The 109,522-nt window shown below is 65.6% G+C and carries 100 protein-coding genes and 2 tRNA genes (1 of these 102 running past the window's edge); 44 read left to right on the top strand and 58 right to left on the bottom strand.

The genetic code is table 11. From position 1 onward, the window contains the following. Together QSJ95_RS22740 and QSJ95_RS22730 are read left to right on the top strand one after the other, a co-directional pair. A partial coding sequence (locus QSJ95_RS22740; protein ID WP_285645452.1) for an NAD(P)H-dependent flavin oxidoreductase occupies nt 1–1,054 on the top strand: 1,054 nt, incomplete at its 5' end. Between the two features lie 690 nt (nt 1,055–1,744). Then, nucleotides 1,745–3,898, top strand: coding sequence for an NERD domain-containing protein (locus QSJ95_RS22730; protein WP_285645450.1), 2,154 nt, complete (start codon nt 1,745–1,747; stop codon nt 3,896–3,898). A gap of 133 nt (nt 3,899–4,031) precedes the next feature. On the opposite strand, the gene QSJ95_RS22725 is transcribed toward QSJ95_RS22730, so the two are convergent. From QSJ95_RS22725 to QSJ95_RS22700, 6 genes are all read right to left on the bottom strand, one after another. Beyond that, nucleotides 4,032–7,235 (bottom strand): hypothetical protein, encoded by a 3,204-nt coding sequence (locus QSJ95_RS22725; protein ID WP_238959434.1) that lies wholly within the window; start codon nt 7,233–7,235, stop codon nt 4,032–4,034. 12 nt (nt 7,236–7,247) lie between these two features. Further along, nucleotides 7,248–8,663: a hypothetical protein gene (locus tag QSJ95_RS22720; protein WP_023082725.1), complete on the bottom strand. Its 1,416-nt coding sequence runs from the start codon at nt 8,661–8,663 to the stop codon at nt 7,248–7,250. A 42-nt stretch (nt 8,664–8,705) separates the two neighbouring features. Next, nucleotides 8,706–9,734, bottom strand: coding sequence for a helix-turn-helix transcriptional regulator (locus QSJ95_RS22715; protein ID WP_043317308.1), 1,029 nt, complete (start codon nt 9,732–9,734; stop codon nt 8,706–8,708). A 639-nt stretch (nt 9,735–10,373) separates the two neighbouring features. Further along, nucleotides 10,374–11,270: an alpha/beta hydrolase gene (locus QSJ95_RS22710; protein WP_074980471.1), complete on the bottom strand. Its 897-nt coding sequence runs from the start codon at nt 11,268–11,270 to the stop codon at nt 10,374–10,376. Then, nucleotides 11,270–13,831 carry an autotransporter family protein gene (locus tag QSJ95_RS22705; protein ID WP_238959433.1) on the bottom strand — a complete coding sequence of 854 codons (2,562 nt, stop codon included), beginning with the start codon at nt 13,829–13,831 and terminating at the stop codon, nt 11,270–11,272. The genes QSJ95_RS22710 and QSJ95_RS22705 overlap by 1 nt, the downstream gene beginning before the upstream one ends. Before the next feature lie 196 nt (nt 13,832–14,027). Further along, nucleotides 14,028–14,474, bottom strand: a complete 447-nt coding sequence (locus QSJ95_RS22700) for a YfjT/YkfB family phage-associated protein (RefSeq protein ID WP_238959432.1) — start codon at nt 14,472–14,474, stop codon at nt 14,028–14,030. A 138-nt stretch (nt 14,475–14,612) separates the two neighbouring features. Here QSJ95_RS22700 and QSJ95_RS22695 point away from each other — a divergent pair, with 138 nt between their 5' ends. Next, nucleotides 14,613–14,960: a helix-turn-helix domain-containing protein gene (locus tag QSJ95_RS22695; protein ID WP_043273556.1), complete on the top strand. Its 348-nt coding sequence runs from the start codon at nt 14,613–14,615 to the stop codon at nt 14,958–14,960. Between the two features lie 29 nt (nt 14,961–14,989). Here QSJ95_RS22695 and QSJ95_RS22690 read toward each other — a convergent pair whose 3' ends face one another. The 7 genes from QSJ95_RS22690 to QSJ95_RS22660 all read right to left on the bottom strand — a co-directional run bounded on the left by QSJ95_RS22690 (nt 14,990) and on the right by QSJ95_RS22660 (nt 19,673). After that, nucleotides 14,990–15,325: a hypothetical protein gene (locus QSJ95_RS22690; protein ID WP_125034233.1), complete on the bottom strand. Its 336-nt coding sequence runs from the start codon at nt 15,323–15,325 to the stop codon at nt 14,990–14,992. An 84-nt stretch (nt 15,326–15,409) separates the two neighbouring features. Beyond that, nucleotides 15,410–15,592 carry a hypothetical protein gene (locus QSJ95_RS22685; protein WP_043317317.1) on the bottom strand — a complete coding sequence of 61 codons (183 nt, stop codon included), beginning with the start codon at nt 15,590–15,592 and terminating at the stop codon, nt 15,410–15,412. A 42-nt stretch (nt 15,593–15,634) separates the two neighbouring features. After that, on the bottom strand, nt 15,635–16,555 hold the full coding sequence (locus QSJ95_RS22680; protein ID WP_238959431.1) for a recombination directionality factor: 921 nt from the start codon (nt 16,553–16,555) through the stop codon (nt 15,635–15,637). An 80-nt stretch (nt 16,556–16,635) separates the two neighbouring features. Then, a complete protein-coding gene (locus tag QSJ95_RS22675; RefSeq protein WP_238959430.1) occupies nt 16,636–17,640 on the bottom strand; it encodes a YqaJ viral recombinase family nuclease in 1,005 nt (334 codons plus the stop codon). Between the two features lie 127 nt (nt 17,641–17,767). Further along, the gene (locus QSJ95_RS22670; RefSeq protein ID WP_285645441.1) at nt 17,768–18,169 is read right to left on the bottom strand and encodes a hypothetical protein; all 402 of its coding nucleotides are present in this window, start codon (nt 18,167–18,169) and stop codon (nt 17,768–17,770) included. Nucleotides 18,170–18,323: 154 nt separating this feature from the next. Further along, nucleotides 18,324–19,292, bottom strand: coding sequence for a DUF932 domain-containing protein (locus QSJ95_RS22665; RefSeq protein ID WP_043317323.1), 969 nt, complete (start codon nt 19,290–19,292; stop codon nt 18,324–18,326). Nucleotides 19,293–19,400: 108 nt separating this feature from the next. After that, a complete protein-coding gene (locus tag QSJ95_RS22660) occupies nt 19,401–19,673 on the bottom strand; it encodes a hypothetical protein (protein WP_003150493.1) in 273 nt (90 codons plus the stop codon). A 303-nt stretch (nt 19,674–19,976) separates the two neighbouring features. Between QSJ95_RS22660 and QSJ95_RS22655 the strand changes: the two genes are divergently transcribed. The 5 genes from QSJ95_RS22655 (at nt 19,977) to QSJ95_RS22635 (ending at nt 24,764) form a co-directional block, all read left to right on the top strand. Next, the gene (locus QSJ95_RS22655; protein ID WP_023119977.1) at nt 19,977–20,480 is read left to right on the top strand and encodes a TIR domain-containing protein; all 504 of its coding nucleotides are present in this window, start codon (nt 19,977–19,979) and stop codon (nt 20,478–20,480) included. A gap of 39 nt (nt 20,481–20,519) precedes the next feature. After that, on the top strand, nt 20,520–21,983 hold the full coding sequence (locus QSJ95_RS22650; RefSeq protein ID WP_285645439.1) for an SIR2 family protein: 1,464 nt from the start codon (nt 20,520–20,522) through the stop codon (nt 21,981–21,983). A gap of 138 nt (nt 21,984–22,121) precedes the next feature. Beyond that, complete coding sequence (locus tag QSJ95_RS22645; protein ID WP_285645438.1) at nt 22,122–22,559, top strand: TIR domain-containing protein; 438 nt, start codon at nt 22,122–22,124, stop codon at nt 22,557–22,559. A gap of 230 nt (nt 22,560–22,789) precedes the next feature. Then, nucleotides 22,790–23,704 carry a toll/interleukin-1 receptor domain-containing protein gene (locus QSJ95_RS22640; protein ID WP_285645437.1) on the top strand — a complete coding sequence of 305 codons (915 nt, stop codon included), beginning with the start codon at nt 22,790–22,792 and terminating at the stop codon, nt 23,702–23,704. 136 nt (nt 23,705–23,840) lie between these two features. Beyond that, on the top strand, nt 23,841–24,764 hold the full coding sequence (locus tag QSJ95_RS22635; protein ID WP_285645436.1) for a hypothetical protein: 924 nt from the start codon (nt 23,841–23,843) through the stop codon (nt 24,762–24,764). Nucleotides 24,765–24,836: 72 nt separating this feature from the next. On the opposite strand, the gene QSJ95_RS22630 is transcribed toward QSJ95_RS22635, so the two are convergent. The 5 genes from QSJ95_RS22630 to QSJ95_RS22610 form a co-directional block, all read right to left on the bottom strand. Then, complete coding sequence (locus QSJ95_RS22630; protein WP_285645435.1) at nt 24,837–26,012, bottom strand: reverse transcriptase domain-containing protein; 1,176 nt, start codon at nt 26,010–26,012, stop codon at nt 24,837–24,839. A gap of 857 nt (nt 26,013–26,869) precedes the next feature. Next, complete coding sequence (locus QSJ95_RS22625; protein ID WP_285645433.1) at nt 26,870–28,090, bottom strand: tyrosine-type recombinase/integrase; 1,221 nt, start codon at nt 28,088–28,090, stop codon at nt 26,870–26,872. Between the two features lie 308 nt (nt 28,091–28,398). Next, nucleotides 28,399–28,599 (bottom strand): hypothetical protein, encoded by a 201-nt coding sequence (locus QSJ95_RS22620; protein ID WP_043315588.1) that lies wholly within the window; start codon nt 28,597–28,599, stop codon nt 28,399–28,401. After that, nucleotides 28,596–29,024, bottom strand: coding sequence for a hypothetical protein (locus QSJ95_RS22615; protein ID WP_285645429.1), 429 nt, complete (start codon nt 29,022–29,024; stop codon nt 28,596–28,598). The genes QSJ95_RS22620 and QSJ95_RS22615 overlap by 4 nt, the downstream gene beginning before the upstream one ends. A 169-nt stretch (nt 29,025–29,193) precedes the next feature. Next, entirely contained in the window at nt 29,194–30,030 is an 837-nt protein-coding gene (locus tag QSJ95_RS22610; protein ID WP_058490871.1) for a 5'-nucleotidase, lipoprotein e(P4) family, read from the bottom strand. A gap of 293 nt (nt 30,031–30,323) precedes the next feature. Between QSJ95_RS22610 and QSJ95_RS22605 the strand changes: the two genes are divergently transcribed. Then, nucleotides 30,324–31,373 carry a diguanylate cyclase gene (locus tag QSJ95_RS22605; RefSeq protein ID WP_043315592.1) on the top strand — a complete coding sequence of 350 codons (1,050 nt, stop codon included), beginning with the start codon at nt 30,324–30,326 and terminating at the stop codon, nt 31,371–31,373. Here the strand turns inward: QSJ95_RS22605 and QSJ95_RS22600 are convergent. From QSJ95_RS22600 to QSJ95_RS22590, 3 genes are all read right to left on the bottom strand, one after another. Then, a complete protein-coding gene (locus tag QSJ95_RS22600; RefSeq protein WP_285645425.1) occupies nt 31,361–31,732 on the bottom strand; it encodes a hypothetical protein in 372 nt (123 codons plus the stop codon). The genes QSJ95_RS22605 and QSJ95_RS22600 overlap by 13 nt on opposite strands. A gap of 91 nt (nt 31,733–31,823) precedes the next feature. Then, nucleotides 31,824–32,165 carry a carboxymuconolactone decarboxylase family protein gene (locus QSJ95_RS22595; protein WP_009620588.1) on the bottom strand — a complete coding sequence of 114 codons (342 nt, stop codon included), beginning with the start codon at nt 32,163–32,165 and terminating at the stop codon, nt 31,824–31,826. 71 nt (nt 32,166–32,236) lie between these two features. Next, on the bottom strand, nt 32,237–32,719 hold the full coding sequence (locus QSJ95_RS22590) for a GreA/GreB family elongation factor (RefSeq protein WP_285645423.1): 483 nt from the start codon (nt 32,717–32,719) through the stop codon (nt 32,237–32,239). Between the two features lie 128 nt (nt 32,720–32,847). On the opposite strand from QSJ95_RS22590, the gene QSJ95_RS22585 reads away from it, so the two are divergent. After that, a complete protein-coding gene (locus QSJ95_RS22585; protein ID WP_285645421.1) occupies nt 32,848–33,279 on the top strand; it encodes a hypothetical protein in 432 nt (143 codons plus the stop codon). A gap of 6 nt (nt 33,280–33,285) precedes the next feature. On the opposite strand, the gene QSJ95_RS22580 is transcribed toward QSJ95_RS22585, so the two are convergent. Next, a complete protein-coding gene (locus QSJ95_RS22580; protein WP_074981540.1) occupies nt 33,286–33,720 on the bottom strand; it encodes an RcnB family protein in 435 nt (144 codons plus the stop codon). A gap of 278 nt (nt 33,721–33,998) precedes the next feature. Here QSJ95_RS22580 and QSJ95_RS22575 point away from each other — a divergent pair, with 278 nt between their 5' ends. From QSJ95_RS22575 to QSJ95_RS22560, 4 genes are all read left to right on the top strand, one after another. Continuing rightward, entirely contained in the window at nt 33,999–34,367 is a 369-nt protein-coding gene (locus QSJ95_RS22575) for an antitoxin Xre/MbcA/ParS toxin-binding domain-containing protein (protein WP_043271094.1), read from the top strand. Further along, nucleotides 34,368–35,138, top strand: a complete 771-nt coding sequence (locus QSJ95_RS22570; protein ID WP_009620578.1) for an RES family NAD+ phosphorylase — start codon at nt 34,368–34,370, stop codon at nt 35,136–35,138. A 75-nt stretch (nt 35,139–35,213) separates the two neighbouring features. After that, on the top strand, nt 35,214–35,420 hold the full coding sequence (locus tag QSJ95_RS22565) for a hypothetical protein (RefSeq protein ID WP_058072904.1): 207 nt from the start codon (nt 35,214–35,216) through the stop codon (nt 35,418–35,420). Between the two features lie 524 nt (nt 35,421–35,944). Beyond that, nucleotides 35,945–37,309, top strand: coding sequence for a DNA recombination protein RmuC (locus QSJ95_RS22560; protein WP_267853907.1), 1,365 nt, complete (start codon nt 35,945–35,947; stop codon nt 37,307–37,309). 272 nt (nt 37,310–37,581) lie between these two features. Here QSJ95_RS22560 and QSJ95_RS22555 read toward each other — a convergent pair whose 3' ends face one another. After that, complete coding sequence (locus tag QSJ95_RS22555; protein WP_285645417.1) at nt 37,582–38,469, bottom strand: metal-dependent hydrolase; 888 nt, start codon at nt 38,467–38,469, stop codon at nt 37,582–37,584. After that, a complete protein-coding gene (locus QSJ95_RS22550; protein ID WP_285645416.1) occupies nt 38,466–40,253 on the bottom strand; it encodes an SDR family oxidoreductase in 1,788 nt (595 codons plus the stop codon). Before QSJ95_RS22550 ends, QSJ95_RS22555 begins: the two co-directional genes overlap by 4 nt. A gap of 403 nt (nt 40,254–40,656) precedes the next feature. Between QSJ95_RS22550 and QSJ95_RS22545 the strand changes: the two genes are divergently transcribed. Continuing rightward, entirely contained in the window at nt 40,657–41,412 is a 756-nt protein-coding gene (locus QSJ95_RS22545) for a MerR family transcriptional regulator (protein WP_152623780.1), read from the top strand. A 119-nt stretch (nt 41,413–41,531) separates the two neighbouring features. On the opposite strand, the gene QSJ95_RS22540 is transcribed toward QSJ95_RS22545, so the two are convergent. Together QSJ95_RS22540 and QSJ95_RS22535 are read right to left on the bottom strand one after the other, a co-directional pair. After that, the gene (locus QSJ95_RS22540) at nt 41,532–42,791 is read right to left on the bottom strand and encodes an MgtC/SapB family protein (protein WP_009620567.1); all 1,260 of its coding nucleotides are present in this window, start codon (nt 42,789–42,791) and stop codon (nt 41,532–41,534) included. A gap of 650 nt (nt 42,792–43,441) precedes the next feature. Beyond that, nucleotides 43,442–46,918, bottom strand: a complete 3,477-nt coding sequence (locus QSJ95_RS22535) for a PAS domain-containing hybrid sensor histidine kinase/response regulator (protein WP_058490853.1) — start codon at nt 46,916–46,918, stop codon at nt 43,442–43,444. Between the two features lie 250 nt (nt 46,919–47,168). Here QSJ95_RS22535 and QSJ95_RS22530 point away from each other — a divergent pair, with 250 nt between their 5' ends. The 3 genes from QSJ95_RS22530 to QSJ95_RS22520 all read left to right on the top strand — a co-directional run bounded on the left by QSJ95_RS22530 (nt 47,169) and on the right by QSJ95_RS22520 (nt 51,147). Further along, complete coding sequence (locus tag QSJ95_RS22530) at nt 47,169–47,738, top strand: GNAT family N-acetyltransferase (RefSeq protein WP_009620564.1); 570 nt, start codon at nt 47,169–47,171, stop codon at nt 47,736–47,738. Nucleotides 47,739–47,747: 9 nt separating this feature from the next. Then, nucleotides 47,748–48,608 (top strand): AraC family transcriptional regulator, encoded by an 861-nt coding sequence (locus QSJ95_RS22525; RefSeq protein WP_285645412.1) that lies wholly within the window; start codon nt 47,748–47,750, stop codon nt 48,606–48,608. Nucleotides 48,609–49,272: 664 nt separating this feature from the next. Then, nucleotides 49,273–51,147, top strand: a complete 1,875-nt coding sequence (locus QSJ95_RS22520; RefSeq protein WP_064583922.1) for an MFS transporter — start codon at nt 49,273–49,275, stop codon at nt 51,145–51,147. 49 nt (nt 51,148–51,196) lie between these two features. On the opposite strand, the gene QSJ95_RS22515 is transcribed toward QSJ95_RS22520, so the two are convergent. The 4 genes from QSJ95_RS22515 to rdgC all read right to left on the bottom strand — a co-directional run bounded on the left by QSJ95_RS22515 (nt 51,197) and on the right by rdgC (nt 53,982). Beyond that, a complete protein-coding gene (locus QSJ95_RS22515) occupies nt 51,197–51,406 on the bottom strand; it encodes a cold-shock protein (protein ID WP_009620558.1) in 210 nt (69 codons plus the stop codon). A 191-nt stretch (nt 51,407–51,597) separates the two neighbouring features. Continuing rightward, entirely contained in the window at nt 51,598–51,912 is a 315-nt protein-coding gene (sugE, locus tag QSJ95_RS22510) for a quaternary ammonium compound efflux SMR transporter SugE (protein ID WP_009620556.1), read from the bottom strand. Nucleotides 51,913–52,054: 142 nt separating this feature from the next. Then, nucleotides 52,055–52,999: a bile acid:sodium symporter family protein gene (locus QSJ95_RS22505; RefSeq protein WP_064583921.1), complete on the bottom strand. Its 945-nt coding sequence runs from the start codon at nt 52,997–52,999 to the stop codon at nt 52,055–52,057. Between the two features lie 62 nt (nt 53,000–53,061). Beyond that, the gene (rdgC, locus tag QSJ95_RS22500) at nt 53,062–53,982 is read right to left on the bottom strand and encodes a recombination-associated protein RdgC (protein ID WP_009620552.1); all 921 of its coding nucleotides are present in this window, start codon (nt 53,980–53,982) and stop codon (nt 53,062–53,064) included. Between the two features lie 178 nt (nt 53,983–54,160). On the opposite strand from rdgC, the gene QSJ95_RS22495 reads away from it, so the two are divergent. The 7 genes from QSJ95_RS22495 to QSJ95_RS22465 all read left to right on the top strand — a co-directional run bounded on the left by QSJ95_RS22495 (nt 54,161) and on the right by QSJ95_RS22465 (nt 57,418). Further along, a tRNA-Val gene (locus QSJ95_RS22495) sits at nt 54,161–54,236 on the top strand. A gap of 15 nt (nt 54,237–54,251) precedes the next feature. Then, nucleotides 54,252–54,328, top strand: a tRNA-Asp gene (locus QSJ95_RS22490). A gap of 231 nt (nt 54,329–54,559) precedes the next feature. Next, a complete protein-coding gene (gene bamJ, locus QSJ95_RS22485) occupies nt 54,560–55,297 on the top strand; it encodes a BamJ family beta-barrel-assembly machinery protein (RefSeq protein WP_285645406.1) in 738 nt (245 codons plus the stop codon). Between the two features lie 368 nt (nt 55,298–55,665). After that, a complete protein-coding gene (locus tag QSJ95_RS22480) occupies nt 55,666–56,091 on the top strand; it encodes a YkvA family protein (RefSeq protein WP_009620548.1) in 426 nt (141 codons plus the stop codon). A gap of 171 nt (nt 56,092–56,262) precedes the next feature. Then, nucleotides 56,263–56,580: a helix-turn-helix domain-containing protein gene (locus QSJ95_RS22475; protein WP_043271074.1), complete on the top strand. Its 318-nt coding sequence runs from the start codon at nt 56,263–56,265 to the stop codon at nt 56,578–56,580. Then, nucleotides 56,577–56,942, top strand: coding sequence for a hypothetical protein (locus QSJ95_RS22470; RefSeq protein ID WP_009620544.1), 366 nt, complete (start codon nt 56,577–56,579; stop codon nt 56,940–56,942). Before QSJ95_RS22475 ends, QSJ95_RS22470 begins: the two co-directional genes overlap by 4 nt. Further along, a complete protein-coding gene (locus QSJ95_RS22465) occupies nt 56,939–57,418 on the top strand; it encodes a sel1 repeat family protein (protein WP_285645401.1) in 480 nt (159 codons plus the stop codon). Before QSJ95_RS22470 ends, QSJ95_RS22465 begins: the two co-directional genes overlap by 4 nt. Nucleotides 57,419–57,425: 7 nt before the next feature. Here QSJ95_RS22465 and QSJ95_RS22460 read toward each other — a convergent pair whose 3' ends face one another. Together QSJ95_RS22460 and QSJ95_RS22455 are read right to left on the bottom strand one after the other, a co-directional pair. Then, entirely contained in the window at nt 57,426–59,174 is a 1,749-nt protein-coding gene (locus tag QSJ95_RS22460) for a GGDEF domain-containing protein (RefSeq protein ID WP_043271070.1), read from the bottom strand. 97 nt (nt 59,175–59,271) lie between these two features. Continuing rightward, complete coding sequence (locus QSJ95_RS22455; RefSeq protein ID WP_009620538.1) at nt 59,272–61,353, bottom strand: carboxy terminal-processing peptidase; 2,082 nt, start codon at nt 61,351–61,353, stop codon at nt 59,272–59,274. Between the two features lie 152 nt (nt 61,354–61,505). Between QSJ95_RS22455 and QSJ95_RS22450 the strand changes: the two genes are divergently transcribed. Further along, entirely contained in the window at nt 61,506–62,468 is a 963-nt protein-coding gene (locus tag QSJ95_RS22450) for an NAD(P)H-quinone oxidoreductase (RefSeq protein WP_285645400.1), read from the top strand. Nucleotides 62,469–62,709: 241 nt separating this feature from the next. Here the strand turns inward: QSJ95_RS22450 and QSJ95_RS22445 are convergent, their stop codons facing one another. The 6 genes from QSJ95_RS22445 to QSJ95_RS22420 form a co-directional block, all read right to left on the bottom strand. Next, nucleotides 62,710–63,363, bottom strand: a complete 654-nt coding sequence (locus tag QSJ95_RS22445; protein ID WP_285645398.1) for an HAD family hydrolase — start codon at nt 63,361–63,363, stop codon at nt 62,710–62,712. Beyond that, a complete protein-coding gene (locus tag QSJ95_RS22440; protein WP_285645395.1) occupies nt 63,363–64,358 on the bottom strand; it encodes an ABC transporter ATP-binding protein in 996 nt (331 codons plus the stop codon). Before QSJ95_RS22440 ends, QSJ95_RS22445 begins: the two co-directional genes overlap by 1 nt. Further along, nucleotides 64,355–65,143 carry an ABC transporter permease gene (locus QSJ95_RS22435; RefSeq protein ID WP_285645393.1) on the bottom strand — a complete coding sequence of 263 codons (789 nt, stop codon included), beginning with the start codon at nt 65,141–65,143 and terminating at the stop codon, nt 64,355–64,357. The genes QSJ95_RS22440 and QSJ95_RS22435 overlap by 4 nt, the downstream gene beginning before the upstream one ends. Further along, nucleotides 65,127–65,969, bottom strand: a complete 843-nt coding sequence (locus QSJ95_RS22430; protein WP_043271058.1) for an ABC transporter permease — start codon at nt 65,967–65,969, stop codon at nt 65,127–65,129. The genes QSJ95_RS22435 and QSJ95_RS22430 overlap by 17 nt, the downstream gene beginning before the upstream one ends. Further along, a complete protein-coding gene (locus tag QSJ95_RS22425) occupies nt 65,966–66,775 on the bottom strand; it encodes an alkaline phosphatase family protein (protein WP_043271056.1) in 810 nt (269 codons plus the stop codon). Before QSJ95_RS22425 ends, QSJ95_RS22430 begins: the two co-directional genes overlap by 4 nt. Before the next feature lie 63 nt (nt 66,776–66,838). Continuing rightward, the gene (locus tag QSJ95_RS22420) at nt 66,839–67,897 is read right to left on the bottom strand and encodes an ABC transporter substrate-binding protein (RefSeq protein ID WP_009620524.1); all 1,059 of its coding nucleotides are present in this window, start codon (nt 67,895–67,897) and stop codon (nt 66,839–66,841) included. A gap of 349 nt (nt 67,898–68,246) precedes the next feature. Here QSJ95_RS22420 and QSJ95_RS22415 point away from each other — a divergent pair, with 349 nt between their 5' ends. Then, nucleotides 68,247–68,963 (top strand): UTRA domain-containing protein, encoded by a 717-nt coding sequence (locus QSJ95_RS22415; RefSeq protein ID WP_009620522.1) that lies wholly within the window; start codon nt 68,247–68,249, stop codon nt 68,961–68,963. Between the two features lie 323 nt (nt 68,964–69,286). Here QSJ95_RS22415 and QSJ95_RS22410 read toward each other — a convergent pair whose 3' ends face one another. From QSJ95_RS22410 to minC, 6 genes are all read right to left on the bottom strand, one after another. Beyond that, nucleotides 69,287–70,576, bottom strand: coding sequence for a M18 family aminopeptidase (locus QSJ95_RS22410; RefSeq protein WP_285645389.1), 1,290 nt, complete (start codon nt 70,574–70,576; stop codon nt 69,287–69,289). Between the two features lie 867 nt (nt 70,577–71,443). Then, nucleotides 71,444–72,022, bottom strand: a complete 579-nt coding sequence (locus QSJ95_RS22405) for a class I SAM-dependent methyltransferase (protein WP_285645387.1) — start codon at nt 72,020–72,022, stop codon at nt 71,444–71,446. A gap of 12 nt (nt 72,023–72,034) precedes the next feature. Next, nucleotides 72,035–72,670, bottom strand: coding sequence for an RluA family pseudouridine synthase (locus tag QSJ95_RS22400; protein ID WP_285645386.1), 636 nt, complete (start codon nt 72,668–72,670; stop codon nt 72,035–72,037). A gap of 66 nt (nt 72,671–72,736) precedes the next feature. After that, nucleotides 72,737–72,991, bottom strand: coding sequence for a cell division topological specificity factor MinE (gene minE, locus QSJ95_RS22395; RefSeq protein ID WP_009620516.1), 255 nt, complete (start codon nt 72,989–72,991; stop codon nt 72,737–72,739). After that, nucleotides 72,988–73,803 carry a septum site-determining protein MinD gene (gene minD / locus QSJ95_RS22390; RefSeq protein ID WP_009620514.1) on the bottom strand — a complete coding sequence of 272 codons (816 nt, stop codon included), beginning with the start codon at nt 73,801–73,803 and terminating at the stop codon, nt 72,988–72,990. The genes minE and minD overlap by 4 nt, the downstream gene beginning before the upstream one ends. 61 nt (nt 73,804–73,864) lie before the next feature. Continuing rightward, entirely contained in the window at nt 73,865–74,734 is an 870-nt protein-coding gene (minC, locus tag QSJ95_RS22385) for a septum site-determining protein MinC (protein ID WP_009620512.1), read from the bottom strand. 158 nt (nt 74,735–74,892) lie between these two features. Here minC and QSJ95_RS22380 point away from each other — a divergent pair, with 158 nt between their 5' ends. After that, the gene (locus QSJ95_RS22380) at nt 74,893–75,822 is read left to right on the top strand and encodes a lipid A biosynthesis lauroyl acyltransferase (RefSeq protein WP_285645383.1); all 930 of its coding nucleotides are present in this window, start codon (nt 74,893–74,895) and stop codon (nt 75,820–75,822) included. Nucleotides 75,823–75,894: 72 nt separating this feature from the next. Continuing rightward, nucleotides 75,895–77,076, top strand: coding sequence for a patatin-like phospholipase family protein (locus QSJ95_RS22375; protein WP_285645382.1), 1,182 nt, complete (start codon nt 75,895–75,897; stop codon nt 77,074–77,076). 497 nt (nt 77,077–77,573) lie between these two features. Here QSJ95_RS22375 and QSJ95_RS22370 read toward each other — a convergent pair whose 3' ends face one another. From QSJ95_RS22370 to QSJ95_RS22355, 4 genes are all read right to left on the bottom strand, one after another. Continuing rightward, the gene (locus QSJ95_RS22370) at nt 77,574–78,431 is read right to left on the bottom strand and encodes a pirin family protein (protein ID WP_285645381.1); all 858 of its coding nucleotides are present in this window, start codon (nt 78,429–78,431) and stop codon (nt 77,574–77,576) included. A gap of 110 nt (nt 78,432–78,541) precedes the next feature. Next, nucleotides 78,542–79,372, bottom strand: a complete 831-nt coding sequence (locus QSJ95_RS22365) for an MlaA family lipoprotein (protein ID WP_009620504.1) — start codon at nt 79,370–79,372, stop codon at nt 78,542–78,544. Continuing rightward, nucleotides 79,373–80,719, bottom strand: a complete 1,347-nt coding sequence (gene mlaY, locus QSJ95_RS22360) for a lipid asymmetry maintenance lipase MlaY (RefSeq protein WP_285645379.1) — start codon at nt 80,717–80,719, stop codon at nt 79,373–79,375. A 110-nt stretch (nt 80,720–80,829) separates the two neighbouring features. Continuing rightward, on the bottom strand, nt 80,830–81,315 hold the full coding sequence (locus QSJ95_RS22355; RefSeq protein WP_009620500.1) for a GNAT family N-acetyltransferase: 486 nt from the start codon (nt 81,313–81,315) through the stop codon (nt 80,830–80,832). A gap of 174 nt (nt 81,316–81,489) precedes the next feature. On the opposite strand from QSJ95_RS22355, the gene QSJ95_RS22350 reads away from it, so the two are divergent. After that, nucleotides 81,490–81,861, top strand: coding sequence for a hypothetical protein (locus QSJ95_RS22350; RefSeq protein WP_074981602.1), 372 nt, complete (start codon nt 81,490–81,492; stop codon nt 81,859–81,861). A 1-nt stretch (nt 81,862) separates the two neighbouring features. Here the strand turns inward: QSJ95_RS22350 and QSJ95_RS22345 are convergent, their stop codons facing one another. Beyond that, a complete protein-coding gene (locus QSJ95_RS22345; RefSeq protein WP_285645376.1) occupies nt 81,863–83,446 on the bottom strand; it encodes a glycoside hydrolase family 17 protein in 1,584 nt (527 codons plus the stop codon). A 276-nt stretch (nt 83,447–83,722) separates the two neighbouring features. On the opposite strand from QSJ95_RS22345, the gene QSJ95_RS22340 reads away from it, so the two are divergent. The 10 genes from QSJ95_RS22340 to QSJ95_RS22295 all read left to right on the top strand — a co-directional run bounded on the left by QSJ95_RS22340 (nt 83,723) and on the right by QSJ95_RS22295 (nt 92,327). Next, nucleotides 83,723–84,580 (top strand): glycine betaine ABC transporter substrate-binding protein, encoded by an 858-nt coding sequence (locus QSJ95_RS22340; RefSeq protein WP_064583910.1) that lies wholly within the window; start codon nt 83,723–83,725, stop codon nt 84,578–84,580. Nucleotides 84,581–85,211: 631 nt separating this feature from the next. Further along, nucleotides 85,212–85,523: a DUF485 domain-containing protein gene (locus tag QSJ95_RS22335; protein ID WP_024128557.1), complete on the top strand. Its 312-nt coding sequence runs from the start codon at nt 85,212–85,214 to the stop codon at nt 85,521–85,523. Next, nucleotides 85,520–87,175: a cation acetate symporter gene (locus QSJ95_RS22330; protein ID WP_285645371.1), complete on the top strand. Its 1,656-nt coding sequence runs from the start codon at nt 85,520–85,522 to the stop codon at nt 87,173–87,175. The genes QSJ95_RS22335 and QSJ95_RS22330 overlap by 4 nt, the downstream gene beginning before the upstream one ends. A 77-nt stretch (nt 87,176–87,252) precedes the next feature. Further along, entirely contained in the window at nt 87,253–89,043 is a 1,791-nt protein-coding gene (locus tag QSJ95_RS22325; RefSeq protein ID WP_285645369.1) for a DUF294 nucleotidyltransferase-like domain-containing protein, read from the top strand. Beyond that, nucleotides 89,040–89,666, top strand: a complete 627-nt coding sequence (locus QSJ95_RS22320) for a 3'-5' exonuclease (RefSeq protein WP_009620486.1) — start codon at nt 89,040–89,042, stop codon at nt 89,664–89,666. Before QSJ95_RS22325 ends, QSJ95_RS22320 begins: the two co-directional genes overlap by 4 nt. A 138-nt stretch (nt 89,667–89,804) precedes the next feature. Next, the gene (locus QSJ95_RS22315) at nt 89,805–89,957 is read left to right on the top strand and encodes a DUF3309 family protein (RefSeq protein WP_009620484.1); all 153 of its coding nucleotides are present in this window, start codon (nt 89,805–89,807) and stop codon (nt 89,955–89,957) included. 114 nt (nt 89,958–90,071) lie between these two features. After that, nucleotides 90,072–90,377 (top strand): hypothetical protein, encoded by a 306-nt coding sequence (locus QSJ95_RS22310; RefSeq protein ID WP_009620483.1) that lies wholly within the window; start codon nt 90,072–90,074, stop codon nt 90,375–90,377. Nucleotides 90,378–90,506: 129 nt separating this feature from the next. Next, nucleotides 90,507–91,319 carry an SDR family oxidoreductase gene (locus QSJ95_RS22305; protein ID WP_285645367.1) on the top strand — a complete coding sequence of 271 codons (813 nt, stop codon included), beginning with the start codon at nt 90,507–90,509 and terminating at the stop codon, nt 91,317–91,319. Between the two features lie 234 nt (nt 91,320–91,553). Next, complete coding sequence (locus QSJ95_RS22300; protein WP_009620481.1) at nt 91,554–91,979, top strand: hypothetical protein; 426 nt, start codon at nt 91,554–91,556, stop codon at nt 91,977–91,979. A gap of 18 nt (nt 91,980–91,997) precedes the next feature. Then, a complete protein-coding gene (locus QSJ95_RS22295; protein WP_009620480.1) occupies nt 91,998–92,327 on the top strand; it encodes a YnfA family protein in 330 nt (109 codons plus the stop codon). Nucleotides 92,328–92,673: 346 nt separating this feature from the next. Here QSJ95_RS22295 and QSJ95_RS22290 read toward each other — a convergent pair whose 3' ends face one another. The 4 genes from QSJ95_RS22290 to QSJ95_RS22275 form a co-directional block, all read right to left on the bottom strand. Continuing rightward, the gene (locus QSJ95_RS22290; RefSeq protein ID WP_043315660.1) at nt 92,674–92,904 is read right to left on the bottom strand and encodes a YheU family protein; all 231 of its coding nucleotides are present in this window, start codon (nt 92,902–92,904) and stop codon (nt 92,674–92,676) included. A 69-nt stretch (nt 92,905–92,973) separates the two neighbouring features. Next, nucleotides 92,974–94,176 carry an osmoprotectant NAGGN system M42 family peptidase gene (locus QSJ95_RS22285; protein ID WP_043315663.1) on the bottom strand — a complete coding sequence of 401 codons (1,203 nt, stop codon included), beginning with the start codon at nt 94,174–94,176 and terminating at the stop codon, nt 92,974–92,976. After that, nucleotides 94,173–95,945 (bottom strand): N-acetylglutaminylglutamine synthetase, encoded by a 1,773-nt coding sequence (gene ngg, locus QSJ95_RS22280; protein WP_069861243.1) that lies wholly within the window; start codon nt 95,943–95,945, stop codon nt 94,173–94,175. Before ngg ends, QSJ95_RS22285 begins: the two co-directional genes overlap by 4 nt. Nucleotides 95,946–96,006: 61 nt before the next feature. Then, complete coding sequence (locus QSJ95_RS22275; protein WP_285645363.1) at nt 96,007–97,776, bottom strand: N-acetylglutaminylglutamine amidotransferase; 1,770 nt, start codon at nt 97,774–97,776, stop codon at nt 96,007–96,009. A 141-nt stretch (nt 97,777–97,917) separates the two neighbouring features. Here QSJ95_RS22275 and QSJ95_RS22270 point away from each other — a divergent pair, with 141 nt between their 5' ends. Next, complete coding sequence (locus QSJ95_RS22270; RefSeq protein WP_043271020.1) at nt 97,918–98,388, top strand: MarR family winged helix-turn-helix transcriptional regulator; 471 nt, start codon at nt 97,918–97,920, stop codon at nt 98,386–98,388. Between the two features lie 261 nt (nt 98,389–98,649). Here the strand turns inward: QSJ95_RS22270 and mnmC are convergent, their stop codons facing one another. Next, complete coding sequence (mnmC, locus tag QSJ95_RS22265) at nt 98,650–100,617, bottom strand: bifunctional tRNA (5-methylaminomethyl-2-thiouridine)(34)-methyltransferase MnmC2/FAD-dependent 5-carboxymethylaminomethyl-2-thiouridine(34) oxidoreductase MnmC1 (protein ID WP_285645360.1); 1,968 nt, start codon at nt 100,615–100,617, stop codon at nt 98,650–98,652. 107 nt (nt 100,618–100,724) lie between these two features. On the opposite strand from mnmC, the gene pap reads away from it, so the two are divergent. Together pap and QSJ95_RS22255 are read left to right on the top strand one after the other, a co-directional pair. Next, on the top strand, nt 100,725–102,215 hold the full coding sequence (pap, locus tag QSJ95_RS22260) for a polyphosphate:AMP phosphotransferase (RefSeq protein WP_009620467.1): 1,491 nt from the start codon (nt 100,725–100,727) through the stop codon (nt 102,213–102,215). Nucleotides 102,216–102,226: 11 nt separating this feature from the next. Beyond that, on the top strand, nt 102,227–102,559 hold the full coding sequence (locus tag QSJ95_RS22255; RefSeq protein ID WP_043271016.1) for a hypothetical protein: 333 nt from the start codon (nt 102,227–102,229) through the stop codon (nt 102,557–102,559). Nucleotides 102,560–102,772: 213 nt separating this feature from the next. On the opposite strand, the gene lapD is transcribed toward QSJ95_RS22255, so the two are convergent. The 4 genes from lapD to QSJ95_RS22235 form a co-directional block, all read right to left on the bottom strand. Next, nucleotides 102,773–104,722 (bottom strand): cyclic di-GMP receptor LapD, encoded by a 1,950-nt coding sequence (lapD, locus tag QSJ95_RS22250; protein ID WP_285645357.1) that lies wholly within the window; start codon nt 104,720–104,722, stop codon nt 102,773–102,775. A 9-nt stretch (nt 104,723–104,731) separates the two neighbouring features. After that, complete coding sequence (lapG, locus tag QSJ95_RS22245) at nt 104,732–105,433, bottom strand: cysteine protease LapG (RefSeq protein ID WP_285645355.1); 702 nt, start codon at nt 105,431–105,433, stop codon at nt 104,732–104,734. Nucleotides 105,434–105,495: 62 nt separating this feature from the next. After that, entirely contained in the window at nt 105,496–105,897 is a 402-nt protein-coding gene (locus QSJ95_RS22240; RefSeq protein ID WP_009620458.1) for a YbaN family protein, read from the bottom strand. Between the two features lie 10 nt (nt 105,898–105,907). After that, nucleotides 105,908–106,495 carry a UPF0149 family protein gene (locus QSJ95_RS22235; protein WP_043271008.1) on the bottom strand — a complete coding sequence of 196 codons (588 nt, stop codon included), beginning with the start codon at nt 106,493–106,495 and terminating at the stop codon, nt 105,908–105,910. Nucleotides 106,496–107,566: 1,071 nt separating this feature from the next. Here QSJ95_RS22235 and recQ point away from each other — a divergent pair. Next, a protein-coding gene (gene recQ / locus QSJ95_RS22230) for a DNA helicase RecQ (RefSeq protein ID WP_269962613.1) crosses the window boundary here: on the top strand, nt 107,567–109,522 show its 5' portion. It continues 189 nt past the right edge of the window; the window shows 1,956 of its 2,145 coding nt (coding positions 1–1,956); it begins with the start codon at nt 107,567–107,569; the stop codon falls past the right edge of the window.

The raw sequence follows: 109,522 nt of genomic DNA, 5'->3' as shown, positions 1-109,522 counted from the left end.
GTCCGCAATCGGTGAAGCGGGCAGGTCATCGCCATTGAGCAAACTCGAGTCGCTGGGAGTCCGTTACCCCGTGATGCAGGCCGGCATGACGTCCATCTCGGGGCCGGCTTTGGCCGGGGCGGTTTGTTCGGCAGGAGGAATCGGCACGCTGGGTCTGCATGATGTCTCGGTCTGGGAACAAACCATCGAGCAGACCCGAGCGAAGGCGGCCGGGCAACCGATCTGCGTCAACCTGCTGCTGCCCTACACGCGCGTGAAGCATGTCGAAGTGGTCATCCGTCAGCAGGTACCGATGGTCACGCTGTTCTGGGGGGATGGAAAACCGTTGATCCAGCAGCTTCGCCGCGAGGGTGTCTTCGTCTTCCAGCAGGTGGGGTCGAGGCAGGAAGCGGAAAGGGCGCTCGATGCCGGGGTCGACGGGTTGGTTGTGCAGGGTGTCGAGGCTGGTGGCCATGTCAGGGCAACCCAGCGGCTCGATGCTGTTCTGCCGGAAATCGTTGCGCTGACGTCGACCATCCCCCTTTTCGCGGCCGGAGGTATTTACACGGCAGAGGATGCTGAGCGGGCTATTCGTCTGGGGGCACATGGCGTCTGCTCGGGAACACGCTTTGTGCTGACGCCCGAGAGCAACGCGCATGAGGCATATCGCCAGAGGCTGCTGGCAGCGCAGGATACCCTTGTCACTGAGCTGTTCGGATTGGGGTGGCCGGACGTTCATCGTGTGGTGCCCAACAAGGCGACCGATCGCTGGTGTCGGGCGGATGGTTCCATTCCCGCCTGGCTGCGGTGGTTCAATTCGAGCCTGTCGTTCACACGTAGGCTGCTGCCGATGAAGGCCCATGCTGCCATTTTCCAAAGACCGGGCCTCCCCGTCTTTTCGCCCGTTCCACTCGTCGACCAATTGCCCGCGGCCTTGCTCGAAGCTACAGCGCTATATGCCGGCGAGCAGGTGGGCCGTATTTGCAGCATTCTTCCCGCCGCCGAGATCGTCGAAGAGCTGGCTCGAGGAGTCACGCTGGGCGGTGTCGCAGCAAGAGCTCACGCGGGGAGTTAGCTTCAGCCTGAGGGCCAGGGGGACTTCCAATGACCGTTTTGAGGACTGAAGGGGGCTACACCATTACGTAGAGGATTGTGCTGATTGTGTCAGTTTGACATTATCGGGCTGCCATCATTGCGGCTGACCAGTCTGAACCCCATCTCCTGCTGAGCATCCACAATGATGGATTTTCCCTTTAAGGACCCGGCCTCGGCCGGTTTTCTTTTTCGTATTGGACCAGTTGCTTAACGAGTCTATAGCTGGCGTTCTGGCGACCAGGCGCCGCGGCCGATCAGCAACGGGAACAGGCCGCCCCAGGACAGGTGCGTTGCCCAGGCGTCGGGGTAGAAACACCTCGATCACCGTGGTCATGCCCAGCAGCTCCAGGGCCGCGATCACCTGGGAAATACCACTGCCTTTGGCTTCGACGAGCCGGCGCTGGGCCACCGAGGCCAGCAGAGCGGAGCCTGCCAGGGTAACCGGCAGCGGCAGATTCTGAGCAGGCGCTTGAACGCTAGTAGGTCTGGTCCGCCAGCCACGCGAAACCGTGCAATGCTGCGAAACGTCAGGCTTCAATCCGACCAAGCTCGCGCTGTTGATCCGATGGGTTGCCAGCGTGCCGGATGCTCGCACGGTGCCTATGGAGTCCCGGCCAGTCGGTGGTTTAGGCTCTGGCCAGGAACCTAAGGATGGTGTGAGTGCTGTGGGATGACCGAGAAAGGGGAGCGATGCCGGCAGCATTATCAGTCGGTTTATGAAAGGAATCGGCCTGAATTCGATGCAGGGCGTGCTCTTGACGAATGCCTGCATCATTTCCTGGACCAACGGCCTGCAGGTAAAAAGCTCTCTGCGATTGATCGCGCGATAGGCTTGGCATCAGCTGGTTTTTGGCTTGATACGGATGCGGTTGCTCGATCCGAACTGGCAAGCCTTGCGCTCAGTCGAGTGCTGCACTTCGACACTGCAATTAGTGTCGAGCAACTGCTGAAGTTGGCAAGCCTTGCCCCAGACACCCTCAGATGGGCGATTCGCTACTCGAAGCTGTTTGAGCGTACTGCTTCGCCGCTCTGGCTAGCGCTTCGTGCGGAGCTCGCGGGGGAAGAGTGGCAAGTATTCTTCGGTGTTTGCGACCGTTTGCTTGATCAGCTCAAGCCCTTTGATGAGCTAATTGCCAACGCTGAGAAACAGCTTGAGCACTTATCTCTGCTGGAGTTTTTTTCCTACCTCAGCGTGCTGGCTTATCAGGCGTTTTCCGATGACGCTTCCGATGACCGTTCCGGTCAGCAGTGGACGGTATACAACCGCATTATCTTGAGGAAACTCCGGGCCTGCCCGGAAGAGGATTTTCGCCTGAACGAGTCACGGCTCGAGCAGTCGCTGAAGCGTCATCTTTCACCGATTATTTTCCCCGCATCGCCCACAGCTGATTCAGCCAGATGTCGTGAAAATCTCGAATGGCTAGCCGTTCTGATTGCTGCCACCCAAGAGCGGATCGACTACGAGGGTTCGATTGACTGGTTTTGCTTCGATCCTGAGTGCCATTATCAGCTGAAACCTGGCGAGTCGGTTATCTATAACCAGTCGGAGGCGGGAGCTGTGCGGTGGCAGCGAACCGGGCGTAAGAGCGACCTGCTTTGGCACTACTGGATGAACCGCGTGGTGCAGGCATTCGTTGGCTCCGGCATGGCTGGGCAAATCATCGGTTCGCCTGAGAACCATGAACTGAATCAGTTGGCCTATATCAAGGCGTGTCGCAGCGAGCTGCAATTGCAGCAGATCTATGGCCTGGGTGATTGGCTCTCGCTCGAGGATGGCACTCAGGTTCAGCTTCACCACGTGTTGCTGGCGAGCGAGCTGACTTCGGTTTTCTTTCAGAGCCAGTTCATCCAGCCATTCCAGGACTATCTTCGCGAGTCGGGCGTGCTTGCGCATGCCCTTGGCCGTTTGGCTATGGATGGCCTGCTGTCAGGGGAGAACAGGTTCCCCATGACTTGGTCTGAAGAAGAAGAAAAGATCCGCAGGATCAAAGGCTGGACGGTCAGCGAGGAGCATCCGCTAGGCAGCGCCGATTCAGCCAAGGCAATTCTCAAGTTCTGGACCAGTGATCTCAAGGCGCTATCTCAGCAACTGAAGCAGCAGCCGGGTATGCCTACACCGCGCTTGTACGAACAACCCTTCTACAAAGTTGGCCGCTACAGCTTTCAGTTTCCCTGGGTCGGCGCGCAACAAAACAACCTGACGGCAGCGATCAATAACCTGCGCCGTGTGAATGCCCGTAGAGCCGATGCACAGGTAGAAACCCGGCGTGTGGAGCTGGCCCTAGCCGAGAGCCTTCGGCAACGGGGCTTTGCCGTTGAAGTGGGGTATCTGCCGCCTATTGCAGAAGAGGGCGACGCCGGCGAGGTGGATTTGATCTGCCAGCGGGATGGTGTGCTGCTACTTATGGAGGTCAAGTCTGGGTATATCCGCTCGACCAAACATGAGGTCTGGCTGCATCGCACTAATACTTTGCGTAAGGCTGCCTGGCAGCTGCGTCGCAAGCGTGTCGCTGTGGCAAAGGCGTTGGCGGCTGATCATGATTTGCGCTTCAGGTTGGGCTACCACGGTCAGCATCCCGAGTCGGATTTGCGAGCCTGGATCGTCGATACCTCCATTGAGCTCGATGGGCAATCAGTCGATGGGTTCAGAGTGGTATCTCGTGAGGCACTGGAGGTAATTCTGCGGGACGAGAAGCAACTCCTCCGGTCGGTGGATCAGTTTGATGAGGAGGAGGGGCGGGGCTCATTGTTCCCTGACGGATTTACTGCTGGCCGATTCATAGCTGTTGTCGAGTCTGATGAGCTGTGGCGAGGTATCTGCTAGTGCTTGAATAGCAATAGCTTATGCGGCGGGGGCGTTGGCATCGGCCGCATCCTAGGGGGCGACCATAGCCTGCAAAGACGATGCTTTACAGGCTATGACCTACACTCTGCCCACTTCTGGCACCAGATCCGCTTTACGCTTTCGGCTGGCAGATGTAGTTGCCACTTCGCAGGAAGGTTTCATGCTTGTTCGGCGAGTAGACACTCAGGGTGCCTTGCTCGTTAGCGGCGATGTGTTTCCAGGTACCTTCTTCGAGCACCAACTCCGCAAAGGATTCCCCTGTCTGGCTTACGTAGAGCGTTTCGCGGCCCCAGCGTGTCGAAAATAGGCTCATATCCTGCAAATGGGCGCAGGTATTGATGCGGATGTCCTTGGATTGAAGCTTCCACTCGTAGCCATTTTTTTCTGACGTCATGACGTGGTCCGAGTAGAAGCACAACAGCTTTAGGCCCATACGTGTGATGAGCGGTGCATCGTAGTTATCGTCTTCGCTGGCCCAAGTGCAGGTTCGCCAGCCTTTTCCGGCAATAAAGTAGCTGACGAAGGAGGATGCGTTGTTCTTCTTTTTCCACGTTTTGTAGAGCCAATCGTACTTACAGAACGCGAGCAGCGTGTTTCCGTTCGGTAATGACTGGAGGCTCTCCACCACGACGCCTTCCGGAAGGCTCGGTGTGTCTTCCCAGCGCTGCCACTGATTGTCGAGGTTCGCAGTGCAGAAGACGGCTATCTTGTCGTAGTTGCCGGTCTTGGTCGAATCGAAGATCAGGCCCTTTTCAGTGTAGGAGTATTCCTTGCTCTCCTTGAAGCGCCAGAGCCAGAGGCCGTTGAAGTAGCAGACTTCTTCGGTGCGGGTGAATTCGTAGCCAGGCACGTCCGGGAAGTGGCTCTGTTTCCAGTTTTGCGCATCGTGGGAGTAATAAAAGCCTTCGCTATAGCCCGCCATGGCGATCCACATGCCGCTCACAATATCCAATTTGCTGATGCGCGGTGAGTCTTCGGAAGCTCTGAGACGCACAGTGTGCCAGTGCTCACGGTCGAGGCTCCGATAGAGCCGGTCGTCGTTGTCAACTATCAGCCAGGTGGTGCCATCGGTCTTGATGTGCTGAATCTTCTCGGGATCACAGGGCGGGTGCTCTACCTGGCGCCACTCAATACTGAACAGATGATCATGGCCGTCCTTTTCGATAACGACCGACTGTTTGGCCAATTTTTCCTGCTGTTGCTGGTCGAGCCGTTCGGCGCGCTGTTTTTCTTTGCGTTCAACCACTGACTCGTCGAATCGACCTTCCGCGAACAGGTCGAGCTGGTTGGCAACATCGGTGCAGGCTTCGGAGAAGGAAGTGAGTGTGTCGTCCAACTGGCGTTCGAAGTGACTGAACTGGTCGTACCAATCCTCGTTCGTGGCGGAATTATCCAGCTCGAAATCGGCATAGCCGGACTCGTCCTTGAACGTAATTGAGGGCAGGCCCCATCGCGTCAGCACGCGATTGCCCTGATTCAGCGTGCTTGAATGCCCAGAGATGAGTTCACTGATCTTCTTGCGCATCTCGTTAAGCGAGGAGAGGCAGGAGCTGCGGCCAATCGTATACGCCGTGCCGCCCACTTTACTGCTGACCTTGCTCAGGAACGAGTCATCCCAAGCTTCCATAAAGTACGAATAATCCGAGGCTTTCATGGTCGCCTTTGTCAGATCGAGCGAAAGATGCACGGCTTCAAAGCTGATCTTGCCCAATTGGGTACTCATATCGGCGAACGCTTTTTCGAAGCGCAACTCGCGATAGCGCACGATGTTCTTCCAGCCGTGAGTTTGCTGCTGCAACTTCTCGGCTGCAGCGAGTACGTTTTCCTCGTCCTGCTCGGTGAGCACCGCCAGCACGCGGGGGAACTGCTCCTTGAACTGTGTGGGCTTCAGCGCGTTCAGTATGCGCAGCACATGCGGCCCTTCGATGGCTTTCTGGCATAGCGTCAGCAGGTAGAACGCGTCGAGCAACCAAGTGTAGGTTTCGTCATCGCTCTTGAGCAGATCCTGCAAGATCGGAAGGTAGTCCTGCGCCTTGCGAGGATTGTCCGCCAGCGTTGCGATTTCACCCGGCACCTGCGGGCATTCAGCCTTGTGCGCCAGCAGCTCGAGAAACTCTCGGCCCTGCCTGTTTAATAACCCTGAGTTCTCGATGCACAGGGCGAACAGCAACAGATAATTGTGTCGGGCTTCGCGGTCATCCGTGGTGTCGAAGAAGGAGTGGGCATTGATGTCCGGCAGCGACGACACCAGCGCCACCGTTTCGGCGTGGGCGTCTTCTATGGCCTCGTCGGGCAGCGCGTTCAGGCCGTGCTGATCCTTGTATATTTCCAGAGTCAGCAGGCTGCCGCCGATGATCTCCTCAATCAGGTCGCGCATCCTGTACTGGGTGTAAAGACCGGAAAACGCCTTGCCAAAGAATCTGGAAATAATTCGTTCGCGTTTTTCGTCACTATCACAGACTTCACCGTCCGAGATCATGTCGATGATGCGGTCATACTCGTCGGAGAGGTAATACAGCGAGTTGAATGCCAAGCCTGAGATGTTTTTCTGGATGAAGTAGGAGTCGGCGACATGCTCCTCGAACGACAGCTCGATGACGGCGCGATAGCGTTCGATGCTGGTGGCTTCGATTTGGTCGATCAAGTCAATGATGAAGCTCAGCAGCTCGACTTCTTCGTCGCAGTCCACGTCCAGCTTTTCCAGCGTGACGATGAGGTGGTTGATGTCTTGCGCAGTCAGCGCGACACCGGGATGGCTGCGCATGAAGTCATACGCGAGGTTGAGCACCAGTAGCGCCTTGGGCATCGACTTGAAGCGGCGCTTGTTCGCTTCGATATTCAACGACCATTGGTGAAAACTGGTGTTGTTCTCGACCCGGATCAGACGACGGTTGATCTTGTCGACCGCCTGGAAGAGGAATTCGCGGGTTTCGATGATGTATTCGTTCATCGTGCCCAGGTTGTTGCGGATCACCGCAATACTCTGGGCGTTGATCAGGTTCTGCTGTTGCAGTTGCTTGAGGTAGTGCCAGGCGAATTTCTGCATGTGCAGCGCGTCGACCTGGTTCTGCAACTGGTTCTGACGACTCTTGCCAGTAAACGCACTGGCAAACCGCTTGAAGAATCCGCTTTCGGCTTGTTGCTTCAGGCGCTCTTCGCTGCAGGTGATCAGCCGCGAGGCATCCACCGCCAGTTGCTGGGTCTGCGCGGCGTTGTTCCGGTGGTGGGCGACGAGGGCCTCAACCGCCTCCTGCTCCGAGGCATCCAGCGGCTGTTGGAAGATTTCCTGGGGTGCTGCTTCGACCGTTTCGCTCATTGAAAATACGCCTTAAAGATTATCGATCAGGTTCTTCAACTGTGTGCTTTGGGCTGCCATGGTCTTGACCTGGCCGGCGAAATGTCGCTCGGACAGATACAGCCCCTTGTGGAACTCGGCATAGAAAGACTGCGACATCTGCAGGTATTCCAGCGAGTCGTGCATGATCATGGCGTTACTCGCCACGTGTTCGGTGGCTTCCAGCGTCAGACGGAAGCTTTTCTCAATGTGATTGTCGATGGCGATGCTCATGGCCATCGTGGTAATTAGGCCGCCGATGATGCCGCCGACCAGCGCGCCGATGGGACCACCAAGAGCACCCACCGCGGCGCCCACTGAGCTGCCGACGACGGCGGCGCCGGATTGCAGCAGATTGTGACCGGCCCGGGTTTCTAGTTCTTCGCGGGTGATCTTGCCCGCCGCGAACAGCACCACGTTCTGGACCACATCCACCGCGCACACTGCCGCCGCCGCCACGCCGCTGTTGGCGAAGGTGCGCTTGAAGGCAGAGCCTGCGAACAGCGTCGGCAGGTTACGTGCCGTGATGCTGACCGTCGCCGTGGCGACACCCGCTTTCAGCGCACTGTCGCCGGCGGCGATGGCGGTGTTTTGCAAAATCAGCAAGGTTGCTTGTTCTGCCGTGATCTCGCCGTCCCGTACACGTTTGATCGACTGGAAAGTGTTGATGCTGCCCGCGATGACGGTGGTGATCACCGCCGCCGAGCCCGCCGCGCGCAGGCTCTGCTGGACAGTCGCCTTGTTCAGGTAACCGTTCTGCATGTTTTCATGCAGTTCCTTGCCGGTCTTGCTGCCACTGCCCAGGTGTTCGGCGTCCCGCTTGCTCAGCGGTGTCGACTGGGCGCCCTCGACGTCGAGATTAGCCGTAGTCTTCTCACGTACCTTTTCTGCGGCATTGGCCACCTCTGGACGGGTTTGCTGGTTGCGCAGCATGTCGCGTTTCGCGGCATCTTTGATCTGCTCGATCTGATCTGCGGGACCGATAAAGGCATCGCTGTCCCGGTACTGGTGAATGCCATCCTTAGTGGACCTGAAGGCCTTTTGGGTGGCATCGCCATTCTTGAAATATTTCAGTTGCGCGCCGAGCAACTGCTCATCGCCTTTCATCACGACGATGTCATGGGTTGTATGGTTCTTGGCGAGCGGGGTATTGGTAAAGTTATCGGTGAAGGCCCGGACGTCCTTGTCCTTGAGGATGGCGTCCAGGTTGAACGATTCGGCGTGCCAGGTCTCGGCCGCGAACCCGCCTTTGATCGCGCTGTTCTGTGCCGTTCCGGCAATCTTGTCGATGATGACGTTTGCGTGGCTGATCTCGGTCAGCATGTGGCCAATCTTTTCCGATGCCTGCGTAGGCCAGATCGGACAGAGGCTGACTGAGTTGTTCAGTGCCCTTTTACGTTCGTTGTCCATGGAGCTTCCTTCATCAAAATATGGAGGTCCACCACCGCGTTATCACGCGTGAGGCGAGTAGTCAGGCCCTGAATAAAAGGTGCGCAAGTTGCCTAGCTTCTGTTGGATTTCATCGACCCAGACCTGCGGCGCGTGGACCCGGATGTTGTCGTTGAGCCCGAAGATCCACCATAGGGTGTCCCGGTCCAGCGCAACCTGGGCATGCAACCTCTTCCAGGCCTGATTGGGCAGATCGCTCAGACTCTGCACGGTGCTCAGTGGCGTCTCGCTGAGCAGGGCGGCAATCTGTGGATGTACGTCGGCGATCAGTTCGACCTGCGTTTCGGCCTGTCGATGGCTGAAAATCCCGGTGTCGATGTAGTCATCGACGTCGAATGTGGCGTGCGACTCTGCCGCTTCATCCAGCACTCGAACCTCGCGGATGCGATGCAGGGCAAACTGGCGCAGGTCGCTATATCCATCGACAGACGCCAGCAGATAGCTGACGGCGTGTCGTGACACGAGGCCTGTTGGATGTAGGCGCAGCCGCTTGAGCTCACCTTTGCTTCGGCTTTGGTATGCAACATCCAGCTGCTTGCGCTCCAGGAGGGCGGTGGAAACCTGATCCCATACCGTCGGAGCAATCACTGCGGGTAGCAGGGTTTTCCCGTAGGGAATTGCCCGAACACGCCTAGCCCAATCCGCCAGGCCATTATTGCCCAGGCTGCCAAGGAAGTTTCGGGCCCGCCGGAACTGCGGACTCAGTTGATCCAGCACCGTCTGGGGCAACAAGGTGTTCAGATGGCTTTCCGACAGGTACAAGGCAAGCGCGGTGGGAGCATCCATGTCTTCCAACTTCAGTGGTGCGTCTCGTGTGAAACTCCAGCGGAATGGGGTTTCGCTATCGTCACACTGTAAGGAGAAGGGAACAGACAGCCGGTTCAGGTCGCGCTGGATGGAACGCAGAGTTACGGAAAAGCCTTTATCGCGGAGCTTTTCGAGAAGGGTTGGTGTTGCGATGCGCCGAGGCTCGGTGGGTATCAGTCGCAATAATGCGAATAGCCTGAGCAGCGTATCCTTCGCTTGGGACATGAAGACTACCTTGTGCTGAAATGCGACTTATCGCCAACGTTCTGGCGTCAAGTCAGTGCCGATGCTAGCGGCTTGAGTGGCATTGTGCCAGCTCTTGCCTGTGAAATCAGACCGGGTCCCACTCAGCGGGGCGTTATAGCTTTATGCCGGCTATGGGAGGACTGAAGATGCTCATTCACATGGAAGGAGACTGACGAGCCTCTTTCTCACGTTTCAGTTCGTTGTATTCGCAGTACAGCTCGTACCCTTTCTTCAGCACTACAATGAGGCCGATTGCGGCAAACAGATTTTTCATTGGAAGCTCCTTTGGTGGATCCTCGATAGATTTGCTTGAAGGGGCGACAAGTTGTGTCGCTTGCTCTTGGGCAGGATCACTGCTTATTGATACTGAGGAATTGCTCCAAGCGCGTCCTGAGAATTTCCTTATGATTAGCGCCGCGACGTTCAAGCGAAGGGCTATGGCAGTTGGGGCAGGTGATGAACCAATCGCGTTCCAGTGCCAGCACATCGCTCTGGTGAAAAATGGTCTTTTTCCAAGAGCAGCACGCGCAGGTGAGGGTGAAGGGTGCGGGTGGGATTGGCATAGCAGTCATCCCGTGACTATTGGATGACGCCAGACTGCCAGCAGGTCGCGACAGATCATGTCGCTTCACTTGATCTGAGTCTTGGCTGAACACAAGGCGAAGGTTGTCGTGCTGGAGTGAGGGGCTGTACCCAACGCTTCCATGCGACTTCCCAGCCGGTATCGTGGCTTGCTCCCGGTATATGGATACATTCGATATGAGAGGGGGAGCCGAGGGCTCGCCGGTAAAGGTCTAGCAAGCGACTTGGAATAGCGGTGTCTCGCTGTCCAACTAAATGCCGCTGAGGCAACGACACGAGTTGACTACGATAGTCGAGCGGATCTAGCGAACCGTCGAGGGGCGAGAGCCCTTTCATTTGTGCCCAAAGCCGTGGACTGAGGTTGCCGGCCAGAGTCTGGACCTGAGCAACATCCTCCCGTTGGGCTGCCAGCAGCAGTGCCAATGCTGCACCTCCGGAATATCCCACCAGCTCGAATTCCCGATTGCCATAACGCTGCTTCAGTTGGTCTAGTGCCTGACTGAGGCTGGTGACGATTTCCTGGGAAAACCGCCGATTGGTCCAGAGCGAGGGTTCACAGGCCGGTGCGGCGACGAGCTGGCAAGGCCGCGCCAAGTAGGCATTCGGCGTTGGATCGTCCACTGCTAGCCGTGCTACCAGAAGGTTGTGTGGACTCGGATCCAGGCTGGGTTGTGTCGCCGTGGCCCAGGCATGGCCATCGCCTTCCAAGTAAACGCGCAGGCGAGCTGTTTTCGCTGTGCCCTGCGGTACCAGTATGGCGAGCGGGAACGGTTGCCCCGGCAGGATCTCTAGTTTCCGCCCATGCTCATCAGCCAACTGCTGCAGCGCTTCGCGAGGCGACTGGCAGCCGGCGAGGAGGGCGCCGACCAGCAGCGCCGTCAGGACTCGAAGAAAACCGGCCCACGTGCGTGGGCCGGAAAGGTAGTGGCTCATCAGAAGTCGTAACGAACCTTGGCGGTGAAAGTATCGGCGTTGAAGTCGGTCTTGCCGGTGTAGTCGTAGCTGACCCCGACCGTGACCGCACCCAGATGGTAGTCCGCACCGACACCGGCTTCGTAGCTGTTGCGGACTGCCTTGGCACCTTGGCTCACGAAGGGCGTGCCACCCAGTGTGAAGGTCGAGGTGCTCTGGGCTTCGTCCGCGGCGAAGTCATGGTAGGCCATCAGCTTGGCTTGCGGCTGCAGGTTGCCATTGCCGACCAGGAAGTCGCCCGCCACACGAACACCAGCACCCAGCTCCGCCACTTCGTAGCGTTGGCTATCTACCTTGAGCGCCGCCGACGACCCTTTCTCGTGGTAGCCGTCGATGTCGACGCGCGCATAGCGAGCGGCCAGCCGCGGCTCGATCAGGACCTGCTCGTTCAGGTGGTAGGTGTAGCCACCGACGACGTTGGCCCCCAGGACCTGGCTGTCGTAGTCACCCTTGGCCGTGGTGCCGGCGATACGGCGCTTGCTCTCGTTGTCGTTGAGGCCATAGCTCAGGTTGGCATCGACGAAGTAGTTGCCCTGTTCGAAACCGCTGTAGAGGGTCAGCGCATTGCCATCGACGTCGGTGGTGTTGCCGGTGTCGCTGTTTACGCTGGTGTGCAGGAAGCTGTAGGCCACGCCCAGGGTCAACTGGTCGGTGAGCCTGCCATCGGCGCCGATGGCGATGCCGCGGCTGTAGGCGTTGAAGCCGGCGACGCCATCACGCAGATCCTGGTTGGCATCGCTGTACAACGCCTGGGCCCAGATGCCGGTGTTCTGTAGCACATCGCCCGAGGATGCACCACGCAGGCTGCTGGTGCGATTGCCGGTGACGTTGCTCATCAATGTTTGTCCACTGGTGGCCGCCTGGGTCGCACCACCGTTCACCTCGGGAGCGAGCTGTTCCGTCAATTTCTTCAGCGCTGCCGGATCCTGCGAGGCATTCACGTAAGCCTGGAACACTGGATCGTTGGGATTGCTCTGCGCCAGTCCAGTAATCACCTGGCTGAAGGCCGCGCCTGCACGTTGGGCGTTGGCTGAACCGCCAATCTGACCGATCACCTCTCCGACTTCGTCCTGGCCCTTGGTGCTGACCTTGGCCAGGATCTGGTTGTCGCCACTGCTGACGGTGTCGACGTTCAGCAGGGCCGAGCGGCTGGTTACGCTGACGCCGTCATTCAGCAGGGTGCCGGCTTGGACCAGGGTATAGGTCGTGCCCTGGGCCTTGAAGTCGCTGCCCTGGGCCGCCAGCTGGATCTGCGAGCCCTTGGTGAACTCCGCGGTACCGGAGACCGCGACCACGGCCTTGCTCGGATCCGTGGCCGAACTCAGGTTGAGCCCCAGCGAGGAGTTGCCCGCCACATCCAGGTTGCCCTGAATCGTGGTGTGCGGCTGAGCGAATTCCAAGTGTGCCGGCGTGTTGCTGGTATCGCTGCCGACATCCAGCCAACCGGCGTCCTTCAAGCGGATGTTCGCGCCATCGGTGCTGGCGTCGGTACCGCTGAAGGTCACGTCGCCGTTCACTTCGATATTAGATAGGTCGATCAGGTTGCCGGTAATGCTGCCGGCGTTCCAGACCAGGTGCACGCCACCACTGGCCTGGGAGGCATCGATGGCTTCGTCCTGGGAAATCAGGTTGCCGCTGTTCTGGATGACCAACGTGTTGCCGGCATTCGCACCGTCGATGTCGAAGGCCCCCACCTCGATGGCGGCATCGTCAGCCTGGATGGTGCCGGTGTTGAGCACCTGCACCGGCGCACTGGTAAAGCTCACGCCGTCGAGACGCAACGCGGTTGCATCGTCGCCGTGGGCCACGATGCTGCCATGGTTCTCGATCCCGCCGAGGTCCACCCGATCCGGACCACCGTTGTCATCATCATAGGTGGCGAGAACACCCGTCGAGCCGGCGCCGCTGACCTGGATCAGACCATCGTTGATCAGCTTGCCAGCGATGGTGCCGCCCTTGAGCTGGATGCCGGTGGCCTCTTCGCCATCGGCGAGGATCTTGCCGCTGGCGGCGTTGACCAGGTCGCCCTGCAACACCGACTGGCCGGCGAACTTGAGGCCACGGATACCATCGCCCTCGAGGACACCGCCGGCCACCTGCAGGGTGCCTTCATTGACCAGATTGCCGTGGATGATGGCCGGATCGATCAGCAGGCCGGTGACGCCCGCGCCGTTCACCGTGATGTTGCCCTTGTTCTGCAGGTTGCCGAACACCTCGGTCGGCGCGCCGATGGGCGAGGGAGTGTCATCATCGCCGGCGTAGGACAGGTCGACGCCGTTGAGGTCATCGCCCGTGGCCTGCACCTGGGCGTTGAGCACCAAGTCGTGATTGAAAGTGTCGCTGTAGAAACGAAGTGGCTGGTCGCTGCCAGTGAAGCTGCCGGTGACTTCGGTGCTGTCGGTGTAGGTGTTGCCTTCGCTGTCCAGCCCGCTGTTGGTCAACGTCAGGGCGTGTGCGGCGAGGGGTAGGGCACTGGCGGAAATCGCCAGGGCGAGCAGTGTCTTGCGATATTTTGGAGTCATGAGTGCTTTATCCCTAAACAGTATTTGGCGATTTGTTTTTTATTATTTGTTTTGCGGAGACCTCTTTTCGAAAATAAAAAGTTGGGTGGTGAATGCGCAGCCAAACTTGGCTGCGCAGTTGGTGGAGTGATTGGTTTGGTTTGATGAGGATCTTTCTTATTCTTTAACTGCGATGCGACAACTTGCGTCGTTCTGCCTACCAAGCAGAGCGACAGAGGTTTTTCTTGCTGGTCAGGGGTTGGAGAACCTGGGGAAGGTTCTGGGTCGGGAGCCTCACCGTCTGGCCGCCGGCGCTGAGTTGCAGGGTGCGGGCCTTGCGCAGCGCGGCCCAGAAGCCCGGGAAGCTGGAGCTGCAGGCTTCGCAGTCGGTGTAGAAGGGGTTGCTGAAGGTGGTGCCGTCGACGATGACGTCGAAGCCATCGCGTTCGGATGAGTACTGTTTTCCGGCGATGGTGGCGTAAGCGGAGACCGCGCTTTCTCCATCGTCTGGGCAGGTGATGTTCAACTGGTTGCCGTTACCGTCGTCGATCAGGTGTTCTTCGACACCTTGGGTGTAGCTGGAAGTCCATTCAGAGGTGCCGGCAAAAGCGGTGCTGGTGGCCAGCCAGCCGAGGAGAGAAGCCAGAAGCAGTTGCTTGTGCATGGGGACAATCCCTGTATCGAGTGAAGAAAGATCACCAATAAAGTCGAAAATCAACCTTTTGGGGTGATTTTCGACCTGTGGTGTTCTTCATGTCAATGAGGCGGTGCCCAACCATTCAGGTTGAATGGGAGAGGCATCATGTCTGGTACGGATCAGAAAGCACTGGCTGAAGCGGTAGGACGGGCTATTGCTAAGCAGCGCATGCGCTGTGGGATGACGCAGGACGAAGTGGCGGAGATCCTGGGCGTGGGGAATGAGGCGGTGTCACGCATCGAGCGCGGAATCGTCATGCCCAACATTGCCCGGCTGTTCGAGTTCGCGACTATCTTCAATTGCAACGCGATGGAACTGCTGAGCGAGGCCAGCTTGCGCCCGGATGACCAGGCCACGCGGATCAGCGGATTGCTGAATGCCTTGGAGGAGAGCGACCGTCAGTTGGTCGTAGAGATGGTCGAACGGTTAAGTGAGCGACTTAGTCGCGGGTGAGGGGGGCCACTTCAGCCAGCAGAGTTGAGCTAGCGGCGCGGTATGGGCTCTTCGTTGTACTTCGCCCCGCAACGAAGACAGAGGCAGTCGTATTCCATGAACTGGAAGCGGCGCACGTCGCGAATGAAATCGCCGGTGCTGTTCCAGTTCGCCGCCGCGCCGCAGATGCCATCGAGCATCAAGTTGAACGCGCGCTCCAGCGGGCTTTCGCAATGCAGGTCCGAGGTAATCGGCTGCTGCTGGGCAGGTGACTGCTGGATGCCGCGCAAGAAACCGTCCAGCGTGCCCATCAGCCGAGCCAGTGCTTTGGCGGCATCCTTGGACAGCACCACGGATGAGTTACAGATCAGACACCGTGTGATCATGGTGAGTGCTCCTGTTAGGTGGAAAGTTGAGATGAGAATCGGCGAGTAGGAGCCCTGATGGCTCCTGCTTATGCCGCCAGGGGACTAGAGGGAAATGTGGAGCCCGACCCGCTGGAGGAGTCGGTGGAACAGGATCAGTGCCAGTACGATGGCCAGTGCCAGCGGCCAAAAGCGCAGCATGAGCACCAGCAGCGCAACGGCCATCGCGCAACTGGCTAGCACGCCGATGAACACGAACAGCAAACCAATGAAGCGCACCAGGTTCATGGCGCGATCCTCCTTTTAGGTTTAGCGGTGGTGCCGCGAACATCAGTCCGCGGCTTGTTGAGTGCGTGCTTCGGCGCGGGCTTTCAGTAGCGTCGACAAGGTGGGTTTCGGCGTGGTGGTCGGTTCCGCTACTGGAGCGGTTGAAGGTGGCGATTCGGGAGTTGGCTCCGGGAAGAACTCCTCGGCGATGGCCCCGGTCTCCTCATCGCTGTCCTCGAAGGCACCATTGGCAAAGCCCAGCCGCGCCGTGGCATCCAGCGCCACCTGGTCGAAGCCGGACGCCTGGCGCGCTTCATCGAGTTCCCGGGCTTGCAGCAAGGCTTCCTCCATCGAAAGGCCACTGCGCACCGTGATGTCGACGTAGAAGATCGGCGAGCCATGGCTCTGCCGGGTGGACTTGCCGCGCAGACGCAGTTCCAGCGGCAGGCACGCCAGGCGGTTGCCGGAGATCGCCTGCAGGTACTGCAGCCGCGCTGCGAGGGTGCGGATGCTGTTGAAGCCGGTGGTGCGGAACACGAAGCTGCCCAACGTATCCTCATCGCCGATCACCACATTGAGGCGACCATAGGGCTTGCATGCACCGCCCTTGGCCAACGGACAGCCATCCGGTGATGGGCACGGCAACGACGCGATACCGTCCTGGCCTCGACGCTTGCAGGTCTCCCCATTGCCGACGCAGACCGGTCGCCCAGTCTGTCGATCGAACAAGCAATACTCCGCGCGAAAGTTCAGCTCCGGTGCGTTGAACAGCAGGCGGATCGGAATGCGCCGAATCTTGCCCTCCTGGGCTTTGCGCAATTCCTCGTCGACGGGATGGGCCACCCAGCCATCGCGTAGTTGCACCTGCGAGGTGAGGGTGAATTGATCGTCTTTCTCCGGCAGGCGCTTGCCGTTCTTCTCGACGACCTTGCCGATGGAAATCCGCCCGAGCACCGGCGGGGTAATGGCCAAGCCTTTGAGCATGGTGGTTCTCCAGTGGATGAATAAAAAAGACCACCCCGGCGCAGGGGAGACGCCGGAATGGTCAAGGGGGGGAATCGAATTCAGGTGATCAGGAAGCGCCGGCTGCCGACCTTGGTGGTGGGGTAGCGCGCCAGCAGGTAGGGCTTTTCCTTGAGCAGCAGGGGCACATCGAGCACTACGCTGTCCTTGGCCTTGCGCCAGGACACCGCGCCATTGGCGAACAGGGCCCGGCTGGCATCGCCCATGACCTGCTGCAGTTGCTGCTTCAACTCGGCCTCGCGCTTGCCCTGGACCTCCAGGCTGGCGCGTACCATCTGCAGTTCATCGAAGGTGGCCGACAACACCGGATCCTGAGTGAAGTCCAGGGTGTGGCCGTGGTCCTCCGGATACAGGCAGCGCAGGGCCTGCTCTGCCGACTCGGAACCATCCGCCGCTGGTGGCGTATCGCGTTGCACGTAGCCCCAGAAGTCGCGCTCCAGTTCGATCAATCGGCCGATGAGTTCCTCGTCGCGCCCGATGCGGTGGATCTCCAGGTGCTGGCCGCCGAGCAGCACGGCCACGTCGGCCGCCTGCTTGCCGGTGACCGCCAACTGGTGCATCACCTGCAATTGCACGTACACCGGCACGCCTTCCTTCCATAGACGGGCGCCATTGATCCCGGCGGTCTTGCATTCGAGGATCTGTACGTCCTGGGCGCCGATCACCTCGCGGTCGATATTGGCGAGCATCCAGTCCAGCTTCGGATCCGGATGCTGCAGCACGGCATTGATCCGGCGCACTCGGTTGCCGGTACGCCGGGCATAGTGGTTGGCGACAATGGGCTCGAGAATGTTGCCCCAGTAGGTCGGACTTTCCTCGTCGCTGGGATCGCTCTTGGGCAGCCCGGCATCGCGGCCAGTCTTCTCCAGCCACAGCTCCAGCTGCGACTTGTAGGGGTTGAGGCCGACCGCAGCCGCGGTATCCGAGCTGCCGATACCGTGCTTGCGCACCGCCAACCAGTCATCGCGGGACAGGTCCTTGGTGCCGACCAGGCGCAGGGCAGGGCGCTGCCGTACTCTGTTGGGAGTCGAGTGAGCGTGAGTCATGAGGATTTTTCTCCGGACATAAAAATGCCCGGCCGGAAAACCGGTCGGGCACAGGGCGAAGGGAATGGAAGGCCGTCAGGCCGTCAACGGGAGGACCGCATCCAGGTGGCGCTGCGATCACTCCCGCTTACTGGGCTACAGCGCCGGCTGTGGCGGTCGCCGACTGACGTCGCCGAGCATGATGGGCGCGAACCTTCTCGCGCCAGGCGGGCGAGAGTTCCTTGGCCAGGTCGAGATAGCGCAGCGGACAGCTGTAGTAGTACGGTGCCATGGACTCATCCATGGCTTTGTAGCCCCACTCACCGCCACGGCGTTGCAGCAGGTCGCAGCGGATGTAGCGCACGGACTCGCCGGGAGCGAGATCTGGGTGAACGCCTTCAGTTTTCGCCGTGATTTCGGTGACCGACCACAGCACATTTCCGCGCAAGGTATGCACAAGAACACGAACACTGGCTCGTGCCGTGTCTTCAGGTCGGGTCAGATCTCGGATCAGCTCTGCCCGGGTACGGGATGAGAACAGCCAGCCCATGAGAGAGGCCTCCAATGGAATACCGGAGCCCACTCCACAGGAGCGGAACCCCGGCGGGTGGAAGAGAACGCCCAACGTCGCGGTATCTGCGATCGACTGCTGTCGTCGCAGAACCGGCTGGGCGAAGAGGAATAACGAGAAGAGGGAACTGCCGTCAGGCCACCAGTTGCAGGGCCGCATCCAGGGCGCGTTGCTTGATCACAGCCCCCTGACCGAACCAGGCCGAGTCCATGCGGTACTCGTTGCTGCGCGCCCGGCGTTCGTGGTCGACGTACTCGGTGACGGCATTGAGCAGGCCCCAGGCGGTGCCGTTGGCGGCTTCCAGTTGCGAACCACGACCGCGGCCTTCGTACAGGCTTTGCACCCGACGCAGCGCGCGTTCGTTCGGTAGGGCATCCGGCAATGGGTTGTTGGGCTGGGCATCACAGAGCACCTGCATGAAGTAGCCCATCGCCTCGTGCCACTGCACCTTGCGCTCGGCCAGATGGCGCATGCGGTACATGAACTCGTCCCATTGCGAGACGGCGATACCGAGTTGCTTCTTCACCGCCTGAGCATCGAAGCGGGTGCTGTGCGGCACCTTGATCGCTCGGGTCGCACCGTCGACGGCGATGGTCAGGGTGTTGTTGCAGACCACCCGTACCGTGGTTGGTGTCGCCGTGGTGGCCAGGGTGCCGTCGCAGGAGGTGGCCAGCAGCAGGTAGCCGTTGACCAGGTCGTTGCCCTTCAGTGAGGTGTTCTGTCCGGTGCGCGCCAGTGCCCAGAACTTACGACCGCCCTTGAGCACGCCGGCGGTTTCCAGCTCGTAGCCGGAGACCTGGGTGAGGTCACGGTAGAACTCCAGGACCTCCTTCGGCTGCACCACCTGGTAGCGCTGGGAGACCACCGAAAGCGGCGCTTTGGTGTCGGATCGGTAGAGCACCTTTTGTTCGGGGAAGGAGTGGATGCTGCCCAGGTGGCCGACCGCGTCCGCTTTGAAGTGGACGGGGCTTTCCTGGATTTGCCAGTCCATGCCAGCTTCCCGCTGCCAGACTTCCAGCGGCTGTTTTGGGGAGAGACGGCTGCCCAGACCATGCCAGGGGGCTTCGCCGACATAGGCCATACGTTCGATGAGATGAGCCATAGTGAGTTTCCTGTGAGCAATAGCCGGCATAAAGCGCTGCGCGAAGCGCAGCACCGGCGGAAGGGATGAAAGGAGTGAAAGGGAAGGGGACGCGAAGAGCGAAGCCGATCAGGTCGGCAGGTTGAAGCGATGGCCGCAGATCAGGCAGAGGTTGTTGGCGAGCACATGGCGATCTAACTGATCGCCTAGCTGGGCACCGAGCGCACAGCCACCTACGCCCCCTGCCAGGCCGCCGAGAATAGCGCCGGACAACGAGCCGAGGGTAATGCCCAGCGGGCCGGCAATGGCGCCGACAGCTGCGCCAGCCTGACCGCCCGCGAGAGCGGCGGACGCACCACGCGCTGCGCCACCGACGGTGCCGACCAAGGCACCGATCTTCATGGCGGGGTGCAGGGTTGCGATCTTGGGGGAGTTACAGCGAGGACACTGCAATGACATGGCTGGAAGGCCTCCATGGTGGGTATGTCATTGCAGTGATGTAGGACTGAAATTTTTTCGAATCTAATTGCTGTGTCGTAGAAAGCCCAAAGCTGCCGGCTGCGGCCGGCAGCAAACGGCCAAAAGCGGCCACGAGCAACCATCAAAAGCGGCTGCGGAGCTAGGAGCGATTCAACTTGTGGATTCGCTCTTTCCAATCAGTTAGGTTTGATCAAAGTCGTCCGTCCCCCAAGAAGGAGCTATGCAATGGCAAGGAATGTTTTCTTCAGCTTCCACTTCAAGAATGATTTTTGGCGCACCCAGCAAGTTCGGAACATCGGTGCATTGGATGGTCAGAAGCTCTATACGCCGAACGAGTGGGAAGAGGTCAAGAAAAAGGGTAATGCAGCAATTGAAAAGTGGATTGATGACAGCCTTGTAGGGAAGTCATGCGTAGTCGTACTGGTGGGCTCCGAGACCGCAAGCCGACCATGGGTGGTGAACGAAATCATCAAGGGTTGGAACGCGGGCAAGGGCGTCGTGGGCATTCGCATCAACAAGCTTCTAGATACCAATGGAAACTCTTCGGTGGCGGGCTCCAACCCTTTCGATCTGGTCACACTGAAGAACGGTACTGTGAACCTTTCGAACTATGCCAAGCTGATCACCCCCGTAGGGGTCGACAGCAAAGCGGTCTACGCATCGATCCAGGAGAGCATTGAGCAATGGATCGAGGATGCCATTGCCGTCCGGAAGAACTACAAGCCGTGAGGTCTGGAGCAATCTCCGCGCATTTGATGAGTGCTGACCATGACTAAAGCGGCTTTGAACCGATTCCTCAATGAGTACCCTGATGCGCTGAACGATGGTGTGGGGGCGATTTTCGTTGGTGCCGGCGTCTCAATGGCGGCGGGTTACCCTTCCTGGTCAGAGCTGCTCAGTGACATCGCTGTAGAGCTTGAGGTTGACTCGAAGAACGTCCACGACCTGGCGGCGCTGGCTCAATGGAGCATCCTGGAAAACGGTGGTGCCACACGCGTCCGTAATGTCATCAAGAACGAGATAGGCCCTGACAAACCTATCCCCGAGACGGTTGAGATCATCTCGCGGCTACCGGTCAGACATATCTGGACGACCAACTACGACCGCTTGATAGAGCGTGCATTTGAATCCATTAGCCGGCCGCTCAACCCCATATCCGGCTCCAAAGATCTCGCCCTTAGGGTGACACCTGGCGCAGCGCTGCTCTACAAGATGCATGGTTCTGTGGATCGCCTCGACGATGTCGTCATCTCCACGGACGACTACGAGCTGTTTCGTTCAAAACGAGGCCAGTACCTACCGCTGTTTCAAGCGCACCTGACCAGCATGTCCATGCTGTTCATCGGCATCAGCTTCACCGACCCCAATGTTCGGCATGTCCTATCGCTGATTCGGGAAAGCTTCACCGATGCGCCGCCCGAGCACTTCGCCATCGTGCGTGCGCCGCAGAAGGCCGACTTCACGACCGAAGGGGAATTCGCAGCGCGCAATGCTCAGCACAAGCTGTGGGCGAAAGATCTGAAACGCTATGGCTTGTTGGCGGTAGAGGTCAGTGACTATGCCGAAATTCCGGCGCTTCTACGTCAGATTGAAAAGCGAGTCGCTGCGCGCAGAATCTGGGTGAGTGGCAGCTGGCCTCTTGAGCGGGGAGGTTCCGAGTCAGCCGACATTCATGCACTGGCCGAGGACATTGGCCGGCAGATTGGTGAGACAGGGCGCCACCTGGTGACTGGTGCAGGCCTGTTGGTTGGATCGGCGTCATTGTCGGGGTTCTTGGGAGCGCTGCGGCAAGGCGGCGGATGGGATCTCGAGCGACGGCTGATCGCCAGGCCCTTTCCTCAACCCCTGGCGGGAGCCCAGCCCAACAACGAAGAATGGGCTGCGCTGCGGCTGGAGCTTGCGCGACAAGCTGGTATCGCCATTTTCATTGGCGGTGCGAAGCTGGCCGGCGACAAGTTGGAGGTCGCTCAAGGCGTGGAACAAGAGTTTGAAGTTGCCAAGGCGGCAGGGGTATTTCTGCTTCCGGTAGGGGCGTCTGGTGGCGCTGCGCAGAAAATCAGTGACCTGCTGTTGGGATCAGAGCTCTCCTCATCTGGTCAGGACGCTGTAAGGCCCACGGATAAAGAACTGAAAGTACTTTCTGCTCCAGGATTTCTGGATAGCAAAGTTGGGCGGCACAAGCTCGTTTCCCTAGTTTTTGATATCATTGACCGAATAGCTCATGCTACGTGAGTGCCCCCAAGTAGAAAGGATTCGATGGCAAGGAACGTTACCACGGCCGAACTTCGAGCTTTTACAGCAAACAGATCGCAAAGTGGCCGCGAGCAGCTTCTAAGATCCAATGCATCAAGCAGTGGCACGAGCACATTCTTGTCGCACTCCAGCAAAGATCACGAACTGTTGGAGGGAGCGATGGAGGTGCTTCACAATCACGGTGCACGGGTCTATATCGATGAAATTGACCCTGAAATGCCGCCCTACACCTCAGCAGAAACTGCTGCCTTACTTAAGCAGCGCATTAGTCAAACAAGACGCTTTGTTCTGCTGACGACTGAGAAGAGCAAAGACAGTCGGTGGGTTCCCTGGGAGTTGGGCATTGCGGATGGCGAAAAGGGTTTGATGAAAATCGCCCTGTTTCCAGCATCTGACAGCACCTACGATGACAATTGGACGAATTGGGAGTATCTCGGCTTGTACCATCGAATCGCTTGGGGAAAACTTTCAGGGTACGAGAAAGATCTGTGGATGGTGCTTGATGCTAAAGCAAATACAGCCGTAACGTTGAGAGATTGGCTTTCGGGATATTGAATTCTTGGCGGCCGATAACTGACGGTCGACAACAGTACCTATAGCTTTTGGTTTTGCATTCCTTCAAAGACATTGTTACGCAGTGCGTTAGCCTCGAAGAACGCTAGGTTGCCGAACAATGCCAAAATCTTAGCAAGGCAGAATGAATCACAGCAACTAGGACGTTTAGGCATATTTTGAATATTTTGGTGGGGAGCCGCAGGCTCGCTACGTAAACGGGAATTGAATGCATGAGTGCCGATCTATTTATCTCTTACGCGTGGACATCAACAGCCCATCGAGATTGGGTTCGCTTGCTTGCTAGTCAACTCCATTTGCTCGGCTACGTCGTAAAAATTGATGAGGCAGTAGATTATGGATCAAGTCTGCATGGTTTCATGCGAGAGGTTACAGAGTCCGCTCATGTTCTTTTGATTGTCGACGAGAATTATGTTGATCGAGCTAATAATAAGCCAAAGTCTGGGGTTGGCATTGAGACGGAATGGGTAAGTAGGGCTTTTATGGGCAAGCCAGCCAATTGGTTGTCAGTTATATTCGTCCGAAACCCCGGGCGTATATTGCCTAACTGGCTCAATGATCATAATCCTAAGGGTTTTGACTTTAATTCCAGTCCTGAAAATAACGAGTTTCCCGGGTCGATTCAGATAGACGAGCTCTGGCGATGGGTTGAAGGGCTGCCGGCTGACAAGACTCATGCCGTCCCATTGTCTTTGGTTCGAAAACGCGCAGCACGCCTTGAGCGTGTTGATGCTCTTCGCGACCCAGCTCTTTACGCGAATCCCGCCCTTAATGGACGTGTGACCTTTCGCTATAGAAACCATGCCCACTACACGGTTGGCCACGGGGAGTTCGAATTCAAAATCAACTTCAGTGGGCATTCCAACAACAGTATCCAGGTGTACATAGATAGCGGCTTGAAAGCGGTTGGCCTGATTGTTGGTCCGGATTTTGACCCGCTCACTGTAGAGTCTTTCATAACACCGGGTCGCATTGTCAACCCAGTTTTGGGGCAGAAAGCAGTCCTATTAAACTCGTATGGAGTTCTGTGTATCATCACAATTGATGAGGTGCAGCGTGAGGTCAACGCACAAGAGTATGTTCCAGAGCATGTGACGTTCACTTATGAAATTCTGGTTAGGGATTAGGGACTGCAGGTAAAATTAAATGGTAAACATCGCCGCTACAAGACCTCATCGCTGCGCAACTTGTTGCGAGCTTGCAGTAATGGGCCGCTAGGCAGCTGCGCTTCTTCGGCCAACTAAACAGCCGTTCGATGAAGCCATGTCTGGCCTGTTGATCTTCTCTGACGATGGCTATGGGGCACTTGTAGCCCTTCATGTCAGGCAGCAATCGGTCGTTTTCTGCCTTCGCCCGCAGGCAGCATTTGGCCGCATTGAGCCTGTCGCAACAGGCAGGAGGCGGCCAGAAGCAGTCATTCGAATCGACTATAAAAGAGGGGACGATTCATTGTTTATCCCGAGCTGTGATAACAGAGCGGATGCCATTAGATCTCTTGCTGAAATCTATGCAGTTCCCACTGAGGAAGTCGATAGAGTTCTTCGAAGTCCTGAAGTGCAACAAATCGCTGAGGTTTATTCTGAGATTGATACGAGGGGCTTCCATTTTTTTGTATGCCACCTGCTGAAAGCCTCTCCTCGCACTGATATCACCCAAGCTTATTACTACCATTCGACAAGCTACGATGGCTGCACTTCATGGTTTGATGAGGGCCTCCTAGGTTCGTCGCAAGGTGTAGAGCGTTTCTTAGAAAAAATCACCGAGTGGATTCCCCCTGAGAAGCAATCACTTGCGAAGCAGGCGGCCAGGGGAATCGTTAAGCGTCGCAGCGAGTTTGAGGGCTCCACACCCGAGATGTGTGGCCCCTACGCTTGGAATACTTTCACCGCTGCCAGCTCTAGCTCAAATGGGATTCGCTATCGGGTTCCAGAGGCTATTCAGGATCTGTGGTCTTCCAGCTTTTGTGGTGGTGGAGGGGTGGTCGACTTGTTGGAAATCATCGAGGAGAGGCTGAGGCCCGTTGTAGTCAAGTTCAAAGGAGGGGTCTCGAACATTGACGACTACTCCGCCGCGCTCTGGGCCTATTTATTATCAGATGATGGCGAGTGCCACCTTAAACATACCTTTACAGGTAATGGGCTTGCTATACCCCGCGAGGACATTGCTGAACTCATTGACGTCGGTTAATGGCGGCTTAGGAGAAGCTAGCTGTATAGGCGCGGCTGCCCATGGGGGCAGATCTCGGACATCAGGAGCAGTTTAGCCTTGGATGTCAGTCAGGAGGCGTACGCCCAGGATTCTTCTTTGCGCTGCGCTGTCGGACTTGGCCAGAACAGCAGTCTTCTCTGCTTCAAGCTGAGCAAGTTTTTTTGAAATAAAATCACCCAGCGCGCTCATGCTGTGAGTGCCATTGCAAAACGTGAAAGCTTTTCCCCACCCTAGGATGATTTTGTCGATCCGGAAAAGAGTGGATGAGTATGCGTACTTCCCGTCGCCGTCTTGGTACTGGGCGTTATAGCGTAGGGCATGTGAAGCAGCGACGAACTCGGCGTCCAACTTTGCCCTGAATCGTTTGCGTGTCGCTTCGCTAGGCTGTACCAAACCCGGAGAGACATTGCAGCCCAAGAAATCGAACCCCTTCTGGGTGGCTCCACGGGAGGCCTTTGCTTTGTCTGTCCGTGGGTCGTAAGCCTCCAGACCAATCTTGCTCAGCACCTTCAACGATCTGTTGAAGGCTTTGTCTACATCACTAAGAGTTGCCCCAAGCAGCAAAAAGTCATCGATGTAGCGTAGGCATGTAATGCCGTCTGAGTTCATTTCTAGATCGAAGTCGGCCAGGTAGATGTTGGCTATCAGGGGGGACAATGGAGATCCTTGAGCCACTCCCTCGATTCCGATTGGAAAAATCTCGGCCAGCCCCTTCCTTCTGAGGTCGTCGATATTGGCTAAGTCCGTTTTGATGGCTTCCTCAAAAAGCTTGAGGGTAGCCTCACAGTTCAGATGCGGCCGCAGAAGCTCTAGAACCCGGTCTTTGTTGATTTTGGTGAAGAAGGCGGGGATGTCTGACCTAATGTGGAATCGTGCACCCGCACGCATTGCTTCTCTCGCGTCAGAGATGGCCATGGCTACACGTTTTTCGGGAATGCCACCATAGCTTGTGGAAGTACCAAGAACTCGCTTAACAAAGCGGACGCGTCGCTGCAAAACGTCGAGAAGGGCTCGCTGGACAATACGATTCGGGATAGGAGCTAGAACCAAGGGGCGGGATTTCCCGCCTGGCTTCTTCTGTGCGACGCCAGTTTGCTGGAGGAATATAAATGCTTGTTTCGATAGAGCGCGCTGAATATCGATCAAGGAGTCAGGGAGCCGACTTTCGAAATCTTCAGCCTCCCGTTTGATTTCATCAGAGGAGGAGAAGATGGCGCTACTACGCACCTTCCTCCAGGCGCCGTAAAGCGTTCGTTGGCTGCAAATGTCCTTATATAGCCTACTCAAAGCTACTCCTTGTGTTGTTGGGCAACACCAGTTCGCTCTCACCCAACTGCTACAGGGACTCACTACCTACGGGAGACCCAGATACCAGAACGGCTATCTTGGTCGCGACCCGAACAGCGCCCTCCGAAGAGAGATCGCTGCCGTCTGGCAAACTGGCTTCACCGCCGCCTGGCGGCTCGACCAGCAAGCAAACGAAGCAGAGGGCAGCTAGAAACAGCTTGGCTGCCGCTCGCGCCGAATTGGCACGTTTTTGCATGGGCGCATCTTGGCCTCCTGGGCGTCGTCTGGGGCACGATGAATCGTACCTTTTTCGGCCCCTCGGTCAACCACGCCTCACGCGGTCGGACAACGAGCGCCGCACTGAAAATAAAGCTGCCAACCGTCTGGCGTGCCCATTGAAAGGACAGAGTTACGGTCGTTGAAGCAGCAGTCGGGCGACACTCACTACCTACGGGAGACCCAGATACCAGAACGGCTATCTTGGTCGCGACCCGAACAGCGCCCTCCGAAGAGAGATCGCTGCCGTCTGGCAAACTGGCTTCACCGCCGCCTGGCGGCTCGACCAGCAAGCAAACGAAGCATCACCACAATAGCTATCGCGAGGAGTTCGCGCAATGAGTAGCCCTTGGCTGCTGTAAGGCTGCTTGTGGCCGCTGCTAAAATCGGGCGCAAGTGGCCGAGCAAAGTGTCACTTCACAAGCAGGTAAACTGAGGGGCCTCCGTTTTGATAGCCCCATATGAACGTCCGCTCCTGGCCGATACCGGACTGATTGCCTCTGGCCTGAAGAGCGAAATGCTTAGGGGGTAGAGCAGTAATTCGCCCAATCACGCATCAACTGGATGCGTTTAGGCCACAGAGTGCCACGCTGGTAGGCAGCTTCGACGCTATCTGGCAGCTTGTGAGCTAGGGCGTGCTCACACACCTCTCTCGGATGGTTCGTTTGTTCTCCTGCCCAGGTCCTAAATGTCGAGCGGAAGCCATGTTGGGTCAGGTGCCCAAGTTTCATGCGTCGCAGAGCAGCAGTGAGCGACGTATCTGAGAGCTGCTTGCCCTTCGGGGAAGGGAAGACATAGGGGCTATCGGCTACACGTGGGAGATTTTCCAGCAGTTGTATGGCGCCTGGAGATAGCGGGACAGCATGTTCCTTGCCTGCCTTCATTCGCTCAGCTGGTACTGTCCAGATGCCCTCCTTGAGGTCTATTTCATCCCATCGCGCACCACGGATCTCCCCTGAGCGGGAGGCTGTGAGGATAGAAAATTCCAGGGCTCGAGCGGAGATCCCGGGGCGCTTTCGCAGTTCGCTCATGAAGTTGCCGATCTCCGTATAGGGGAGAGAAGCATGGTGTTCGACCTTTTGTACCTTGCTTCTTGCTGGCAGCTCGTGTTCGAGGTGGCCTTTCCAGCGGGCTGGATTTTCGCCCTTGCGGTAGCCACGGAAGGTCGCCCAATCAAAAATGTTCTCTAGACGGCCTCTTAGTCGACTTGCAGTTTCTGCCTTCGCATACCAGAGCTGAACTGTTTCTGTTCCTACGGCCACTTCCTGTTGCAAAACCTTCAGCACCAGGTCCGTGTCGACGCTGCTTACGGCCAACTCCCCAATGATGGGGAAGGCGTAGGTCTCGAGCGTATTCTCCCATTGCTGAACGTGCTTCGGGTTCTTCCAGCCTGCGCGATTGGCTTTGATGTAGGCCCGGGCACATTCCTTGAACGTCTTGTGCCGGGCTGCCTCCAGCTTGACGAGCTGCTGCTTGGCCTTCTTCTCCTCAAGAGGGTCGCCCCCCTCCAAGAGGCTTTTCCTGTGTTCCAAGGCTTTCAGGCGAGCGTCGCTCAAGGAAACGGTGTGGACAGGGCCAAGGCCCATTTCCCGCGTTTTGCCGTGGCGGGTATAGCGAAATACCCAGGACTTGCCGCCGAGCTTGCTGATCTGCAACCACAGGCCGCCGCCGTCACCGTAGTAGCCTGGTTCCTTAGTCTTTTGGACCGCGAGTGCGGAGAGCTTGTTGATGCCGCGAGCCATTTATGTACCCACCTTTCTACCCACGTTTTATAGCCGGATTCTGCTAGATTCTGCAAGACGTTATTGGACGGGCTGAATACAGAGCCCCCATGAAATCAGTGGGCTGTGGGCCTTTGATGGACGCTCGTGGATTTTCGCCAGGCGGACTATCTCTCCGCCATTACAGATGGCCAAAGCCCCTGAAATGCCTAGCGTTTCGGGGGCTTTGTCTTTTCCGGTCCTGTGAATTAGGGCGGCTTCTCCCCTGAATCCCATTACCTGCGAAATCCTATCGCCCCATGGCATAGCTGCGAGCACGACAAAGCGATTTAGATATTGTGTGACTGCGAATCCATATCGGATCTTAACGCCTTGAGCTTCCGCTGCAGCCGAACGTTCTGGCAACCCAGGGTTACGATGAGTGTGGCCGAAAAGAGAAACCACGCGTCCTGTCCGAGGTAATGGAAGAATGCCCAGGCGAGCCCGGCCGCCAGCAGGCTCGCAAGAATCAACAGGATGCGGTCCTTCACACGTAGGCTCTCCACGTCATGGCTCGGCGGACGTTCGCAGGCATGGTTCGATCGTACAGGCCGGGGTTGTTCCTGAGTACCAGGTGCACGTCGAAACTGTACACCTCGTTTCGGCTCGCCAGGGCAAGCGCATCGGCCAGGCGCGTTCCTCCAGATAGCGTCCTGCCCAATGCCACGGCCAGGCTGCCGATGACGGCGCCAATGTAGAAGCTCGCCAGCATCGAGCCCATGGTCAGCAGGCGCTCACCCCTGAGTCCGGCCCTAGCCAGCTCAGTCACCGTTACGTTTCGGCCGAACTTCTCGAGCAAGGTATTCAGGGTCGAGAGTGTGGCGAGCGCGGTAGCGGCTGTGCCGTAAAGCGATTCGGGCGCCGGCAGGCCCAGTGCTTCCATGTTTTCCTTGAAATAGCTGTAGAACGATGACATTCCTGCGCCTCCTCCATGAATCAACTCATGGAGGGTTCCTTTCAGCGCATGGGCGGTATACAGGTTCCTTCCTGTTGATTTGTAGGAAAGGCATGGCTTCGATCGGTATGTGGAAGGAGTGAGCCCTGAGGCGCGCTCGCGTACTCAGGAGCTCGCTCTCAGGCAGCCCTCAATCCTGCCCCTTCCACGCCCCCGAAGTCGCCGCGGCGCGGAACTTGGCGCGATTGGCCGGGGTGTCGGCCGGTTCCGATTCGCCGAAAATCGCTTTCATCCAGTGGCCGTCGGTGGGGTTGGGGAAGAGGATGAAGCGCTCGCCGAACTGGGCGCGGTCTTCGTCGAGCAGGGCGGCGCGTTGCCTGGCGTCGTCGACGTAGTAGCGGCGTTTGAAGTCGTTGAGGTTGTCGCCCAGCATCAGCAGCACGTCGTAGCGTTCGGCGATGGCTTTCTGCGCGGGTTCCTTGTTGGAGCTTTCGCGCAGGATGGTGACGTGTTCCTTGTCGGCGAAAGGCACTTTCAGGCTGCGCAGGTTGTTCAGGGCGTATTCGTCGGTCCTGTCGCCCTGGTCGCGGCTGGAGACGTAGAAGATTTCCACACCCCGGGACTTGGCGTAGTCGAGGAAGTCCAGCGCGCCGGGCGTCAGGGTGGGGCCGTTGGCGGCTACCCAGCGGTCCCAGAGGGCGTCGTCGAAGAAGTCCTTGCCCTGGCTGAGCAGGGCGCCCCAATAGCTGTTGCTGCTGAGGATGGTGTCGTCGAGGTCGCTGATGATCGCCGGTGGCCTGGCGCCGGGCTTGCGTTCGGCCAGGGCCTGGTCCAGGCGCAGCTTGGCCAGGTTGAAGCCCTGGTAGTAGAGGGCGCGGTATTCGGCGGCCGTCTGCCGCCAGGCGACGGCGGCGGTCAGCAGGTTGGGCGAGGCGGTGTCGGTTTTCGCAGTGTCGGCCAGTGCCAGTTGGAAGGGCGCGGCGAGGACGAGCAGGGCGGCAGCGATTGTCGTTCCTGGATTGGGCATGGGTGACGATCCTTGTGGCTTGTGTGCCATGGCGGCGGGGGTGGAGTTCTCATACCCCAGGCGGGGGCGGGCCTCAATCGGGGCGACGCATATCCGTAAGGAGTTGGCGTGCTTGCGGAAGGATCGGACCCGGTCGTGGGGGATGGCCTACAGACTCGTTCCGCCATGGGATTGGCGCTGTGGCCGGGCGATGGCCTAGGCGGGAGGTAATGTCAAATTGCCGCCAATCCGCATAGGCGCTTTCCTGCCGATCTGCTAGCTTGCTCTATCGGATGCCTGGATCAGGATGATGTATGGGGGCTGTGGTCGGTAAGGGGTTGTCTTTCGCCAGGCGCATCTACGTGCCGCGCATGGTCGGGTTGGGCATCGGCTTCTTCTGCGTGGCGGCGGCGCTGGAGCCGTTGCAGCGGCCGGGTTGGGCCTGGGCTCTGCTGGTGGCCAACGGCTTTCTCTGGCCGCACCTGGCCTACCAGTTGGCGCGCCTGTCGCGGGCGCCGTACCAGGCGGAGCGGCGCAACCTGTTGCTGGATTCGCTGTTCGGCGGCTTCTGGGCCGGGGCCATGCAGCTCAACCCGTTGCCGAGCGTGACCATCCTGTCGATGATGGCGATGGACAACATCGCCGCCGGCGGCCTGCGCTTCTTCCTGCTGGGCAGCGTGGCGCAGCTGCTGGGCGTGCTGCTGGCCTGGCTGTGCTTCGGCATCGCCTTCACCGCCGTGGCCACGCCGCTGCAGGTGTATGCCTGCCTGCCGATGCTGGTGGTCTACCCGCTGGCGGTGGGCGGCGTGAGCTACAGCCTGGCCAGGCGCCTGTCCGAGCACAAGCAGGCGCTGCGCGCGGTCAGCCGCACCGACAGCCTCACCGGGCTGCTTAACCACGGTTCCTGGATGGACCAGCTGGAGAACGAATTCCAGAAGTGCCGCCAGCAGCACACCCGGGCCAGCGTGGCGCTGATCGACATCGACCACTTCAAGGGCATCAACGACCGCTTCGGCCATGTGCTGGGCGACATGGTCATCACCGAGCTCAGCCACCTGCTCACCCATTCGCTGCGTGAAACCGACACCCCGGGGCGCTATGGCGGCGATGAGTTCTGCGTGATCCTGCCCGGCACCACCCAGACGCTGGCGGTGGAGATCATGGAGCGCCTGCGCCAGAGCTTCGCGGAAAAGCACTACCAGCTGGCGACGGACCTGTCCGTTGGCCTGAGCATCGGCGTGGCGTCCTACAGCCCCTACCAGGTGGATGCCAGCGCCTGGCTGAGCGACGCGGACAAGGCGCTGTACCGGGCCAAGCACCAGGGCCGCAACCAGGTGGTGGGCGCCGGGCCTCAGCCGCAGTAGCCGTCCATCTTCAGCCGGTTCTTCTCGCTGGGGTCGGCCTGGTACTGCTGGCGCCAGAACTGGCAGGGCGCGCTGTTGAAGCGCTGTTCCCGCTCGCTCTGTTCGAGTTGCCGGCTCTGTTCGGCCTGGGCCTTGCGCTGGTTCTCCAGGTACTGCTGGAACATCGCCGCGTTGGCATCCGGGGTGGGCGCCGGAGCGCTGGCCGGCGCCGGCGACAGGCCGGCGGGCAACGGCAGGGGCGCGCCGGGCCACAAGCGCAGGAGCAGGAGGCAGCTCAGGGCCACGGCGACGAAGCCCAGCCAGATGCCGGCGGCGATGCCGAGGGCGAGTTTGCAGAGACTGATGCTGGGCGAGGACATGGCGGCTCATCGTCGGGCGAAAACGCAATGGATAACCCAATTCCGCCGCCGGAGAAAGCCTGGGCGCGGCGCCCGGCGCCGCGCCTGAACCTCAGCCCTGCGGCTGTTCGAAGGCCTCTAGCGCGCGCAGCGAGTAGACGTAGGCGGCGCCGGCGTTCATGGCGATCGCCGTAGCCAGCGCCTGGGCCACTTCGGCCTCGCTGGCGCCGGCCTTGCGCGCGGCCTCGGCGTGCACGCCGATGCAGCCGTCGCAGCGGGTGGTGATGGCCACCGCCAGGGAGATCAGCTCGCGGGTCTTGGCGTCCAGTGCGTCGCCATCCGCGGCCGCGGCATCCAGCGCCTGGTAGGCGGCGATCATCTTCGGATGTTTCTTACCCAATGAGCCGAAGGCCTTCTTCACCGCGGGAACGTATTCGGACCAGTTGAACAGCATGGCGGCATCTCCTTTTCGGGTTGACGGCCATGCAGCTTAGTCCGGGATTCGCCGGTATGCGGGCGGGGCGCTCAGAGCGCCGCGACGATCTCGTAGGCCTGGCGCGCCGAGCCCAGGCCGACCTCGATCTCATCGCCGGGGTGGCGGCCGAGCAGGGCGCCGCCCAGCGGCGAGCGCGGGGTGATGACCAGGACCTCGTGGCCGTCCAGTTCGATCTTCAGGCCGGCGGCGTCTGGACCCAGGAACAGCCAGCGGCGGCGGTTCTCATGGTCTGCCAGTTCGACCAGGGCGCTGGTCTGGATGCCCAGCTCGGCGTCGAAGTCGCGCAGCACCAGGCCCTGGAACGAGGCGAGCGCCTGGCGGATCTCCTCCACCCGGCGCGATTGCCCGGCGGCCAGGTAGGCCGCTTCCAGGCCGAGGGTGTCGTACTTGTTCTCGGCGATGTTTTCCTCGTGGGTGGCGGCCTCGTGGGCGGTGCGCGCGGCGCGGACGGCGACATCGAGGTCGGCGTCGAGGCGCTGGAGGATCAACTGGTGGGCGCGTTGCTTGTCCATGGTGACGGCTGCCTGGGCATGAAGGGGCCTATCCTAGGGCCTTTGCCTGGCATCGGCGAATGGTCTTTCAAGTTTTTCCTACAGCAGTCGATAGAGGGGCCGGACACCCGGAAAAAGGAACCTCGGGCATGAACCTTTCCCTGACGCCTTCCAGCCAGGCCCTCGCCGGTCAATTGCGGATAGCTGCCAATGGCGATGGCGGCACGGCGGCCGATGCCACCCAGGACGACGGCGCCGTGACCAGTCGTGGCGCGAAGGCCGGAAGCCAGGGCGCGGCTGGCGCCGGCGCCGAAAGCGGCGGTAGCTCCAGCGTCGCCGTCGAGCAGTTGCAGAAGCGCCTGCAGCAGCTGCAGAAGCAGTTGCAACAGGAGCAGCAGGAACTGGCGGCCGCGCAGGAGCGGCAATATTCCTCGGAAAACGAGCGCACCGCGATCATCATGGCCCTGCAGAGCCGCATCGCCAGCACCAGCGCCGCCATGCTGGCCACGGCGGCGGCGCTGGCCGAAGCGATCCGCAATGGCGGCGGTGGCGCCGGCGCCTTGCTCAGCACCAGCGCCTGAGGCGCCTCAATAGCCGGCCAGGATGTTGACGATCACCCCGGTGGCGATGGCCACCAGCACGTAGTCGCCGTTGACGTACAGCCAGCGATGGTCGCGCGGCGGCGCATAGAGGTGACGGGCGCGCCAGTCGGTGACCCAGTAGCGGTCGCTGCGGTAGACCGGCTGCACCACCACGCCGCGGCGCCATTCGCGGTGCGGCACCGGCATGCCGGCCTGCGGGCGGAAGTGCGGGTCGCGGTAGTAGCGCGGATCGGCGTGGCCCGTGCGGCCCTGGTAGTGGCCGCCCTGGGAGCCTTTCTGCTGCTGGTATTGCTGGTGCTGCTGCGGGCGATTGTCCGGGCGGTTCGGGCCGTGGTCCGGGCCGGGGCCCTGCTGGGCGAAACTCGCCAGCGGGCTGCCGAGCATCAGGGCGGCACAGAGCAGGGCGACGGTCTTCTTCATGGTGTTCTCCTGGCGCGGCCGGCGGTTGCGGCGCGCGCTGCTATCGGTCGATCCCGCCACCGGGCGCAGCCGGTTCGGGTACTTCATGAGACCGTGCGTCCAGGTCAAGAAACGCCAATGTGGAGTAAAGGTCCGGTAAAGAATTCGTCGCTTTCGTCAGGGCGCTGATACATGGCCGCCCGAACCGCGTCCGGCGCTCTGCCGGAAAAGGGGAAGTGCTTTGTGCAGTTTTCACATTTGATGGTATGTTTGCATCAAATGCACGAAAGAGGTACGGCATGAGCGCACTGATCCGGGAAACTCCGTCGGCCGATCTGGTCCTGGCCAAGGCGGTACTGGCTGCCCGTGAGCAACTGGGCATGACGCAGCAGGAGCTGGCCGCCATCGTCGGCGTCGACCGCAGCGCGGTGAGCCGCTGGAAGAGCGGCGGCCTGCGGGTGGGCAGCAAGACCGGCGAGCTGGCGCTGCTGCTGGTGCGGGTATACCGCGCGCTCTTCGCCCTGTTCGGCGGCAACCTGGAGGACATGCGCCACTTCCTGCGCACCCCCAACCGCCACCTGAGCGGGGTGCCGCTGCAGCGGATGGAGCAGGTGCAGGGCCTGGTGCAGGTGGTCGAGTACCTCGACGCCATCCGGGGCAAGATCTGAATGGCCCTCGACGCCGGCGCCGAACTGTGGCGCGAATGCCGGGGCGAGCAGGCCATCGCCCCGCTGCGGGGCAAGCTGGTGCGCCTGGTGGAGAGCCAGGAGCAGGTCGCGACCCTGCAACTGGTGGATACCCTGGAGGAGCAGGCCCTGCTGGAAGAGCTGATCGAGACCAGCAAGCCGCACCTGCCGCCCTCCACCGAAACCCTGCACTACCTGCTGAAGACGCCGTTCCGCTACCCGCCGCTGCGCTGGGGCTCGCGCTTCGGCCGCCGCCACGAACCCAGCCTGTTCTACGCCGCGTTGCGCCTGGAGACGGCCATGGCCGAGGCGGCCTATTACCGCTTCGTGCTCTGGGAGGGCATGGCCAGCCCGCCGCCCAGCGGGCGCATCCTTTCCGAGCACGCTTCTTTCGAGGCGCGTTTCCAGGTGCAACGGGGCATACGCCTGCAGGCGCCGCCCTTCGACAGCTATGCCGAGCGCCTGCAGGACCCGCGGGACTACCGCCTGACCCAGGCGCTGGGCAGCGCCATGCGCGCTGCCGCGGTGGAGGCCTTCGAATACCGCTCGGCGCGCTGCCCGGAAGGTGGGCTGAATGCCGCGCTCTTCGTGCCTTCGGCCTTCGTCGACAAGCGCCCGCGCAACCTCATGCCCTGGCTGTGCGAGACCACCGCCGACTACGTGGCCTTCAAGCATGCCCAGGTGCCGGGGGCGCCGCGGCTGTTCCCGCGCGCGGGATTCCTGGTCGAGGGCGACCTGCCGCACCCGGCGTGACCGTCCGTCGTCCTGCCCGCGCGGGGTGGGGCGAACGCGCTAGCTTATTGCGCTGGCCAAGCAACGGAGTGCGCCATGGACATTCGCCTGGAAGCCCATCCCCATGACCGCCGACAGTGGCGCGTCTACCTCAACCAGTACTTCTTCCAGTACCCCGACAAGCCCACCGCGCAACGCATGTACGAGCGCGTGCTGGAGTCGTTGGGCCAGGCCGCGCCTGTTGCCGGGGCGGGCAGTATTCCTCGCCAGGAACGTCGGCGCAGAGCCCGCGAATGCGTCTGATTCGCTGCTGAAGCTTGCCTGAAAATCCCTTCGGATTGCCCTGAAATGAGGCGGTCCGCCCCTGTCCGGCGCGGACTTGTGCACAATGTTGGTGGCTGTTGTCAAGCGCTGGAAACATTCCTCCGTAAGCGCTTGATTTTTCGTTGAGCGTTTGTAAATTATTGATTTTTAATGGCTTTATTTATTGGTGAAAAAAGCACCAATCTAAGCGGCAGCCCCAGCGGCCAAGGCGTATAAGACGTTTTCATCACCTTATCCACGTGGTTATCCACAGCTTCTGTGGATTGTCCCAAGCGCTTGCTTTCCTTCCGCGTTGTCAAGAGCCCTGACGGCAAAAGCCGCACTGAATTCCTATTCGCGGCTGCTACCATGGCGCGAATTTTCCTGCGACCACCCGCCCTGGAGCGCCCATGCCCGTCGACTTGCCCAACCTGCTGATCGGACTGCTGGCCGCCACGCTGCCGCTGGGCTGGTTGGCCTGGCACCTGCGCGAGCGCGCGGCGCGGCAGGAGAGCGAACTGGCGCTGTTGCGCGAACGCCTGACCACCGCGCAACTGGCCCAGGATGGCCTGGGCGCGCAACTGGAGGCCGAGCGTGAAGCCTTCCAGCGCCTGAGCGGCCGACACGGCGAGCTGGCCGGCGAGGCCGCGGCCTTGCGCCGCGAGGTGGACCTGGGCCGCGCCGAGCGCGAGCGCCAGCAGCAGGCCGAGCGCAGTTGGCAGGCCGAGCGCGAGGGCCGCGAGGAGGAACTGCGCCGGCTGTCCGCCGAGCGCGCCGCGCTGGCTGCCGAACTGCGCGAGCAGCAGGAAGGCCACCAGCAGCGCCTGGGCGACCTGCAGGCGGCGCGGGACGAGCTGCGCGCGCAGTTCGCCGAGCTGGCCGGGAAGATCTTCGAGGAGCGCGAGCAACGCTTCGCCGAGGCCAGCCAGCAGCGTCTGGGGCAATTGCTCGACCCGCTGAAGGAGCGAATCCAGGCCTTCGAGAAGCGCGTGGAAGAGAGTTATCAACAGGAAGCCCGCGAGCGCTTCTCCCTGGGCAAGGAACTGGAGCGCCTGCAGCAGCTCAACCTGCGCCTGGGCGAGGAGGCGACCAACCTGACCCGCGCCCTCAAGGGCCAGAAGACCCAGGGCAACTGGGGCGAGCTGGTGCTGGAGCGGGTGCTGGAACACGCCGGCCTGGAGAAGGGCCGCGAGTACGAGACCCAGGTCAGCCTGCGCGCGGCGGACGGCGAGCGCTTCCAGCCCGACGTGCTGATCCGCCTGCCCGGCGACAAGCAGGTCGTGGTGGATGCGAAGGTCAGCCTCACCGCCTACCAGCAGTTCGTCGCCAGTGACGACGAGGTGATCCGCCAGCAGGCGCTGAAGCAGCACGTGCTGTCGCTGCGCAACCACGTGAAGGGTCTTTCCGGCAAGGACTACCGGCGCCTGGAAGGCCTGCACAGCCTGGACTTCGTGCTGCTGTTCATGCCGGTGGAGGCGGCCTTCTCGGTGGCCCTGCAGGCTGAGCCGAACCTGTTCCAGGAGGCCTTCGAGCGCAATATCGTGATCGTCAGCCCGACCACCCTGCTGGCCACCCTGCGGGTGATCGACAGCCTCTGGCGCCAGGAGCGGCAGACGCAGAACGCCCGCGAGATCGCCGAGCGCGCCGGCGCGCTGTACGACAAGTTCGTGCTCTTCGTCCAGGACCTGGACGAGATGGGCTCGCGCCTGCAGCAGCTGGACAAGGCCTACGCGGCGGCGCGCAACAAGCTCTGCGAGGGGCGCGGCAACCTGATCAGCCGTGCGGAACAGGTCAAGCTGCTCGGCGCGCGGGCCAGCAAGAGCCTGCCGGGGGATTGGCTGGAGCGGGCGCTGGGCGATGAGCCGCAGGTTCTGGAAGAAGACAAATAGTCCTACGTTGCCGCGCTTTTCGTAGGAGCGAGCTTGCTCGCGAACCGTGTTTCCCGGCGGCTGTTGTGCTTGAGGTTGACCCCGTTCCCTCTCCCCAGCCCTCTCCCTGAAGGGAGAGGGGGCTTGTCCGTGCCGAGAGAAGACTTGGTTTCAGCCGGTAGCCTCTGTGCTAGCCGGCCAACGCCGAAATACCTGAGCACTCCGAACGGTCCCCTCTCCCTTCAGGGAGAGGGTTAGGGAGAGGGTGCTCTTTCTCTTACCCGGAACTCCCCTCAACCCTGCGCCGCCCGACTCGCCGCCGGCGAGCGCGCCAGGTAGTCCAGGGCCTCCTGGGTGTTGGCCTCGTGGTCCGGGTGGTACCAGGGCTTGAAGTAGCGCAGGAAGCTTCCGGCCAGCGAGGCTCGCCGTGGCAGCAGGCCGCGCTTTTCGCTGTCGCGCCAGATGCGCCAGAAGGGCCGCGGCCTGCCCAGGCTCGGGTCCTGGCGGGCTAGGGTGCGGGTGCCGAAGGCGAACAGCCAGATGATCAGCGGCCAGACCACGAACATCCACAGCTGGCGGCTGATGAAGCTGCCGCCCAGGTGCACGTGCAGGTCGTGGGCGACGTTGCGGTGCTCCACTTCCTCGGCGCCGTGCCAGCGGAACAGGTCCAGCAGCACCGGGTCGGAGCCGGCGCGGTCCAGCGCCTCGGCTTCCAGCACCCATTTGCCCAGCACACAGGTGAAATGCTCGACCGCGGCGACAATGGCGCAGCGCTGGCCGATCCACCAGCGGCGCAGCCAGGGCGTTCTGTTGAACAACTGCAGCCCCAGCGGGGTGTCGCTGAGCAACTGCTCGAACAGGTAGTCCATGGCCTTCAGGTAGCGGCTGGAGTCGATGCCGTGCACCGTCAGGTAGCGCTCCACGGCGCCGGAGTGGGCGCGGGCGTGCATCGCTTCCTGGCGGATGAAGCCCTGCACGTCGTCGCGCATGCGCGCGTCCTTCACGAAGGGCAGGGCCCTGTTGTACAGGCGGCAGAACCACAGCTCGCCGGCCGGCAGCATCATGTGGATGACGTTGATGACGTGGGAGGCCTCGGCCTGCCCGGGAATCCAGTGCAGCGGCGAGGCGCTGTAGTCGAACTGTACCTTGCGTTGCACCAGGCGGTGATGATGGTCGGTCATGGTTGGCCTCGGGAAGTCAGGTCGAAACGGGCGAACAGGCGCGACAGGCCGGGCAGCAGGCGCCACTGCCAGCGCGCCAGGTGCACCTCGGCGCCGGCGGCGACCACCGGTTGGTTGCGCTGCACGGCCTGGACGATCTTCTCGCCCACCCTGTCCGGGCTCAGCCGGCGCCGGCGGTAGAAGCGCTGCACCTTGGCCCGTCGGCGGGCCTGTTGCTCCTCGCTGAGGCCGGCGAAGCGGGTGGCCTGGACGATGCCGGTGTCGACGAAGCCGGGGCAGGCGGCGCTGACGCCGATGCCGTGCCCGGCCAGTTCGGCGCGCAGGCATTCGCTGAGCATCAGCACCGCCGCCTTGCTGGTGGCGTAGGCCGGGTAGTTGCGCGAGGGCGCGAAGGCCACGCCGGAGGCGACGTTGACCAGGTGCCCGGGCTTGCCGGCCTCGACCATCTGCCGGCCGAACAGGCGGCAGCCGTCGATGACGCTCCACAGGTTGACGCGCAGCAGGCGCTCCCAGTCCTGCGCGCTGGTGTCGAGCATGGCGCCGGCCAGGCCGATGCCGGCGTTGCTGACCACCACGTCGGGCACGCCCAGGCTGCTTTTCACCCAGGTGGCGAAGCGTTCCATGGCGGCGCTGTCGCCGACGTCCACGCAATAGCTGAAGGCCGTGGCGCCAAGGCTGCGGGCCTGGGCGGAGCTGGCTTCGGCGGCGGCCGGGTCGATGTCCGCGGCGAGCACGCTGGCGCCCTGTTCGGCGAAGCGCAGCAGCGTGGAACGGCCGATGCCGCCGCCGGCGCCGGTGACCACCACCAGCTTGCCGGCGAAGGGCCCGGCGCCGGGTTTCTGCTGGGCGCGCTGCAGCGGCTGGCTGGCCTCGCCGCCGTCGATGTGGCGGGCGAATTCGTCGATCCAGCCGGCCAGTTGCTCCGGTTCGGCGAGCAGTTGCCAGTGTCCGGCGGCCACCTCGCGGCGCCACAGCCGCGGCGCCCACAGCGAAAGCTGCTGGAACAGCTGCTGGCCGACGTAGCGGTCGCGGGTCGGCACCACCAGTTGCACCGGCACCTCGGTATGGCGCTTGCGCGGCTTGAAGATCGAACCGATGAAGTTGGCCCGGTACAGCTTCACGCCGTGCTCGCCGTCGCTGGCCTGGTGCGGGTTGCGCCCGGGGTTGCGGATGCCCTCGACCTTGCGCAGGTACTGCGGCCACAGGCGCGCGGCGCCCAAGCGCCAGGACAGCGCCGGGAGCAGCGGCAGGTGGAAGTAGTAGATGTACCAGGAGTGCAGCAGCTGGCTGAGCATCTGCAGCAGCGCGGCCGGGCGCCTGCGCCGCAATCGGTCGCGCATCCAGTGGCCGACGTGGTCCAGGCAGGGCCCGGAAATGCTGGTGTAGGAGGCGATGCGCTGGCGCAGCGCCGGGTCGGTGACGCTCTCCCAGGTCTGGATCGAGCCCCAGTCGTGGGCCACCAGGTGCACCGCGCGTTCGGGGCTGACGGCGTCGAGCACGGCTTTCAGGTCCTGGCTGAGCAGCTCCAGGCGGTAGTCGCGGGTGCGCCGTGGTTTGTCCGAGGCGCCGGCGCCGCGCACGTCGTAGGCCACCACCTGGTAGCGGCCGAGCAGGCGGGCGATCAGCGGCAGCCAGACTTCGTGGTTGTCCGGGTAGCCGTGGACGAACAGCAGCATCGGCTTGTTCGCATCGCCCCAGCGGTACACCGCCAGGCGCACCGCGCCGGATTGCACGTCGAGGCGTTCGGCCGGCGGCAGGCCGGGGTTCTCGAGCATTGCGTTCATGCGGCCTCCCGTGGCGGCGGCGGGAGCGGATGGGCGGACGGGGTGCCTCGGGGCATGACGTTCTCCAGGCCATTGTTGTTGTACGGAGCGACCATGACATTGGTCGATGTCACAGTGGATGCTGACCCATTCGCCCCGCCCGCGCCATGCCCGGCGGCGCTGTTACCAATGCGGGCAGCGGCGCGCAGTCCAGTGGCCATGCGGGTTTGGCGAAAAGGGCAGGGTGCGCGGGGCGATGAAGTCCCGCCTTTGGTTGGGCGTTGTGATGGGCTTCGCAAGCGCTTGCGTATCGATGCCTTGCGGTTGTGGCCGGCGCCGGGCGCTGGCTATGATCGCCGCCATGAGCACGCCCCTGAGCCTTCTGCAGCGCCTGCTCCAGCGCCCCGAGCAAAGCCCGGCGGAGATGGAGGACGAGCGCGAATTCAGCGTCGACGAGCTGGCCCGCGAGGCCGGCAGCACGGTGCGCAACATCCGCGCCTACCAGGATCGCGGCCTGCTGCCGCCGCCGGAGCGGCGCGGCCGCAGTGGCGTGTACTTCGCCAGTCACCTGCGCCGCCTGCGCCTGATCGGCGGCCTGCTGGAGCGCGGCTACGGCCTGTCGAACATCAAGGAGCTGCTGGAAAGCTGGGAGCGCGGCCACGACCTCGACCACGTGCTGGGGCTGGACCAGGCCATCCTCGGCGCCTGGAACCTGGAGACGCCGGGGCAGATCGGCTTCGACGAACTGCAGGCGATCTTCGGCGACGAACTCAACGACGAGGTCATCGACCGCGCCCTGCAGCAGGGCCTGCTGCAATTCGACGGCGAGCGCATCAGCATCCCCAGCCCGCGGTTGTTCAACGCCGGCGTCGAGCTGTACCGCTCGGGCATTCCCCTGGCCGCGCTGCTGGAGCACCTGGCGGTGCTGCGCGGCGACACCGAGCACCTGGCCGCCGGCATCGTGCGCCTGGTGGTCACCCACCTGGTGGACAAGCGCGGCGCCGAGCTGCTGCCCGGCGCGGCCGACCTGGAGCAACTGGCCGAGGTGTTCATGCGCCTGCGTCCGCTGGCCGAGCAGGTGGTGCTGGTGGAGCTGGCGCGGGGCCTGAAGCGGTCGGCCAACGAAATGCTCGGCGAGCGGGTGGGGGAGATCCTCCGCCAGTTCGAGCAGCCGCGCTGACGCCGCTTCTGCAAGGTGCTTTTCGTAGGATGGGTTGAGCTTGCGAAACCCATGCGGTCATGGCGATGGGTATCGCTTCGCTCCACCCATCCTACGGGCGTTGCATTGGCTCGCCTGATCTACACGAAGAGCAGCGTCAGCGCCCCCGCGGCGAGGCCGGCGACCATCACCGGTACGCAGCGCAGGGCCAGCCGGGCGCCGCCGACCAGGGCGATCAGGACGGCCTTGACCAGGCTGTTGCTGACCACGGCGAGGACGATGCCGTGCCCGGCCACTTCGGCGTCCAGCCCGCCCAGGGCGTTGCTGGCCAGGGACAGGGTGATGGCGTCGACGTCGGCCAGGCCCGAGAGCAGCGCCACCAGGTACACGCCGACGTCGCCCAGGTAGCGGTGCCCGGCCTCGACCAGGAACAGGATCAGCGCCAGCAGGGCGGCGAAGCGCAGGGCCGGGCCCAGTTCGAAGGGGTTCTTCAGCGGCGGTTCGCTGGTGGCGGGCGTCTCGTCCCGGCTGGCGCGCTGCCAATACAGCAGCGCGCCGCCGGCATAGACCAGGGTGGCGACGATCAGCGGCGGCAGCAGGTCCGGCAGCAGCTCGACGTTGACCAGGCCGACCTCCAGGGCCACCCGCGGGAACATCAGCGCCGAGGTGGCCAGCAGGCCGGCGGCCAGCAGCGGTTGCAGGCGGCGTTGCCCATGCATGCCGGCGAGGGTGAGGGTCATCGCCGTGGAGGACACCAGGCCGCCGAGCAGCGCGGTGATCAGCAGGCCGTGGCGGGTGCCGGTGAGGCGCACGGCGACGTAGGCGGCGAAGCCCAGGCCGGCGATCAGCACCACCATCCACCAGCTGGCGTAGGGGTTGAATACCTGCCAGGGACCGTAGCCCTGGTTGGGCAGCACCGGCAGCATCACCACCGAGATGAACAGCAGCTTGAAGGCCGCCGAGAGTTCGCGGGCGTCCAGGTGCTTCAGCGCGGCATGCAGGGATTCCTTCAGGCTCAGCAGCAGCGCCACCACCACGCCGCCGCCGGCGGCCAGCAGGCGGCTGTCGGCCACCGCCAGGCTGCCCAGCAGGAAGGTGGCGAGCAGGGCGACCTCGCTGGTCATGCCCTGGTCGCCGCTGCGGCCCACGTCGGCCAGGTAGCCGGCCACCGCCAGCAGGCCCACCAGCAGCGCCATCACCGCCCAGGCCCAGACGCCGAAGTGCCCGGCCAGCAGCGCGCTCAAACCGCCCAGCAGGCCGGCCAGGGTGAAGGTGCGGATGCCGGCGACCTGGCGGATGTCCTCGAAGTCGCGCTCGCGCCAGCCGCGCTCGGTGCCGACCAGCAGGCCGATGGCCAGGGCGGTGGTGAGGTCGAGGACGAGTTCCATGTGGTCCAGCATCGCGGGGCGGCTCCGTGCGGGGATGCTGGGAGTCTAGAAGCTGACGGCGTGGAGGGGATGTTCCAGGTCAAGGCGGGGGATTTCATTCGTGATTCGCGGCGGGACGTCCGGCTATCGCGGACAAGGTTCCGGTGGGCATGGCTCCTACGAAGAGCTTCGCGGTGTAGCCGGCAAGACAGTTGCTCCTACGTCATGCCCACCTCCGGACCCATTTGTAGGAGCGGGCCCTGCCCGCGATTCGCGCGCAGGGCGCGCTCCTACAAGGGCGTGGCGCGGCTGGGGTGGCGTAGGCGGATCTTATCCGCGAATCGCGCCGGTGGTTCCGGCTATCGCGGACAAGGTCCTACCCCCTCCGGCAGGCACAAGACCCGTAGGATGGTGTTGAGCGAAGCGATACCCATCAGCGCAACCGCATGGGTTTCGCAAGCTCAACCCATCCTACGAAGAGCACCTCGGCGCGGCTTGCAAGACAGTTGCTCCTACGGGGGAGGAATACCGTGCCTCCCGGAACCGTAGGGCGGATAACCGTTCGCGGTTATCCGCCGATACACCGGGGTCACAGCCAACGCCAAGGTCAACCCAGGAGCCGCCGGCAAGCAAGGCCAGGCGGCGGATAACGCCGTAGCCGTTATGCGCCCTACGACGTCCGCTCAGCGCAGGCTCAGGTGCCGGCTCAGCAGTGCCCGCAGCGCCGCCGGTTTCACCGGCTTGGCGAGGAACTCCAGGCCGGCGGCGTGGATCTGCGCCACCAGTTCGGGGCGGGCGTCGGCGCTGATCACCACGCCGGGCACCGGTTCGCCCAGGCGGGTGCGCAGCCAGGCCATCAGCTCGGCGCCGGTCTCGCCGTTGTCCAGGTGGTAGTCGATCAGCGCCAGTTCCGGGCGCGCGTCGCTGTCCAGCAGTCGCTCGCACTCGGCCTTGCTGCGCGCGGTGAGCACGCGGCAGCCCCAGCGGCTGAGCAGGCTGTTCATGCCCACCAGGATGCTGTCCTCGTTGTCCACGCACAGCACCTGGGCGCCGTTCAGCTCGGTGGGCACCTCGGCCTTGTGGCCGTTGAGCTCGGCCGGCGCCGGTTGCCGCGCCAGCGGCACGCTGACGCTAAACACGCTGCCCTTGCCCGGCCAGGAGCGCACCTGCAGGCGGTGGCCGAGCACCTTGCACAGCCGGTCGGCGATCGCAAGACCCAGGCCCAGGCCCTTCTCTGCGCGGGTCTGGTGGCTGTCCAGGCGCTTGAATTCCTCGAAGATCACGCTGAGCTTGTCCTCGGGGATGCCCGGGCCGCGGTCCCACACTTCCAGGCGCAGGTGCCCGTCCTCGCGGCGCACGCCCAGCAGCACGCGGCCCTTGGCGTAGCGGAAGGCGTTGGTCAGGAAGTTCTGCAGCACCCGGCGCAGCAGCTTGATGTCGCTGTCCACGCGCAGCTTGCTGCCGCGCAGGTGGAAGTCGATGCCCTGTTCCTGGGCCAGGGCGCGGAACTCGGCGCCCAGCGGGTCGAGCAGGGCGCTGAGCGGGAAGGCCGCGCGCTCGGCGCTGACGCGGCCGCTTTCCAGGCGCGAGATGTCCAGCAGGTCGGTGATCAGGTCCTCGGCCGAGCGCAGCGAGGAGTCCAGGTGGCGCACCAGGTCGCTGGACTCGCCGGGCAGTTCGCTCTGCGCCAGCGCCGCGGAGAACAGCCGCGCGGCGTTCAGCGGCTGCATCAGGTCGTGGCTGACCGCGGCGAGGAAGCGCGTCTTCGACTGGTTGGCGGCCTCGGCGGTGCCCTTGGCCTCGGTCAGCGCCTGGTTCAGCTGGGAGAGTTCCTGGGTGCGTTCCTCGACGCGCTGCTCCAGGCTCTCGTTGGCCTCCTTGAGGCCGTGCTCGGCGTCGCGGAACGCGGTGATGTCGGTGAAGCTCATGACGAAGCCGCCGCCGGGCATGGGGTTGCCGATCAGCTCGATGACGCGGCCGTTGGGGAACAGCCGCTCGGAGGTGTGCGGGGTGCCCTGGCGCATCCAGTACAGGCGCTTGGCCACGTGCAGGTCGGGGTCGCCGGGCCCGCACAGGCCGCGCTCGGCGTTGTAGCGGATGATGTCGGCGATCGGCCGGCCGACGTGGATCAGCCCCTCGGGGTAGTCGAACAGCTCGATGTAGCGGTGGTTCCAGGCCACCAGGCGCAGCGACTGGTCGACCACGCTGATGCCCTGGGTGATGTTCTCGATGGCGCCCTGCAGCAGGGCGCGGTTGAATTGCAGCACCTCGGAGGCTTCGTCGGCGATCTTCACCACGTCCTCCACCTGCATCTCGCGGCCCTCGATGGCGGCCTTCACCACCGCTCGCGCCGAGGACGCGCCGAGCACGCCGGCGAGCAGGCGCTCGGTGTGGGCGATCCACTCGTCGTTGGCGTTCTGACTGGGCACGAAGCCCTTGCCCTGGCGGTAGGCGAAGCGGATGAAGCTCTGCCGCGCGCGCTCCTCGCCGACGAAGCGCGCGGCGAGCATCAGCAGGTCTTCCAACTGCACCGCCAGCATCGAGCGCGAGCTGAGCCGCTGGGAGATTTCCTGGCCGATGAAGCGGCTGGCCTGCCAGTGCTCGGAGACGCGGGTGCGGGAGAACACCGAGACCAGGCCGAACAGGGCGAAGTTGCCGATCAGCGAGAGCAGCACGCCGAGGGTCAGCGGCTCGATGTTGATGCCGAAGGGGTGGGTGGCCAGCCAGGTCAGCCCGGGGAAGTGCTCCAGCGGCCAGCCCAGGCTGCGGGCGATCACCGGCAGCACCAGGGTATAGGCCCAGAGCGCGGCGCCGGCGGCCAGGCCGGCGAACACGCCGCGGCGGTTGGCCTGTTTCCAGTACAGCGCGCCGATCATCGCCGGGCCCAGCTGGGCGATGGCGGCGAAGGCGATCTGGCCGATGGTCGCCAGGCTCGCGGTGGAGCCCAGCAGGCGGTAGCTGACGTAGGCCAGCAGGAGGATCAGCGCGATGCTCACCCGGCGCACGGTCAGCAGCCAGTGGCGGAACACCTCGAACGGCTGCTCGGCGTCGGTGCCCTTGCGGCGCAGCAGCCAGGGCAGCAGCATGTCGTTGGAGACCATGGTGGACAGCGCCACGCTGGCCACGATGACCATGCCGGTGGCCGCCGAGGCGCCGCCGATGAAGGCCAGCAGCGCCAGCGCCGGGTGCGCCTCGGCCAGCGGCAGGCTGATCACGAAGGAGTCGGGGATGACCCCGGCCGGCAGCTGCATCTGCCCGGCCAGGGCGATGGGCACCACGAAGAGCGCGGCCAGCACCAGGTAGGCGGGGAACACCCAGCGCGCCAGGTTGAGGTCGCGCGGCTCGATGTTCTCCACCACCAGCACGTGGAACTGCCGCGGCAGGCACATGATGGCGGTCATGGCCACGCCGGTTTGCAGCAGCATGGCCGGCCAGTGCACGGTCTCCTGCCAGTACTCGGCCAGTTGCGGGGCGTCGCGGGCCCTGTCGAACAGGTCGCCGAAGCCGTCGTAGAGGCCGAAGGTGACGAAGATGCCCACGGCGAGGAAGGCGGTGAGCTTGACCAGCGACTCGAAGGCGATGGCCAGCACCATGCCGCGGTGGTGCTCGGTGACGTCCAGGCTGCGGGTGCCGAAGACGATGGTGAACAGCGCCAGCACCAGCGAGACGATCAGCGCCGTGTCCTGGGCGCGGCTGCCGCCGGAGTCGGCGCCGGCGCCGATCAACAGGTTTACGCCCAGGACGATGCCCTTGAGCTGCAGGGCGATGTAGGGCAGCACGCAGACCACGCAGATCAGCGCCACCACCACCGCCAGGGCCTGGGACTTGCCGTAGCGCGCGGCGATGAAGTCGGCGATGGAGGTGATGTTCTCCTGCTTGCTGATCATGATCATCTTCTGCAGCACCCAGGGCGCGAAGAGCATCAGCAATACCGGGCCGAGGTAGATCGGCAGGAACGACCAGAGCTGGCCGGCGGCCTGGCCGACGGCGCCGAAGAAGGTCCAGCTGGTGCAATAGACCGCCAGCGACAGGCTGTAGACCCAGGCGCGCAGGCGCGGCGACAGGGGCGCGCGGCGGCGGTCGCCATAGAAGGCGATGGCGAACAGGATGGCCATGTAGAGAAGGGCGACCGTGGCGATCAGCCCACTGGACAACGACATGCGAACTCCGACAAATCGACTCGCTCCCCCGCAGGAGCTGCTGGGATGCAGTTTCGCACCAAAGTCCGATGCTGTCAGAACCCCTGCGACCAAGGTCTCAGAGGCCGCTTGCCGCACTGGGAAAGCGCTGGTAGCTTTGCCGGCCTTTTCGCCCGGCCCCGCCCGTCGCGCCCTGGCGCGGCTGTGGCACTATTGCCGGGCGCCGGGTTCCGATAGGAGCCGGCGGAAAGTCGAGGTACGAGGAGGGGCCATGTTCAGACCGTCACCCATCACCCTGCAGCGCGGTGCGCTGCGCCTGGAGCCCATGGTCGAGGCCGACGTGCCGGACCTGGTGGCGCTGGCCGAGGCCAATCGCGAGGCGCTGAAGTTCATGAGCGCGCCGCAGCGCCCGGACTGGTACCGCAACAGCCTCGCCGAGCAGCGCGAGGGCCGCGCCCTGCCGCTGGTGGTGCGCCTGGGCAACCAGCTGGTGGGCACCACCCGTTTCATGGATTTCCTTCCGGCGCTGCCGGCCTGCGAGATCGGTGGCACCTGGCTGGATGCGGCGCAGCACGGCACCGGGCTGAACGCCAGCATCAAGTACCTGATGCTGCGCCAGGCCTTCGACAACTGGAAGATGGTCCGCGTGCAGCTGAAGACCGCCGCCAGCAACCTGCGCTCGCAGCGCGCCATCGAGAAGCTCGGCGCGGTGCGCGAGGGCGTGCTGCGCAACCACCGGCGCCTGGCCGGCGGGCGCCTGGACGACAGCGTTCTCTATAGCATCACCGACCTGGAGTGGCCGCAGGTGAAGGCCGCCCTGGAAGCCGGCTTCATCGGCTGAGGCCCCGGCATGCTCCTCGACAGCGCCCAGGGCGAGCGCACGCGCTTCTGGCGGGCCCAGGAACTGGGCGGCCTGGAGTTGCTGCACGCGCGCTTCATCGAGCAGCGCTTCGCCCCTCATGTCCACGAAGGTTTCGCCCTGGTGCTGATCGAGCAGGGCGCCCAGCGCTTCCGCCACCGCGGCGCCGAGCACCTGGCGCCCAGCGGCAGCCTGGTGCTGATCAATCCCGACGAGGTCCACACCGGCTCCAAGGCCCATGAGGCGGGCTGGCTGTACCGGGGGTTCTATCCGGAGATCGGGCAGGTCGGCAGCGTGCTCGACGAGCTGGAGCTGGGCGGCCGCGGCCTGCCGACCTTCGACGCCAGCGTGTTGCACGATACCGAGTTGAGCCGGGCCTTCCTGCACGTGCACCGCCTGCTGGAATCCAATGCCAGCAGCCTGGAGCGCCAGACCTGCTGGCGCGAGGCATTGCTGTTGCTGTTCCAGCGCCACGCGCGGGTGCCCGAGGCGCGCCCGGCCGGGCAGGAACCCCAGGCGGTAGCCCGCGCCCGCGAGCTGCTGGCGGCCCGGCTGGTCGAGCCGCCGTCGCTGGAAGAGCTGGCGGCGGCGGTGAACCTGTCGCCCTTCCACTTCGCCCGGGTGTTCCGCAAGGCCACCGGCCTGCCGCCCCACGCCTGGATCAAGCAACGCCGCCTGGAACAGGCCCGCGCCCTGCTCAAGGGCGGCTGCGCGCCAGCCTCGGTGGCGGCGCAACTGGGCTACGCCGACCAGAGCCACCTGAGCCGCCAGTTCAAGCAGGCCTACGGCGTGGCTCCGGGGGAATACCGCCAGGCCTGCGGACGCTCCGGCCTGCCACCCGGCAACCTGTAAGCGGGCCCTGCCCGCGATTCGCGCGCAGGGCGCGCTCCTACATGAAATGGTGCGGGTGAGGCAGCGTAGGAGCGGATCTTATCCGCGAATCGCGCCGGGGGTTCCGGCTATCGCGGACAAGGTCCGCTCCTACGGGGAGAGGAATACCGTGCAACCTGTAGGAGCGGGCCCTGCCCGCGATTCGCGCGCAGGGCGCGCTCCTACATGGAATGGTGCGGGTGGGGCAGCGTAGGAGATCTCATCCGCGAATCGCGCCGGTGGTTCCGGCTATCGCGGACAAGGTCCGCTCCTACGGGGAGGAATACCGTGCAACCTGTAGGCGGGCCCTGCCCGCGATTTCGCGCGCAGGGCGCGCTCCTACATGGGGCCGGTGTGGGTGGGGCAGCCCCGTAGGATGGGTTGAGCGAAGCGATACCCATCGCCATGACCGCATGGGTTTCGCAAGCTCAACCCATCCTACGAAGCGCACCTCGGTGCAGTCGGAAACAACGAGCGCACTCTGTCCGCGATTTCGCCCCGGCCTGTCCGGTCATGCGAGAGGCAATTCGGAATTTTTGCCTGCGGATGTGGCCAGAGGCATCGCAGTTGCAGTCAAATCTGCGACGGACGCCGCGGCGTCCTCCCGGCCCGCTTTCGGGGTCGCCTGACCAGGTACACACGGACGATGAGCCAACACTCGCAATTCGCCCTGCTGGGCTCCCGGCGCTTTTTGCCGTTCTTCATCACCCAGCTGCTCGGCGCCTTCAACGACAACATCTTCAAGCAGTCGCTGATCCTGGCGATCCTCTACCACCTGAGCGTCGGCGGTGACCGCAACCTGCTGGTCAACCTCTGCGCCCTGCTGTTCATCCTGCCGTTCTTCCTGTTCTCCGCCCTGGGCGGGCAGTTCGGCGAGAAGTTCAACAAGGACGCGCTGATGCGCGCCCTGAAGCTGGCCGAGGTGGTCATCATGCTGGTGGGCGCCGCGGGCTTCCTGCTCGGCAGCCTGCCGCTGCTGTTCCTCGCGCTGTTCGCCATGGGCACCCACTCGGCGCTGTTCGGCCCGGTGAAGTACTCGATCCTGCCGCAGCACCTGCGCGACGACGAACTGGTCGGCGGCAACGCCCTGGTGGAGATGGGCACCTTCCTGGCCATCCTCGCCGGCACCATCGGCGCCGGCGTGCTCATGTCGCGCCAGGCCTACGCTCCGGCGGTGGGCATCGCCGTGGTGCTGGTGGCCGCTTGCGGCTACCTGGCCAGCCGCGGCATTCCCCGCGCCGCCGCCGCGCTGCCGCAGCTGCAGCTGGACTGGAACATCTTCAAGCAGTCCTGGGCCATCCTGCGCCTGGGCCTCGGCCAGCGCCCGGCGGTGTCGCGCTCGCTGGTGGGCAACTCCTGGTTCTGGTTCCTCGGCGCCGTCTACCTGACGCAGATCCCGACCTACGCCAAGGAGCTGCTGCACGGCGACGAGAGCGTGGTGACGCTGATCCTCACCGTGTTCTCGGTGGGCATCGCCCTGGGCTCGATGCTTTGCGAGAAGCTCTCGGGCAAGAAGGTGGAGATCGGCTTGGTGCCCTTCGGCTCCATTGGCCTGAGCCTGTTCGGCATCCTGCTGTGGTGGCACAGCGGCGGCTTCCCCGTCGGCGCCGCGCCGTTCACCTGGCTGGAAGTGCTGGAGCACCCGCAGAGCTGGGCGGTGCTCGGCGACATCCTCGGCATCGGCGTCTTCGGCGGCTTCTACATAGTGCCGCTGTACGCCCTGATCCAGGCGCGCACCGAGGAGGACAAGCGGGCCCGGGTGATCGCCGCGAACAACATCCTCAACGCGCTGTTCATGGTGGTCGCCGCCGTCGTCTCGATCCTGCTGCTGTCGGTGGCCAAGCTGAGCATCCCGCAGCTGTTCCTGGTGCTGTCGCTGATGAACGTCGCGGTGAACGTGTACATCTTCAAGATCGTGCCCGAGTTCACCATGCGCTTCCTGGTCTGGCTGCTCAGCCACTCCATGTACCGCGTCGACCACCAGAACCTAGAGGCCATCCCCGACGAGGGCCCGGTGGTGCTGGTGTGCAACCACGTGTCCTTCGTCGATGCGCTGCTCATCGCCGGCTCCATCCGCCGCCCGGTGCGCTTCGTGATGTACTACAAGATCTTCCGCCTGCCGGTGCTCAACTTCATCTTCCGCACCGCCGGTGCCGTGCCCATCGCCGCGCGCCACGAGGACGAGCGCATCTACGAGGAGGCCTTCCGCCGCGTGGCGCAGTACCTGAAGGACGGCGAGGTGGTGTGCATCTTCCCCGAGGGCAAGCTGACCGCCGACGGCGAGATGAACGAGTTCCGCGGCGGGGTGGAGCGGATCATCGAGGAAACCCCGGTGCCGGTGATCCCCATGGCGCTGCAGGGCCTGTGGGGCAGCTTCTTCAGCCGCGACCCGGACAAGGGCTTCTTCCGCCGCTTCTGGTCGCGCGTGCGCCTGGTGGCGGGGCAGCCGCTGCCGCCGCAGGAGGCTGGGCGCCAGTACTTGCAGGCGCAGGTGGCTGGCCTGCGCGGCAACGCCCGCTGAAACGAAAAAGCCCCGGCAGAGCCGGGGCTTTTTCACAGGGGCGCGAGGTTCAGATAACCTGAACTTCGTCCGCCTGCAGGCCTTTCTGGCCTTCTACAACGATGAAGGAGACCTTCTGGCCTTCCTGCAGCGACTTGAAGCCATTGCCCTGGATGGAACGGAAGTGAACGAACAGGTCGCCACCGTTTTCCTGGGTGATGAAGCCAAAGCCCTTGGCATCGTTGAACCATTTGACGGTGCCGGTCTGACGATTCGACATGGAGTTACACCTTGAACGTTGTGGTTTGCTGCACGGCGTTACCGCCGCCTGTTCTGAGTTGCAAGGTGTGGGCCGGGCCGAACGAAGAGCGTCGCCGCCTTCAGGTCATCAGCCGTGACGATCCTGGCAAGCACAGTTGCCGCAGCATACCGGGACTTTTCCGGGAAAGCGACAGGACGGACGTGCCGATTTCAATGGCTTAACTTCAGCCCGACCAGGCCGCAGAGGATCAGCGCGATGCTGAGCAGGCGCAGCGGGGCGACGGATTCGCCGAACAGCAGGATGCCGAGGGTCACCGTGCCCAGCGCGCCGATGCCGGTCCAGATGGCGTAGGCGGTGCCCAGCGGCAGGTGTTTCATGGCCAGGCCCAGCAGGCCGATGCTGGCGGCCATGGCCAGCGCGGTCAGCACGCTGGGCCACAGGCGGGTGAAACCTTCGGTGTATTTCAGACCGACGGCCCAGGCCACTTCGAACAGGCCGGCGAGGAAAAGGATGAACCAGGACATGGGGACCTCCGAGGGTAGTCGATGGCAGGGCCGTCCCCGTCGGTGCACCAGGCGGTGGTGAGGTCGTCCTCACGATGTGCAGTATTTTGCACAATCTGGCCCGGACGGCAACCTGTGCAGGCGCCGCCCGAGCCAGCAGGCTTCAGGAGGATTGTTCGGGCTTGTCCGTCAGGCGGCGGAACCAGCTCGACAGGGTGGCCCCGGAGATGTTGTGCCAGACGCTGAACAACGCGCTGGGTACCGCCGCCAGCGGCGAGAAGTGCGCGCTGGCCAGGGCCGCGCCAAGCCCGGAGTTCTGCATGCCGACTTCCAGGGCCAGCGACTTGCGCTGCGCCAGGGGCAGGCCGAAGACGCGCCCGGCGAGGTAGCCGAGGAGGAAGCCGAAGCCGTTGTGCAGGATCACCACGGCCATGATCAGTAGGCCGGACTCGGCGATCTTCGCCTGGCTGGCCGCCACCACCGCCGCGACTATCACCACGATGCACACCACCGAGACCAGCGGCAGCACTTCCACCACCTTGCCCACCCGCGCGCCGAACAGGCGCTGGGCGACCACGCCGAGGGCGATGGGCAGCAGCACCACCTGCAGGATCGACCAGAACAGCTCGGCGAAGGACACCGGCAGCCAGGCCGAGGCCAGCAGCCAGATCAGCGCCGGCGTCAGCAGCGGGGCGAGCAGGGTGGTCACCGCGGCGATGGCCACCGACAGCGCCAGGTCGCCGCGGGCGAGCCAGGTCATGACGTTGGAGGCGGTGCCGCTGGGGCAGCAGCCGACCAGGATCACGCCCACGGCGATCTCCGGCGGCAGCTGCAGCAGCTGGCACAGCAGCCAGGCCACGCCGGGCATGATGACGAAGTGGGCGACCACGCCCAGGCACACGCGCCAGGGGTGCCGCGCTACTTCGGCGAAGTCTTCCAGCTTCAGCGTCAGGCCCATGCCGAACATGACGATGCCGAGCATCGGCACTATCGCCGGCGCCAGCGGGCGGAACCACTGCGGCGCGAGGAAGGCCAGCACGGCGAACAGCAGTACCCAGAGGGCGAAGGTGTTGCCGACGAAGCGGCTCAGCAAGGCGATGGCGCGCATGGACGGTGATCCTTGTCGTTATTGTCGGGCCGGCGCCATATAGGGCGCCGGCCGGGATGGGCTTAAATGCCCTGTGGGATTTCCTCGCCACCGAGCGCTTCGAACAGCGCCGGCAGGAACTGGCCGAAGGTCAGCATCATCAGGATGAAGCTGGCGTCGAGCTGGCCGAGGGCGTCGTCGCCGCCGTCCTTCTCGGCCTGCTCCTGCAGCAGTTCCTCGAAACGCAGGCGCTTGATCGCCAGCTTGTCGTCGAGCACGAAGCTGAGCTTGTCCGACCAGGCCAGCGCCAGCTGGGTGACCAGCTTGCCGGAGGACAGGTGCAGCTGGATCTCGTCGCTGGTCAGGTCCTGGCGCTTGCAGCGCACCACGCCGCCGTCCTCGTGGGTGTCGCGCAGTTCGCACTCGTCGAGCACGAAGAAGTCGCCGGCGGCCTCCTGGGTCTTCACCCAGTCGGTGAGGGTGGCGCTGGGCGCGACCTTGACGCTGAGCGGGCGCACCGGCAGCGAGCCGAGGGCCTCGCGCAGGGTGGAGAGCAGGTCCTCGGCCTTCTTCGCGCTGGCGGTATCGACCAGGATCAGGCCCAGCTCCGGGGCGATCGCAGCGAAGGTCGAGGAGCGGCGGATGAAGGCGCGCGGCAGCAGGCTCTGGACGATCTCGTCCTTGAGCTGGTCGCGTTCCTTCTTGTAGACCTTGCGCATCTGCGCGGTCTCGATCTCGTCCACCTTGTCCTTCAGCGCGTCGCGCACCACGCTGCCGGGGAGGATGCGTTCCTCCTTGCGCGCGCTGATCAGGTAGAAGCCTTGGCTGACGTGGGCCAGGGGCGCGTCGGGGCCCTTGCCGAAGGGCGCGGTGAAGCCGTAGGTGGTCAGTTCCTGGCTGGCGCAGGGGCGCGCCGGCTTGCTGGCCAGGGCTTTCTCGAGGGCATCGGCATCGATCTGCAGATCCTGGGTGAGGCGGTAGACGAGCAGGTTACGGAACCACATGAGGGTCAAACTCCCGGACACAAAGGACTGCATTATTCCCACAGCGGCGGTCCAGGCCAAGCCCATGGCGTTTCGCCGGCGTTTTCCTAAGCCTTTGGAACGGCAGAAAAAATTTTTCACGCGGGGGCTTGCCAGGGTGCGAATGCCTCCGTAGAATGCGCCCCACTTCGAGAGTGAAGGGTGATTAGCTCAGCTGGGAGAGCATCTGCCTTACAAGCAGAGGGTCGGCGGTTCGATCCCGTCATCACCCACCAAACTCGAGGTCCGACGCAGCGGTAGTTCAGTCGGTTAGAATACCGGCCTGTCACGCCGGGGGTCGCGGGTTCGAGTCCCGTCCGCTGCGCCATATTCCAAGCCCTCAGGCAGAAATGCCTGGGGGCTTTGTCTTTTCCGGCTCCGGAAAAGGCCCGCGTGCGACGCCGTTCGCAACGCCTATCCCGTTAATTTTTCTATAAGTTTGCCGTGGGAACTTATCCCCCGGCAGTGGTTCCTATTGCCCATAGCCATTGGCCGCGGCGCCCTGATAAGCTCGCGGTTTCATCGAAATGCCAGCATGGCAATCAGACAAGGAATCAGCATGAAACAACATCGGTTGGCGGCAGCGATCGCACTGGTCGGCCTGGTTCTCGCGGGCTGCGATCAGCAGGCTGCCAATGTGGAGCTCAAGACGTCGGCGCAGAAGGCCTCCTACGGCATCGGCCTGAACATGGGCAAGAGCCTGGCCCAGGAAGGCATGAACGATCTGGACTCCAAGGCCGTCGCCCAGGGCATCGAAGATGCCATCGGCAAGAAGCCGCAGCGCGTCACCGATGAAGAGCTGACCCAGGCGTTCACCGACCTGCAGAAGCGTTCCGAGGAGCGCATGGCCAAGCTGAGCGAGGAAACCCTCAAGGCCGGCAAGAAGTTCCTCGAGGACAACGGCAAGCGCGAAGGCGTGGTCACCACCAAGTCCGGCCTGCAGTACGAAGTGGTGAAGAAGGCCGACGGCCCGCAGCCCAAGGCCACCGACGTGGTCACCGTGCACTACGAGGGCAAGCTGACCGACGGCACCGTGTTCGACAGCTCCATCCAGCGCGGCAGCCCCATCGACCTGCCGGTCAACGGCGTGATCCCGGGCTGGGTCGAAGCCCTGCAGCTGATGCACGTGGGCGAGAAGATCAAGCTGTTCATCCCCAGCGAACTGGCCTACGGCTCGCAGAGCCCGAGCCCGACCATCCCGGCCAACTCGGTGCTGGTGTTCGACCTGGAACTGCTGGGCATCAAGGATGCCAACCAGGCCGGCGCCGAGCAGCCGCAAGCCCCGGCGCAGAACTGAGTACATTCGTACCAAGAGGACGCCCCGCCCGTGCGGGGCGTTCCTGTTTCTGCAGGAAGATGGCGCTGCTCCGCGGCTGACCAGTCGGTCGGAAAGGGCGTAGTCTGGTGCGGGATGTTACCCTTATGCACATATATGTCGCAGCCGTGGTTACGGCCGGTGCTTGACAGCGAAGGGTGATATCGAATAGCCGCAACTGTATGATTTTTATAAGGTTTCCCGAGCTGAACAAAAAATCGCCGATCTGTCTGTAGGCCGCTGGCGACGGGCTTTCCGGCGTGGAGACCGGATACTTTCAACAGAGTTATCCACAGGAAAGGTGGATAACCCAAACGTCCCCCGGCGACACCGCCGGAACGAGGTGCCCGATGAAGAAACCCGCCGGTTTCGACCGTTATCTGGCCCTGGCCGAACGCTTTCTCGCCCGGGGCCGGGTACCGGCGCTGTTGTTCGCCGTGGCGCGCAAGAGCGCGCGCCTGAAGCTGGTCAAGGCCGACCTGCGCCTGCTGCAGGAACTCGCCCTGGCCACCGTGCGCGGGCAGTATCGCCAGCTCAACCCCAGGGCGCTGCTGGCGGTGGTGGCGGCGCTGCTGTATTTCCTCTCGCCGCTGGACATGATTCCCGACTGGCTGCCCGGCGTGGGCCTGCTGGACGACCTGGCGGTGCTGGCCTGGGTGGTGCGCCACTGGCAGGCCGAGCTGGATGCCTTCAAGCTCTGGCGCGACGCGCAGAGCCGCGAGACGCGCCAGTCCCTGGCGCTGCTGCCGGGGCCGGAGCGGCCGGCGCGCGGCTGAGTTGCCGTCCACGCGAACCGTGCGCGGCGTTGCGATGCCGTGCGCGATGATGCGCCCGATGAGGCCGAGCGGCGTTTCATGGGCGATACTGTGAAGGGTCGGAATGCCGGGCAGGCGCCAGTGGTTGCCGTCATTGCCCGTTGAAATGCCGGCATGCAAGGAGTGTTGTCGATGAATGTGCAAGTGATCACACGAGACGGCGAAGCGGAGTACGCCGTGCTTCCCTGGGCCGACTACCAGGCGCTGCTGGCCGCTGCCGGCGCCCGCGCCGCCCCGCCAGCGGCAGCCGTCGTCACGGCGGCGGCGCCGACCGCCTCCTGGCGCGAACTGCGCGAGGCGCGTGGCCTGTCCCTGGAGAGCGTGGCCCGCGAGGTGGGGATCAGCCCGTCCTACCTGGGGATGATCGAAAGCGGCGAGCGCGAGGTCAGCGAAGCCATCGAGCACGGCCTGCGTCGCGCACTGGGAGCGAAGTCGGAGTCGGCATCTTGAGCGTGCATATCAGCCGCAAGCACTGGCAGGGCTTGCTGGACGAGCTGGAAGACGCGCGCCGCCAGCGCCACCTGTTGACCTACCGGGCACTGATCGAGCGCCTGCAACTGCCGACCCCGGCGATGACCACCCTGACCGCGGCCCTGGAACACCTGGCGCAGCTCGATGCCCGCGCCGGCCGGCCGCTGCGTAGTTCGCTGGTGATCAGCCAGGGCGCCAGCCGCCTGCCGCGCACCGGGTTCTTCGAGTGCGTGGAGCGCCTGGGGCGCTTCTCCGGCGCTTCTGACGGCCCGGCGGCGGCGGGCTGGCATGCCGCCGAGGTGGTGCGGGTGTTCGAATTCGACTATCCGGAAGAGCCGTGAGCCGCGAGTTCGTCTGGCGCCTGCGCGCCCGCCTGTCCTACGCCATGGCGCGACGTCTGATGGGCTGGCCCTGGCTGGTCCGCCAGCCGCGCGCCTGGCAGTGGATGCAGGGGCAGTTCTCGCGCATGGCCAACCTCGGCGACGTGGCTGCGCAGAGCTTCTACGGCCACCTGCTGCTGTTCCGTGGCCAGGGCTTCGGCGCCCGCGAGGAGGGCCTGCGCTTGCTCGCCCTGGCGGCCGCCGGCGGTGATGCCAAGGCTGCCTACCAACTGGGCGTGCAGGCCCTGCAGGGCAGCGCGCAGCGGCAGCCGGACGGTGCCGCTGCGGCGCGTCATTGGGCCCAGGCCGCCGAGGCCGGTCATCCGCTGGCCGCGCGGCGCCTGGCCGAGCTCTATCGCGACGGGGCCGAAGGCCTCGCCGCCGATGCCGAGCAAGCCGAACGCTATCAGGCCCTGGCGGCGCAACTGGGGCTTTGAGCGCCGCCTATTCCAGGGTGATGACGTGTCGGCTGTAGCCGGGGATTTCCTTGGCGTGGCGCTTGGCCTCGGAGGCGATGCTCGCCAGCTGCGCCGCGTCCAGGCGCTCGCCGGCGCCGGGCTTGAGGTGCACCACGCCGATCGATAGCGACAGCAGCGGGAACTCCTGGCGTTGGCCGCGGCGGTTGTAGGCGACGAAGCAGCCGGCCTGCAGGTGCTCCTGGTTGTAGAAGCGCCGGCACTGGCCCTGGAAGTCCTCCAGCAACTGGTTGAGGCGGTTGCGCCAGTCCCCGGAGGTGAACACCAGCATGAAGTCGTCGCCGCCGATGTGGCCGACGAAGTCGCAGCCGGGGTCCACCCGGTCGCTCAGGCATTGCGCCAGGCACAGCAGCACTTCGTCGCCGCGGGCGTAGCCGTAGAGGTCGTTGAAGGGCTTGAAGCTGTCGATGTCGACGTAGCACACCGCCGCCTCGCGTTCCTGCTGCAGCAGGCGCCCCAGGCACTGCTGGATGGGCACGTTGCCCGGCAGCAGGGTCAGCGGGTTGGCGTAGCGCGCCTGGCGGATCTTCAGTTCGGTGATCAGCTTGAGCACGTCGATCACCCGGCCCAGGCCGAGGTAGCGGCCGCCCTGGGTGATGATGAAGTCTTCCTCGATGCGCTGCCGCGCGCGGCTGGTGAGCAGGCGGCTGACTTGCTGCAGCGACTGGCTGCGCTCCACCGCGAGGAAGTCCTCGCTCATCAGCCGGCTGATCGGCTTGCGTGCGTACAGTTCGGTGCCGAAGGGCTTGAGCAGGGCATCGGAGAGCGCATGGCGGTGGACGATGCCCACCGGCTGCTGGTGCTCGTCGAGCACCGCCAGGGCGTTCAGGTTGGCCTGGGCGCGGAATGCTTCCAGCACTTCGGCGATCGGCGTGTCGCGGCTCACCGCCGGCTGTTCCAGCAACAGCGGGCGCAGGTCGGCCTGTTCCTCGCCGTGCAGGGCGTCCGTGCGGTCGAGGTCCGGCAGCAGCCCGCGGACCTCGCGCACCGGCTGCTCCTGCGGGCGGCCGATCAGGTAGCCCTGGACCAGGTCGACGCCCATCTCCGAGAGCACCGCCAGTTCCTCCGGCAATTCGATCCCCTCGGCTATCACCTGGGCACGGGAGGCGTGGGCCATCTTCAGGATGGAGCCGACGAACTCGCGCTTGACGCCGTCCTGGTGGATGCCGTCGATGAAGTGGCGGTCGATCTTCACGTAGTCCGGGCGCAGCTCAGACCACAGGCGCAGGCTGGAGTAGCCGGCGCCGAGGTCGTCCAGGGCGATGCAGAAGCCCATGGCGCGGTAGTGGTGCAGCGCGGTGTCGAGCAGGCCGAAGTCCTCGATGGGCGCCTGCTCGGTCAGCTCGATGACCACGTCGCCCGGTGCTATGCCGAGGGTCTGCAGCAACTGCAGGGTGCGTCCGGGCTGGTGGCTGGGGTCCAGCAGCGACTCGGGGGCGACGTTGAGGAACAGCTTGCCGCCCAGCCCCAGCTCATGGAAGCGCTGGCAGGCGCGGCGCCGGCAGAGCACGTCCAGCTCGCTCAGGCGGCCGGCGTGGCGCGCGGTGCTGAACAGCGTGAGAGGGGAGTGCAGAGGGCTGTTGGAGGGGCCGCGGGTGAGGGCCTCGTAGCCCACCAGGCGCCGCTCGGAGAGCGACACTATGGGTTGGAACAGACAATGCAGGTCGCCGTGAGCGATGATCTGGGCCAGCGCGCTCAACTGCTCGGTGACGGTCATGACGGTTCTCTGTGGGGTGAAAAGACGAAGGGCCGGTCTCCCGGCCCTTGCGCATTTCACTACTGAGTCATGACTGTTTCGTGACGACTCCGCGCTTTCAGTGCTTGGCCAGCGCCGAGCTGAGCGTCAGGTAGTCCAGCAGGATGTGCCCGGACTCGGTGAGGTAGGCGTCGTCCTGCGGCTTGGTCTTGTCGTCGTCCGGCAGGGCGTTGTCGTCTTCCTGCTTGAGTTCCTTCAGCGGCTCCTGGCCCTTGGATTTGCGCAGGGCGTTCTCCATGGCCAACTGGCGGCCCTCGATGCTGCTCTGCTGGGCGCGGCGCTTGGCCTCGTTCAGGCTGACGGTCTTCTCCTTCATCAGTTCCTGGGCCAGGGCCAGGCGCTGGCGGGCGTAGACGAAGTCGGCATTGTTCGCGGTGCGCGCGTCGTGCTGGGTCTTCAGCTGGTCGAGGAACGGCTTGAAGGGGTCGCTCTGCGCCGACAGCACCGGGCGGATGGTGTCCCAGGGCATGGAGTCGGGCAGGGCGCTCTCGCCGATTTCCTTGTCGTCGACGATGGACGGGTAGGCGATGTCCGGGATCACGCCCTGGTGCTGGGTGCTCTGCCCGGAGACGCGGTAGAACTTGGCCAGGGTCAGCTTCAGCTCGCCGTGGTTGAGCGGCTGGATGGTCTGCACGGTGCCCTTGCCGAAGGTCTGGCCGCCGACGATGAGCGCGCGGTGGTAGTCCTGCATTGCGCCGGCGAAGATTTCCGAGGCCGAGGCGGACAGGCGGTTGACCAGCACGGTCATCGGCCCGGTGTAGAAGGCCTTGCCCTCGTCATCGTTGAGCACGTCGACGCGGCCGTCGCTGTTGCGCACCAGCACGGTCGGGCCCTGGTCGATGAACAGGCCGGTCAGCTCGGTGGCTTCCTGCAGGGAGCCGCCGCCGTTGTTGCGCAGGTCGATGACGATGCCGTCGACCTTGTCCTTCTGCAGCTCGCCGATGAGCTTCTTCACGTCGCGCGTGGTGCTCTTGTAGTTCGGGTCGCCCGCGCGGTAGGCCTTGAAGTCCAGGTAGAAGGCCGGCACGTCGATCACGCCGAGCTTGTAGCTGCGGCCGTCGTGGTCGAGGGTGATTTCCGACTTCTTCGCCGCCTGGTCTTCGAGCTTCACCGCCTCGCGGGTGATGGTGACGATCTTGCTGGTCTGGTCGTTCGGCGCGTTGCTCGCCGGGATGACTTCCAGGCGCACCTGCGAGCCCTTCGGCCCGCGGATCAGCTTGACCACCTCGTCCAGGCGCCAGCCGACCACGTCGACCATCTCGCCCTTGCCCTGGGCGACGCCGATGATCTTGTCCGAGGTGGCGATCTGCTTGCTCTTCTCCGCCGGGCCCGCCGGCACCAGGCGCACGACCTTGACGTAGTCGTTGTCGCTCTGCAGCACCGCGCCGATGCCCTCCAGGGAGAGACTCATGTTGATGTCGAAGTTTTCCGCGCTGTCCGGCGACAGGTACTGGGTGTGCGGGTCGTAGGTCTGCGCGAAGGCGTTGATATAGGCCTGGAAGATGTCTTCGCTGCGCGTCTGCTCCAGGCGCATCAGCTGGTTCTTGTAGCGCTTGGTCAGCTGTTCCTGGATGGCCTTGTCGTCCTTGCCGGCGATCTTCAGGCGCAGCACCTCGTCCTTGACCTTCTTGCGCCAGAGGTCGTCGAGCTCGGCGCCGTTCTTGGCCCAGGGCGCGTTCTCGCGGTCGATGGTCAGGCTCTCGTCGACCTTGAAGTCGATCTTGTCGACGCCCTTGCCGAGCATCGCCAGGGCGAAGTCCAGGCGTTCCTTGAGGCGGTCCAGGTGACGCTTGTAGATGGTGAAGCCGGGGTCCAGCTCGCCGCTCTTGAGGAAGTCGTCGAACTGGGTGCGCCAGGGCGCGAACTGGGCGATGTCGCCGGCGGTGAAGTACATCCGCGACGGGTCCAGGGCCTTGATGTAGGCGTCGTAGATCTTCGCCGAACGGTCGTCGTTGAGCGGCGGCTTGCTGTAGTGATGGCGCTTGAGCAGCTCGACGATGTTGAGGCTGGCGATCACCTGGTCACGGTCCGGCTGCAGGCCGTCCCAGGAGTTCTGGCCGGCGGAGGGCGCGGCGAACGAGGACAGGGCGCTGGCGCCGAGGACCAACAGCAGGGCGGTGCGGGGCAGAAATCGCTTCATGCTTAATCGACTGGGTGCGGAGTTATGACGCATATTAGGCCGTATCTGGCGTCGCCGGGTTCCAAGCTTGTCGAGATTGGGCTCTGGCGCGACGAGCGAAGAGAAAGGCCCGACCGACGTGGTGCGGGCCGTGCAAGCACTATGGAGGTAGCGTGAACGCATTGCAAGGTATCGAAGGGCGGGCGGAGTGGGCCGAGCGCGCCGCGCCGACCTGCGGGGCTGGGCAGGTGCGCATCCGCGTGGCCGCGGCCGGGCTCAACCGCGCCGACCTGCTGCAGCGCGCCGGGCTCTACCCGCCGCCGCCGGGGGCCAGCGACGTGCTCGGCCTGGAATGCGCCGGGGTGATCAGCGAAGTGGGCGCCGGCGCCACCTGGCAGGTGGGCGACCGCGTCTGCGCGCTGCTGGCCGGCGGCGGCATGGCCGAGGAAGTGGTGGCCGACGCCCGCCACGTGCTGCCGGTGCCCACCGGCCTGTCGCTGGCCGAGGCGGCGGGATTGCCGGAGGTGTACGCCACGGCCTGGCTCAACCTGTTCCAGTTGGCGGGCCTGCAGCCGGGCGAGAAGGTCCTGTTGCACGCTGGCGCCAGCGGCGTGGGTTCGGCTGCCATCCAGTTGTGCAAGGCCTTCGGCAGCCCCTGCTGGGTCAGCGTCGGCTCCGCCGACCGGCTGGCCTACTGCGAGGCCCTTGGCGCCGAGGGCGGCGTGCTGCGCGGCGAGGGGCTGGAATCGCTGCGCGATTTCGCGCCCTTCGACGTGATCCTCGACCCGGTGGGCGCCAACTACGCGGCGCTCAACCTGCAGGTGCTGCGCCAGGACGGCCGCTGGGTGGTCATCGGCCTGATGGGCGGGCGCAAGGCCGAGCTGGACCTGGCGCTGCTGCTGGGCAAGCGCATCCAGCTGACCGGCTCGACGCTGCGCAGCCGCGACGCCGACTTCAAGGCGCAACTGATCGCCGAGCTGGGCACCCGCGTCTGGCCGCTGTTCGCCAGCGGCCAACTGCAGCCGCGGCTGGAACGCCAGTTCGCCGCCAAGGATGCCGAGCAGGCCTTCGAGGCCCTGGCCAGCAACCAGGTGCAGGGCAAGGTGGTGCTGCTGATCGACGAGAGCCTGGCCTGACGGGCGGTTCCGCACGGTGTTTGCCCTGAATCTGTAGGCGCAACTGTCTTGCCGGCTGCGCCGAGGCGCTCTTCGTAGGATGGGTTGAGCCTTGGCGAAACCCATGTGGCCATCGGTGATGGGTATCGCTTCGCTCAACACCATCCTACGCGGCGTCGTGTTTGCCGGTGGGTAGCGGGCCCTGCCCGCGATTTCGCGCGCAGGGCGCGCTCCTACAGGGGAATGGCGTTTCCTGGTGGACTCAGCGCCAGGCGAGGATTTCCCAGCCGTGCTTTTCCGCCTCGCCGCGCAGCACCGGGTCGGGGTTGACCGTGTGCGGGTTGCCGACGCGGCGCAGCAGCGGCAGGTCGTTGCGCGAGTCGGAATAGAAGTGCGCGGCGGCCAGCGGGTTTTCGTCGCCGCCCAGCCAGTCGAGCAGGCGGACGATCTTGCCGTCGCGGTAGGTCAGCACGCCCTGGGTGCGGCCGGTGTAGTGGCCGTCCACTACCTCCAGGTCGATGGCCAGCACGTCCTGGATGCCGATGCGCTCGGCGATCGGCTGCACCAGGTGCACGCCGGAGGCGGAGATCACCAGCGGGCTGTCGCCGGCGGCGCGGTGGCGCGCCAGGGTGCGGCAGGCGTCGTTGTAGATCAGCGGTTCGATGACGTCCTCGACGTAGGCCTCCACCTCCCGCTCCACTTCCTCGACACTTCGCCCGGCCATGGGCTCCAGGCTGAAGGCCATGTAGGCCTCCATGGACAGTTCGCCCAGGGCATAGCGCGCCATCAGCTCGGCGTCGCGGCGGATGAAGGATTCGCCGTCGACCCAGCCCAGCTCGGCCATGCGCCGGCTCCACAGGCTGGCGCAGTCGCCGTCGATGAGGGTTTCGTCAAGGTCGAAGATCACCAGGGCCATCAGGCCACCTCCCGGATGCTTTCATGATCGATCGCCAGCGCCAGTTGTCTGCCGGCCGGATAGAGACGTTCCGCGCTGCGGTTGAGCACGTCCACCGTGAGTTCGACGCCGTTGGCCCGTACCCGGTAACGGATGACGTTGCCCAGCAGGCTGTGGGACAGCACTTGGGCGGCGATGCCGTCGCCCGCATCCAGGCTCAGGCGCAGGGATTCCGGGCGGATCGCCACCTGCCCGGCGAAGGGCCGGCCGAGCAGGCGGCCGGCCTGCTCGGCGTCGAGCAGGTTGTAGTTGCCGATGAAGCCGGCGGCGAAGGCGTCGGCCGGCGCGGTGTAGAGGGTTTCCGCGTCGCCGCTCTGGACGATGCGCCCGGCGTTCATCAGCACGATGCGGTCGGACAGCGTCAGCGCCTCCTCCTGGTCGTGGGTGACGAACACCGTGGTCAGCTGCAGCTCCTGCTGGATGCGCCGGATCTGCTCGCGCAGGTGCTTGCGGATGCGCGCGTCCAGCGCCGACAGCGGCTCGTCGAGCAGCAGCAGGCGCGGGCGGGTGACCAGCGAGCGGGCCAGGGCCACGCGCTGGCACTGGCCGCCGGAGAGCTGGTGCGGGTAGCGCGCGGCGTACTGGCCCAGCTCGACCATCTCCAGCACCTCGGCCACCCGGCTGGCGGCCTCCGCGGCCGGCACCTTGTGCATGCGCAGGCCGAAGGCGACGTTCTGCTGCACGGTCATGTTGGGGAACAGCGCGTAGCTCTGGAACACCATGGCGATGCTGCGCTTCTGCGGCGGCAGCGGCACCAGGTCCTGGCCGTCGACCAGGATGCGCCCGCTGTCCACCGCGGTGAGCCCGGCGATGCAGCGCAGCAGGGTGGACTTGCCACAGCCGCTGGGGCCGAGCAGGGTGACGAACTCGCCGCGCCGGGCGGCGAAGTCGATGTCCTGGAAGACCTGGGTGTCCCCGAAGCTCTTGTCCAGGCGTTCGACGCTGAGGAAGCTCATGTGCGGTCCTTGTTCAGGCGGTTGGCGGCCCAGGTCAGCAGCAGGATGAAGAGGAAGTAGGAGACCACCACCGCGCTGGTGTAGTGGCCGCTGCTGTTGCGCATGTTGTTGAGGAAGACCTGCAGCGTCTCGTAGCGGGTGCCGACCAGCAGGTTGGCGAAGACGAACTCGCCGATGAGGAAGCTGAAGGACAGGAACAGCGCCACCATCAGGCCCTTGCGCAGGTTCGGCAGCACCACCAGCAGGGCTGCCTGCCAGGTGCTGGCGCCCAGCAGCTGGGCGGCGTCCATCAGGTCGTGCAGGTTGATCGCCTGCAGGTTGTTGCCGATGGCCCGGTACATGAACGGCAGGGCGATGGTGAAGTAGCAGCCGATGAGGATCCAGGGCGTGCCGGTCAGCGGCAGGGGGCCTGCGGCATACAGCTGCAGCAGGCCCACCGAGGAGACCACCGGCGGCACCGCGAAGGGCAGCAGGATGAGCACGTTCATCAGCGCGTCCAGGCGCGGGTAGTGGTAGTGCACCACGAACATCAGCGGCAGGATCAGCAGCACGCTCAGCAGCAGCGCGCCGAAGCACACCAGCAGCGACTGGCCGAAGGCGGCGAGGAAGCGCGGGTCGGTCCACAGCGCCAGGTACCACTTCAGCGTCAGTCCGTCGGGCAGCACGCTGGCCGACCACTGGGTGGCCAGGGAGTAGAGCAGGGTGGCGGCCAGCGGCAGCAGCAGGATCAGGAACAGGGCCCAGACCACCAGGCGGTGGTACAGCGGGCTAGCGTTTCTGGACATGATAGCTCCGCCGCAGCAGCCACTGGTGGGCCAGGGTGATGACGGTCATCAGCCCGACCAGGATCATCGCCAGGGCGCTGGCCATGTTCGGGTCGAGGAAGACGTCGCCGGAGACCAGGCCGGCGATGCGGATCGGCACCACGTTGAAGTTGCCGGTGGTCAGCGAGTAGACGGTGGCGTAGGCGCCCAGGGCGTTGGCCAGGAGGATGACGAAGGTGCCCAGCAGCGCCGGCGTCAGCACCGGGATGCCGATGTGCCGCCAGAACTGCCAGTGGTTGGCCCCCAGCAGCGCCGCCGATTCGCGCCAGTCCTCGCGCAGGGCGTCGAAGGCCGGGTAGAGCAGCATCACCCCCAGGGGAATCTGGAAGTAGGTGTAGAGGATGATCAGGCCGGTCTTGGAGTAGAGGTTGAAGTCCTCGATCAGCCCGGCCTGCTTGAGCAGCAGGGTGATGGCGCCGTTGAAGCCGAGGATGATGATGAAGGCGAAGGCCAGCGGCACCCCGGCGAAGTTGCTGGTCATGTTGGCGAAGGCCATGACGAAGTCGCGCAGGCGGCTGTCCACCTGGCGCAGCGAATAGCTGCCGAGCACGGCGATGGCCAGGCCGATCAGGCTCGACCACAGGGAAATCTCCAGGCTGTAGCGGATCGCTTGGCGGTAGAAGGGCGAGGCGAATATCTCGGCGAAGTTGCCCAGGCCCCAGGCGTCCTCGCTGCGCAGGCTGTTGATCGCCACCCACAGCAGCGGGGCGATCTGGAAGGCGAAGAAGAACAGCGCGAAGGGCAGCAGGCAGAGCAGGGCCAGGCGCTTTCCGCGGTTCGCGCTCATGGCCGCAGCAGCCCTTGGCAGACCGGCTTGTCGTGGGGCGCGCCGAGGATTTCGCAGAGGCTGCCGCACAGCTCGACCTGGCGCGGGCGCACCTGGTCGTCGAGGCTGAAGGCCTCGCCGAAGACGAACAGCGGCACCTCGCGCTCCTCGGGGAGGATGCCGCCGTGGGTATGGTCGTCGTTCATGCCGTGGTCGGCGGTGACCATCACCTGGTAGCCGGCGGCCAGCCACTGGTGCAGGTATTCCGAGAGCAGCGCGTCGGCCTGGCGCGCGGCGTTGCGGTACTGGGCGCTGTTCAGGCCGTGGCGGTGGCCGGCGTCGTCGATGTTCATCGGGTGCGCCAGCAGCACGTCGGGCTTGTGGCGGCGGCGCAGGTGCTCGGCGTCGGCCAGCAGATGCGAGTCGGGGTAGTGGTCGGTCCAGTAGAAGTGGCCGAACTGAATCGGCAGCGCCGCGTCCTCGGTGTGGCGGTCGCGGGCCGCGTCGAAGGGCGAGCGGTTGTACAGCTCGCTGACCCAGTGGTAGGCCGCCGCCGCGGTGCTCAGGCCGGCGTCGCGGGCGTAGTGGAACAGGCTGCGCTCCTTCGACAGGCGCGACACCTGGTTGTGCAGGATGCCGCTGTCGATGGGCGCGACGCCGGTGAGCAGGCATTCGTAGAGCGGCCGCGACAGCGACGGCAGCTCGCACTGCAGGCGGTAGAGGCGGCCGCGGCCGGCGTTGCAGAGCGCCTGCAGGTGGCCCATGCAGTCATGGGCGACGCCGTAGTTGAGGCCGTCGAGAATGACCAGGATGACGGGACGGGACATCGTAGCTGCCTGTGTCGGGGAAACCGGAACGGGCGCCCCGGCCGTGGCCGGGGCGGCGCCGCGTCACTGCATGTTGATGATCACGTTCTCCTGCCACATGCGCGGCAGGCGCTTGGAGGTCGCTTCCCAGGCCTGGCCATCCTTGATCGGCTGGGCCTTGGCGTACTGCTCGTTGGGCAGCAGCTTGGCCTTGACCTCGGCCGGCAGTTGCAGGTGCTCGGCGCGGATCGGCCGGGCGTTGCCCTTGGCCAGGTTGATCTGCCCGGCGTCGCTGAAGATGTACTCGCGGGCCAGCTTGGCGGCGTTGGGGTGCTTGGCGTACTTGTTGATGATGGTGGTGTAGCCGGAGATCACCGAGCCGTCGGAGGGGATCAGCACCTCGAAGCGGCTGGGGTCGATCTGGTCGCGGTAGCTCAGGCCGTTGAAGTCCCAGACGATGCCGACTTCCACCTCGCCTTTCTCCAGGGTGTTGATCACCGGGTTGGTCAGCGACAGGCGGCCCTGCTTGGCCAACTGGGCGAAGAACTCCAGGCCCGGCTTGATGTTCTTCTCGTCGCCGCCGTTGGCGATGGCCGCGGCGAGCACGCCGTTGACCGCCTGGGCCGCGCTGCTGACGTCGCCGATGGTGACCTTGTACTTGCCCTTGAGCAGGTCGGCCCAGCTGCGCGGCACGTCCTTGACCAGTTGCTTGTTGACGATGAAGGCGATGGTCCCGGTGTAGGCCAGGGCCCAGTGGCCGTCCTTGTCCCTGGCCCAGTCCGGGACCTGGTCCCAGGTGCTCGGCTTGTAGGGCTGGCTGACGTCCTGTTGCACGGCGATGGGGCCGAAGGCGGCGCCGACGTCGCCGATGTCGGCGCTGGCGTTCTCGCCCTCGGCCTTGAACTTGGCCAGCTCCTGGGCCGAGCTCATGTCGGTGTCCATGTGCTTGAGCCCGTACTTGCTCTCCAGGTCCTTCCAGGTGTCCTTCCAGTTCGCCCAGCTGTCGGGCATGCCCACGCTGTTCACCTGGCCTTCCTTGCGCGCGGCCTGTTCCAGCGCCTGCAGGTCGGCCTCGGCGGCCATGGCGGTCGCGCTGCCCAGGGCAATCGCGGTTCCCAGCAGTGAAGCAAGCAAGCGTTTCATTCGGTGCTCCTTCGGTCATCGGGTTTGGCAGTCGGGCCCGCACCCCGACGAGGGTACGGCGCGTCGCTGGTCTAGATCAGCAAGACCCAGGCCAATCTACGAAGCGGGCATGACAATTTCGTGTCCGGGCGGCGGCCGATCGTTCGGCAGGCAGCGCCCGGATACAGCCTAGACCATGCACAAGACCTTGATGCGCCGGGGCTATGCCGGGCCCGGGAGCTGGCATGGGGCCTGCTTGCCATGGCATTGTCACCGGACGGTCACCGGCGATTCCTACAGTGGAAGCTGCCGCCGGTTGCGGTGAAGTGCCCCAGCTTGGGGCTGGTCTAGTCCAAAAGAGGGAAACAGCATGCGCGACGAGGCGCTACCGACGGTGACGGCGATCTGCCGGGCGCTGCTGGAACAGATCGACAGCGGCCTGCTGCCGGCCGGCGGCAAGCTGCCAGCGGAGCGGCGCCTGAGCGAGCTCTTCGACACCACGCGCATCACCCTGCGCGAGGCGCTGACGCAGCTGGAAGCCCAGGGCCTGATCTACCGCGAGGAGCGCCGCGGCTGGTTCGTCTCGCCGCCGCGGCTGCTGTACAACCCGCTGGTGCGCAGCCACTTCCACGCGATGGTCGCCGGCCAGCAGCGGGTACCGGCCACCGAGGTGCTGTCGGCGCGCCAACTGCCGGCCAGCCCGGCGATCTGCGCGCACCTGGAGCTGCCGGCGCTGTCCAGCGTCTACCAGATCCGCCGCGCACGAAGGGTGGACGGGCGCTTGGTGCTGTACGTGGAGCACTACCTGAACCCGGCCTATTTCCCTGGCATCCTCGACAGCGACCTGCGCCAGTCGCTGACCGATCTCTACGCCAGCCGCTACGACATCCGCTACGGCCGCGTGCGCTTCGACATGGTCCCCACCGCCCTGCACGGCGAAGCCGCCAGCGCCCTGCGGGTGGCCGAGGGCAGCCCGGCGCTGCGCATCACCCGCATCAACCGCGACCAGCACGGCCGGGTGATCGACTGCGACCTGGAGTTCTGGCGGCACGACGCCATTCATGTGAGCGTGGAAGTGCCGGATTGACGGCGTGGGGCTCTTCGTAGGAGCGAGCTTGCTCGCGAACCCGGACCTTCGTGCGTTTGGTTGACCTTCGCCCCCTCTCCCCAGCCCTCGGCTGCGCGCCCCGCCCTGAAGGGAGAGGGGGCTTGTCCGTGCCGAGAAAGGTGATGGTTTCCGCCGGAAGCCACTGCGCTAGCCGGCTAACGCCATAACATCAAACCCTGCCCAACGGTCCCCTCTCCCTTCAGGGAGAGGGTTAGGGAGAGGGAACAGAGCTCACCCCGAACATCGGAGTGCCCGGGAAACGCCGTTCGCGAGCAAGCTCGCTCCTACGAAAAGCCGCAGCCTCAAGGCAACTCGGCACTGCCATAGAACGCCCCCAGCACCTTGGCCAGGTAGCGCAGGTCGTGGCTGCCGGCCAGTTCGCGGATGCTGTGCATGGCGAAGGTCGGCAGGCCGATGTCGACGGTGCGCACGCCCAGCTGGCTGGCGGTGATCGGGCCGATGGTGGAGCCGCAGCCCATGTCGCTGCGGGTCACGAAGCTCTGCACCGGCACTTCGTTCTCCAGGCACAGGTGGCGGAAGTAGCCGGCGGTCTCGCTGCTGGTGGCGTAGCGCTGGTTGCTGTTGACCTTGATCACCGGGCCGCCGTTGAGCAGCGGGCCGTGGTTGCCGTCGTGCTTGTCGGCGTAGTTGGGGTGCACGCCGTGGGCGTTGTCGGCGGAGACCAGCAGCGAGCGCTGGATCACCCGCACGAAGGTGTCGCCGTCGGGCAGCAGGCGGCGCAGCACCTGCTCCAGGAAGGGGCCGTCGGCGCCGCAGGCCGAGCAGGAGCCGACTTCCTCGTGGTCGGTGCAGACCAGCACCGCGCTCTGCTCGTCGCCACTGTCCAGCAGGGCTTCCAGGCCGGCGTAGCAGGACAGCAGGTTGTCCAGGCGGGCGCCGGCGATGAACTCGCCGCCCAGGCCCACCACCGCGGCGCGCTGGGTGTCGTAGAAGCTCAGTTCGTAGTCGAGGATGGCGTCGGCGATGATGCCGTGCTCGTTCTGCAACTGCTCGCCGAGCAGGTCGCGGAAGTCGCGGGTCTCGCCGGCGGCCAGTTGGGCGAGGATCGGCGGCAGTTCGGTCTGCGCGTTGATCGCCCAGCCCATGTTGGCCTCGCGGTTGAGGTGGATGGCCAGGTTGGGGATCACCGCGATGGGCGCGCGGAAGTCGATCAGGCGGCTTTCCACCTTGCCGGCCAGGCGGAAGGTGACGCGCCCGGCCAGGGACAGGTCGCGGTCGAACCAGGGCGCGAACAGGGCGCCGCCGTAGACCTCGACGCCCAGCTGCCAGTAGCCCTTGCGGGCCAGTTCCGGGTTCGGCTTGACGCGCAGGCAGGGGCTGTCGGTGTGCGCGCCGACCAGGCGCAGGCCGTGCTCCAGCGGGGCGTTGCGGCCGAGCTTGAAGGCGATCAGCGAGGAGTCGTTGCGCGTCACGTAGTAGCGCCCACCGGCCTCGGTGCGCCAGGCGTCGCGCTCGTCGAGGCGCTGGTAACCGGCCTCCTCGAGGCGCCGGGCGAGGCTGGCTGTGGCGTGGAAAGGCGTCGGCGAGGCCGCGAGGAAATCGATCAGGCCCTGGTTGAGATCTGCACGCATGGGAAACTCCGGACAACGATGGGCGGAAGTTTATCGCAAATGGCGGGGGCGGCGGGGCTGTGGCAGTGCCGGCGGGGATTCATCGCGGACTCCGTCCGCGATTCGCGCGCAGGGCGCGCTCCTACAGGGGAATGGTGCGGGTGGGGCGGCGTAGGAGCGGATCTCATCCGCGAATCGCGCCGGGACGTCCGGCTATCGCGGACAAGGTCCGCTCCTACGGGGGACGCCATGCCTCACGGTGAATTGTAGGAGTGGGCCCTGCCCGCGATTCGCGCGCAGGGCGCGCTCCTACATGGGAATGGTGCGGGTGGGGCGGCGTAGCGGATCTTATCCGCGAATCGCGCCGGGACGTCCGGCTATCGCGGACAAGGTCCGCTACGGGGGGCACCATGCCTCACGGTGAATTGTAGAAGCGGGCCCTGCCCGCGATTCGCGCGCAGGGCGCGCTCCTACAGGGGAATGGTGCGGGTGGGGTGGCGTAGGCGGATCTCATCCGCGAATCGCGCCGGGATGTCCGGCTATCGCGGACAAGGTCCGCTACGGGGCACCATGCCTCACGGTGAATTGGAGCGGGCCCTGCCCGCGAAATCGCGCGCAGGGCGCGCTCCTACATGGGAATGGTGCGGATGGGGCGGCGTAGGAGCGAATCTTATCCGCGAAACGCGCCGGGACGTCCGGCTATCGCGGACAAGGTCTGCTCCTACGGGGGCACCATGCCTCACGGTGAATTGTAGGAGCGGGCCCTGCCCGCGATTTCGCGCGCAGGGCGCGCTCCTACAGGGGAATGGTGCGGGTGGGGCGGCGTAGGAGCGGATCTCATCCGCGAATCGCGCCGGGATGTCCGGCTATCGCGGACAAGGTCCGCTCCTACGGGCGTCGTGCCACCACGGCGAAGATATGCCAGTGCTTGGTACCACCGACGGCGGTCTTGCCTTGCCATTCGTGTTCTTCGAAGCGCAGCGTTTCCCAGCCTTGGAAAAGGGCTTGCGCGGCTTCGCGGGTGTGGAAGCTCATGCCGTCGCGCCCCTGCCACTGGTCGCGCTCGCCGAAGAAGTGCCCGGCGAACAATCCGCCACGCTCCAGGGCAGCCTCGATGCCTTGCCACAGGCGCGGAAAATCGGCAGGCGGGCAGAAGGGCAGGGCGAAGCTGCTGTTGATCAGCTGCGCGTTGGGCAGGGCGGTGTCCTGGAAGCGTTCGCAGCGGGTTCGCAGGCGTTCGGCCTGGCCTGCGGATAAGCCTTCCGTCAGGTGACGCAGGCCGGCGGCATTGCTGTCGATCGCCAGCACCCGCCAACCCTGGCGCAGCAGCTCATGGGTGTCGCGTCCCGAGCCGCAACCCAGGTCCAGGGCCAGGCCGGGCGCGCAGTGCCAATGCTCCAGCGCTTGCATCAGCGACGGATGGGGCGGGGCGCCGCGGGTTGCCCGGTGGAAGTCTTGCCGGTCCATGGCGGTTCCCGCTCAGAACGGCGCCGGCGACTCGAAGCGCAGGCGCTCGCCGCTCTGCGGGTGGGTCAGGCACAGCAGGCTGGCGTGCAGGCACAGGCGGTCGCGCAGGGCCAGGGCTTCGCCCTCGGCGTAGAGGCGGTCGCCGAGCAGCGGGTGGCCGATGGACAGCATGTGTACGCGTAGCTGGTGCGAGCGGCCGGTGATCGGCGTCAGCTCGACTCTTGCGTACTGGCCGCAGCGTTCCACCACGCGCCAGAAGGTCAGGGCGTGGCGGCCGTGCTCGTGGTCGACGATGTGCCGAGGCTTGTTCTCCGGGTCGTAGCGCAGCGGCAGTTCGATGCGCCCGCTGTCCAGCTCCGGTTCGCCCCAGCACAGGGCGGTGTAGGCCTTTTCGGTCTCGCGGTCGTGGAACTGCCGGGACAGCTCGCGGTGGCTGTCGGCGTCGCGGGCCAGGACCATCAGGCCGGAGGTTTCCCAGTCCAGGCGGTGGACGATGCGTGCCTCCGGGTAGCCGTTTTCCTGCAAGCGGGTGACCAGGCAGTCCTTGTTGTCCTCGGCGCGGCCGGGCACCGAGAGCAGCAGGGTGGGCTTGTTCACCACCAGCAGGGCGGCGTCCTGGTGGACGATCTGGATGTTCGACAGCGGCATGGGGCCTCGACAGCGGCTAGAAATGACTGCGGCGGCCGAGGCCGCCGCAGTTCACTCCGGGAACGATCAACGTTCCGGCAGAGTGATGTTGAGTTCCAGGATCGAGCAGCTGCCCTGGTTGGCCAGTTCCACCTGGACCTGTTCCTGGTCGATCGGCACGTATTTGCGGATCACTTCCAGCAGGTCTTTCTGCAGCTGCGGGAGGTAATCCGGTTGCGAACGGTTGCCGCGCTCGTGGGCGACTATGATCTGGAGTCTTTCCTTCGCGATGGACGCGCTGTTCGGCGCTTTCCGGCTGCGAAAGAAGTCTAAAAGGCTCATTCACGTCCTCCGAACAGTCGTTGCAGGAATCCTTTCTTCTGCACATCGAGGAACCGATGTGGCATCTCTTTGCCCAGCAGGCGGTCGACCGCGTCGCTGTAGGCCTGGCCGGCGTCGCTCTGCTCGTCGAGGATGACCGGCACGCCCTGGTTCGAGGCCTTGAGCACGGCCTGCGACTCGGGGATCACGCCCAGCAGGCGGATCGCCAGGATTTCCTCGACGTCTTCCACGCCGAGCATCTCGCCCTTGGTGACGCGCTCGGGGTTGTAGCGGGTCAGCAGCAGGTGTTCCTTGATCGGCTCCTCGCCCTTCTCGGAACGCGCCGACTTGCTGGCCAGCAGGCCGAGCATGCGGTCGGAGTCGCGCACCGAGGAGACTTCCGGGTTGGTCACGACGATCGCCTCGTCGGCGAAGTACATGGCCAGGTGGGCACCCTTCTCGATGCCGGCCGGGGAGTCGCAGATGATGTATTCGAAGTTCTGCTTGAGTTCTTCCATGACCTTGCCGACGCCTTCCTGGGTCAGGGCGTCCTTGTCACGGGTCTGGCTGGCGGCCAGAACGAACAGGTTCTCGAGGCGCTTGTCCTTGATGAGGGCCTGGGTCAGCGTGGCTTCGCCGTTGATGACGTTGACGAAGTCATAAACCACGCGGCGTTCGCAGCCCATGATCAGGTCGAGGTTACGCAGGCCCACGTCGAAGTCGACGATGACGGTCTTGTGGCCGCGCAGGGCCAGGCCGGTGCCGATGGCGGCGCTGGTGGTGGTTTTACCGACGCCACCCTTACCGGATGTGACTACGAGGATCTTGGCCAAGGTGATTCACCCCAAAGAAAAAACGAAGAGTTCTGGTCCCTGAAATTCGCGGCAGTATCCGTTAAAGGCGGGTGATGTTCAACACGTCTCCCGACAGGCTGACGTGTACCGCCTGCCCCCATTGCGGACTGCGCCTAAGGTCTTCTGCCACCTTGTAATTCCCGGCGATCGAGACTAGTTCGGCACCCAGTTGCTGACAGAAGATTCGCGCGCTGGTGTCGCCCTTGACGCCGGCCAGGGCACGACCGCGCATCGGACCGTATACGTGGATGTTGCCGTCGGCGAGAAGTTCCGCACCGGGGCTCACGGGGGCGAGCACGATGAGGTCGCCGCCGGCGGCGTAGATCTGCACGCCGCCGCGTACCGGGGTGGTCACCAGTTTAGTCGGACGGACGGCCGGGGCGGCGGGTTCGGCAGCCTTTTCAGAGGTCTTTTCAGGGGCTTTTTCAGGCGCCTTGTCCGCCGTCTTGCCGTTGGCCTTGTCGATGGCTTTTTCGACCACCGGTTCGGCCAGCTTCTCGCTGCGCGGGCGGCGCACTATGCCTTCGTTCGCCGGGGCCGCCGCGGCGTCCCGGGGTTCCAGCGGGCGGTCGCGGGAGCCGGAGGGCGGCAGCACCGGGATGTCCAGCATGGTCGCCAGGCGCAGGTCTTCCTCGCGGTTGGCGCGGATGGCCAGGGTGCGCAGGCCGTGGCGGCGGCAGATGTCCAGCACGCCCTGCAGGTCGAGCTGGCCCTCGCCGTCGGGCAACTTGTCCAGGGCCAGCACCAGCGGGGTGTCGCGGAAGAAGTTGGGAGCCTGGGCGACCTTGTCGGCGAGCTGACGGTCCAGGCGCGACAGGTCGTTGTGCGCCAGTTCCAGCACGGTGACGGCGAGCATGCTGCCCTTGAGCTGGAAAACGGGATCTTGGTCGAGGAGGTCGGCTTGGCTCATGGTCGCACTGCATCGCTAAATGGCCTCGACTTATAGCGAACCCTCCCGGCAGCCGCAAGCCTGGCGCGGGGCCAGGTGCGATAGTGGCACCGGGGCGGCGGCGCAAAGGCGGCGCTCGCGGTAGAATGCCGCCTTTGCCTGTCATTTCGGAACCCTCCATGGATCGTCCCAGCTTTCGTCCCGCCTTCCTCCATCCGCGCTACTGGCCGCTGTGGCTGGGCCTGGGCGCGCTGTGGCTGGTGGTGCAGCTGCCCTATCCGGCGCTGCTGGCGCTGGGGCGCGGCCTGGGCGCGCTGATGTACCGCGTGGTCGGCAGCCGCCGGGCGATCGCCGCGCGCAACCTGGAACTGTGCTTCCCCGAGCTGTCCGCCGCCGAGCGCACCCGGCTGCTCAAGGCCAACTTCGCCTCCACCGGCATCGCCTTCTTCGAGATGGCCATGAGCTGGTGGTGGCCCCGCGCGCGCCTGGCCAGGCTCGCTCATATAGAAGGCCTGGAGCACCTGCGCCAGGCCCAGACCGAAGGCAAGGGCGTGATCCTCATGGCCATGCACTTCACCACCCTGGAGATAGGCGCGGCGCTGCTGGGCCAGGTGCAGACCATCGACGGCATGTACCGCGAGCACGACAACCCGGTGTTCGACTACGTGCAGCGCCGCGGCCGCGAGCGGCACAACCTGGACGCCAGCGCCATCGAGCGCGAGGACGTGCGCGCCATGCTCAAGGTGCTGCGCGCCGGGCGCGCCATCTGGTACGCCCCGGACCAGGACTACGGCGCCAAGCAGAGCCTGTTCGTGCCGCTGTTCGGCATCCAGGCCGCCACCGTCACCGCCACCACCAAGTTCGCCCGCCTGGGCCGCGCGCAGGTCATGCCCTTCACCCAGACGCGCCTGGCCGACGGCTCCGGCTACCGCCTGGTGGTGCACCCGCCGCTGCAGGACTTCCCCGGCGAGAGCGAGGAGGCCGACTGCCTGCGCATCAACCAGTGGGTGGAAGCCGAGATCCGCCAGCAGCCCGAGCAGTACCTCTGGGCCCACCGCCGTTTCAAGAGCCGCCCGGAAGGCGCGCCGAAGCTCTACGACAAGCGCTGAGCGCGGCGGCCGGCTTTACCGCGGCGAGCGGCGCTGCATACTCAAATGCAGGACGCATCCAGGACTCCGGTCGTGACTGAATCTGCCGTTCCCCAATCCCCCCAGGCCGTCACCGGCCTCATCCTCTCCGGCGGCGGCGCCCGCGCCGCCTACCAGGTGGGCGTGCTGGCGGCCATCGCCGAGCTGCTGCCGGAGGGCGCGGCCAATCCCTTCCCGGTCATCGTCGGCACCTCGGCCGGCGCCATCAACGCGGTGGGCCTGGCCTGCGGCGCGCTGTCCTTCCGCGAGGCCATCCACAGCCTGACGCGGGTGTGGAAGGGCTTCCACACCGGCCAGGTGTACCGCGCCGATTTCACCGGGGTGCTCGGCCAGGCCCTGCGCTTCCTCGGCCACAGCCTGCTGGGCCTGGGCCGGCGGCGGCCGGTGGCGCTGCTCGACAGCACGCCGCTGCGCCACCTGCTGGCCCGCGAGATGGACTTTTCCGGCATCAGCGCCGCCCTGCAGCAACGCAAGCTGCGCGCGGTGGCGGTGACCGCCTTCGGCTATGACTCCGGGCAGGCGGTGACCTTCTACCAGGGCCGCGCCACCATCGAGCCCTGGCTGCGCCACCGGCGCATCGGCGTGCCGACGCGGCTGCACCTGGAGCACCTGCTGGCCAGCTCGGCGATCCCGCTGCTGTTCGCCCCGGTGCGCATCAAGCGCGAGTACTACGGCGATGGCGCGGTGCGCCAGCAGGCGCCGATCAGCCCGGCGCTGCACCTGGGCGCCAACCGCGTGCTGGTGATCGGCGTCAGCGGCAACCCGATGCGCAACGACCCCAACGAAGGCGCCGGCCAGGCCAGCGGGCGGCCGCCGACCCTGGCGCAGATGGGCATCCACCTGCTCAACAGCACCTTCATCGATAGCCTGGAGGGGGATATCGAGGTGTTGCAGCGCGTCAATTACCTGGGCTCGCTGGTGCCCCAGGAGCGCCGCTGCCACGAAGCGGGACTGCGCGAGGTGGAAGTGCTGCTGGTGTCGCCGTCGCGGCCGCTGGACGAGATCGCGGCCAAGCACCGCAAGGAACTGCCCTGGGCGGTCCGCCTGTTCCTGCGCAGCCCGGGCGCGACGCGGGCGAGCGGGGCGGGGGTGCTGAGCTACCTGCTGTTCGAGCGCGGCTATTGCCACGAGCTGATCCGCCTGGGCTACAAGGATGCGATGGACAAGCGCGCGGAGCTGGTGCGCTTTCTTGGGCTGGAGGAGCATTGCCTGTAGGGTGGGGCAGCGTAGGAGCGGACCTTGTCCGCGATAGCCGGAGGTTCCGGCGCGATTCGCGGATAAGATCCGCTCCTACGCTGCCCCACTCACGCCGTATCCATGTAGGAGCGCGCCCTGCGCGCGAAATCGCGGGCAGGGCCCGCTCCTACAGGTTGCCGGGGGCACGGTATTCCTCCCCCGTAGGAGCGGACCTTGTCCGCGATAGCCGGAGGTTCCGGCGCGATTCGCGGATAAGATCCGCTCCTACGCTGCCCCACCCATGCCGTAACCATGTAGGAGCGCGCCCTGCGCGCGAAATCGCGGGCAGGGCCCGCTCCTACAGGTTGCCGGGGGCACGGTATTCCTCCCCCGTAGGAGCGGACCTTGTCCGCGATAGCCGGAGGTTCCGGCGCGGTTCGCGGATAAGATCCGCTCCTACGCTGCCTCACCCTCGCCGTATCCATGTGGGCGCGCCCTGCGCGCGATTTCGCGGGCAGGGCCGCGACCCCGGCGGCTCAGACCGCCAGCACGCCATCCCGGTAATCGCGCAGGGCCTGTTCGATCTCCTCGCGGCTGTTCATCACGAAGGGCCCGTATTGCACGATCGGCTCGTCCAGCGGCTTGCCGGCCAGCAGCAGGACTCGCGCGCCCTGGTCGCTGTGCAGCTTCACCGCGTCGCCTTCGCCCAGGCGCGCCAGGCGGTTAGTGCCGACCTCGCCGCCGCGCTCGGCCTGCACCTGCAGGCTGCCTTCGTAGACGTACAGCAGCGCGCGGTGGCTGTTCGGCAGATTGAGGCCGATGTCGGCGCCGGCCGGCAGCTTCAGGTCGTAGTAGTGCGGTTCGGTGTCCGGGCGCTGCACGGCGCCGTCGAGTTGCGCCTGGCCGTCGTCGAAGCGCCCGGCGATCACCGTCACTTCCACGCCGTTGGCGGTGGTGGTGCGCGGTACGTCTTGCGGCTCGATGTCGCGGTAGCCGGCCGGGCCGAGCTTGCTCTTGCCGGGCAGGTTCAGCCACAGCTGGAAGCCGCGCATGGCGCCGTGCTCCTGCTCGGGCATCTCGCTGTGGATGATGCCGTGGGCGGCGGTCATCCACTGCACGCCGCCGGGCTTGAGCAGGCCCTCGTTGCCCAGGTGGTCGCGGTGGCGCATGCGCCCTTCGAGCATGTAGGTCACTGTCTCGAAGCCGCGGTGCGGGTGGTCGGGGAAGCCGCCGATGTAGTCGTCGGGGTTCTGGGTGTCGAACTGGTCGAGCATCAGGAAGGGATCGAAGCGTTCGATGCCCGGGCCGCCGATCACGCGGGTTAGGCGCACGCCGGCGCCGTCGGAGGCGGGGTGGCCGATGTGCAGGTCGATCAGGTTGCGCAGCTGGGTCATGGGGGACCTCCTCGTTCAGGCATGGAGGCCATGGTAGTCCCGCCGATTGAATGAATGGTTGCGAGTTTTGCGGGCCGAATATCGAATTTGTCGATATTCGGCCCGCCCACTCATTCGCCGATCTGCAGCTTGCGCGCCTCGGTATAGAAGTAGCGCAGCTTCTCGTACTCGAAGGGCGTGTTCATCTGCCCGTAGCGGAAGCTGTTGCTGTAGCGCCGGTCGATGACCTCCAGGGTGGGGATTTCCCAGTAGTCGCCGCTGGCGCTGGCCACGCCCAGGTAGTCCACCTGCTGGCCGGCGACGAAGTCGGTGACCAGCCCGCCGGTGTCGCGCAGGTTGGACGGGCCGAGGATCGGCAGCATCAGGTAGGGGCCGGCGGGCACACCGTAGAAGCCGAGGGTCTGGCCGAAGTCCTCGGGTTGCCGCGGCAGGCCCATGCGGGTGGCCGGGTCCCACAGGCCGAGCACGCCGAAGGTGGTGTTGAACAGCAGCCGCGCGGTGGTGTTCATGGCCCGCTTGCCCTTGAACTGCAGCAGGCTGTTGAGCAGGCTCGGCACCTCGGCGATGTTGCTGAAGAAGTTGCTCACGCCGCTGCGCACGAAGCGTGGGGTGACGTACTCGTAGCCGTGCACCACGGGCAGGAACACCCACTCGTCGAAGCGGTAGTTGAAGTGGTAGACGCGGCGGTTCCACGACTCCCAGGGGTCGTAGACGTTGAGCGCGCTGAGGGTGGCGCGTTCGAACTCGCGCTGGTCCAGGCCGGGGTTGAACTTGAGCGCGTCCAGCGGGTGCTTGAAGCCGTCGGCGTCGGGCGTCAGCTGCACCTGCCTGGCGGCCGAGGGCGGCACGGCGGGCGCCGGGCCGAGGTCGGAGGCGTTGTCGGCGTGGGCCAGCGCGCTGCCCAGCAGCAGGGCCAGCAGCCAGGGGGATCGGCGGGTCATCTAGCGCTTTCCTGTGTCGGCGGCGGCCTGCAGGGTGGCGTCCTGGCCGCGGAAGAAGTCCAGCATGTCCTGGGCGTTGACCCGGTAGTTGAGGTTGCCGCAATGGCCGCCCAGCGGGTACAGCGTCAGCCGGTCGCCGAAGGTGCGGCGCAGGAAGCCGATGTCGCCGGGGCCGAGGATGACGTCGTCGGCGTTGTGCATCACGGCGATCTTCGGCGTGTCGTGCAGGTACTGCTGCAGGGCGTACAGGCTGGTCTGCTGGATCAGCTGCGGCAGGCTGCCGCCGCCATGGCGCTTGCGCCACATGGGGATCAGCTGCTCGACCATGTAGCAGTCGAAGTCGCATTGCAGCGCGCGCTTGAAGAAGGGTTCCAGGCTGGTGCCCTCGTTGATCGGGTAGTGCGGCGGGGTGACCAGCCCGCGCTGGTTGATCAGGTCCGAGGTGAAGGCGATGTCGGCGGACGAGAAGCGGAAGCTCGTGCCGATCAGCATGGCCATCTCTTCGTTGGTCAGGTGCTGCCTGGAGTGCTGGAAGTCGTAGAGGAAGGCATCGTTGAGGTCGATGTAGCCCTTCTGCTGGAAGTAGCGCGTCAGTTTGCCGAGCACCAGTTGGTAGTAGGTCCTGGAGTCGGTGATGCCTTTGACCTGGGTCTGCACCAGGCGGTCGAGGTTGCTCACCGAGGTGTAGAGGTTCACCGGCGGGTTGAGCAGCAGCACGCGCTTGAAGTTGAAGCTGCGGCGGGTTTCGTCGAGGTGGCTGACGAAGGCCGCGTGCAGCGCGCCGAGGCTGTAGCCGGTGAGGTAGTAGCCGGTGACCGGCAGGCTCGGGTGCTGGGCGCGCACCGCCTGCATCACCCGGTACAGGTCGTCGGCGTCGTCGGGGCTGTAGCCGGGGGTGGCGCGCATCGAGGCGCCGGCCATGAAGTCCCAGCTGGTCGGCGAGGAAATCTGCACCACGTGGTAGCCGGCGCCGTAGAACAGGCGCTTGAGGTACTCCGGGGTGCTGCTGAGGTAGCTGGCGCCGGTGCCGGCGATGATGAACACCAGCGGCGCGGGGTGGTCCTGGCGGGCCAGGCGGTAGTGCAGCTTCTTCACCGGCCAGAAGTTGTCCGGCAGCTGGAATTCGCGTTCCGGGCGCAGCTTGAGGGCGTAGTCGTGCTGGTCGATGTCGGCATCGTCCGGCAGTTGCGGGCGCAGTTCCGCCGGGGTGGTGGCGATGGTCGCTTCGAAGGGGTTGCCCAGGGGGTAGCCGTAACTGGCCGGGTCGACATCCCTGGCGAGCGCCGGACCTGCGAAGCCCATGACGAGGCTGCCGAGCAGGGCAGCCACGCGCGTAAGCAGAGGCATGCGGTGGATTCCTTTCAGTAGGACGCGAAATGCAGTGAAACCGAGCACTGTGACAAGTGCAAGTTCTACAAGTGCTGTAGGACGCGTCCGGAATCCTCCAGGGTGGTCGTTCAGTCGCGCCGGCCGAGGCGGGCGAGGGCATCGCCGGCCAGGCGGTAGACGGTCCATTCGTCCAGGGGCACGGCGCCCAGGCTGCGGTAGAAGCCGATGGCCGGTTCGTTCCAGTCCAGCACCGACCACTCCAGGCGCCCGCACTTGCGTTCCACCGCCAGGCGCGCCAGTTCGCTCAGCAGCGCCTTGCCCAGGCCCAGGCCACGGGCGCTGGGGCGCACGTAGAGGTCTTCGAGGTAGATGCCGGGCTGGCTCAGCCAGGTGGAGTAGTTGTGGAAGAACAGCGCGAAGCCGGCGCCGACGCCGTCCACCTCGCCGATCAGCACCTCGGCGTAGGGGCGCGGGCCGAACAGGTGCTCGTGCATGCGCCCGGCGTCGGCCTTGTTCTCGTGGGACAGGCGTTCGTAGTCGGCCAGCTCGGCGATCAACTCGAGGATCAGCGGGACGTCGTCGGGGCGGGCGGGGCGCAGCTGGATGCGGGACATGCTCATCTCCTGGTGAAGCGGACCGCCGAGCATGCCGTGCCGGCCCGGCGCTGGCAACCTCGGCGGTGGGTTATGCGCAACGGCTGCAGCCGCCCACGCCAGGGGGCCTGTGCCTCTTGCATCGCCCCCCGCGCTGGTTATGCTGGGCGCCCTTCGCCCGCGGAAAATGGCGCCATGCCCTCACGTTCATCGCTGATCCTGCTCTGCCTCGTCGCCCTCTGGCTGGCCGCCTGCTATGGCGTGCGCTTCGGCCTGCTGGAAAACGGCAGTTGGGTGGACGTGTGCGCCGACGATGCGGCGCTGTGGGCGTGCCAGGCGCGCTCCGGGCTGGGCCTGCTGATCCATTTCGGGGTGTTCGGCCAGGCGGCGCTGGCGGCGTCCGTGCCGGCCTTTCTGCTGCCAGGGCGCATCGGCTGGTGGCTGGCGGCCCTGGCGCTGTTCGTCGGCCTGCTGGCGCTGGTGTTCTACAGCGTGAGCATGGCGGTGTTCGCCGTGGTGCTGGCCGGGCTGCGCCTGGTGCGCCAGCCGCGCCCGGCGCGGGCCTGAATCAGGCGGCCGGGGCCGAGGCTGCGGCCGTCACGCACCTTTCCTGGCGCAGGCCGCGCCACAGGGCGCCGGCGAGCAGCAGGGCGATCCCCGCCCAGATCAACGCCTGGCGGTTGCCCAGCCCTTCCAGCACGAGTTGCGGGACGATGCCCGCGGCGATCAGCAGCGCCAGCAGGCTAGCCTCGCGGCGTGGCGCGGTCGCCGGCCGGCAGAGGTAGACCAGCGCCGGGAACAGCAGCGCCGCATTGGGGAAGTTGCGGTAGCGCGCGTCGAACACCAGGGCCAGCATCCACACCGCGCCGGCGAAGCCGCTGGCCAGCAGCCACCAGCCGCCGCGGGCTTCCAGCCAGGCCAGCAGGCGTGCGCGCCAACCGGCCCCGGCGCCCAGCGCCAGGGAGAGGTGCAGCAGCACCAGCAGGTTGAGCAGCACCAGGTAGGCCGCCCACAGCCATTCGTCGAGGAAGGTGCAGATCACTTGGGCCTGGGCGCCCCACAGGCCGACGCAGGCAGCGCCGAGGGCGGCGGCCAGCGGTTGCAGCAGGGCGTCACGGGCGTGGGCCGGGCGGCCGCCGAGCAGCAGGGCGGCGCCCCACAGCGCCAGCGACAAGGTCAGCCAGCGCGGCCAGTCCGGCTGGTTGGAAACCGGCCCGGCGAGCACGTTCTTGTCCTGCCGGTCGGCGTCGAACAGGCCCCAGTAGCCGCCCACGGCGCCTTCGATGCGGCGCTTCCACGGCTGGTCGAAGGCCTCGATCAGGTTGTAGCGCCAGCCGTGTTCCTCGGCCAGGCGCACGAAATCGCGGATGTAGCGCGCCTCGTTGACGCGGCTGGGCAGGGCGGTCTGGCGCTGGCGGCCCTCGCTGGGCCAGCCGGTCTCGCCGATCAGGATGGCCTTGCCGGGGAAGGCCTGGTCGAAGCGCCGGCGGATGTCCGCGACGTGCTCCAGGGCGCCGTCGATGCCGCTGGGCTGGTTGTCCCAGTAGGGCAGCAGGTGCAGGGTGATGAAGTCGACGCCGCCGGCCAACTGCGGGTGCTTGAGCCAGTATTCCCAGACCTCGGCGTAGGACACCGGCTGGCGCACCTGGCTCTTCACCCGCGCCAGCAGGCCTTCGAGGTACTTGCTGGTGACCTCCTGGCGCAGCAGCGTCTCGTTGCCGACGATTACCGCCTGGACCACGTCGGGGTAGGCGTTGGCCGCCGCTATCAGCTTCTGCACCTCGCGTTCGCTGTCGGCGGGGATGGCGTTGATCCAGGCGCCGAGGATCAGCTTCAGGCCATGCTTGCGGGCCAGCTCGGGAATGCCCTCCAGGCCGCTCATGGAATAGGTGCGCACGCAGGTGAAGCGCGTCGCCAGCAGCGCCAGGTCGGCGTCCATCTGCGCCGGGCGCAGGGTGAAGGGCTGGTCGAAGGGCGACTGGTCCTTGCCGAAGGGGCTGTAGGAGGCGCACTGCAGCTTGTGCGTGGGGCCGGCGGCGTCGGGCAGGACGATGGCGCGGCCTTGCAGGTACCAGGTGGCGCAGAGGGCAAGGGTGGCCAGGAGCAGACCGAGACAGTAGGCTGAAAAAGGATGGCGCTGGAATCTGGGCATGGGCGCAGTGCTTTCGAGCAGGTCGCGCATCTTAGCAATGCCCCGCCTCCGGCGTCTGCGCAGACGAGCGTGGGATGGCTCTCTGGCATCAGTGGGGGACACGAGCATGTCGTAAATGCTCCGTGGTTGTCGTAATTGGACAGTCGTTGTCGCGTACCGGCAGGTTGCGCGTCGTTCTCGGAGCAGCCCGCCAGCCCCTCGCGCAGATGATGGAGGGGCGGCCAAGACCGTCCCGGAGCGCTCGTTCCGGTGAACCTAGAACAAGGGGAGACTCTTATGCGAATGATGCGACGACTGATGGGCCTGGGTGCGGGGCTCGTGCTGTCGGCGGCAGCGGGCCTGGCTGGTGCGGCGGCCAAGCCGGAGATCACCATCGGCTACGTGGATGGCTGGTCGGACAGCGTGGCGACCACCCACGTGGCCGCCGAAGTGATCCGCGAGAAGCTCGGCTACCCGGTCAAGCTGATGCCGGTGGCGGCCGGGATCATGTGGCAGGGCGTGGCCCGCGGCAAGCTCGACGCCATGCTCTCGGCGTGGCTGCCGGTGACCCACGGCGCCTACTACGCGAAGATGAAGGACCAGGTGGTCGACCTGGGCGTCAACTACCCCGGGGCGAAGATCGGCCTGATCGTGCCGGAGTACGTCAAGGCCAACAGCATCGAAGACCTCAAGGCGATGAAGGACGACTTCGGCGGCCGCATCGTCGGCATCGACGCCGGTGCCGGGGTGATGCTCAAGACCGACCAGGCGATCAAGGACTACGGCCTGGACTACAAGCTGGTGGCCAGCTCCGGCAGCGGCATGATCGCCGAGCTGACCCGCGCCGAGAACGACAAGAAGGCGGTGGCGGTGACCGGCTGGATTCCGCACTGGATGTTTGCCAAGTGGAAGCTGAAGTTCCTCGATGATCCGAAGAAGGTCTACGGCGAGGAAGAGCACGTCGACAGCGTGGCCAACCCGGCGCTGGAGAAGAAGGCCCCGGAAGTCTGGGCGCTGCTGAAGAAGCTGCAGTGGAAGGACGGCGCGGAGATCGGCCAGGTGATGCTCGCTATCCAGGACGGCGCCAAGCCCGAGGCGGCGGCCAAGCAGTGGGTGGCCAGCCATCCGGACCGGGTGAAGGAGTGGACGCAGTAAGGCTTTGCCTGGCCTGGCGGTAGGTTGCTGCCGGGTCGGTGGAGGTTGTGAGGAGAGCCGCTTCCCTTTTGGGGGAAGCGGCTTTTTTGTTTGTTGGGGGCTGTTCGTGCCACCGGGGCGCCTGGCGTGGCCGGCGAATCCAATCGCGGACAAGGTCCGCTCCTACGCCCGGCCTTCCTGGAACTGAGCGGGCCCTGCCCGCGATTTCGCGCGCAGGGCGCGCTCCTACATGGGAATGGTGTGGGTGGGCGGCGTAGGAGCGGCTCCTACGAAGAGCCCCACGGCGTGGCCGGCAAGGCTCAACCCATCCTACGAAAATCACCCTGGCGCGGTCGGCAAATGACGGGAGTGGAGGAGGGTGCCGGACTGGCAAGCCACTCCGAACGGCCCCCTCTCCCTCTGGGAGAGGGCTGGGGTGAGGGCGCCCTTGAACCCAGCACCATAACTCCCGGCAAACCCCATTCGCGAGCAAGCTCGCTCCTACAGGTACCTCCGCCATTTCTGCGCCGAAGGCTCTAGCCAGCACCTCCCAGCCCGCTACGACTAAAGTCGTCTGGAGGCCTTGCACCAGAGTCCTAAAGTGGGGATCGACGACATCCGCGTCATCCCCCGCTGTGAGGACAAGAACAAAATGAACGACAGCATCTACCAGCGGATTGATACCAATCCGCGCTTCAAGGAACTGGTGGCCAAACGCGAGCGATTCGCCTGGCTGCTCTCACTGATCATGCTGGGCCTGTACGTGGCCTTCATCCTGCTGATCGCATTCGAACCACAAGTGCTGGGCACCAAGGTGAGCCCCGATTCCTCGGTGACCTGGGGCATTCCCCTGGGCGTCGGGCTGATTCTGTCCGCCTTCGTCCTCACCGGCATCTACGTGCGCCGCGCCAATGGCGAGTTCGACCGCCTGAACCAGGAAGTCCTCAAGGAGGTCCAGCAATGATCGCCCGCCTGTTCGCGGCCCTCGGCCTGGCCGCCTTCGCCCCCGCCCTCTGGGCCGACGCCCTGACCGGCGATGTGCAGCGCCAGCCGATCAACGTCTCGGCGATCGTCATGTTCGTCGCCTTCGTCGGCTTCACCCTGTGCATCACCTACTGGGCCTCCAAGCGCAGCAAGTCGGCCGCCGACTTCTACACCGCAGGCGGCAGCATCACCGGCTTCCAGAACGGCCTGGCGATCGCCGGCGACTACATGTCCGCCGCGTCCTTCCTGGGGATTTCCGCGCTGGTGTTCACCTCCGGCTACGACGGCCTGATCTACTCCATCGGCTTCCTCGTGGGCTGGCCGATCATCCTCTTCCTGATCGCCGAGCGCCTGCGCAACCTCGGCAAGTACACCTTCGCCGACGTGGCCTCCTACCGCCTCAAGCAGAAGGACATCCGCACCCTGTCCGCCTGCGGCTCGCTGGTGGTGGTGGCCTTCTACCTGATCGCGCAGATGGTCGGCGCCGGCAAGCTGATTGAACTGCTGTTCGGCCTGAACTACCACGTCGCGGTGGTCATGGTCGGCATCCTGATGGTGCTCTACGTGCTGTTCGGCGGCATGCTGGCCACCACCTGGGTACAGATCATCAAGGCCGTGCTGCTGCTGTGCGGCGCTTCCTTCATGGCGATCATGGTGCTCAAGCACGTCAACTTCGACATCAGCGCGCTGTTCTCCGAAGCCATCAAGGTACACCCCAAGGGCGAGGCCATCATGAGCCCCGGCGGCCTGGTGAAGGACCCGATCTCGGCCTTCTCCCTGGGCTTCGCGCTGATGTTCGGCACCGCCGGCCTGCCGCACATCCTGATGCGCTTCTTCACCGTCAGTGACGCCAAGGAAGCCCGCAAGTCGGTGTTCTTCGCCACCGGTTTCATCGGCTACTTCTACATCCTGACCTTCATCATCGGCTTCGGCGCCATCGTGCTGGTGAGCACCAACCCGGCCTTCAAGGACGCCGCCGGCGCCCTGATCGGCGGCAACAACATGGCCGCCGTGCACCTGGCCGACGCCGTGGGCGGCAGCCTGTTCCTCGGCTTCATCTCCGCGGTGGCCTTCGCCACCATCCTCGCGGTGGTCGCCGGCCTGACCCTGGCCGGTGCCTCGGCGGTGTCCCACGACCTGTACGCCAGCGTGATCAAGGGCGGCAAGGCCAACGAGAAGGACGAGCTGCGCGTGTCGAAGATCACCACCGTCGCTCTGGGCGTGGTCGCGATCGTCCTCGGCATCCTGTTCGAGAAGCAGAACATCGCCTTCATGGTCGGCCTGGCCTTCTCCATCGCCGCCAGCTGCAACTTCCCGGTGCTGCTGCTCTCGATGTACTGGAAGAAGCTGACCACCCGCGGCGCCATGATCGGCGGCTGGCTGGGCCTGATCACCGCGGTGGTGCTGATGATCCTCGGCCCGACCATCTGGGTGCAGATCCTCGGCCACGAGAAAGCCATCTACCCGTTCGAATACCCGGCGCTGTTCTCCATGGCCGTGGCCTTCGTCGGCATCTGGTTCTTCTCCATCACCGACAAGTCGGCGGCGGCGGACGAGGAGCGCGCACGCTTCTTCCCGCAGTTCATCCGCTCGCAGACCGGCCTGGGCGCCAGTGGCGCAGTAGCCCACTGATGCCTCGCGGCTGACCCGACGAAGCCGGAGGCTCGCCTCCGGCTTCGCCTTTTTCGCACTGCCACAAGGGGCTCGCGATGCCCGAGAGCTTCAACTTCTCCGCGCCGCCTTTCGACCAGTTGCGCGCGGGCGAGCGCCAGGCCTTCGCCGAGGCCCTGAGCGTCGCCTACTACACCAGTGGCGAGACCGTGCTCGAAGCCGGCGCGGCGGTGCCCTGCCTGTTCATCGTGCTCAAGGGCGTGGTGGAGGAGCGCGGCGAGGACGGCCGTTTGTTCGCCCAGTACGCCGGCGACGACCTGTTCGACATCCGCGGGCTGTTCTCCGGCAGCAGCAAGCACGCCTACCGCGCGGTGGAGGAGAGCATCCTCTACGAACTGCCGGCCAGCACCTTCCACCAGCTGTGCGGCGACAACCCCGTCTTCGCCCGCTTCTTCCAGGCCGACCTCGCGGCCAAGCGCCAATTGGCGCGGCGCGACGGGCAGAACCTGGCCGAATTCATCCTGACCCGCATCGCCCGCGAGCACCTGCTGCCGGCCATCGAAGTGGACGCCGGGCTGCCCCTGGGCGACGCCGCGCGCCTGCAGCTCAGCCATGGCGCCGATGCCCTGCTGGTGCGCAGTGGCGGCGAGTTGGGCATCGTCACCCGCACCGACCTGATGCGCGCGCACTTCCGCGACGGCCGCGCCGAGGACGAGGCCATCGGCCCGCTCGCCCACGGCCCGCTGGCCAGTGTCGAGCTGGGCGACTTCCTGTTCGACGCCATGATCCTCATGACGCGCCTGCGCATCGAGCGCGTCGCGGTGCACGAGGACGGCGAAGTGGTCGGCCTGTTGCACCTGACCCAGGTGCTCAGCCTGTTCTCCACCCATTCCCACGTCCTGGCGCTGCGCATCGCCCGCGCCGAGACCGAGGAGGAACTGCGCGGCGCCGCCGAGACGCTGCACACCCTGATCGCCACCCTGGCCGGCAACGGCATCCGCCTGCGCTTCATCATGCAACTGGTCGGCGCGCTCAACGAGCAATTGCTCGAACGCCTCTTCGAACTCTTGATACCGGCGCCGCTGCGCAGCCGCTGCTGCCTGGTGGTGATGGGCAGCGAAGGCCGCGGCGAGCAACTGCTCAAGACCGACCAGGACAACGCCCTGATCCTCGCCGACGACTTCCCCCAGGAACAGGCCCTGGCGCTGATGCAGCGCTTCAGCGAAGCACTGCTGGCCTGCGGCTACCCGCCGTGCCCCGGCGGCGTCATGGCCAGCCACGCGCAGTGGTGCAAGCCGCTGGCCGCCTGGCAGCGCGAGCTGAATGCCACGGCCCTGGAGGGGCGCCCGGAACAGCTGCTGCGCCTGTCGATCCTCGCCGACGCCTGGCCGGTGGCCGGCAACCGCCAGCTGTTCGACGGCCTGCGCCAGGGCCTGCTGGGCTTCGCCGCGGACGGCGAGCGCTGGCTGGCGGACATCGCCGTGGCGGCCCTGCAGTTCGACACTCCGCTGACCTTCCTCGGCCAGCTGAAGACCCGCGAAGAACACCTGGACATCAAGCGCGGCGGCATCTTCCCCATCGTCCACGGCTGCCGCGTGCTGGCCCTGCGCGAGGGACTGGAGGCGCGCGGCAGCCTGGCCCGGCTGGAAGCGCTGAAGGCGCGCGGCGTGCTCGACGAGGGCCTGGCGGAGAACCTCGCCGAAGCCTTCGAGCTGTTCCTGCAACTGCGCCTGGTCCAGCAACTGGCCGGCGAGCGCGACGGCCGCCAGCAGGGCCTGGACGTCGCCCGCCTGAGCCGCCACGAGCGCGACATGCTGCGCTTCGGGCTGCATGCGGTGAAGAAGTTCAAGCAGAGCCTGGAACGGCAGTTCCACCTGGAGAGCCGATGAACGCCCTGGTGAAGATTCCCGACCATCACTGGTCCGGCTGGCGCCGCCGGCTGTACTGGTGCCTGCACGCCCCGGAGGAGGCCGAGGAGATCGTCTCCCTGGACCTGGAGACCACCAGCCTCGACCCGCGCAAGGCGGACATCCTCAGCATAGGCGCGGTGCTCATCCGCCGCGGCAAGCTGGTGCTCGGCGAGCGCCTGGAGCTGCTGGTGGAGCCGCCGGCCAGCCTCGACGGCGAGTCGATCCGCATCCACAAGCTGCGCCGCGCCGACCTCGAAGGCCAGCTGCCGCTGGACGAGGCGCTGCGCCGGACGCTGGCCTTCATCGGCGACCGCCCGCTGCTGGGCTACTACCTGTCGTTCGACGTCGCCGTGCTGCGCCGCCACCTGCGCGAGCGCCTGGGCGAGGCCCTGGGCAACCCGCGTATCGAGGTCTCCGCGCTGTACCAGCGCAAGATGGCGCGGCGCTACCCGGACCTGCACCTGGACCTGCGCTTCGACACCCTGGCGCGCACCCTGGGCATTCCCGTGGAAGGCCGCCACACCGCGCTGGGCGATGCGCGCAGCGTGGCGCTGATGTTCCTGCGCCTGCGCAAGGGCTCGCTGCCCGACCTGCAGCACTGAGCCCGCGGCGCAGAAAAACTGAATCCCGGCGTTGCGGCGCCAGTCCCAATAGCAGGTGGGCAGCCCGTGCGCTGCCCGTTCCGCGGACGCGGGCCGGCATTGCCGGCGTGCCGTCCGACTGCCTACGGGAGGCGCACCATGGGAACCATTCTGCTGGTCATCCTCATCCTTCTGCTCATCGGCGGCCTGCCGGTGTATCCCTATTCGCGCAGCTGGGGCTACGGGCCCTCGGGGATCCTCGGCGTGGTCCTGGTGGTGCTGCTGGTCATGCTCCTGCTGGGCTACGTATAGCGTGAACCCTTTGCGGTTCGCCGCCGGCGCAAGGTGCGCAAAGTGATCCAGGACACAGCCCGCCGTCCGCCCACGCCCTACCATGATGGCCTTTTGCAGGACGGGGGAAAGGGAATGCTCGGAGTCGTACTGGTCGCCCTGGGCAGCCTGTGGCTGCTCGGCCAGTTGCTCAGTGGCCTGGTGGCGCTGCCGGCGGCGGACTGGCTGGCGCGGGAGAGCGATCCGCAACGCTACTGGCAGTTCGTCTATTTCGCCCCGGCCCTGCTGCTGGCGCTGGGTTTCTTCCTGTTGCGCTACCGCGTGCATTCGTTCGCCGGCCTGCGTCGCGAGAAGGTCAATTGCGCGGCCTTCGTGCTGATCTTCGCGGGCGTCGCTCTGGTTCTCGGGAAGCTTTCCTGTCTGCTGCTTCCATTGTTCTGAAGGCCGCGCCTTACCTGGCTGTGGCGCCGGTTTGCCGGCGCCATTCAGCAGCCTGATTAAAGCGCAGCGCGGGCGGGCCCTTGGCTACACTGCCGGACAATTCCCCGGACAAGACAAGGCAACCCCCCTATGCAAAACCGCATGATGATCACCGGCGCCGGTTCCGGCCTGGGCCGCGAAATCGCCCTGCGCTGGGCCCGCGAAGGCTGGCGCCTGGCCCTGGCCGACATCAACGACGACGGCCTGGCCGAAACCCTGCGCCTGGTGCGCGAGGCCGGCGGCGACGGCTTCACCCAGCGCTGCGACGTGCGCGACTACAGCCAGCTGACGGCGCTGGCCCAGGCCTGCGAGGAGAAGCTCGGCGGCATCGACGTCATCGTCAACAATGCCGGCGTGGCCTCCGGCGGCTTCTTCGAGGAGCTGTCGCTGGAAGACTGGGACTGGCAGATCTCCATCAACCTGATGGGCGTGGTCAAGGGCTGCAAGGCCTTCCTGCCGCTGCTGGAGCGCAGCAAGGGGCGCATCGTCAACATCGCCTCCATGGCCGCGCTGATGCAGGGCCCGGCGATGAGCAACTACAACGTGGCCAAGGCCGGCGTGGTGGCCCTGTCGGAAAGCCTGCTGGCCGAGCTGAGCCTGGTGGAGGTGAAGGTCCACGTGGTCTGCCCGTCGTTCTTCCAGACCAACCTGCTGGACTCCTTCCGCGGCCCCAGCCCGGACATGAAGAACCAGGTGGGCAAGCTGCTGGAAGGTTCGCCGATCAGCGCCGCCGACATCGCCGACTACATCCACCAGGAAGTCGAGCGCGGCAGCTTCATGATCCTGCCCCACGAGCAGGGCCGCCTGGCCTGGCAGGTCAAGCAGCAGAACCCGCAGGCGATCTACGACGAGATGACGCGCATGGCGCAGAAGATGAAGGCCAAGCAGCGCAGCCTGGCCTGAGTCTCTGCACCGCTTCGGTGCAAGCGAAAACAGCGCTTGCCCAGGGCGGTGCAAAAGCGTAGTTTTGCTTCACCGGCCTGCCTGCCGATGTAAGTTGGACCCCAGTGAAAGCCCCGCCTCCATCGCGGGGCTTTCGCTTTTCCGGGCCAGGCCACGCAACATTGCCGCCCGGCGCTTCCGTGGCGCCAGCGCCTGTGCTAGAAGGCAGCGTCGTCCAGAGGGAGTCTCACCGTCTTGCAGTCCGAATCCATCGTCTATGGTTGCATCCGCGACTGGCCCGGCGACTCCATGGAGCGGCGCCTGCGCCGCGCGGCCAACCGCAAGGTGCTGGACAGCCTGCCGATGGGCGAGGCTTGGCCGTTCCTCGGCCGCGAGATGTTCAGCCGCTGCGAGCAGGAAGGTGCCGGCCTGTACCAGTCCCAGGTGATCCACTTCGGCGCCAGCTACCCGGCCATCGAATACGAGTGGAACCTGTGGGTGGAGCAGTTCGAGGCGCTGCTCAAGCGCCTGTACTGGGCCAGCGCGGTGGTGCACCTGGAAACCGAACTCAACGGCTGCCACACCTTCCGCTGGGAATCCGAACGCGGCTTCCACAGCCCCCAGGAAGGCGACCTGCGGGTACGCTGCGCCTGGGAACGCGAAGGCGGCCTGCGCGGCTGAGCCGCCAAGGAAAGCGAGATGCTCAACTACCTGTGGTTCCTCCTGGCCGCGTTCTGCGAGATCGCCGGCTGCTACGCCTTCTTCCTCTGGCTACGCCTGGACCGCACGCCCCTGTGGATAATTCCCGGGCTGTTCAGCCTGCTGTGCTTCGCCCTGCTGCTGACCCGCGTCGAGGCGGCCTATGCCGGGCGTTCCTATGCGGCCTATGGCGGCATCTACGTGGCGGCGTCGCTGTTCTGGCTGGCGTATGTGGAGAAGAGCCGGCCGTTGTGGAGCGACTGGCTGGGCGTGGCGCTGTGCATCGTGGGGGCGAGCGTGGTGCTGCTGGGGCCGAAGTTGGCGCCTTGATGGGGGGCTGGCTTTTCGTAGGAGCGAGCTTGCTCGCGAACAAGCTCCCCGGTGACTCCGCTGCCGGGCCCACCTCTGTTCCCTCTCCCTAACCCTCTCCCTGAAGGGAGAGGGGACCGTTCGGCGTGCTCGGGTATTTTGGAGTTAGCCGGCAACTCCGAAGGTTGCCGGCTGAAACCATTTCCTCTCTCGGCACGGACAAGCCCCCTCTCCCTTCAGGGCGGGGCGCGCAGCCGAGGGCTGGTGAGAGGGCGCTCCAAAGCCCAGCACCTAAAGTCCCCGACAAGCGCCATTCGCGAGCAAGCTCGCTCCTACACCACCACACACCCCGTAGGATGGGTATCGCTCAGCTCTCCAGCCACTCCTTCGGCACTTCCACCTTGAGCATCAACTGGCACTGCTGGCTCTCCGGATCGAACACGATCACCGCCTCGCCGCGCCTGAGCGCATGGCGGGCGCGTTCGACGCGGGTGGCCAGGGGCGTGTCGTCGCCGTTGTCGGTGCCTTCGCGGGTGACGAAGTCTTCCAGCAGGTTGTTGAGGGTCTCGGCTTCGAGCAGGTCGTAGGGAATCAGCATGGGCGGGCACTCGGCGGAACAGGCGGCGATTCTAGTCGCGCGCCGCGCCGGCGGCGAGTCCGGGGCGCCTCAGTGGCGCCCCTTTTCGTCGTCCTTGCCGTTGTCCAGCAACTCGCCCACCGGTTGCACGTGGGTGGTGCTCTCCATGTGCACCGGGTGTTCCAGCTGCTTGCTGAAGCGCTCGATGGCGCCTTCCTTGGGCTCGGCGTCGCTGTCGAACACCGGCGGGCTGAGCAGGTAGGCGCAGAGCAGGCGCGCCAGGTTGGCCAGGCTGTCGATGTGGGTGCGCTCGTAGCCGTGGGTGGCGTCGCAGCCGAAGGCCAGCAGCGCGGTGCGGATGTCGTGGCCGGCCTCGATCGCCGACTGCGCGTCGCTGTGGTAGTAGCGGAACAGGTCGCGGCGCACCGCCACCTCGTGGCGCTCGGCCAGGCGCAGCAGGTGCCGCGAGAGGTGGTAGTCGTAGGGCCCGCCGGAATCCTGCAGGGCCACGCTCACCGCATGCTCGCTGGAGTTCTGCCCCTCGGCCACCGGGGCGATGTCGATGCCGACGAACTCGCTGACGTCCCAGGGCAGGGCGCCCGCCGCGCCGGAGCCGATCTCCTCGGTGATGGTGAACAGCGGGTGGCAGTCGATCGGCGGCTCCTGGCCGCTTTCGACGATGGCCTTGAGCGCCGCCAGCAGCGCCGCCACGCCGGCCTTGTCGTCCAGGTGGCGGGCGCTGATGTGGCCGCTGTCGGTGAACTCCGGCAGCGGGTCGAAGGCCACGAAGTCGCCGATGGACACACCCAGCGAGGCGCTGTCGGCCGGGCTCACGGTGTAGGCGTCCAGGCGCAGCTCGACGTGGTCCCAGCTGATCGGCAGGCTGTCCACCGCGGTGTTGAAGGCGTGCCCCGAGGCCATCAGCGGCAGCACGCTGCCGCGCAGCACGCCGTTGTCGCAGAACACGGTGACGCGGCTGCCTTCGGCGAAGCGGCTCGACCAGCAGCCCACCGGGGCCAGGGCCAGGCGGCCGTTGGGCTTGATCTCGCGGACGATGGCGCCGATGGTGTCCAGGTGCGCTGAGACCGCGCGGTCCGGGCTGTTGCGGCGGCCGGCGAGGGTCGCGCGGATGGTCCCGCGGCGGGTCATCTCGAAGGGGATGCCGATCTCCTCCAGACGCTCGGCGACGTAGCGCACGATGGTGTCGGTGAAGCCGGTGGGGCTGGGGATGGCGAGCATCTCCAGCAGCACCCGCTGCAGGTAGTTGAGGTCCGGTTGCGGCAGTCGGCTCATGCGGGCACCTCGCGGTCCAGGGGTTCGCGGCTGAGCGGGAAGAGCAGGTCGAGGAAGCGTTCGGCGGTGGGCTGCGGCTCGTGGTTGGCCAGGCCCGGGCGCTCGTTGGCTTCGATGATCACGTAGTCCTCGCCCTCCACGTCGGGCACCAGCAGGTCCAGCCCGGTGACCGGGATTTCCAGCGCCCGCGCGGCGCGGATGGCGGCCTCGCGCAGGGCCGGGTGGAGCTTGTCGGTGACGTCTTCCAGGGTGCCGCCGGTGTGCAGGTTGGCGGTGCCGCGCACGGCCAGGCGGCGGCCTTCGGGCAGCACGTCGTCGTAGCCGAAGCCGGCGGCCTGCAGGGTGCGCTCGGTCTCGCCGTCCAGGGGGATGCGGCTTTCGCCGCCGGTGGCGGCCTGGCGCCGGCGGCTCTGCGCCTCGATCAGCTGGCGGATGCTGTGGCGGCCGTCGCCGATCACCGTGGCCGGGTGGCGCACCGCGGCGGCCACCACTTCGTAGCCGATCACCAGCACGCGCAGGTCCTGGCCGGGGTGGTAGCTCTCCAGCAGCACGCGGCCGTCGAACTGGCGGGCGTGTTCGATGGCGGCCTCGACCTCTTCGGCGCGCGTCAGGTTCACCGCCACGCCCTGGCCCTGCTCGCCGTCCACCGGCTTGACCACCAGCGCGCCGTGCTCGGCGAGGAAGGCGGCGTTGTCCGCGGCGCTGGCGGCCAGGCGCTGCTGCGGCTGCTTCAGGCCGGCGCGTTCCAGCGCCCGGTGGGTCAGGCGCTTGTCCTGGCAGAGGGTCATGCTCACCGCGCTGGTCAGGTCGCACAGCGACTCGCGGCAGCGGATGCGCCGGCCGCCTTGGGTCAGGCTGAAGATGCCGGCCTCGGCGTCCTGCACCTGCACTTCGATGCCGCGGCGATGGGCCTCGTCGACGATGATCCGGGCGTAGGGGTTCAGGCCCTGCTCGGGGCCGGGGCCGAGGAACAGCGGCTGGTTGATGCCGTTCTTGCGCTTGATGGCGAAGGTCGCCAGCTCGCGGAAGCCCAGCTTGCGGTACAGCGCCTTCGCCTGCTTGTTGCTGTGCAGCACCGACAGGTCGAGGTAGGCCAGCTCGCGGCTCATGAAGTGCTCGATCAGGTGGCGCACCAGCGCCTCGCCGACGCCGGGCCGGCTGCATTGCGGGTCCACCGCCAGGCACCAGAGGCTGGAGCCGCCTTCGGGGTCGTGGAAGGCCTTGGCGTGGTTCAGGCCCATGACCGCGCCGACCGCATTGCCGGTCTCGCTGTCCTCGGCCAGCCAGTAGGTGGGCCCGCCCTGGTAGTGCGGGGTGAGCCGCTGCGCGTCCACCGGCAGCATGCCGCGGGCCAGGTACAGGCGGTTGACCGCCGCCCAGTCGTCCTCGCCGTGTACCCGGCGGATGCGGAAGCCGCGGAACGAGCGGCGCGCCGGGCGGTAGTCGGTGAACCACAGGCGCAGGGTGTCGGAGGGGTCGAGGAACAGCTGCTGCGGCGCATGGGCCAGCACCTGCTGCGGCGCCGCCACGTAGAGGGCGATGTCGCGCTCGCCGGGGCGCTCGTTGAGCAGCTCGCCGGCCAGCGCGTCGGGTTCGGCGAAGGTGTGCCCGATCAGCAGCCGGCCCCAGCCGCAGTGCAGGCTGTGGGGCTCGCAGCCGGGCCGCTCGTGGTCCTCGGCAAAGCGCGCCTGCAGGCGCTGGTAGGTCGGCACCTGGCCGCGCAGCAGGCGCTGGTTGTGCGGATGGGGCAGGTTGAAATGGCTTTTCATGGTTCGCTCCCTGGAGGGCGGGCCGCCGGTACGGTGCCGGCGGCCCGCGCTGCTGGCTGGGTCAGAGTCCCTGTTCGGTCAGCCAGAGGTTGAGGGCGGCCAGCTGCCAGAGCTTGGAGCCGCGCAACGGGGTGAGGTCGTCCTGCGGGCTGCCGAGCAGGCGGTCGATCTGCGCCGGCTCGAACAGGCCGCGGTCCTGGCTCGGGTCCAGCAGCAGTTCGCTGACCCAGGCCCGGGTGTTGCCCTGCAGGTGCTTGAGGCCCGGCACCGGGAAGTAGCCCTTGGGCCGGTCGATCACCTCGGCGGGGATCACCCGCCGCGCCGCGGCCTTGAGCACCTGCTTGCCGCCGTCGCCGAGCTTGAAGCGCGCCGGGATGCGCGCCGAGAGTTCGGCCAGGCGGTAGTCGAGGAACGGCACGCGGGCCTCCAGGCCCCAGGCCATGGTCATGTTGTCGACGCGCTTGACCGGGTCGTCCACCAGCATGATGGTGCTGTCCAGGCGCAGCGCCTTGTCCACCGCGTCGCTGGCGCCGGGCATGGCGAAGTGCTCGGCGACGAAGGCCTGGGCCACGTCCTCCACGCGCATGGCCGGGCGCACCGTGGCTTCGTACTCGCCGTGGCTGCGGTCGAAGAAGGCCGCGCGGTAGGCGTGCAGCGGCGAGGTGGCGTCGACCATGGGCGGGTACCAGTGGTAGCCGGCGAAGAGTTCGTCGGCGCCCTGGCCGCTCTGCACCACCTTGCAGTGCTTCGACACCTCGCGGGCGAGCAGGTAGAAGGCGATGCAGTCGTGGCTGACCATGGGTTCGCTCATGGCGCGGAAGGCCGCCGGCAGCTGCTCGATCACCTCGTTCTCGCCGATGCGCAGCTGGTGGTGGCGCGTGCCGTAGCGGCGGGCGATGAGGTCGGAATAGCGGAACTCGTCGCCGCGCTCGCCGCCGGCATCCTCGAAGCCGATGGAGAAGGTCAGCAGGTCGTCCACCCCGGCCTCGTGCAGCAGGCCGACCAGCAGGCTGGAATCCACCCCGCCGGAGAGCAGCACGCCCACCTCGCGGGCGGCGCGCTGGCGGATGGCCACGGCCTCGCGCAGGCTGTCCAGCACGCGGTCTTCCCAATCCTCCAGGCGCAGTTCGCGTTCGTCCTCGCGGCAGCCGTATTCCAGGCGCCACCAGCAGTGCTGCTCGCTGCGGCCATCGGCGTCGATGCTCATCCAGGTCGCCGGCGGCAGCTTGCGCACGCCGTTGAGGATGGTGCGCGGCGCGGGCACCACGGCGTGGAAGTTCAGGTAGAGGTTGAGCGCCTCGGCGTCCAGGCTGGTGTCGACGCCGCCGCCCTGCAGCAGCGCCGGCAGGCTGGAGGCGAAGCGCAGGCGCTTGTCGTCCCGGGCCAGATACAGCGGCTTGATGCCCAGGCGGTCGCGGGCGATGAACAGCCGGCGGGCGTCGCGCTCCCAGATGGCGAAGGCGAACATGCCATTGAGCTTGGGCAACAGCTCCTTGCCCCAGGCGTGGTACCCCTTGAGCAGCACCTCGGTGTCGCCGCCGGAGAAGAAGCGGTAGCCGAGGGCTTCCAGCTCCTTGCGCAGCTCGGGGTAGTTGTAGATGGCGCCGTTGAACACCAGGGACAGGCCCAGGGTGGTGTCGATCATCGGCTGGCCGGAGGCTTCGGCCAGGTCCATGATCTTCAGCCGGCGGTGGCCAAGGGCCACTGGCCCTTCGCTGTGGAAGCCCCAGGCGTCGGGTCCGCGGGGGGCGAGATGGTGGGTGATGCGTTCGACCGCCGCGAGGTCGGCCGGTTGATTGTCGAAGCGTAGTTCTCCTGCTAAGCCGCACATTTTCCTTACCGGTTCTCCGTTGGGGATGAATGGGGTTCAGGCCGGGGCCCTTTTTTTGTGTTAACAGAAAGACTCTTTCATGTGAAAGTAGTTCTATGATTTTTTTATGAATTACTGCGGTTTTTGAACGGACGATTGATTATGGTTGAAAGGAAAAATGCCTTGGAGGATGCCTATGCGCTGTCCATGTTCCAGGCCCTGCGGCGGCTGCAGCAGGGCAGCGAGGTGCATGCCAAGCGCCTGAGCCGCTTCGGCGGGCTGACGCCGCTGCAGTTGCTGATCCTGCAGGTGATGCTGGTGGAGCGGGAGATCACCGCCAGCCGCCTGGCCAAGCGTGTGAGCCTGTCCCAGGCTTCGCTGTCCGGGGTGCTCGATCGTCTGGAAAGCCGTGGCCTGCTGGCGCGCCGGCGTGACGAGCAGGACAGGCGCAAGCAGTGGTTGCTGCTGGAGGACGCCGGCCGCGATGCGCTGCAGTCGGCGCCGCCGCTGTTGCCGGAGTATGTGCTGGCGCGCTTCGCCGAATTGCCCGAGTGGGAGCGGCATGCGGTGCTGGCGGGGTTGTTGCGGGCGGCGGAGTTGTTCGAGTTGCCGGAGGAGGAGGAAGAGGAGTGAGGGGCCACGCAATGCCAATCGCGGTACGACCGTGCCCCAGCGTAGGGCGAATAACCGTTCGCGGTTATCCGCCGATGCACCGAAGCCACAGCCCACGCCAAGGTCAACCCAGACGCCGCCGGGAACCAAGGCCAAACGGCGGATAACGCCGTAGGCGTTATCCGCCCTACGATTTTCTGATGGGTATCGCTTCGCTCAACGCCATCCTACGGGGTGGTTTGCCGGCCACGCCGGACGCCCCGGTGACAATCCGTTCAGCCTTCAGCCTTCAGCCTTCTTCTGCCCCCGCACCAACTCGCGCAGGAAGAACCGGTTGGGATGGCAGGCCTCGGCCACGGCACGGGACAGGGGTAGCGGTTCGTCGTCCAGCCAGGCTGCCAGCAGTTCGCCGGACAGCGGCGCGCTGATCAGCCCGCGGGAGCCGTGGGCGCTGTTCAGGTACAGGCCGTCGAGCCAGGGGCAGGGCGCTTCGGGTACCTGGCGGGCGTCCTTGGCCAACACGGCGTAGGCCTCGGCGAAGGCTTCGCGCGCGGCCAGCGGGCCGATCAGCGGCAGGTAGTCCGGGGTGGTGCAACGGAACGCGGCGCGGCCTTCGAGGGCTGCCGGGTCCTGCGGGCCCAGGCGCTGCAGCAGGTCCGGGGAGATTTCCCGCAGCAGCTCCAGGTTGCCCTGGTGTTCGGCGACGGTGGGCTGCAGGTCGTCGCTGTGAAAGTCGAAGCTGGCGCCCAGGGTGTGCTCGCCCAGGCGCGGCGGGGCGACGTAGCCCTCGGCGCAGACCACGGTACGCAGCGCCGCGCTGGCGTCGGTGGCCGGCAGGCGGCTGATCTGCCCGCGGATGCGCTTGAGCGGCAGGCTGGCCGCGCCGGGGAAGGCGCGTACCTCGGCCGCGATGGCCAGGACTGCCACCGGCGCCGAGGCCAGGCGCTGCTCGCCGTCGAGGGCATGCCACTGCCCGCCGTCGCGCTCCAGGCGCACCTCGTGGCCGCTCAGCAGCTCGATGTTCGGGTGTTCGGCCAGGGCCCGGCACAGCGCCGGCGGATGCGCCCAGCCGGCCTCGGGGAAGAACAGCCCGCCGGCCGGCAGGGCGATGCCGGCGGTGGCTTCGGCCTGTTCCCGCGAGAGCGCCTGCAGCAGGTCCTCGGGGAAGGCTTCGGCCAGCTTTGCCTGGCGTTTGCCCTCGGCTTCGTCGAAGGCCAGTTGCAGCACGCCGCAGGCGTCCCAGTCGCGGCCGCGTTGCAGGCGTTCCAGCAGCCGGCGGGTATGGCCGAAGCCGGCTACCACCAGGCGCGACAGCGCCGTGCCGTGGGCCGAGAGCTTGAGGTAGAGCACGCCCTGGGGGTTGCCCGAGGCCTCCGCGGCCAGTTCGCCATGGCGTTCCACCAGGCTTACCTTCCAGCCGCGCACAGCCAGGCTGGCGGCGGTGGCGCAGCCGGCCAGGCCGCCGCCGACGACCAGCGCGCGGCGCTCGCCCACGGGCGCCGGCGGGCGCGCATACCAGGGCTTGGCGGCGTCCTGCGGCTGGCCCTGGAACTCGCCCACCAGCATCTCGCGCTTCTGCCCGAAGCCCTTGACCCGCTGCATGGCGAAGCCGGCGGCGATCAGCCCGCGGCGGACGAAACCGGCGCTGGTGAAGGTGGCCAGCGTCGCGCCGGGGGCCGCCAGCCGCGCCAGTTCGGCGAACAGCGGCTCGGTCCACATCTCCGGGTTCTTCGCCGGGGAGAAGCCGTCGAGGAACCAGGCGTCGATGCGCGCGTCCAGTTCCGGCAGGGTTTCCAGCACGTCGCCTACCAGCAGGGTGAGCACCACCCGGCCGCCGTCGAACAGCAGGCGCTGGAAGCCGGGGTGGATGGCGTGGTACTGCGCCAGCAGCTGTTCGCTCCAGGGCCGCAGTTCGTCCCACAGGGCCAGGGCGCGCGCCAGGTCGTCGCGGCGCAGCGGGTACTTCTCCACGCTGACGAAGTGCAGGAGCGCATCCGCCGGGGCCAGGGCCTGGAACTGGCGCCAGGCGCAGAGGAAGTTCAGGCCGGTGCCGAAGCCGGTCTCGCCGATGCACAGGCGCCCGCCCGCCGGCAGTGCGGCGAAGCGTCGCGGCAGCTGGTTGCCGTCGAGGAACACGTGGTGGGTTTCCGCCAGGCCCGAGGCGCGGGAGAAGTACACGTCGCCGTAGGCGCGCGACAGGGGCTGGCCGTTTTCGTCCCAGTCGAGCTGGGCGCTGTGGTGGTCGGGCATGGGGCTACCGGCAGGAAAGCGAAGCGCGCATTTTAGCCGATCCCCCGCGCAGACAGCCTGCGTCACATCCGCTACCTTCAATGCAACCCGCAGTCAGGAGGCAGTGCATGTTCGAGTCCGCCGAGATCGGCCATTCCATCGACAAGGAAACCTACGAAAGGGAAGTCATAGAGCTGCGCGAAGCCTTGCTGGAGGCCCAGTACGAGCTCAAGCGGCAGGCGCGGTTCCCGGTGATCATCCTGATCAACGGCATCGAGGGGGCCGGTAAGGGCGAGACGGTCAAGCTGCTCAACGAGTGGATGGACCCGCGGCTGATCCAGGTGGACAGCTTCCTCTGGCCCACCGACGAGGAACTCGCCCGCCCGCCGCAGTGGCGCTTCTGGCGGCGCCTGCCGCCCAAGGGGCGCACGGCGATCTTCTTCGGCAACTGGTACAGCCAGATGCTCCACGCTCGGGTCAACGGCGACATCAAGAGCAGCCGCCTGGACGTGGCCATCGACGCCGCCGAGCGTTTCGAGCGCATGCTCTGCGACGAGGGCGCGTTGATCTTCAAGTTCTGGTTCCACCTGTCCAAGAAGCAGCTCAAGGAGCGCCTGAAGACACTGGAGAAGGACCCCCAGCGCTCCTGGCAACTGAGCGAGATCGACTGGCTGCAGAGCGAGGTCTACGACAAGTTCGTGCGCTACGGCGAACGCGTGCTGCGCCGCACCAGCCGCGACTACGCGCCCTGGTACATCGTCGAAGGCGCGGACGAGCGCTACCGCAGCCTGACCGTCGGCCGCACCATCCTCGAAGGCCTGCAGGCGGCGCTCGACGTCAAGGACCGGCCGCGCCGGCAGCCCCATGCCGCGCCGCTGGTGGCCAGCCTGGACAACCGCGGCCTGCTCGACAGCCTCGACCTGAGCCTGGCGCTGAGCAAGGACCAGTACAAGACGCAACTGGCCCGGGAGCAGGCGCGCCTGGCCACGCTGATCCGCGACAAGCGCTTCCGCCAGCATTCGCTGCTGGCCGTGTTCGAGGGCAACGACGCCGCCGGCAAGGGCGGCGCCATCCGCCGCGTCACCGACGCCCTGGACCCGCGCCAGTACCACATCGTGCCCATCGCCGCGCCCACCGAGGAGGAGCGCGCCCAGCCCTACCTGTGGCGCTTCTGGCGGCACATGCCGGCGCGCCGGCAGTTCACCATCTTCGACCGTTCCTGGTACGGCCGGGTGCTGGTGGAGCGCGTCGAGGGCTTCTGCCCGCCGGCCGACTGGCTGCGCGCCTATTCGGAGATCAACGACTTCGAGGAGCAACTGGTGGAGTTCGGCATAGTGGTGGTGAAGTTCTGGCTGGCCATCGACAAGGACACCCAGTACGAGCGCTTCAAGGAGCGCGAGAGCATTCCCTTCAAGCGCTACAAGATCACCGAGGAAGACTGGCGCAACCGCGACAAGTGGGACCAGTACGTCGACGCGGTGGGCGACATGGTGGACCGCACCAGCACCGAGATCGCGCCCTGGACCCTGGTCGAGGCCAACGACAAGCGCTTCGCCCGGGTGAAGGTGCTACGCACCCTCAACGATGCGCTGGAGGCGGCGTTCGACAAGGACAAGTGAAGGAGACGGCGATGGTCTACGTGCAGCGCGATGAGAACGGCCGCCTGGTGCGGGTCGAACGCGAACCCTTCGCCGGCGGCCAGGGCGCCCCGGCCGACGACCCCGAGGTGCTGGCCTGGATGAGCGGCGCCCTGGATGCGCGCCTGCAGTCCCTGCAGCGCTCGGACCTGGAGCTGGTGCGGGTGATCGAGGACCTGGTCGGCGTACTGGTGGGCCGCGGCCTGATCCGCTACACCGACCTGCCCGAAGCGGCCCGGCGCAAGCTGGAGGACCGCGCTACTACCCGCGCGGGGCTGGATGGGTTGGGGGCTTTGGTGGAGGAGGAGGATGAGCGGTTGTTCTGAGGGTGGTGAATCCAATCGCGGACAGAGTCTCCTACAGCATGAACGAGCATGGCTTTTCGTAGGATGGTGTTGAGCGAAGCGATACCCATCAGCGCAACCGCATGGGTTTCGCAAGCTCAACCCATCCTACGAAGAGCGCCCTCGGCGCAGACAGTTGCTCCTACGTCCGTGCGCCCCTGTAACCGCGGACTCTGTCCGCGATTCGGCGCCCCTCTACCCCCCCTCACCCCAGGGCACCGGCGCCCCGACCAACCGCCCCATCGCCCCCTTGATCCCCATCTCGCGCAACACCCGCAGTTCCCCCTCGCTCTCCACCATCTCCGCGATCAGCGGCAGGTCGATGCTGTTGGTGGCGCGGAACACCGCCTCGATGAACAGGCGCTTGGCCTGGTCCTGGTCGATGGCGCGGATGTAGCTGCCGTCGAGCTTCAGGTAGGCCAGGCCCAGATGGGTGAGGTTGCCGATCAGGCTGAAGCGCCCGCCGAAATGCTGCAGGCCGAGGCTGGCGCCGGTTTCGCGCACGGCCTGGCCGAGTTGTTCCAGTTCGGCCGGCGGCGGCAGGTAGCGCTCGTCCAGTTCCAGAGTCAGCAGGGCGGCCTGCTGCGGGTTGGCCTTGATGGCTTCGAGCAGTTGCCGCAGCGCCCGGGGCTCGCGCACGCTGGCGGCCGAGAGGCTCAGCGCCACGGGTTCGGGGTGCCGGGCCAGGTGGGCCAGGGCGTGTTCGAGCATGGCCCGGTCCAGGCGGGCCGCCCAGCCGAAGCGCTCCACCCAGGGCAGGAACTGTCCGGCGGCTACTGCCTGGCCCTGCGGGTCGAGCAGGCGCGCCAGCAGCTTCTGCTGCAGCAGGGCGCCGTCGGCGCAGGCGCGTACCGGCTGGAACCACAGTTGCAACTGGCTCTTCTGCAGCGCGCTGTCGATCCAGGCGTGCCAGGCATGGCTGTCCTGGGCCGGCTGGCCATTGGATTCGTCCAGGCGCTGCCAGGGCCGTTCGGCGTTGGCCTGGGCGCTGGCCAGGGCCTGGTCGGCGCGGGCCAGGACGCTGGCCGCCGCTTCCCCCGGGCGGAACGCGGCCAGGCCCAGGTGCGCCACCGGCTGGACGTCGCTGGCGCCGGTGCGCTGGAGGCTTTCCAGCTGGTCGCTGAGGGCTTCGGCCAGGCGCTCGGCGCCGCTGCCGTCCAGCCCCGGGGCGAGCAGGGTGAATTCGCCGCCACGGCTGCGCGCCGCCAGCCAGTCGGGCTTGCCGTGCTGGGCCTGGGCGCCCTGCAGCAGGCCGGCGACTTCGCGGATCAGCGCGTCGGTGCGCTGGCCGCCCAGGCGCTGGTTGAGCCCGGCCAGGTCGTTCAGGCGCAGCAGCAGCAGGTAGCCGGCGGCGCTCTGCTCGCCGGGGGTCAGCTGGGCTTCCAGGCGGGCGTCGAACAGGCGGCGGTTGGCCAGGCCGGAAAGGCTGTCCTGGTAGGCCTCCTCGCGCAGCTTCTCGCTGCGCGAGGCCTCCTCGGCGAACAGCGCCTTGAGCTTCTCGACCATCTGGTTCATCGCCTGCACCACCCGGCGCAGTTCCGGGGTACGCGGCTCGCGGGGCAGGGTGAGGAATTCGCGGCGGGTGATGGCCCGGGCCTGTTGCACCATTTGCTCCAGCGGCCGCAACTGGGTGCGCAGCAGCCAGCCGCCGAGGATCGCGCTGACCACCCCGCAACCGAGCAGCCAGGCCAGGCTGCCCAGGGCGCTGTCCCACAGCCGCGCCAGGGCGAACTGCGGGTGGCTGACCACCTCGACCCGCGCCGCCTGCTCCCAGCCGCGCATGATCAGGGCGTCGCCGCCTTCGGCCTTGAGGTTGACCAGGCGGGCGAACCAGCCGGGCACCTCGCCGTTGCCCGGGGCGGCCTTGCGTTCCACCAGCACCTGGCCGTCGGCGATGCGCACCACGCGGATGCTGGCGAAGTAGCCGCTGTCGAAGATGGAGCTGACCATCAGTTCGATCATCGCCGGGTCGTCGACGTGGGGCGTCAGCGACAGGCCCAGGGCGGTGGCGGCGTCCTGGGCGTGGGAGCGCAACTGGCTTATGAGCTGCTCGCGGGAACTCTCCAGGCTGGTGGCGAAGCTGCCGGCGAAGGCCACCACCAGGAACAGGCAGATGGCCAGGAAGAGTTGCTTGAGTAGCGACATGCATGCCTCCTAGCGCGTCTCGTCGAGGATCAGCCCCTCGCCGCGCATCTTGGTCAACAGGTCCTGCCAGCGCGACAGCTGCTTGCTGCTGCCGCTGCGCTTGCCGCCGCCGGGGCCGGGCAACCACAGCCCCTCGGCGTTGAAGGCGTAGACCGGGAGCAGGTCCTGGCGCTGCGAGGCGGGGCGGATCTGCGGGATGAGGTTGTCGAGTACCAGCGGCTCGGCGTCGGGGCTGGCGTACCAGGTCAGCACCATGTGCGCCTGGTTCAGGCGCAACGCCTTGACGTAGGTGATGCGCAGCTTGTCGCTGGGGATGCCGAGCTGGCGCAGGGTGACGTACTTGGCGATGGCGTAGTCCTCGCAGTCGCCGGCGCCCTTGTACAGGGCCTCGACGGGCGTCGCCCAGTAGTCTTCCTGGCCCCACACGCTGCGGTCGTCGCGGAACGCCAGGCTGGCGTTGAAGAAGTCGTTGGCGGCCTTGAGCTTGCCGGCCTCGTCCTGGCCCCGGGCGCTTTGCAGCAGCTCGCCCCAGTCGCGGATGCGCTGGCGCGCCGGGCCCAGGTCGCCCCAGCGTTGCTCGGCCTTGCGCAGGATGGCGTCGAAGTCCCACTGCGCCTGGATGCCCAGGGCCAGGACGAGGAGCAGCGCCAGGCCGGCCCGGAGGTGGGGCAGGCAGACGAACAGCCGACGGGCTCCTCGCAATGGCTGCATCGCCAGTGCTCCAGGGGGGATGTGGCAAGTCTAGGCGCTGTTCGCCGGCTGTCGATGCCGCCTCAGAGACGGCGGGTCTTCACCTTCAGCAGGATGTACAGGCTGACCAGCACCGCGCTGGCGAGCATGAACACCCGGGCCCAGAGGTGCGGGACCAGGTAGCAGGAGAAGCCGATGCTGATCCACATCAGCCCCACGGTGTAGAGCTTGCCCTTGAGCGGGATGCCGTTGCCTTCCAGGTAGTCGCCGATCCACGGGCCCAGCCTGGGGTGGCTCACCAGCCAGTCGTAGAAGCGCTGCGAACTGCGCATGAAGCAGGCCGCGGCGAGCAGCAGGAAGGGCGTGGTGGGCAGCAGCGGCAGGAAGATCCCGGCCACGCCGAGCGCCACGCTGAGCCAGCCGACGGCCAGCAGCAGGTAGCGCACCCAGGCGTGGCGGCTATGGCGGATTTCCCGCGTTGCCATAGGCGCCGGATCAGTGTTGGCGGGGCTTGAGCAGCGCCGGCTTCTCTTCCGGGGCCTGGCAGAGCAGGAACAGGTTGGTCAGCAGCTCGGGAATCTGCGCGACCATGTCGTCCACCAGGTGGCGGTCGCGGGCGATCTCGTCGAACTCCGGCTGCTCGTCGAACAGCCCGGAACCGACCATGATCGGCAGCAGCAGCTCGCTGACTTCTTCCTCGGCCTGCTCGAACCACACGGCCTCGCGCAGGAACACGCCTTCCATGAAGCCGATGCACCAACCGCGGATGTCGGAGTCGTCCGGCTCGTCGCCCAGGTAGGGCTCGCAGGGCAGCTCCAGCTCCTCGTCGCCGGCCAGCTGGCGGGTGATGTGCGCCTTGAGCAGCAGCAGGCTGCCCTCGATTTCCTCGCGCTCGGCGTCGCTGCGGTAGTGCGGCGGCTCGGCGAAGAGCGCGTCGATCCACTCGCGGTCGGGCACCTGGTCGGGGCAGATCGCCAAGGCGGTCAGGTAGCCGTGGGCCGCGACATAGTCCAAGGCTTCCTCGTGCAGGTCGTCGGCATCGAGAAAGGCTTGCAGGCGGGCCAGTTGGTCGGCGAAGGACATCGGTTACTACCTCGGCGGGGATGCGGGCCTGAATTGTAGTCTTTCCGCGGCTCGCGGGCCAGCCACGGGGCTTGGTGGCCGGCGTAGGGTTCTGCTTTTCGGGAGCGAGCTTGCTCGCGAACCTTGCCCCACTCCTCAACTCAACCTCGTCATTCCCGCGAACGCGGGACGCGGCTCCATCGCGAACAGCGCTCGTGCTGGCCTGAAGGGGAATAACCCAGCTGCCTTGGCTTGGGTGTTTCTGCGTCGCTCCGAGTTTGCCCGACCGTCTTGTTTCGCCCCCCCGGGCGAGTCCCTTTTGTCAAACGCCACAAAAGTAACCAAAAAGGCTTGCCCCGACATACGGGCCCGATGAAGCCGGGCTACCCTCACGAACTCCCCCGCCACGGAGGCCCGCCCCGAGGGTACGTCCCTGTAGCCCATCGGGGCTCTCGCGACATCCATGTCGCATGACCTCCTGAGCGGGGGTTTCGTTCGGCCTTCTGAAGGGGCGTTCCGGTGCGCTCGGATGTTTCATCGTAGGGCGGATAACGCCTACGGCGTTATCCGCCGAATCGCGGACGGAGTCCGCTCCTACGCCTGAACCTTAGGCGTAACTGTCTTGCGCCGAGGTGCTCTTCGTAGGATGGGTTGAGCTTGCGAAACCCATGCGGTGGCGGCGATGGGTATCGCTTCGCTCAACCCATCCTACGGGATTGCCTTGCCGGCCACGCCGTGGGGCTCTTCGTAGGAGCGGACCCTGTTCGCGATAGCCGGACATATCGGCGCGATTCGCGGGTGAGAGCCGCTCCTACGCCGCCCACCCGCACCATTCCCATGTAGGAGCGCGCCCTGCGCGCGAAATCGCGGGCAGGGCCCGCTCCTACAGTTCCGGGAAGGCCGGGCGTAGGAGCGGACTCTGTCCGCGATTGGATTCTCCGGCCACGCCGGACGCCCCGGTGGCACGAACGGCGCTCTCTTCCGTCAGGGAGAGGCGCTCTAATAGAGCAGGTGCCTCCAATCCATTGCGACGGCTGACCCACCCCCATCGCCCCGCTTGCGTATAATGCCCGGCTCGAAACGGAGTCCCCCATGCTCGACCAGGCTCAGCGCATCCTCAAAGACGTATTCGGCTACGACGCCTTCCGCGGCAACCAGGCTCGCATCATCGAACGCGTGGCCAGCGGCGGCGACGCCCTGGTGCTGATGCCCACCGGCGGCGGCAAGTCGCTGTGCTTCCAGGTCCCGGCGCTGCTGCGCGAGGGCCTGACGGTGGTGGTCTCGCCGCTGATCGCGCTGATGGAGGACCAGGTCGCCACCCTCGACGAGCTGGGCGTGCCGGTCGCCGCGCTGAATTCCTCGCTCAGCCCCGAGGCGCAGCGCGACATCGCCGCGCGCCTGCAGCGCGGCGAGATCAAACTGCTCTACCTCGCCCCGGAGCGCCTGGTGCAGCCGCGCATGCTGGACTTCCTGCAGCGCCTGAACGTCGGCCTGTTCGCCATCGACGAGGCGCACTGCGTGTCGCAGTGGGGCCACGACTTCCGCCCGGAATACCTGCAGCTGGGCCAGCTCGCCGAACTGTTCCCCGACGTGCCGCGCATCGCCCTGACCGCCACGGCGGACATGCGCACCCGCGAGGAGATGATCCAGCGCCTGCACCTGCAGAACGCCGAGCAGTTCCTCTCCAGCTTCGACCGGCCGAACATCTTCTACCGCATCGTGCCCAAGGAGCAGCCGCGCAAGCAACTGCTGGGCTTCCTCGCCGAGCGCCGCGGCGACGCCGGCATCGTCTACTGCCTGTCGCGCAAGAAGGTCGAGGAGGTCGCCGAGTTCCTCTCCAACCAGGGCTTCCCGGCGCTGCCGTACCACGCCGGGCTGTCCAACGAGCTGCGCGCCTTCCACCAGAAGCGCTTCCTCAACGAGGAAGGGCTGATCATGGTGGCGACCATCGCCTTCGGCATGGGCATCGACAAGCCCAACGTGCGTTTCGTCGCCCACCTCGACCTGCCCAAGAGCCTGGAGGCCTACTACCAGGAAACCGGCCGCGCCGGCCGCGACGGCCTGCCGGCGGACGCCTGGATGGCCTACGGCCTGCAGGACGTGCTGCTGCTGCGGCAGATGATGCAGAACTCCGAGGGCGACGAGCGCCACAAGCGCGTCGAACGGCACAAGCTCGAAGCCATGCTGGCCCTGTGCGAGGAGCCGCGCTGCCGGCGCCAGGCGCTGCTGGCCTACTTCGACGAGGTCATGCCCAACCCCTGCGGGCATTGCGACAACTGCGTCGACGGCGTCGAGACCTGGGACGCCACCGAGCCCGCGCGCCAGGCGCTGTCGGCCATCTACCGCAGCGGCCAGCGCTACGGCGTCGGCCACCTGGTGGACATCCTGATGGGCAAGGAAACCGAGAAGGTGCGCAGCCTCGGCCACCAGCACCTGGCGGTGTTCGGCATCGGCAAGGGCCGCCCCGAGGACGAGTGGCGCACCCTGTTCCGCCAGTTGGTGGCGCGCGGCCTGGCCGACGTCGACCTCGACGGCTACGGCAGCCTGCGCCTGACCGAGGCCTGCCGGCCGCTGCTGCGTGGCGAGGAGACGCTGGCCCTGCGCCGCGATCCCAAGCCGCAGCGCAGCAAGTCCCCGTCCTCCGGCGGCGCCAGCCCGGCCAGCCAGCTGGTGCGCCAGGAAGAGCGCGAGATGTGGGAAGCGCTGCGCACCCTGCGGCGCAAGCTGGCGCAGGAGCATTCGGTGCCGCCCTACGTCATCTTCCCCGACGCCACCCTGCTGGAAATGCTGCGCAGCCAGCCGACCACGCTCACCGCCATGGCCCAGGTCAGCGGCGTCGGCGCGCGCAAGCTGGAGCGCTACGGCCAGGCCTTCCTCGACGTGCTCACCGAGTCCGAGGCGGCGCCCGCCACGCCGGCGCCGGTGGTCGACCTTAGCCACGAACTGGTCAGCCTGGCCCGCGCCGGCATGACCCCGGCGCAGATCGCCCGCCAGCTCGATTGCAGCGAGAAGAACGTCTACAACCTGTTGGCCGAGGCCATTGCCGCG

Origin of the sequence: Pseudomonas sp. NBRC 100443 (assembly GCF_030268185.1) — a bacterium.
Classification (GTDB): Bacteria; Pseudomonadota; Gammaproteobacteria; order Pseudomonadales; family Pseudomonadaceae; genus Pseudomonas; species Pseudomonas citronellolis.
Note: the sequence above shows the minus strand (reverse complement) of the source record. Positions and strands in the feature narration are given on the sequence as shown.

Bases quoted from the DNA above. Each gene is read 5' to 3' on its own strand.
- QSJ95_RS22555 (WP_285645417.1), bottom strand. From the start codon at position 38,469: ATGACCGACCATCATCACCGCCTGGTGCAACGCAAGGTACAGTTCGAC.
- QSJ95_RS22515 (WP_009620558.1), bottom strand. From the start codon at position 51,406: ATGTCGAATCGTCAGACCGGCACCGTCAAATGGTTCAACGATGCCAAG.
- QSJ95_RS22405 (WP_285645387.1), bottom strand. From the start codon at position 72,022: ATGGACCGGCAAGACTTCCACCGGGCAACCCGCGGCGCCCCGCCCCAT.
- QSJ95_RS22565 (WP_058072904.1), top strand. From the start codon at position 35,214: ATGGACATTCGCCTGGAAGCCCATCCCCATGACCGCCGACAGTGGCGC.
- minE (WP_009620516.1), bottom strand. From the start codon at position 72,991: ATGAGCCTTTTAGACTTCTTTCGCAGCCGGAAAGCGCCGAACAGCGCG.
- QSJ95_RS22380 (WP_285645383.1), top strand. From the start codon at position 74,893: ATGGATCGTCCCAGCTTTCGTCCCGCCTTCCTCCATCCGCGCTACTGG.
- QSJ95_RS22455 (WP_009620538.1), bottom strand. From the start codon at position 61,353: ATGAAGCGATTTCTGCCCCGCACCGCCCTGCTGTTGGTCCTCGGCGCC.
- QSJ95_RS22435 (WP_285645393.1), bottom strand. From the start codon at position 65,143: ATGTCCAGAAACGCTAGCCCGCTGTACCACCGCCTGGTGGTCTGGGCC.
- QSJ95_RS22580 (WP_074981540.1), bottom strand. From the start codon at position 33,720: ATGAAGAAGACCGTCGCCCTGCTCTGTGCCGCCCTGATGCTCGGCAGC.
- QSJ95_RS22365 (WP_009620504.1), bottom strand. From the start codon at position 79,372: ATGACCCGCCGATCCCCCTGGCTGCTGGCCCTGCTGCTGGGCAGCGCG.
- QSJ95_RS22275 (WP_285645363.1), bottom strand. From the start codon at position 97,776: ATGTGCGGCTTAGCAGGAGAACTACGCTTCGACAATCAACCGGCCGAC.
- QSJ95_RS22345 (WP_285645376.1), bottom strand. From the start codon at position 83,446: ATGCCCAGATTCCAGCGCCATCCTTTTTCAGCCTACTGTCTCGGTCTG.
- minC (WP_009620512.1), bottom strand. From the start codon at position 74,734: ATGAGCCAAGCCGACCTCCTCGACCAAGATCCCGTTTTCCAGCTCAAG.
- QSJ95_RS22340 (WP_064583910.1), top strand. From the start codon at position 83,723: ATGCGAATGATGCGACGACTGATGGGCCTGGGTGCGGGGCTCGTGCTG.
- QSJ95_RS22730 (WP_285645450.1), top strand. From the start codon at position 1,745: ATGACCGAGAAAGGGGAGCGATGCCGGCAGCATTATCAGTCGGTTTAT.
- QSJ95_RS22355 (WP_009620500.1), bottom strand. From the start codon at position 81,315: ATGTCCCGCATCCAGCTGCGCCCCGCCCGCCCCGACGACGTCCCGCTG.
- QSJ95_RS22605 (WP_043315592.1), top strand. From the start codon at position 30,324: ATGGGGGCTGTGGTCGGTAAGGGGTTGTCTTTCGCCAGGCGCATCTAC.
- QSJ95_RS22660 (WP_003150493.1), bottom strand. From the start codon at position 19,673: ATGAAGATCGGTGCCTTGGTCGGCACCGTCGGTGGCGCAGCGCGTGGT.
- QSJ95_RS22680 (WP_238959431.1), bottom strand. From the start codon at position 16,555: ATGCTCAAAGGCTTGGCCATTACCCCGCCGGTGCTCGGGCGGATTTCC.
- QSJ95_RS22625 (WP_285645433.1), bottom strand. From the start codon at position 28,090: ATGGCTCGCGGCATCAACAAGCTCTCCGCACTCGCGGTCCAAAAGACT.
- QSJ95_RS22325 (WP_285645369.1), top strand. From the start codon at position 87,253: ATGCCCGAGAGCTTCAACTTCTCCGCGCCGCCTTTCGACCAGTTGCGC.
- QSJ95_RS22595 (WP_009620588.1), bottom strand. From the start codon at position 32,165: ATGCTGTTCAACTGGTCCGAATACGTTCCCGCGGTGAAGAAGGCCTTC.
- QSJ95_RS22285 (WP_043315663.1), bottom strand. From the start codon at position 94,176: ATGAGCCGACTGCCGCAACCGGACCTCAACTACCTGCAGCGGGTGCTG.
- QSJ95_RS22290 (WP_043315660.1), bottom strand. From the start codon at position 92,904: ATGCTGATTCCCTACGACCTGCTCGAAGCCGAGACCCTCAACAACCTG.
- QSJ95_RS22640 (WP_285645437.1), top strand. From the start codon at position 22,790: ATGAGTGCCGATCTATTTATCTCTTACGCGTGGACATCAACAGCCCAT.
- QSJ95_RS22615 (WP_285645429.1), bottom strand. From the start codon at position 29,024: ATGTCATCGTTCTACAGCTATTTCAAGGAAAACATGGAAGCACTGGGC.
- lapG (WP_285645355.1), bottom strand. From the start codon at position 105,433: ATGCAGCCATTGCGAGGAGCCCGTCGGCTGTTCGTCTGCCTGCCCCAC.
- ngg (WP_069861243.1), bottom strand. From the start codon at position 95,945: ATGAAAAGCCATTTCAACCTGCCCCATCCGCACAACCAGCGCCTGCTG.
- QSJ95_RS22520 (WP_064583922.1), top strand. From the start codon at position 49,273: ATGAGCCAACACTCGCAATTCGCCCTGCTGGGCTCCCGGCGCTTTTTG.
- QSJ95_RS22315 (WP_009620484.1), top strand. From the start codon at position 89,805: ATGGGAACCATTCTGCTGGTCATCCTCATCCTTCTGCTCATCGGCGGC.
- mnmC (WP_285645360.1), bottom strand. From the start codon at position 100,617: ATGCCCGACCACCACAGCGCCCAGCTCGACTGGGACGAAAACGGCCAG.
- QSJ95_RS22350 (WP_074981602.1), top strand. From the start codon at position 81,490: ATGCCCTCACGTTCATCGCTGATCCTGCTCTGCCTCGTCGCCCTCTGG.
- lapD (WP_285645357.1), bottom strand. From the start codon at position 104,722: ATGTCGCTACTCAAGCAACTCTTCCTGGCCATCTGCCTGTTCCTGGTG.
- QSJ95_RS22570 (WP_009620578.1), top strand. From the start codon at position 34,368: ATGGCCCTCGACGCCGGCGCCGAACTGTGGCGCGAATGCCGGGGCGAG.
- QSJ95_RS22410 (WP_285645389.1), bottom strand. From the start codon at position 70,576: ATGCGTGCAGATCTCAACCAGGGCCTGATCGATTTCCTCGCGGCCTCG.
- QSJ95_RS22720 (WP_023082725.1), bottom strand. From the start codon at position 8,663: ATGGACAACGAACGTAAAAGGGCACTGAACAACTCAGTCAGCCTCTGT.
- QSJ95_RS22725 (WP_238959434.1), bottom strand. From the start codon at position 7,235: ATGAGCGAAACGGTCGAAGCAGCACCCCAGGAAATCTTCCAACAGCCG.
- QSJ95_RS22270 (WP_043271020.1), top strand. From the start codon at position 97,918: ATGGTTGAAAGGAAAAATGCCTTGGAGGATGCCTATGCGCTGTCCATG.
- QSJ95_RS22700 (WP_238959432.1), bottom strand. From the start codon at position 14,474: ATGCACAAGCAACTGCTTCTGGCTTCTCTCCTCGGCTGGCTGGCCACC.
- rdgC (WP_009620552.1), bottom strand. From the start codon at position 53,982: ATGTGGTTCCGTAACCTGCTCGTCTACCGCCTCACCCAGGATCTGCAG.
- QSJ95_RS22320 (WP_009620486.1), top strand. From the start codon at position 89,040: ATGAACGCCCTGGTGAAGATTCCCGACCATCACTGGTCCGGCTGGCGC.
- QSJ95_RS22235 (WP_043271008.1), bottom strand. From the start codon at position 106,495: ATGTCCTTCGCCGACCAACTGGCCCGCCTGCAAGCCTTTCTCGATGCC.
- QSJ95_RS22295 (WP_009620480.1), top strand. From the start codon at position 91,998: ATGCTCAACTACCTGTGGTTCCTCCTGGCCGCGTTCTGCGAGATCGCC.
- QSJ95_RS22665 (WP_043317323.1), bottom strand. From the start codon at position 19,292: ATGGCTCATCTCATCGAACGTATGGCCTATGTCGGCGAAGCCCCCTGG.
- QSJ95_RS22540 (WP_009620567.1), bottom strand. From the start codon at position 42,791: ATGCTGGACCACATGGAACTCGTCCTCGACCTCACCACCGCCCTGGCC.
- QSJ95_RS22310 (WP_009620483.1), top strand. From the start codon at position 90,072: ATGCTCGGAGTCGTACTGGTCGCCCTGGGCAGCCTGTGGCTGCTCGGC.
- QSJ95_RS22335 (WP_024128557.1), top strand. From the start codon at position 85,212: ATGAACGACAGCATCTACCAGCGGATTGATACCAATCCGCGCTTCAAG.
- QSJ95_RS22440 (WP_285645395.1), bottom strand. From the start codon at position 64,358: ATGAGCTTCCTCAGCGTCGAACGCCTGGACAAGAGCTTCGGGGACACC.
- QSJ95_RS22480 (WP_009620548.1), top strand. From the start codon at position 55,666: ATGAAGAAACCCGCCGGTTTCGACCGTTATCTGGCCCTGGCCGAACGC.
- QSJ95_RS22685 (WP_043317317.1), bottom strand. From the start codon at position 15,592: ATGAACCTGGTGCGCTTCATTGGTTTGCTGTTCGTGTTCATCGGCGTG.
- QSJ95_RS22505 (WP_064583921.1), bottom strand. From the start codon at position 52,999: ATGCGCGCCATCGCCTTGCTGAGCCGCTTCGTCGGCAACACCTTCGCC.
- QSJ95_RS22690 (WP_125034233.1), bottom strand. From the start codon at position 15,325: ATGATCACACGGTGTCTGATCTGTAACTCATCCGTGGTGCTGTCCAAG.
- QSJ95_RS22670 (WP_285645441.1), bottom strand. From the start codon at position 18,169: ATGGGCTGGCTGTTCTCATCCCGTACCCGGGCAGAGCTGATCCGAGAT.
- QSJ95_RS22400 (WP_285645386.1), bottom strand. From the start codon at position 72,670: ATGCCGCTGTCGAACATCCAGATCGTCCACCAGGACGCCGCCCTGCTG.
- QSJ95_RS22635 (WP_285645436.1), top strand. From the start codon at position 23,841: ATGTCTGGCCTGTTGATCTTCTCTGACGATGGCTATGGGGCACTTGTA.
- QSJ95_RS22240 (WP_009620458.1), bottom strand. From the start codon at position 105,897: ATGGCAACGCGGGAAATCCGCCATAGCCGCCACGCCTGGGTGCGCTAC.
- bamJ (WP_285645406.1), top strand. From the start codon at position 54,560: ATGAAACAACATCGGTTGGCGGCAGCGATCGCACTGGTCGGCCTGGTT.
- QSJ95_RS22305 (WP_285645367.1), top strand. From the start codon at position 90,507: ATGCAAAACCGCATGATGATCACCGGCGCCGGTTCCGGCCTGGGCCGC.
- QSJ95_RS22445 (WP_285645398.1), bottom strand. From the start codon at position 63,363: ATGGCCCTGGTGATCTTCGACCTTGACGAAACCCTCATCGACGGCGAC.
- QSJ95_RS22675 (WP_238959430.1), bottom strand. From the start codon at position 17,640: ATGACTCACGCTCACTCGACTCCCAACAGAGTACGGCAGCGCCCTGCC.
- QSJ95_RS22330 (WP_285645371.1), top strand. From the start codon at position 85,520: ATGATCGCCCGCCTGTTCGCGGCCCTCGGCCTGGCCGCCTTCGCCCCC.
- QSJ95_RS22415 (WP_009620522.1), top strand. From the start codon at position 68,247: ATGCGCGACGAGGCGCTACCGACGGTGACGGCGATCTGCCGGGCGCTG.
- QSJ95_RS22550 (WP_285645416.1), bottom strand. From the start codon at position 40,253: ATGAACGCAATGCTCGAGAACCCCGGCCTGCCGCCGGCCGAACGCCTC.
- QSJ95_RS22655 (WP_023119977.1), top strand. From the start codon at position 19,977: ATGGCAAGGAATGTTTTCTTCAGCTTCCACTTCAAGAATGATTTTTGG.
- QSJ95_RS22705 (WP_238959433.1), bottom strand. From the start codon at position 13,831: ATGACTCCAAAATATCGCAAGACACTGCTCGCCCTGGCGATTTCCGCC.
- QSJ95_RS22585 (WP_285645421.1), top strand. From the start codon at position 32,848: ATGAACCTTTCCCTGACGCCTTCCAGCCAGGCCCTCGCCGGTCAATTG.
- QSJ95_RS22575 (WP_043271094.1), top strand. From the start codon at position 33,999: ATGAGCGCACTGATCCGGGAAACTCCGTCGGCCGATCTGGTCCTGGCC.
- QSJ95_RS22590 (WP_285645423.1), bottom strand. From the start codon at position 32,719: ATGGACAAGCAACGCGCCCACCAGTTGATCCTCCAGCGCCTCGACGCC.
- QSJ95_RS22525 (WP_285645412.1), top strand. From the start codon at position 47,748: ATGCTCCTCGACAGCGCCCAGGGCGAGCGCACGCGCTTCTGGCGGGCC.
- QSJ95_RS22695 (WP_043273556.1), top strand. From the start codon at position 14,613: ATGTCTGGTACGGATCAGAAAGCACTGGCTGAAGCGGTAGGACGGGCT.
- sugE (WP_009620556.1), bottom strand. From the start codon at position 51,912: ATGTCCTGGTTCATCCTTTTCCTCGCCGGCCTGTTCGAAGTGGCCTGG.
- mlaY (WP_285645379.1), bottom strand. From the start codon at position 80,719: ATGCCTCTGCTTACGCGCGTGGCTGCCCTGCTCGGCAGCCTCGTCATG.
- QSJ95_RS22545 (WP_152623780.1), top strand. From the start codon at position 40,657: ATGGAGGACGAGCGCGAATTCAGCGTCGACGAGCTGGCCCGCGAGGCC.
- QSJ95_RS22420 (WP_009620524.1), bottom strand. From the start codon at position 67,897: ATGAAACGCTTGCTTGCTTCACTGCTGGGAACCGCGATTGCCCTGGGC.
- QSJ95_RS22535 (WP_058490853.1), bottom strand. From the start codon at position 46,918: ATGTCGTTGTCCAGTGGGCTGATCGCCACGGTCGCCCTTCTCTACATG.
- QSJ95_RS22710 (WP_074980471.1), bottom strand. From the start codon at position 11,270: ATGAGCCACTACCTTTCCGGCCCACGCACGTGGGCCGGTTTTCTTCGA.
- QSJ95_RS22715 (WP_043317308.1), bottom strand. From the start codon at position 9,734: ATGTCCCAAGCGAAGGATACGCTGCTCAGGCTATTCGCATTATTGCGA.
- QSJ95_RS22425 (WP_043271056.1), bottom strand. From the start codon at position 66,775: ATGTCCCGTCCCGTCATCCTGGTCATTCTCGACGGCCTCAACTACGGC.
- QSJ95_RS22460 (WP_043271070.1), bottom strand. From the start codon at position 59,174: ATGACCGTCACCGAGCAGTTGAGCGCGCTGGCCCAGATCATCGCTCAC.
- QSJ95_RS22255 (WP_043271016.1), top strand. From the start codon at position 102,227: ATGGTCTACGTGCAGCGCGATGAGAACGGCCGCCTGGTGCGGGTCGAA.
- QSJ95_RS22430 (WP_043271058.1), bottom strand. From the start codon at position 65,969: ATGAGCGCGAACCGCGGAAAGCGCCTGGCCCTGCTCTGCCTGCTGCCC.
- QSJ95_RS22530 (WP_009620564.1), top strand. From the start codon at position 47,169: ATGTTCAGACCGTCACCCATCACCCTGCAGCGCGGTGCGCTGCGCCTG.
- QSJ95_RS22475 (WP_043271074.1), top strand. From the start codon at position 56,263: ATGAATGTGCAAGTGATCACACGAGACGGCGAAGCGGAGTACGCCGTG.
- QSJ95_RS22370 (WP_285645381.1), bottom strand. From the start codon at position 78,431: ATGACCCAGCTGCGCAACCTGATCGACCTGCACATCGGCCACCCCGCC.
- QSJ95_RS22600 (WP_285645425.1), bottom strand. From the start codon at position 31,732: ATGTCCTCGCCCAGCATCAGTCTCTGCAAACTCGCCCTCGGCATCGCC.
- pap (WP_009620467.1), top strand. From the start codon at position 100,725: ATGTTCGAGTCCGCCGAGATCGGCCATTCCATCGACAAGGAAACCTAC.
- QSJ95_RS22610 (WP_058490871.1), bottom strand. From the start codon at position 30,030: ATGCCCAATCCAGGAACGACAATCGCTGCCGCCCTGCTCGTCCTCGCC.
- QSJ95_RS22650 (WP_285645439.1), top strand. From the start codon at position 20,520: ATGACTAAAGCGGCTTTGAACCGATTCCTCAATGAGTACCCTGATGCG.